The organism is Allobosea sp. CS1GBMeth4 (genome assembly GCF_900185715.1).
In the GTDB taxonomy this organism is placed as follows: Bacteria; Pseudomonadota; Alphaproteobacteria; order Rhizobiales; family Beijerinckiaceae; genus Allobosea.
In genome coordinates, this window is sequence record NZ_FYAS01000011.1 from 1 (window position 1) to 115,343 (window position 115,343).

A 115,343-nucleotide genomic window follows, 5' to 3' on the forward strand; every position below is an offset into this window, starting at 1 on the left:
CCACCGCCTGAACCGCCGCCGCCTGAACCGCCACCGCCTGAACCGCCGCCGCCTGAACCGCCACCGCCGCCCGACCCGCCGCCACCCGCGCCGCTCGCACCGCTGCCGCCAGAGCCGCCGCTGTTGGAGTTGCTGCTGTCGGATGCGGTGTTGCTCGCGCCGGTGGACTCGGCATTGCCGCCGAAATTGCCGCCATCATTGCCCCGGCCGCCGGGGCCGCTCGGCCCGCTCGGTCCGATGCTGCCCGTGACGTCTTCGGGTTCCAGGATGCCGAAACCCGGACGCCGGGCCGAGATGACGTTGCATCGCGTCTTCGCGTTGGGGAACCTGCGCTGGAACTGCCGCAGCTGAGCTTGCGATCCGGATTTGAGAGCCGTGTCGCAGAGATCGTCCAGGCGTGTCGCCGCCAATGTCTTCTCTGGAACGACCATGGAACCTGCCGTCGCGAAAGCGGCCATTAAGACCCAAGACTTGAGTTGTCTCTTGAGGACACTCATTCCTTGGATCTTAAGCTCACGTCGAGCCTCAAACCTGAAGAATGGCTTCGGATCTGAATGTTTAAATTCAGGCATCTGCTTTTCCTCCCCGAAAGGAATGCGCTCACCTGCAGTCGCTTCGACATGCCGGTGAGCGTCGGAATAGAGCTTTGTTTCTTGGTTGAATTTACCATTTATTAGGAAGTTCGCCCGGCATTTCTTTGGGTAGTACCTTCGGATTAGTTCATCCCCCGACCGCGCAGGGGCCTGGCGTGCTCGACCGGGAGGCGGCTCTGCCGGCGGGCGGCGGGCCGGGCGGATTGCCGGAGCGCGGGCGCGCCCGGGCGCAAACATGGCGAGATTGGGGAGGGCGTGCGAAAGCGAATCAAAAAGCGCTCGTAACGCGCTGCGGGGAAAGGGTTTTATTTTCTCTGCATAGAAGCGCGTTTTGCTGGCTTCGCGCGCCGGAATCGGCTAGCCAGAACGTTGAAAAACCAGCGGTAAACGGGACTTTTTCCCTTGAGCGAAGACAACGACGACAAGCGCGACGACGGCCCGCAGCCGGGCGGCGACATCAAGCCGATCGCGATCACCGACGAGATGAAGAAGAGCTATCTCGACTACGCGATGAGCGTGATCGTGAGCCGCGCTCTTCCCGACGTCCGCGACGGCCTGAAGCCCGTGCACCGGCGCATCCTGTTCTCGATGCACGAGAACAAGAACCTGCCGGACCGGCCCTACACCAAATGCGCCCGCATCGTCGGCGACACGATGGGTAAGTACCATCCGCACGGCAATCTCGCGGTCTATGACGCGCTGGTGCGCATGGCGCAGGATTTCTCGCTGCGCCTGCCGCTGATCGACGGCCAGGGCAATTTCGGCTCGATGGACGGCGACAGCCCGGCCGCCGACCGTTACACCGAGGCGCGCCTCGACAAGGCGGCGCTGCCGCTGCTGGAGGATCTCGACCTCGACACGGTCAACTTCCAGCCGAACTATGACGGCAAGGAGCGCGAGCCCTCCGTCCTGCCGGCTCGCTACCCGAACCTGCTCGTGAACGGCGCCGGCGGCATCGCCGTCGGCATGGCGACCAACATCCCGCCGCACAATCTCGGCGAGGTGATCGACGCCTGCATCGCGCTGATCGACAATCCCGAGCTGACGATCGACGAGCTGATCGAGATCGTGCCGGGGCCCGACTTCCCGACCGGCGCCTCGATCATGGGGCGCAGCGGCATCCATGCGGCCTACCACACCGGCCGCGGCTCGATCGTGATGCGTGCGAAGACGCATATCGAGGAGCTGCGCAAGGAGCGCGAGGCGATCGTCGTCACCGAGGTGCCCTACCAGGTGAACAAGGCGACGATGGTCGAGAAGATCGCCGATCTGGTCCGCGAGAAGCGGATCGAGGGCATCTCCGACCTGCGCGACGAGTCCAACCGCGAGGGCGTGCGCGTCGTCATCGAGATCAAGCGCGATGCCGTCGCCGACGTCGTGCTGAACCAGCTCTATCGCTTCACGCCGCTGCAGACCTCGTTCGGGGCCAATATGGTGGCGCTGAACGGCGGCCGGCCGGAGCTGCTGAACCTCAAGGACTTCATCTCCGCCTTCGTCGAGTTCCGCGAGGAGGTGGTGTCGCGGCGCACGCGCTACCTGCTCAACAAGGCGCGCGAGCGGGCGCATGTGCTGTGCGGCCTCGCCACCGCCGTCGCCAATATCGACGAGGTCATTCGCCTGATCCGCACGGCGCCGACCCCGTCGGCCGCGCATGAGGCGCTGATGGCGCGCGACTGGCCGGCCGACGACATCGCGCCGCTGATCGCGCTGGTCGACGATCCGCGCCATCCGATGAATCCGGACGGCACCTACCGGCTCTCCGATGCGCAGGCCAAGGCGATCCTCGAATTGCGCCTGTCGCGCCTCACCGCTCTCGGCCGCGACGAGATCGGCGACGAGCTCGAGAAGCTCGCCAGGGAGATCGCCGACTATCTCGACATCCTGCGCTCGCGCGTCCGCATCCAGGAGATCGTCAAGGCCGAGCTCACCGAGGTCCGGACCGCCTTCGCCACGCCGCGCCGCACCGAGATCCAGGACTGGGGCTCGGATCTCGACGACGAGGACCTGATCGCCCGCGAGGACATGGTCGTCACCGTCTCCCATGCCGGCTACATCAAGCGCGTGCCGCTCTCGACCTATCGGGCGCAGAGGCGCGGCGGAAAGGGCCGCTCCGGCATGTCGACCCGCGACGAGGATTTCGTCACGCGCCTGTTCGTCGCCGACACGCATACGCCGATCATCTTCTTCTCCTCGCGCGGCCAGGCCTACAAGGAGAAGGTCTGGCGGCTGCCGCTCTCGGCGCCGAATGCGCGCGGCAAGTTCCTCAACAACATGCTGCCGCTGCAGGCGGGCGAGCGCATCACCACGGTGATGCCGCTGCCGGAGGACGAGGAGAGCTGGGAGCGGCTCGACGTGATGTTCGCGACGAGGAGCGGCAACGTCCGGCGCAACAAGCTGTCCGACTTCGTCCAGGTCAACCGCAACGGCAAGATCGCGATGAAGCTCGACGAGGGCGACGCCATCGTCGACGTGCAGATCTGCTCCGAGGCCGACGACGTGCTGCTGACCACGGCGCAGGGCCAGTGCATCCGCTTCGCCGTGCCAGAGGTGCGCGTCTTCAAGGGTCGCGACTCCACCGGCGTGCGCGGCATCAGCCTCGCCGAGGGCGACGAGGTGATCTCGCTCGCGATCCTGAAGCATGTCGACGCGACGCCGGAGGAGCGGGCAACCTATCTCAAGGATGCAGCCGCTGCGCGCCGCGCGCTCAACGGCGAGGCCGACGAGGCCGAGACCGTGGCCGGCGAAGGCGAGGAGGGCGCTGCCGCCGAGGTCGAGCTCGGCGCCAAACGGCTGGAGATGCAGCTCGCCGAACAGTTCATCCTGACCATTTCGGAGAAGGGCTACGGCAAGCGCAGCTCGTCCTTCGAGTACCGGGTCACCGGGCGTGGCGGCAAGGGCATCGTCGCCATGGTGGTCAATGAGCGCAATGGCAGGCTCGTCGCGTCCTTCCCGGTCGACGAGAAGGAGCAGATCATGCTCATCACCGATGGCGGGCAGGTGATCCGCGTTCCGGTCGACGCCGGCAAGGACAACCGCATCCGCATCGCCGGGCGCTCGACCCAGGGCGTCACCGTGCTCAACACGGCGGAAGGCGAGAAGGTCGTCTCGGTCGAACGGATCGGCGAGGACACCGAAGAGGACGGCGAGGCGGGCGAGGGCGAGGACACGGCCGGGGAGGCGTGAGAGCGCCCCTTCGCCGACTTTCGCGTCTGTCGTTGCATGTCCCGGGGCGAGTTCGGCTCGCCCCGGGACTTTTTTCGTGAGTCCGAGCCTCGCCGGCGCCCTCGCGGCTCAGCCGCGGCGCTCGTCCGGAAGGATTCGCCCGGGCCGGGGAACCGGTTCCGTCAGCGCAGCAGGGGGAGCGCCGGGCCTGGCGCGCGCAGGGCGGCGTCGATCTCGGGCGTGAAGGCGGCGCCGAAGAAGGGGCCACGGACATCGAAGGGCACGCGCGTCGAGGTCGTGGTCGAGCTCAAGGCTCCGTTGAGGTCGAGCCAGCGCCGGCCGAGATCGGCCGTGCCGTTCAGGACGACGGTGTAGCCGGAGCCGGCGAGCTGGGTTTCGGTGAGATAGAGCACGCCGAGATTGGCCAGCGCGGTGAGCTGCAAGGTTTCGAAGGCGCTCTTGCCCTGGCGCCAGTCGCGCGCCGAGGCCGGCGGCTTCTCGGCCTTGCGCAACAGGTCGGGGAAGGCGATGCCGCGGAACTCGCCCTGCCGGATCGTCAGATTGGCCCGGCCGGTGAGCGAGCCCACGACCTGGTCGACATCGCTGCCGACCCCGTCGAAGGAGAGTTGCCCGCTCGCCGTGCCGCTGAGGCGGGCGAGCTCCGGCAGATCGTCGGCGGCGAGCGCCAGGTTCAGCTTCTCGACCCCGAATTGCAGCTTGACGTCGGCTCCGGCCGCGACCGGCGTCGCGAGGATGCGGGCCCGCGTCGTGCCGCCATAGGCGGCGGCGCGCAGGAGGGCGGCTTCGAACCGCCCCTTGCGGATCAGGAGCTGGGCGGCGAGATCGCCGAAGCGCGCCGGGCCGATCCGGGCCGAGTCGAGCGACAGGCGCAGGTCGACGTCATTGGCCGTCCAGCCGTCGAATTCGAGCGGCATGCTGCCGGTCTCGCCGCCGGACCGGACCTGCGGCTCGGCCTGGCGGAGCAGCCGCCCGAGATCGAATTCGGCTCCGGCGAGCGTCCCGGACAGAGCCCAGTTCGGCATCGCGCCCTCGAGCTTGAGGGCGCCTTCCAGCCGGTCGCCGTCGACCTTGGCGACGACGGTGTCGAGCGAGACGCTGGCCTGGCTGACCTGGGCCCGTGCCGTCAGCTCGACCTGCTGGACCAGCGAGGCGATGCGCGGGCGTGGGCCGATCCAGGCGAGCGCGTCGGACAGCGATTTCGTGCTGAACTCGACCTCACCGCTGGTGAGCTTCTGGGTGGTCGAGCGCGTGCCCTCGAGGCGCAGGCGCATCAGCCGGGAGCCGAGCGAGAGCGCGGTGCGGGCCCGCTCGCCCGCCACCGGCCAGAGCAGGTCGATGTCGGTGGCCTCGCCGCGCCAGGTCAGCGAGCCGGCGAGGGCGATCGGCGCCCTGGCGTCGCGCTCCTCGACGACGATGTTGACGTCGCGCAGCGTGGTCAGGACCGTCTCGGCCGAGCGCATCATGATGCTGCCGGAGGTCAGGACGAGCCGGGGCTGGCTCTCCAGGCGGGCGAGATAGCCGACGGCGCGGTCCAGCCAGTCGGCATAGCCGCCGGCATCGGCCGCGACCGCGATGTCGAGCTCGGGAGCGACCAGGTCGATGCGATCGAAGTCGAGCTCGCCGCCGATCAGCGACAGCAGGCGCGCCCGCGCCCGCAGGCGTGCGGCCTTGCCGGAGAGCACGCCCTGCGGATCGCTGAGCGTCACATCCGACAGGCTGATCCGGGGCAGGGGCAGGAATGCGATTTCGGCGCGGCGCAGCGCCGTCACCTTGAGTCCGGTGCGCGCCTCGATGCCGGCGACGACGGAGCGCTCGACCTGCGACAGCGCCAGATTCCACGGCTGCAGCCCGAGCGCGAGCAGCAGCGCGGCGGCGGCGAGGCCGAGGATGAGAGCGCGTCGTGACATGGCCTGGCGTGTGGCCTTCATCGGCATGACGGCGGAGGTCTCGTCGTCAGGCAACCTGATAACGCGACCGAATCGGCCGGGAGGCCGGCATGCGTCGCGCGGCAAGGGTTTATTCCCCCGGCCGGCGAATGTCGAGTTCGGCATCGGAACGGGCGGCGCGAAACCCGGGGAAACATCTCAGTTTCGGGCCGATTCCGGCCGCTTCCCGTCGGAACGGGCGAGGCTCAGCGCCGGGTAGATGCCGATGGCGACGATCAGCAGCGCCGCCAGGGCGCCGTCCTCGAAGACGCCGCGGGAGGCGTGACCGTAGACCAGCGTCGACAGGGTGTCGAAGTTGAGCGGGCGCAGCAGCAGCGTCGCCGGCAGTTCCTTCATGCAGTCGACGAAGACGAGCAGGGCCGCGGCGGCGACGGCCGGGCGCGTGAGCGGCCAGTGCAGCCGGCGCAGCAATTCGCGCCGGTCGGCGCCGAGCGAACGGGCGGCATCGTCGATGCGCGGCGAGATCCGGGCATAACCGCTTTCCACCCCGTTCACGGCGATGGTCAGGAAGCGCACGAGATAGGCGATGACCAGCGCGCCGCCCGAGCCGAGCAGCAACAGGCCGGGGCTGGCGCCGAACAGGGCGCGGCCTGCATCGGCGACGAGGTTGTCGAAGGCGGCCAGCGGCACGAGCAGGCCCAGCGCCAGCACCGTGCCCGGCAGGGCGTAGCCGAGCGAGGCGATGCGGGCCAGGGTCGGCAGGGCGCGCTCGCGCCCGAGCCGCAGGGCGGCGGCGATGCCGAGGCCGGTCGCGACGATCAGCACGGCGGCGAGGGCGGAGATGGCGACGGTATTGGCGAAGGCGCGCCAGAGCGCCGGATCGGCCTGGGCGAGGAGATCGCGGCGCCACAATTCGCCGAGCAGATGGGCGAGGGGCAGCAGCGCGCCGAACAGGGCGGGCAGGGCGCAGGCGAGAGTCGCGAGCCAGGCGTCCCGGCCGGAGAGCGGGATGCGGCCGAGCGGCCGCGGCCGCTTCACCGGCAGGGTGAAACGGCGTGCGCCGCGCGTGCGCGCCTCCGCGACCATGAGGCCGACCACGACGAGCAGCATGACGCAGGCGATCTGGGCGGCGCCCGGCAGCGAGCCGCGGTTGATCCAGGTGGTGTAGACCGAGATCGTCAGCGAGCGGACGCCGAGATACTCGCTGGCGCCGATGTCGTTCAGCGTCTCGAGCAGCGCCAGCGTCAGCCCGGCCGCCAGCGCCGGGCGCGCCATCGGCAGGCCGATGCGCCAGAACAGGCGCCAGCGCGTGGTGCCGAGGGTGCGCGCGGATTCGATCAGCGCCGCGCTCTGCATGGCGAAGAGGGCGCGGACGCTGAGATAGACGTAAGGATACAGCACCAGCCCGAGGATCAGGATCGCGCCCGGCAGGTTGCGCGGGTCGGGAAACCAGTAGTCGCGCAGCGAGCGCCAGCCGGTCAGGGCCCGGAGCGCGCTCTGCAGCGGCCCCTGGAAGCCGAGGATTTCGACGTAGACATAGGCGGTGATGTAGGTCGGCAGCGCCAGCGGCAGCACGAGCAGCCATTCCAGGCTGCGGCGGCCCGGAAACTCGTATTGCGTCACCAGCCAGGCGGCGCCGATGCCGACGCTGCCGCAGAACAGGGCGACGCCGGCGAGCAGCAGCCCGGTGTTCCAGAGCGCGGCGGGCAGGACGTTGGCGGTCAGATGCGGCCAGATCGCCAGCGCCTCGCGCGAGGATGCGGTGAGGGCGAGCGCCAGGACCGGGAGCGCGACCAGGCAGGCGGCGGCTGCCGTCAGGTAGACCAGACGTGTCGACGGCCGCCAGCGAGCTGGCGGCCGTGCTGCGGACAGGGCTGATGCGTTCAGGCTCAATTGTCGAAGCCGACCTTGTCGACCAGTTCGGAGGCGGCCTTGCGGTTCCTGGCGACCTCGCCGAGCGGGGTCGTGTCGGGCGTCAGGGCGCCGAGCAGCCTGACCGCCGCAGCCTCCTTGACGGCGGGATTGACCGGGTACTCGAAATTCCCGTCGGCATAAAGGGTCTGGGCCTTCTCGCCGAGCATGTACTCGATCAGCTTGACGGCGTTCTCCTTGTTGGGCGCGTTCTTCGCGATCGCCGCGGCCGAGACGTTCACATGGGTGCCGCCGCCGCTGAAGCTGGTCTTGAGCGGCTTGATCGCGTCGTACCAGCTCTTCTGCTCATTGGTCGCCTTGCTCATCAGCCCGATATAGTAGGTGTTGATGAGGGCGATGTCGCATTGGCCCGAGAGGATGTCGCGGGCGACGTCGCGATCGCCTCCGCCGGGCTTGCGGGCGGTGTTGGCCTTGAGCGCCTTCAGATAGGCTTCGGTCTTCTCGGCGCCGTTGCGGGCGAGATAGGCGGCGAAGAAGGCATTGTTGTAGGGATGCTGGCCCGAGCGGATGCAGAACTTGCCCTTCCATTTCGGATCGGCGAGCTCCTCATAGCTGATCGCGTCCTGCTTCACCCGCTCCTTGGAGACGACGACGACGCGGGCACGCTGAGTCAGCGTCACCCAGTTGTCGCCGGCGCCGCGCAGGGCGGCGGGGACGGTCTTGTCGACGGTGGCCGACTGCACCGGCTGGGTGATCCCGGCATCGGCCGCGGCCTGGATCTCGCCGACATCGACGACCAGCATGACATCGGCCGGGCTGTTGGCGCCCTCGGCCTGGATGCGCTGCTGCAGCCCGTCCTTGAGGAAGACCGCGTTGACCTTGATGCCGGTGTCCTTGGTGAAGGCCTCGATGACCGGGTTGAGCAGGGCCGGCTCGCGCGTGGTGTAGAGATTGACGCTCTGGGCGAGGGCGGGCGCCGCCAGCAGGCAGGAGGCGAGCGCTGTCGCGGCGAGCGCGGTCTTGGTGGTCATGGGTCGCTCCTTCGTGAGGGACGCCGGGGTCGGCCTCGTCGAAGGCAGCGGTTAGTCGCGCGGCTCGCGGTGGTCAAGGAAAAAAGCTTTTTGTTTCAATGTGTTGTATCAATTCTAAACTGCGTATCCTTTATAGGAATTCTAATCTTCGTGGTACGCGCCTCGATTTCGGGCATGAGGGGCTGCCTCGCTGCCAGGCTTACGGGGCGAGGCCGGAACGACGCCTCGCGCCGCCCTGCAGTTGCGGGAGGGGCCCGGCTGCTACCGGGGTATTCGTGATATTTCTACAACAATTGCTCGTATTACGGTGAAGCCCGGCCGAACCGCCATGATTGCCGCGAAGCCGCCACAAAGCAGCCTCAGCTGCAAATTTCAGTAACTATCTGAGATACGGAAGAATTAAGCCCCGACCGGCAGAATTCGGAGCACGGAAAGCTTCGCGGGCCGCAGGGGAGCGCGTGATTGCGGGGGCGGTCGGCGGCGTGGCACATCTGGTGCCCGCCAGGTGGGTGGCGGGACGAGTTGGATGGACGTGCGGGTTTTCGATAAGTCAAAGCTGCCGAGCCGGCATGTCAGCGTCGGGCCGGCCCGCGCGCCGCATCGCTCCTATTATTACGCGATGGGCATGACCGCGAAGCAGATCGCGCAGCCCTTCGTCGGCGTCGCCTCGTGCTGGAACGAGGCCGCGCCCTGCAACATCGCCCTGATGCGCCAGGCCCAGGCGGTGAAGAAGGGCGTCGCCTCGGCCAACGGCACGCCGCGCGAATTCTGCACGATCACCGTGACCGACGGCATCGCCATGGGGCACCAGGGCATGAAGTCGTCGCTCGCCTCGCGCGAGGTGATCGCCGACTCGGTCGAGCTCACCATGCGCGGCCATTGCTATGACGCGCTGGTCGGCCTCGCCGGCTGCGACAAGTCGCTGCCCGGCATGATGATGGCGATGGTGCGCCTCAACGTGCCCTCCATCTTCATCTATGGCGGCTCGATCCTGCCCGGCACCTTCAAGGGCCGCCCGGTGACGGTGCAGGACGTGTTCGAGGCCGTCGGCAAGCATTCGGTCGGCGCGATGTCCGACGAGGACCTGAAGGAGCTCGAGGAGGTCGCCTGCCCGTCCGCCGGCTCGTGCGGCGCCCAGTTCACCGCCAACACCATGGCGACCGTCGCCGAGGCGATCGGCCTGGCCTTGCCCTATAGCTGCGGCGCTCCGGCACCCTATGACGTGCGCGACACCTTCTGCTACACCGCCGGCGAGATGGTGATGGAGCTGATCGCCCGGAACATCCGGCCGCGCGACATCGTCACCCGCAAGGCGCTCGAGAACGCGGCCATGGTGGTCGCGGCCTCGGGCGGCTCGACCAATGCCGCGCTGCACCTGCCGGCGATCGCACATGAATGCGGCATCGACTTCGATCTCTTTGCCGTCGCCGAGATCTTCAAGAGGACGCCTTACGTCGCCGACCTGAAGCCGGGCGGGAAATACGTCGCCAAGGACATGTTCGAGGTCGGCGGCATCCCGCTCCTGATGAAGACGCTGCTCGACAACGGCTATCTGCACGGCGACTGCATGACCGTGACCGGCCGGACCATCGCCGAGAACCTCGCCGGCGTGAAATGGAACGACCAGCAGGACGTGGTGCGTCCGGCGGACAAGCCCATCACCGCGACCGGCGGCGTCGTCGGCCTCGAGGGCAATCTCGCTCCGGAGGGGGCGATCGTGAAGATCGCCGGGATGCCGCAGGAGAGCCTGGTCTTCACCGGCCCGGCCCGCTGCTTCGATTGCGAGGAAGACGCCTTCAAGGCCGTGACCAACCGCGACTACGAGGTCGGCGACGTGCTGGTGATCCGCTATGAGGGGCCCAAGGGCGGCCCGGGCATGCGCGAGATGCTGGCGACCACGGCGGCGCTCTACGGCCAGGGCATGGGCGACAAGGTCGCGCTGATCACCGATGGCCGCTTCTCGGGCGCGACGCGCGGTTTCTGCGTCGGCCATGTCGGCCCCGAGGCCGCCGTCGGCGGGCCGATCGGCCTGATCCGCGACGGCGACATCATCGAGCTCGACGCCATCACAGGAAAGCTCGCAGTCCGCCTTTCTGATGCCGAACTTGAGGAGCGTCGTAAGGCCTGGACACCGCGCAAGACGGATTACACGTCGGGCGCGCTCTGGAAATACGCGCAGACGGTCGGATCCGCCAAGGGCGGCGCCGTCACCCATCCGGGAGGCGCAGCCGAGACACAGTGCTATGCGGATCTCTGAGGTCATCTTCGCCGGAGCCCTGCTGGCTCTGGGCTGCCAGCAGGCAGCCTGGGCGCAGGACGCGTCCGGCCAGCGCGTGCCGGTGCCGCCGCGCCCCATCCCCGGGGTCGCGCTGCCGGAACCGGAGTCGCAGGACCTCGCCGCGCCCGCTCCGCTCGCTCCCGGCCGCGGCGCGATCGCGCCGGCGCCGAGCGGGCCTGCCGCCCATACCGCACTGCCGCTCGCCCGCTTCAGCAGCGCCCGCGACGCGCTGAAGGCCTGGATGCGCGATTCCACCGCCGGCGACCAGGCGGGCGCGGTGCGCGCGCTCGAATACGCCGCCTCCCAGGGCCATCTCGCCGCGCAGTTCAAGCTCGGCCGCGTCTATGCCAGCGGCGACGGCGTTCCGGTCAACGATCTCAAGGCCTTCGAGTATTTTTCCAAGATCGCGGACGAGAATGCCGACCAGACTCCCGGCACCTCGGACGGGCGCATCGTCGCGGCCGCCTTCGTCGCGCTCGGCGGCTATTTCCTCGACGGGATCAAGGGCACCTATGTGAAGCCCAATCCCGACCGCGCCTTCGACATGTTCCACTACGCCGCCTCCTATTTCGGCGATCCGGACGGCCAGTACAATCTCGCGCGGCTCTATCTCAACGGCACCGGCGTCTCGCGCGATCCGCGCCAGGCGGCGCGCTGGATGAAGCTCGCGGCCGAGAAGGGCCATGCTCCCGCCCGCGCCGTCTTCGGCGACATGCTGCTGCGCGGCGGCGACGGGGTGCCGCGCCACCCGATCATCGGGCTGATGTGGCTGGGGCTGGCCCGCGAGGGCGCGGATGCCAGCCGCGAGGGCTGGATCATCGAGCGCTACGACGCCGCCTTCGCCAATGCCAGTGCGAGCGACCGCACCGCGGCGATGGCGCTGATCGAGCGTCAGCAGGGGCGCGCCGACCGGCGGTGAGGCGGGGCGAGAGCCGGATCCGATCAGATTGGATCAATCTGATCGGTGAATCCACTTTTAGCCTAGAGACCGTTTTTCCGATCAGCTTGCACCGCAGGCTGATCGGAACGGGCTCTAGGCCTCGAACGCATCCATCAGCGTGACGATGCAGTCCTGCCGCTGGTGCCGGTTGATCTGGGGCACCAGCCGGGTGAAGTGCTCGCTCCGGCAATGGGCGTCGAGCGCCGCGCGATCGGGCCATTGCTCGACGAAGACGAAATGTCCCGGATCCTTCTGGTCGACGAAAAGATCGTAGGACAGGCAGAGCGGCTCGGCCCGGGTCTTCTCGACGAGTTCCCGGTAGAGCGGCGTCACCAGCTCGATCGAGTCGAGCCTGATGAAGTCCTGGGCGACGACCTTCAGCATGATCAGTCGAGCTCGATCAGCACCGGCACATGGTCGGAGGCCTTGTCCCAGCCGCGGACATGCCTGGCGATCGCGACGCCGGCGAGCCGGTCGGCCGCCTGCGGCGAGAGCAGGAGATGGTCGATGCGGATGCCGTTGTTCCGCTGCCAGGCGCCGGCCTGGTAATCCCAGAAGGTGTAGAGGCCGGCGGCGTCTGTGGTGGCGCGCAGCGCCTCGGTGAGGCCGAGGCTCTGCAGCTTGCGGAAGGCGGTGCGGGTCGGCGGCAGGAAGAGCGCATCGCCGGCCCAGGCGGCGGGATCCCTGGCGTCGCGCGGCTCGGGAATGACGTTGTAGTCGCCGGCGAGCACCAGCGGTTCCTCCTGCGCGAGCAGGCTCCTGGCATGGACCGCCAGCCGCTCCATCCAGGCGAGCTTGTAGGCATATTTCTCGGTGTTCGGCGGATTGCCGTTCGGCAGGTAGATCGAGGCGAGCCGGACCACGCCGCCGCCATGCGGCAGCACGCCCTCGAGATAACGCGCCTGCTCGTCGCCATCGTCGCCCGGCAGGCCGCGGCGGATATCCTCGAGCGGGCTGCGCGACAGGATGGCGACGCCGTTGAAGCCCTTCTGGCCATGGGTCGCGACCTGCCAGCCGGCCTCCTCGATCTCGGCGCGCGGGAAGTCGGCGTCGACGCATTTCAATTCCTGCAGGCAGAGCGCGTCCGGCTCGGCTTCCTTCAGGAAGGCGAGGACATGGGTCAGCCGCTGGCGGATCGAGTTGACGTTCCAGGTGGCGATGCGCACGGGGCCGGCTCCGAGTCGAGGCAGGGCAGAATAAGGGGCGGGCGGGCCGTCAATGCAAGTCAGCAGCCTGCCGAAGCGGGCGAAGCCTCCCGCTGCCGGCCGCACGGTGCGGAACATCGCGCGCCGTCGCGGCTTGTTTTCCGATGATGGAATCAGGCCGCCCCAAGGACCCGGCGTCGGTTGGGAGAGCAGCGATGACGGCCAGCGAACTGTTGATCCGCACACTCATGGTTCGCGACAAGCTCAGCGCCGAGGAAATCGAGGCGCTCCGCGCTCTTCCGGTGCGCGAGCGCGCGTTCGGACGCGGTGAAGCCATTGTGGAGGCGGGCTCCGAGCCCAGGGAGAGTTGCCTTCTGATATCCGGCTTTGCCGGCCGCGAGGTTCTGCTCGACGATGGCGGGCGCCAGATCACGGCGCTCCACATCGCCGGCGATTTCGTCGATCTGCACGCGCTGATGCTGAAGGTCATGGATCACGGCGTGGTGGCGCTCAGCGACTGTTCCTGCGCCTTCGTACAGCACACCGCGCTCGTCCAGCTGACCTCGACGCATCCCCATCTCAGCCGCATGCTCTGGCTGCTGACCCTGATCGACAGCGCCGTGCAACGCCAGTGGATGACCAGCATGGGGCGCCGGAGCGCGCTCGAGCAGATCGCCCATCTCATCTGCGAGCTCTACACGCGCATGGAGATCGTCGGGCTGGCGCGCGGCGGCCAGATGTCCGCTCCCCTGACGCAGACGGTGCTTGCCGACGCGCTGGGCCTGTCCGACGTCCACATCAACCGGACCCTGAAGGCGCTGCGGCAGATCTCGTCCCTGACCTGGAAGGCGGGGGTGATCTCGATCGCGAGCTTCGACGCCCTGGCGGAGTTGTGCGACTTCGATCCCGGCTATCTGAATCTGGTCCAGAGGCCGCGCTAGAGGCCGCTCAACTTGCACCGCAAGTTGAACGGATACCGGTCGCCGGACTCCGCCTTGGCCCGAAGGCGGCCCGCACGACTGCCTTGTCCGATCTGCCGGCGCTGCGCACCGACGGTCGATGGCGAGCGCCGGAATCGTCCCTCCGGCAACGAAAAGGCCCCTCCTTGCGGAGAGGCCTCGCTGCGGTCCGCCATGGCGTCCGCGATCAGGGGCAGGAGCGGATGACGCCGCCGGAGCCGATATAGGTACCGGTCTCCGGGTCGTAGGTCCGGAAGCGGCGCGAGCAGTAGGCGATCGCGTCGGCGTCGGGCTCGACATAGACCCGCGGCGGCGGGGGCACCGGCTCGGCATAGACCGGGCCGGGGGCGAGCAGGGCGCCTGCCGCGAGCGCGCCGAGCGCGCCGGCGGCGATGCCGGCACCGACGGCCGCGCCGCGATTGTAGCGATAGCGCGGGCCGTAATAGCCGTAGCGCGGGCCGTAATAATAGCGGCGATACTGCACCGGCTCGACGAGGCGCGTGGAGCCGGCGGCCGCGACGGCCGCGGAGGCCGGCGCAAGCGGAGCGGCGCTCGCGGGCGCCGCCAGGAGGCCGCCGGCAAGCGCGGCGGCGATCGTCATCGTTCTGATCATCTCATACTCCTCGTCTGCCGGGAGAGGGAGGCCGCGCGCGGTCCGCCCGATCACCCGGGGCATGTCATTCCATTGTCGAAACTAGACGCAAAACGCGGCGGAATTTCAACGACTTCCGGCGGAGGCCGGCGTTTTTCGGCTTGCACCGCGCCGCGTCTGGTCCCATCTGGCGAGGATCGCTGCGCCGCATCAATCTCCAGGGAGCTCCATGTCGTCCGCCGCCCATCCTTCCGAGCCGTCCGCCCGCGAGGCGCTCAGGCCCCTGCCGCTGGTGATCTTCGCCTCGCGCTGGCTGCAGGTGCCGCTCTATCTCGGCCTGATCGTCGCCCAGTGCGTCTACGTCTTCCTGTTCCTGAAGGAGCTCTGGCACCTCGTCGCCCATGCCTTCGACTTCAGCGAGCAGCAGATCATGCTGGTGGTGCTGGGGCTGATCGACGTGGTGATGATCTCGAACCTGCTGATCATGGTGATCGTCGGCGGCTACGAGACCTTCGTCTCGCGGCTGAAGCTGCAGGGCCATCCCGACCAGCCGGAATGGCTCAGCCACGTCAACGCCTCGGTGCTCAAGATCAAGCTCGCCATGGCGATCATCGGCATCTCGTCGATCCACCTGCTGCGGACCTTCATCGAAGCCGGCAATATCGGGACTTCGGTCGCCACCAACTACACGACCACGGGCGTGCTGCTGCAGACCCTGATCCACGTCGTCTTCATCGTCTCGGCGATCGGCATCGCCTGGGTCGACCGGATGACGCTGCCCGGCAACGGCAAAGGCCATTGAGGCAGGCGGCCCAGCCATGTCCGGGTCGCCCGGACATGGCGCCGGGCCGGGTCAGCCTTCGCCGGGCTGGTCCATGCCGCCGGCGGCGAGGAATTTCTCCAGCCAGTGGATGTTGTAGTCGCCGTTGAGCATGTCCTGGTTGCGCACCAGCGTGCGGAACAGCGGCAGCGTGGTGTCGACGCCGTCGACGACGAATTCGTCGAGCGAGCGGCGCAGGCGCATCAGGCACTCGGCCCGGTTGCGGCCGTGGACGATCAGCTTGCCGACCAGCGAATCGTAGTGCGGCGGAATCGCATAGCCCTGATAGGCAGCCGAATCGACGCGCACGCCGAGCCCGCCCGGGGTATGGAACGAGGTGATCCTGCCCGGCGAGGGCCGGAAGGTCGCGGGATGCTCGGCATTGACCCGGCACTCGATGGCGTGGCCCTCGATGACGATGTCCTTCTGGCTGATCGAGAGCGGCGCGCCGGCCGCGATCCTGATCTGCTCGTTGACCAGGTCGATCCCGGTGATCATCTCGGTGACCGGATGCTCGACCTGGATGCGCGTGTTCATCTCGATGAAGTAGAACTCGCCGTCCTCGTAGAGGAACTCGATCGTGCCGGCGCCGAGATAGCCGAGATCGGCCATCGCCCTGGCGCAGATCTCGCCGATCCGGTCGCGCTCGCCGGCGTTGAGGGCGGGCGAGGGGCCTTCCTCCCAGACCTTCTGGTGCCGGCGCTGCAGGGAGCAGTCGCGCTCGCCGAGATGGATCGCCCGGCCCTTGCCGTCGCCGAGCACCTGGATCTCGATATGGCGCGGCTTCTCGAGGTACTTCTCGATATAGACCGCGTCGTCGCCGAAGGCCGCCTTGGCCTCGGTGCGCGCCGTCTGCACGGCGACGATGAGCTCGTCCTCGCTGCGCGCCACCTTCATGCCGCGCCCGCCGCCGCCGGCCGCGGCCTTGACGATGACGGGGAAGCCGATCTCGCGCGAGATGCGCAGCGCCTCCTCGTCCTCGGTGACGCCGCCGTCCGAGCCGGGCACGCAGGGGATGCCGAGGCGCTTGGCGGTGCGCTTGGCCTCGATCTTGTCGCCCATCACCCGGATATGCTCGGCCTTGGGGCCGATGAAGGCGATGTTGTGCCGCTCGAGGATCTCGGCGAAGCGGGCATTCTCGGAAAGGAAGCCGTAGCCGGGATGCACGGCGTCGGCGCCGGTGATCTCGCAGGCGGCGATCAAAGCGGGGATGTTGAGATAGCTCTCGCGCGCCGGCGGCGGGCCGATGCAGACGCTCTCGTCGGCGAGGCGCACATGCATGGCGTTGGCGTCGGCGGTCGAATGCACCGCGACGGTCGCGATGCCGAGCTCCTTGGCCGCCCGCAGCACCCGCAGCGCGATCTCGCCGCGATTGGCGATCAGGATCTTGTCGAACATCTTCAGCCCGCTCCCGCCCGGATGGATCCTCACTCGATCACCAGCAGGGGCTCGCCGTACTCGACCGGTTGGCCGTCCTCGACCAGGATGGCGACGACCTTGCCGGCGCGCGGGGCGACGATGTCGTTGAAGGTCTTCATCGCCTCGACGAGCAGCACGCGCTCGCCCGCCTTCACCTCCTGGCCGACCTCGATGAACGGCTTGGCCTCGGGCGAGGGGCGGCGGTAGGCGGTGCCGACCATCGGCGATGTCACGGTGCCGGGATGGGCGGCGGCAGCCTTGGCCTCGACCGGCGCCGCCGCGGCGGCTGCCGGCGCGGGCGCGGCGGCGGGGGCGGCCGCGACCGGCGCCATCACCGTCGCCGTGATGGTGCGGGCGACGCGGATGCGCAGGTCGCCCTTCTGCACCTCGATCTCGGTGAGATCGGTCTCGTTGATCAGTTGCGCCATCTCGCGCACGAGTTCGGGATCGATGGGGCTCTTGGTCGCCATGGCGGATTTCACCGTCTTCGTGAGCTCGATGGGGCGGGACGGCAGGTCCCGAAGGGGATGCGCTTATGCGGAAAAGTCGCGCCGGATCAAGCCGGCGGCTTCGCGGTCGTCGCGGGTCTTAACCGGAATGGCGAGCTAGGAAAAGGGCGGAGGCGACGCCTGTCCCGTCATTGCGAGCGCAAGCGAAGCAATCCAGGACGAGCGAAGCGATCCAGGAGCGGCAGAGCGAGCCCTTCCGGATTGCTTCGTCGGCTGCGCCTCTTCGCAACGGCGTCGGGAACCTCAGCCGCTGCAGGTCGCCTTGCCGCATTTGCGCACGGCCTCGATCTTCTGCTTCAGCGCCGCCTGGCCGACCGCGCCGAAGACCACCTCGTCGCCGACGATGAAGGCCGGCGTGCCGGTGAGGCCGAGCCGGTCGCCGAGCGCGACGGTCTGCTCGATCACGGCGCGGGTCGCCGGCGCCTCCATCTCCTTCCGGACGCGCTCGATGTCGGCGCCGGCCTCCTTGGCGATCTCCAGCGCCTTGGCGCCGTTGATGCGGCCCTTGGCGCTCATCAGCTTGAGATGGAATTCCCAGTATTTCGGGCCCTGGAGCTGGTTCTTCACCGCGACGGCGACGCGGCTGGCCTCGACCGAATCCGGGCCGAGGATCGGGAAGTCCTTGATCACGAGCTTGAGCTTGGGATCGTCCTTGGCGAGGGCGCGGACGTCCTCCATCGCCCGTTTGCAGAAGCCGCAATTGTAATCCATGAACTCGATCAGGGTGACGTCGCCCTGCGGATTGCCGGCGATCACCGAGCTCGCGGGATCGATCAGGCTGGCCTTCTCGGCCGCGAGCGCATTGCGCTGGGCTTCGACCTGCGCGACCTGGTTGCGCCGCTCGAGCTCGACCAGCGCCTCCTGGATCAGCTCCGGATTCTTGAGCAGCGTCTCCTTGATCAGCTCGACCACGGCCGTGCGCTGCTCGGCCGAGAGGCCCTGGGCCTGGGCCGGCAGGGCGGCGGCGGCGAGCGCACAGGCGGCGATGCCGGCGAGCGCCAGACGGCGCAGCGAAGAGAAGATCATGGCGAGGGTCCTTTCAGGGCGCGATTCGCGCCTATCGTTGCTTCTCGGGTGGAACATACTCGACGATGTCGCGGGCGCGCAGCGCCGCAGGCGACCCCTGCGGCAACTTGGCCAGAGCCCGGCTCGCCTGGGTGTGGGCGACGGTCCAGTCGCCCTTGGCGAAGGCATGCTGCGCGGCCGAGAGCTCGGCCATCGCGATGTTGCCCCTGGCGGCATAGGCGTTCGACAGATGCTGGTGCACATCGGCCGAATCGGGCTCGCGGATCGCGGCGTTGGAGAGCTCGCGGATGGCCTCGTCGAGCAGCGCCCTGTCGCCGGTCTGCAGCAGCGCATGGCCGAGCATCTGGCGGATCAGCCCGGCCTGCGGCGCGAGCGCGACCGCCTGGCGCAGCACCGGAACCGCTTCGCGGGCGCGGCCCGCCTCGAGCAGCGCCTGGCCCTTGAGCTCGAGGAAATAGGCGTTCTTCGGCTGCTCGCCGATCAGGCGGTCCATGGCGGCGAGCGCCTGCGCCATCCGGCCGGAGCGATAGTCGCTGATGGCGCGCGCGTAGCGCGCCGCCGTCGACTGGTCGGCCATGCCGTAGCGGCGGGCGACGCCGCCCTCGCGCTCGACGAAGCCCATCAGCTTGGCGCGCATCAGGTCATGCCGCGCCTGCAGAGCCGGCGGATCGGGCTTGTCGAAGTTCGGGCCCTGCCGCGCCAGCGTCTCGAGCTGGGCGATGCGCTCGCTCGGCATCGGATGGCTGATCGTATAGGGGTCGATCGTCCGCGACAGGAAGGCGCTGTTCTCGGCGAAGCGCCGGAAGACGGTGAGCATGCCCTTGGCCGACAGGCCTGCGGCGGCGAGGAAGCGCACCGCGGCACGGTCGGCCGCCTGCTCCTCCGAGCGCTGATAGGCGAGCAGCGAGCGCCGCACGAGCTCCTGGGGGCCGGCGATCGCGCCCATCGCGCCGATGCCGGCATTGCCCATCGTGCCGCCGCCGCTGCGCGCCCCCGCGACCACGCCGCCGACGCCGACGAGCAGCCCCGCGATCGAGAGGATCTGCGCGTTCTGGATCTCCTGCCTGAGCCGGGCCAGGTGCCCGCCGGCGAGATGGCCGCTCTCATGGGCGAGGACGCCGATCACCTCGTTCGGCGTCGCCGCGTCCATCAGCACGCCGATATTGACGAAGATCGACTTGCCGTCGGCGACGAAGGCATTGAAGGCGCGGTCGTTGATCAGGACGATCCGGGTCGCGCCCGCGTTGATCCCGGCGGCCTTGAAGATCGGCGCCGCATAATCGCGCAGCAGCTGCTCGATCTCGGCGTCGCGGATCAGCGAGACCGAACGCTTCGGCGCCTGCGCCGTCGCCGGCGTCGCGGCCGCGACGAAAGCCAGCCCGGCCGCGAGCGATCGCCGCAGGCGCAGGCAATTCGAGGGGCGGGGGCGAACGGACTGCATGAGCTCGCGCTTCTTGTGCTCCTTGGGGCGGCAGCGTCAAATCACAGCTTTGCCAGCAGACGGTTCCGTTTCGTGCAACAGCATCGTGATCCCGCCATGGCAGAACGCGAAAGGGCTTGTCCGGTCCGCAAGGGACGGCGGATAATCGCGCAACCGCAAGAGGTCGTCATGTCGAAGCTGCTTTTCTCCGCCCTCGCCGTGGCCGCCGCCCAGGCGCTTCTGGCGGCCGGGCCTGCGGCTGCCCAGAGCTGCGAGGATCTCTGGTACCAGCGCAACGAGATCTACAAGGCGCAGGGCTACTGCTTCCGCACCCAGCGCGGCATCAGCGCCTTCGGCAATGCCGGCTGCCAGTACGACAATGTCGAGGACGTGCCGCTCTCGGCGACCCAGCGCCGCGTCATCGCCGACATCCGGCGCGCCGAGCGCACGCGCGGCTGCCCGCGCTGAGCGCCGTCTTTGCCAGCCCCCGGGTCTTGCCTTCGGCAAGCCCGAGGACAGGCTCCGCGAAGCAATCCAGAGGCGGCGGTCCTCTACGTCTCCTGGATTGCTTCGTCGCTTCGCTCCTCGCAATGACGATGCAGTTCGGTGGGCTCGTGGAGTGCCGCTAACCCGCCGCCTGGAACCGGACCTCGCCCCCGTTCAGGAAGCAGGCCTTGCTGAACAGCGACAGGTCGAGCGGATTCGGCAGGCGGACATCGTCGAGGTCGGGACAGGGCTTCACGGCCGGGTCATAGGACCGGTCGATCTGCGAGATGAAGGCGAGGATCAGGCCCTTGTCCCGCGCGAAGGCCCTGAGCGTGCGGATCTGCGCCATCAGCTCGGGATTGCCGCGCTTCTGGTCGAGCAGTTGCAGATAGTCGACGATCGCCAATGTGCCGCGCGGGGCGTCGGCCAGCGCCCGCAGGATGTGATCGGCGCTGATCGCGTCCGAATCGTCGAAGGTGAACAGGGCCTGGAATTGCGCCGGCTCGACGCCGAGCGCCCGGAAGCGGCCAAGCAGGTCGCCGGCCGTGTATTCCAGCGTGAAGAACACCGCCGGGCGGCCGGCCCTCATCGCCTCGAGGGCGAGCTGGAGACTCAGCAGGGTCTTGCCGTGCCCGGGCCGTGCGCCGATGAGGAGCAGGTCTCCCGGGATCAGGCGGGCGAGCAGTTCCCTGGCGGCCGATCCGTCGGCCGACTTCGCGGCGAGCAGGCTCCAGGCGCCGAAACCTTCGCCGGCGGCGATGCGATCGAGCGCGAGATTGAGCGGAATGCCTTCCGTGCGCGACAGCGTCCTGGCCTTGCGCTTCAGTCGATAGACGGGGGCGGAGAGCTTCATCGATGGACCTCCTGATGCGAGCTAAATCCGCAATCCCTCCTTATGCGCAGTGCTCGGACAGGCGGTTCGACGATCGGACGGGCCCTGCACGGCAGCGTGCTTCCCAGTCGGAGGGCGGAGGCGCGGGCGGCGCCTGGAATCACATCATAGCCGATATCGCTCGCGCCTGTCCCAGTCGAAGCCGCGCAGATGGTCGACCAGGGCGCGCAGCTTCGGCGCCATGGCCCGCCGGCTGGGGTAGTAGAGATAGAAGCCCGCGAAAGGCGGGCAGTACTCCTCGAGCAGCGGCACCAGCTCGCCGCGCGCGATCGCCGGGCGGAAGCTCTCCTCCATGCCGAAGGTGATCCCGGCGCCCGCGACCGCGAGCTTGATCATCAGCGCCATGTCGTTGGTGGTGATCTCGGGGGCGACGGCGACGCTGAACTCCCTGCCGTCCTCGCCGAATTCCCAGCGATAGGGCGGCAGCCTCGGCCCCGGCCGCCAGCCGATGCAGCGATGCGCCGCGAGCTCGCGCGGATGCGAGGGCGTGCCGAAGCGCTCGCGATAGCCCGGCGAACAGACGGCGAGCTGGCGCTCCTGGCCGCCGACCGGCACGGCGATCATATCCTGCTCGATGACCTCGCCCAGCCTGACGCCGGCATCGTAGCCGGCGGCGACGATGTCGAACTCCTCGTCGGTGACGGTGACGTCGAGCTCGACCTCCGGATACGCCGCGGCGAAGCCCGCGAGGACCGGGCCGGACAGGAAGCGCTCGGCGATCGACGAGACGGCGAGGCGCAGGCGTCCGCGCGGGCCGGCGCGCAGGTCCCGGGTCGCCGCGACGGCGGCGCGCAGGTCGGACAGCGCCGGCTCGAGATCGGCGAGGAGGCGCTCGCCCGCCTCGGTCAGGCCGACGCTGCGGGTCGTCCGCTGTACCAGCGCGATGCCGAGCCGCTCCTCCAGCTTCCGGATCGTCTGGCTGACGGCCGAGCGCGTCACGCCGATGCGGTCGGCGGCGCCGCGGAAGCTCTTCTCCTCGGCGACCAGCGCGAAGACGGCGAGCGCGTTGAGGTCGATCTCCATTGGTTAGTGGAACTCTCCAAACTGGAAAGGACATGGCGGCTTATCGCGACAATGCCCGGCTCCTAGCTTTCCGGCAACCGCAGCCTTGCGGTGCCAGGACACAACCAGACGGAGAGGGACATGACACGCGACAAGGTCGTCCTCATCACCGGCGCCTCCAGCGGGATCGGCGCCGGCATCGCCCGCGAGCTCGCGGCGGCCGGAGCCAGGCTGATGCTCGGCGCAAGGCGCACCGAACGCCTCGGCGCGCTCGCCGACGAGCTGAGCGCGAAGGGCGCGACGGTCCGTACCCGCCGGCTCGACGTCACCGATCGCGCCGATGTCGCGGCCTTCGCCGAGGCGGCGCGCACAGCCTTCGGCCGCGTCGACGTGATCGTCAACAATGCCGGCGTCATGCCGCTCTCGCCGCTGGCCTCGCTGCAGGTCGAGGAGTGGGACCGCATGATCGACGTCAACATCAAGGGCGTGCTCCACGGCATCGCCGCGGTGCTGCCGCAGATGCAGGCACGCGGCTCCGGCCATGTCGTGAACATCGCCTCGATCGGAGCGCTGGCGGTGTCGCCGACGGCGGCCGTCTACTGCGCGACGAAATATGCCGTGCGCGCGATCTCCGACGGCTTGCGCCAGGAGCACTCGAACCTGCGCGTCACCTGCATCCATCCCGGCGTGGTCGAGAGCGAACTCGCCGACAGCATCACCGATCCAGCAGCGGCCGAGCTGATGAGGAGCTATCGCGCCATCGCGCTCCAGCCCGACGCGATCGGCCGCGCGGTGCGCTTCGCGATCGAGCAGCCCGAGGATGTCGACGTCAACGAGATCGTCATCCGCCCCACCGCCACACGCTGAGGAGGAAGCCATGACCCCGATCATGCCGTCGCCGCTGCGCGCCGCCGCAACGGCCCTCGCCATCGCGGCGATGCCGGTGCCTGCCGCCGCCGAATCGACCGAGGAGCGGCGCAAGCGCGGCGATGCCGTCGTCCGCAGCCTCAACACGGGCGAATCCCAGCAGGCTCTGGAGCGCATGCGGCAGGAATTCCCCTTCCTCGCCGAGGCGACCGAGGCCTATGCGCTCGGCGATGTCTGGTCGCGCCCCGGTCTCGACAGCCGCGCGCGCCAGCTCGCCGCCGTGGCGGCGTTCGCCGCGACGGGGCAGACCGCCTTCATGAAGCTGCACGCCGGCTACGCGCTGAATATCGGCGTCCCCGAGGAGCAGTTGAAGGAGATCGTCTACCTGATCACCGTGCCGGCCGGCATCTCGCGGGCGATCGCGGCGTCGCAGGCGCTGTCGGAGCTCTTCGCCGAGCGACGCGGGCGCTGAGGGGAGGCGTCATGAACACCTTGCTCCTGAACGCCCTGCTGGTGCTGACCGCCGGCGTCGGCCTCGCCACCACGATCATCCAAACAGGATCGGAAGGATCCTCCTCCATGACGATCATCCGGACAGCCGCTGCCCAGACCCCGCAGAGCCACCCTTACGTCGGCATGTGGGTCACCGCCGACAATCACGTCCGCCACGAGCTGCTGCCGAACGGCCGCTATGACGAGGCGCGCGGCAGCCGTGAAAGCGCCTATCGCGGCCGCTACGAGGTCACCGGCAATCACATCGAGTACTGGGACGACACCGGCTTCACCGCCGACGGCACCTTTGTCGACGCGGACACGCTGCATCATGGCGGCATGATCCTGCGCCGCCGCCGGTGATGGGCGCCGGCCGCCGCCGCCGCGGATTTGCTGTGGATGCGGCAACCGGCAGCACCTGCGCGCCCGCGCCCGCGTGCTAGACGTCGCCGCTCGCCCGCCCCGCTCGGGGGCGGGGCACGGGGACCCCGAGGCGGCACGCTGGCAGGCATGAAGACGGGCATCGAGATGGGCGCGACGGCGGGCGGCGGCCCGGCCGAGCTCGACCTGGCCGAACTGCTGGCGACGCGGCTCCTGGTCCAGGGCAATTCCGGCTCGGGAAAGTCGCATCTGCTGCGCCGCCTGCTGGAGCAGAGCGCGCCGCTGGTGCAGCAGGCGGTGATCGATCCCGAGGGCGATTTCGTCTCGCTCGCCGACCAGTTCGGCCATGTCGTGGTCGACGGCACGGCGAGCCCGCCCGAACTGCAGCGGATCGCGCTGCGCGTGCGCCAGCACCGCGTCTCGGTGGTGCTCAATCTCGAGGAGCTCGACGCCGACGAGCAGTTGCGCGCCACGGCCGCCTTCCTCGGCGGGCTGTTCGAGGTCGAGCGCGCCCATTGGTACCCGATGCTGGTCGTGGTCGACGAGGCGCAGCTCTTCGCCCCGGTGATGGCGGGCGAGGCCTCGGACGAGGCGCGCCGGCTCTCGCTGGGCGCGATGACGAACCTGATGTGCCGTGGCCGCAAGCGCGGCCTCGCCGGCGTGATCGCGACGCAGCGCCTCGCCAAGCTCGCCAAGAACGTCGCGGCGGAAGCCTCGAACTTCCTGATGGGCCGCACCTTCCTCGACATCGACATGCAGCGCGCCGCCGACCTGCTCGGCATGGACAGGCGCCAGGCCGAGATGTTCCGCGATCTCGAGCGCGGCCAGTTCGTCGCGCTCGGCCCGGCGCTGTCGAAGAAGCCGCTGCCGGTCCGGATCGGGCCCGTCGCCTCGGTCGACCGCGGCGGCGCGCCGAGCCTGCTGCCGCTGCCCGAGCAGGCGCCGGAGGACGCCAGCAAGCTGATCTTCACCGCCGGCGAGGACGAGGTCGCGCCGGCGCCCTGGCCGAAGCAGCCGCGGCCGCGGCCGGTGCTGGCACCCGAGATCATCCGCCGGATCGAGACGCAGCCGCCGGTGCCGGCGCCGGCCGAGCCCGAGATCGAGATGGATCCGGCCGAGCGCGCGGCGGCGCTGGTCGAGATCCTGAACGAGCTGCTCGACGATCCGGAGGCGCGCGACCGGCCGGTCGCCGTGCTCTACCAGGACTTCACCGTGCGCTGCCGAATGCGCCGGGTCAGCGGCCCGGAGACCGGGCTCGACGCCTTCCGCAAGCGCCTCGCCGTCGCCCGTGCCGGGGCGAGCGAGGAGGTGCTGTCCTCGCAGGCCTGGGAAAAGGCCCTGAGCGCCGTCGAGACACTGCCGGAGGACCTGCACGGGCTGTTCCTGTTCATCGCCCGCAGCGCGATCGAGGGAGCGCCGTGCCCGTCGGACGCCGAACTGGCGGAGGCCTATGGCAGCCATTCGCCGAGCCGGGCGCGCCGCCTGATCAGCTATATCGAAGAGCGCGGCCTGATCGTCTGCCATGTCGATTTCCGCGGCCAGCGCACGCTCGCCCTGCCGACGCTCGGCGTCGAGACCGCACCGGGGCTCGCAGCGCCGCAGCTCAAGGGCCTGCCGACGCGGCGCGCCCGGGTTTAGCCGGTGGCCCGGAGCCTTCCGGCGCCGTCGCGATTGACACCGGCGCCCGTCGCGCGTTCCCATCTCCCGCATGAAGGCCCGTTCCATACCTGCGCGGACCCCGGTGATCACGCCGGAACTCCTGCTGCGCGCCTATGCGGCCGGGGTCTTTCCGATGGCGGAGAGCGCCGACGACCCCGGGCTGTTCTGGGTCGAGCCCGAGATTCGCGGCATCATTCCGCTCGACCATTTCCATGTTCCGGGCCGGCTGGCGCGCACCGTGCGCTCCGACCGCTTCGAGGTCCGCATAGACCATGATTTCGCGGCCGTGATCGCGGCCTGCGCCGAGAGCCGGCCCGACCGGGCCGAGACCTGGATCAACGGCCGCATCCGCGCGCTCTATGGCGAGCTCTTCGCTCAGGGCCATGTCCACACCGTCGAATGCTGGCGCGAAGGCCGCCTCGTCGGCGGGCTCTACGGCTTGTCGCTCGGCGGTGCCTTCTTCGGCGAGAGCATGTTCCATCGCGAGACCGACGCCTCGAAGGTGGCGCTGGTGCATCTCGTCGCGCGGCTGAGGCGCGGCGGCTACCGGCTGCTCGACACCCAGTTCCAGACCGCCCATCTCGCCCAGTTCGGGACCTGCGAGGTCGCCTGCGACGCCTATCGCGATCTGCTCGACACCGCGATCCAGGCGGATGGGAACTGGTGGAGCTGGGCGCCGGGCCGCCCGGTCAGCGGGCGCGAGGCGCTGGCCGAGTTCGCCGACGCCGCGCGCTGACCAGCCCAGCGCGAAAGGCCCCGCGGGCGGACCCGCGGGGCTGTTCGGGCGTCAATGCTGGCCGCCCTTGCGTCCTGCTTCGGCGGCGAGGTCACGGTTCTGGGAGAAGCTGCGCTTCTCGTCGGGAACGCTCTGGCCGCCCTTGCGTCCGGCTTCCGAGGCGAGGTCGCGATCCTGGGAGAAGGAGCGCTTCTCGTCCGGCACGCTCTGTCCGCCCTTGGCGGCGATGTCGCGCTGCCGGTTCTCGTCCATCGACGCAAAGCCGCGCTGCGATTGGTTCGCCATCAGGTTTCTCCTCTTCTGAATGAACGGTCTCGCGTGACCGTCATCTGGAGAACCACTCGAAGGCGCCGAGGTTCCAAGCTTAATTTCGTGAAGGCGAAGCTTAAGCTGAGCCGTAAAGCTTCATGATCCGGTACTCTAACCTTGCCGCGACGTATTGTTTCGAGGCGTGTCGAGACAATGTGCCGCGCGCGCAGCCTTCTGGACTGTGAAGTACCATGGGGCCGCTTCGTGCGGCGCCGCTCAGTTGCTGCCGGCGGGGTCGCGCCCGGGGGCCGGGTTGGTCGGGAAGAAGCGCTGCGACGGCGCCTGGCGCGGCTGCACCGGCACGCCCTGCGGGGGCGCGACGTCGATGCGCTGGTTCGCCGGCGGCTGGGCCGGACGGGCCGGCCGGCGCTGTTCAGGGCTCAGCGGCGGGGGCGGGGCCTCCGGCTCCTTCGGGTCGACCACCAGCTCGGTGCCGCCTTTGCAGTCGGTCAGCCAGACATCGTAGATCGCATGCTCGACGCCGTGCAGGCCGGGGCTCGAGGCGTACATCCAGCCGGTGAAGATGCGCCGGTATTCGTTGTTGAAGGTGACCTCGTCGACCTCGGTGAAGGAGGTCGTCTGCGGTGCCTCGGTCGGCGGGCGCGTCCAGCAGACCCGCGGCGTGATCTGCAACGCGCCGAACTGCACCGTCTCGTCGATCGCCACCTCGAAGGAGATGATCCGGCCGGTGATCTTGTCGAGACCGGCGAAGACCGCGGTCGGGTTGCGGATGCGGTCGGCCCGGGCGGGGGCGGCCAGCGCGAGCGCGGCGCCGGCGACGGCGGCGAGGAAGAGGGCTCTGCGGAAGGAGGGCATGCTGGCTTGGCGATTCTCTTTCGGCGCGCGCGACGGCGCGCAGTAGCACGGCAATAGCAGCGGAAAAAGGGCGAGTGCGAAGCCTGGGCCCGGCCATCCGGCAGGAGACGTGCGCCCAGCCCGCCGCCATCCCATGGCCGCCATGCGTCCGGCAGGGGAACCGGCGCCTTGCCAGCGTGTTGCAAGCCGATAACTTGCGAATGCATTGCAATTGCAGATCAGGGTGTGGATGGAAGCGCGAGTCGAACGGGCGCCGACCGGCTGGCGGGAGGACAGGGGCGAGGCCTCGCTGGCCGACGTCCATCGTTCGATCGCCGTGCGCCGCTCCGGGCCGGGCTGGCGTCGCGCCGCCGCCTTCCTCGGACCCGGCTATCTCGTCGCCGTCGGCTACATGGATCCGGGCAACTGGGCGACCTCGCTCGCGGGCGGCTCGAAGTTCGGCTACACGCTGCTCGTCGTCGCGCTGGTCTCCAACATCATGGCGATCGTGCTGCAGTCGCTGTGCGCGCGGCTCGCCGTCGGCTCCGGCCGCGACCTCGCCCAGGCCTGCCGCGACGCCTTCCCGAGACCGCTCGCCCTTGGACTCTGGTTCCTGGCCGAGATCGCGATCATCGCCACCGACATCGCCGAGGTGATCGGCACCGCGATCGGGCTCAACCTGATCTTCGGCATCCCGCTCGAGCTCGGCGTGGTCGTCACCGCGCTCGACGTGTTCCTGATCCTCTATCTGCAGCGGCTCGGCTTCCGCTGGGTGGAGGCGCTGATCGTCACGCTGCTGGGCGTGATCGCGCTCTGCTTCGCCATCCAGATCGCGCTCGCCGATCCGGATTGGGGCCAGGTGATCCGCGGCTTCGCGCCGACCACGCAGATCGTCCGCAATCCGGAGATGCTCTATCTGGCGCTGGGCATCCTCGGCGCCACGGTGATGCCGCACAATCTCTACCTGCACTCCGGCATCGTGCAGACGCGCGCCTATGGCGAGAGCCTGCCGGAGAGGCGCCAGGCGCTCAAATACGCCACGATCGATTCGACGGTCGCGCTGATGTTCGCGCTGACGATCAACGCCTCGATCCTGATCCTGGCGGCCGCGACTTTCCACAAGACCGGCCAGACGGCGGTCGCCGAGCTCGGCGACGCGCACAAGCTGCTCGGCCCGCTGCTCGGCCTCGCCGTCGCGCCGACCCTGTTCGGCATCGCGCTGCTCTGCTGCGGCATCAATTCGACGGTGACGGCGACGCTCGCCGGCCAGATCGTGATGGAGGGCTTCCTCAAGATCAGGCTGGCGCCCTGGCTGCGCCGGCTGATCACCCGGGCGATCGCGATCGTGCCGGCGGCGGCGGTGACGATCTGGTATGGCGATGCGGGCACGGCGAAGTTGCTGATCCTGACGCAGGTCGTGCTGTCGCTGCAGCTCTCCTTCGCCGTCTTTCCGCTGGTGATGTTCACCGCCGACAGAGCCAAGATGGGCGAGCTGGTCGCGCCGCGCTGGCTCGTCGCCTTCGCCTGCCTGATCGCGGTCACGATCGCGGCGCTCAACCTCAAGCTGCTGGTCGATTTCGTCGCCGGCGCGGCCTGATGCTGGCGGCTTCCACCGGGCCGCGTCTGCGCGGAAGCGGGCGGCCTAGTCGCGCTTGCCGCATCGGCTCGGGCCGAACGAAGAAGGCCGGCCATGCCTGGCCGGCCCGTTGCCGTTCCGCTGCGGTCCGGCCCTTACCGTCCGGGCGTCCAGGCCTGGTAGTCGCCGGTGGCGGGCGGGGTCTTGTTCTCGCCGAGCGTCGAGCCCTTCGGGCGATAGGCCTGGGCCGTGCCGGTGCGGTTGGGCTGGTGCGGCTTCTGCCAGTCGCGGGCGAGGTAGTTCTCCTCGGACGGCGCGACGTCGACGGTATGGTGCAGCCAGCCGTTCCAGCCGGGCGGGATCATCGAGGCCTCGACCGGGCCGTTGTAGAGCACCCAGCGGCGCTGGATGCCGAGGGCCTTGTCCTTCCTGCCGCCCTTGGTGCGGTAGTAGACATTGCCGAACTCGTCCTCGCCGACCTTCTCGCCATGGCGCCAGGTGTGGAAGCGCGTGCCCATGGTCTGGCGGTTCCACCAGGTGAATATCTCGAGCAGGGTCTGGTTCATCGCTTCGCGTCCGCGCGGGCCTTAAGTCCGTCGCGCGACTTATGAAGATGCGGGCCCGCTATGTCCAGTGCGGCTCAGCGCAGCAGCGAGCGCGCGGTCGGGACCAGGCGGGCGATGTCCGGGGCGCGGCCGCTGCCGGTGGCGACGGCACGCAACGCCGCCTCGAGCGCCGGGATCGCCTGCGGCACCGCGGGCCGGAGAAGCGTCACCGCCACGCATTCGGTCTCGCGCACCGGCAGGCGGGGGAAACCGTTCTCGCTGCGGTCGCTGATCAGGCTGGCGACCACCCTGGCGCCGGTGGCGCGCGCGGCATCGGCGGCCGCCTTGGCCGCGAGCGCGGCCTCCGAGTCGCTCGCCTCCGGCGCCAGATGATGGACCGCGACAAGATAGGCATGGCCGTCCTCGAGATCGGCCGTGCCCGGCGGCGGCCGCTCGAGCCCGCGCGTATCGAAGCCGGAGCCGGGCGCGGCCGGCTTCAGCATCAGCACATCGTGCCAGGCGAGCATGGTCTCGTTGGCGGCCGGGCCATGCCGCGCCCAGACCGGGCCGCCATAGAAGGCGGGCAGGGCGCCCGTCCGCGCCGCCTGGTCGGCGAAGCCGCGGAACCAGACGAACTGGTCGGGCGCCGCCGGATCGCGGAACTGGCAGACCACGCTCATCCCTTCCGCCTCCTGCGTCTCGACGAGATGGGTGTCGAAGACGCGGATCAGGGCCTCGCGCGCGCCGGGCTTCAAGGTATAGCGGCGCAGTTCGAAGACGGTGTCGGTCATGGGCGGGGTCCTCCGGCTCGCGGGCCCTGCTACGCCCCGGAGCTGACGGGGATGGTCAGCAGCCGGCGGGCGACACGATTCGGCCATGATTCGGAGAGGGCGCGGCAGCGCCTGGGCGACCGGCAGCCGGACGAAGCCCCGCATGGATTCAAGCACTTGTGCCGGCGGCCGCAGACGGCGCTTCCGTCGGTGGGCTCCGTCTGCCCCGGGTGACGTTCGGTTAACCATGGTCCGGTGCATTTTAGTGGTTCCGCCGCGGCGCGCTTCGCGGCAAGCTCGGCCGACCGGCGGCGATTCCGCACGCGATTCCCAAGGCTTAGCCGGCGCCTTGAAACTTATCCCCATGATCCACATCTTCCTACAAGATGTCGTATCCACACCTATCGGTGCGCACTAATCCTTGACGTCCGCGCCCATTCGGGACTAAATTTTGACCGTCGCGTGACGGCTGGCGGAGACGCCTTTTTCGACCCGCGAAACGAGTTCCCAGACGGGTCAGGACGATCACCGCGGCGCGCCAGTGACGGCGACGGCGAACGGCGACGTGCGGTCCGGCTGGCCGCAACCGGACGCCCGACGGCGGGACCACATCGTCGCGGGATCCAGGGGCATCAAACCGAGTTGGGCTGACATCAGGAGCCGGTGAGCAACCGGCCGCGCGGAGCGTCGGACACGCCCGCGGCAAGCATTGGGGAAGACGCTTATGCGCATCGAGCGCCGCCATACCACCGCCGGCCAGTCGCCCTATCAGGCGATCCCGTTCCGCTCGGCGGTGAGCGAGATCCGCAATCCCGATGGTTCGATCGTCTTCCGGCTCGAGGGCATCGAGGTGCCGGAGGCCTGGTCGCAGGTGGCGAGCGACGTGCTCGCGCAGAAATATTTCCGCAAGGCGGGCGTCCCCGCCGTGCTGAAGAAGATCGAGGAGAACGACGTTCCGTCCTTCCTCTGGCGCTCGGTCGCCGACGAGGCGGCGCTCGCCAAGCTGCCGGAAGCCGAGCGCTACGGCTCCGAGATCTCCTCCAAGCAGGTCTTCGACCGGCTCGCCGGCTGCTGGACCTATTGGGGCTGGAAGGGCGGCTATTTCTCCTCGGAGGAGGACGCGGCGGCCTTCCATGACGAGCTGCGCTTCATGCTGGCGAGCCAGATGGTGGCGCCGAACTCGCCGCAATGGTTCAACACCGGCCTGCACTGGGCCTATGGCATCGACGGTCCCGGCCAGGGCCATTTCTACGTCGACTTCAAGACCGGCAAGCTGACCCGCTCGAAGTCGAGCTACGAGCATCCGCAGCCGCATGCCTGCTTCATCCAGGGCGTGCAGGACGACCTCGTCAACGAGGGCGGCATCATGGATCTGTGGGTGCGCGAGGCGCGCCTGTTCAAATACGGCTCGGGCACGGGCTCGAACTTCTCGATGCTGCGCGGCGAGGGCGAGAAGCTCGCCGGCGGCGGCAAGTCCTCGGGGCTGATGTCCTTCCTCAAGATCGGCGACCGCGCCGCCGGGGCGATCAAGTCGGGCGGCACCACCCGGCGCGCCGCCAAGATGGTGGTGGTCGACGCCGACCATCCGGACATCGAGGCCTATATCGACTGGAAGGTGAAGGAGGAGCAGAAGGTCGCGGCGCTCGTCGCCGGCTCCAAGATCGTCCAGAAGGCGATGAAGGCGGTGATGAAGGCCTGCGTCAACTGCGAGGCCGCCGACGATGCCTGCTTCGATCCCGAGAAGAACCCGGCGCTGAAGCGCGAGATCAAGCTCGCCCGCAAGGCGATGGTGCCGGACAACTACATCAAGCGCGTCATCCAGTTCGCCCGCCAGGGCTATACCGAGATTCAGTTCGACACCTACGACACCGACTGGGATTCGGAGGCCTATCTCACCGTCTCCGGCCAGAACTCGAACAATTCGGTCTCGCTGACCGACGATTTCCTGCGCGCCGTCGAGGCGGATGGCGAGTGGCAGCTCAAGGCCCGCACCACCGGCAAGGTCACGAAGACGCTGAAGGCGCGCGACCTCTGGGAGAAGATCGGCTACGCCGCCTGGGCGAGCGCCGATCCCGGCCTGCACTTCAACAGCACGATGAACGACTGGCACACCTGCCCGGCCTCGGGACGCATCCGCGCCTCGAACCCGTGCTCGGAGTACATGTTCCTCGACGACACCGCCTGCAACCTGGCCTCGGCCAACCTGCTGCAGTTCTACGATCGGCAGACCAAGAGCTTCGACGTCGCCGGTTACGAGCATCTCTGCCGGCTCTGGACGATCGTGCTCGAGATCTCGGTGGCGATGGCGCAGTTCCCGAGCCGCGAGATCGCCGAGCTCTCCTACGAGTACCGCACGCTCGGCCTCGGCTACGCCAATATCGGCGGCCTGCTGATGACCATGGGCCTCGGCTATGATTCGGACGAGGGCAGGGCGCTCGCCGGCGCCCTGACCGCGGTGATGACCGGCGTCGCCTATGCGACCTCGGCCGAGATGGCGGGCGAGCTCGGCCCGTTCCCGGGCTACAAGAAGAACGCCAGCCACATGCTGCGCGTCATCCGCAACCACCGCACCGCCGCCCATGGCCTCGCCCAGGGCTACGAGGCCCTGCAGGTGACGCCGGTGCCGCTCGACCATGCGACGCTGGAGCGCCTCGGCGGCTCCTCGCTGACGCTGGCGGAGCGCGCCAAGGCGAGCTGGGACGAGGCGCTCGCCCTCGGGGAGAAGCACGGCTATCGCAACGCCCAGGCGACGGTGATCGCGCCGACCGGCACGATCGGCCTGGTGATGGATTGCGACACCACCGGCATCGAGCCCGATTTCGCGCTGGTGAAGTTCAAGAAGCTCGCCGGCGGCGGCTATTTCAAGATCATCAACCGCGCCGTTCCGGACGCGCTGCGCGCGCTCGGCTATCGCGAGGCCGACATCGCCGAGATCGAGGCCTATGCCGTCGGCCACGGCTCGATGAAGCAGGCGCCCGGCATCAATCCCGGCTCGCTCAGGGCCAAGGGCTTCAGCGAGGAGAAGATCGAGGCGGTGGAGAAGGGGCTGAAGAGCGCCTTCGACATCAAGTTCGTCTTCAACAAGTGGACGCTCGGCGAGGACTTCCTCACCGGCACGCTGAACGTGCCGGCCGAGAAGCTCGGCGACATGTCGTTCGAGCTGCTGCCCTTCCTCGGCTTCACCCGGGCCGAGATCGAGGCCGCCAACGTCCATGTCTGCGGGGCGATGACGCTGGAAGGCGCGCCGCACCTGAAGAAGGAGCACTACGCCGTCTTCGACTGCGCCAATCCCTGCGGGCGCATCGGCAAGCGCTATCTCTCGGTCGAGAGCCATATCCGCATGATGGCGGCGGCGCAGCCCTTCATCTCGGGCGCGATCTCCAAGACCATCAACATGCCGAACGACGCCACCGTCGAGGATTGCAAGAGCGCCTATCTGCTCTCCTGGAAGCTGGCGCTGAAGGCGAACGCGCTCTATCGCGACGGCTCGAAGCTGTCGCAGCCGCTGAACTCGGCCCTGATCGCCGACGAGGACGACGATGCCGACGACGCGATCGAGGCGCTGCACCAGCAGCCGCTGGCGGCGCGCGCGACGCAGGTCGCCGAGAAGATCGTCGAGCGCGTGGTGGAGCGGGTCGAGCGCGTCCGCGAGCGCGAGAAGATGCCCTCGCGCCGCACCGGCTACATCCAGAAGGCGGTGGTCGGCGGCCACAAGGTCTATGTCCACACCGGCGAATATGCCGATGGCCGCCTCGGCGAGATCTTCATCGACATGCACAAGGAGGGCGCGGCCTTCCGGGCGATGATGAACAACTTCGCCATCGCGGTCTCGCTCGGCCTGCAATATGGCGTGCCGCTGGAGGAATATGTCGAGGCCTTCACCTTCACCCGCTTCGAGCCCTCGGGCTTCGTGCAGGGCAACCAGTCGATCAAGAACGCGACCTCGATCCTCGACTACGTCTTCCGCGAGCTGGCGATCTCCTATCTCGGCCGGCACGACCTCGCCCATGTCGATCCCAGCGAGATCGGCCATGACGTGATGGGCGGCGGCGTCGAGCAGGGCAGGATGCCGGACGCGGCCGGGCCGATCACCTCGACCCCGCTGGCCTCCTCGGGCTTCCGCCGCGGCAAGCCGATCAACCTGCTCGCCATCCAGGGCGGGGCGGCGGCCAACGACGCGGTCGCGCGCGCGACCAGCACCGTCACCGGCCTTGCCACCGCCGGCGCGACCGCCCTGAAGGAGGAGCCGGAAGCCTATGGCGAGGCCGAGATGAGCAAGCTCGGCTTCGCCGCGCCGGCCGCCCAGCCGACGACGTCGGAGCGCCGGGCCGAGGCGATCATGAAGGGCTATGTCGGCGACAGCTGCGGCGAATGCGGCAACTTCACGCTGGTGCGCAACGGCACCTGCCTGAAGTGCAATACGTGTGGCGCGACGACCGGGTGTTCGTGAGAAGTCAGTCGTTTGTGAGGTCAGAACGGCCGGGTTCGTCCCGGCCGTTTTCGTTTTCACCGAAAGCACTCCTGATGAGTGGCAGCAATTCATCGGAGAACAGGCCGTGCTCGGCCGTCCAGGCATTCTGGGCAGCGATGGCTTCACTGTTCTGCGCGAGCCGGCATCGTGCGTCTTCTTCCGCGATCCTCGTCCGCAGAGCGTCCTCGGTCGGCGCGCGCCGCCTCGATCAGGTCGAAGGCGAACGAACCGCAGGCAACCCCTCTCCCGGATGGGAGAGGGGCAGGGGTGAGGGACCGCCGCTGATCGTCAGAACGCAACGGCGCCGCTGCGGCCTCCCGCGGCGAGGGCAGGCCCTCATCCGGCGCTCCGCGCCACCTTCTCCCATCCGGGAGAAGGTGGGGTCGAGGTTCCGGTGATCCACACCGTCATGCTCGGCCTTGTGCCGAGCATCCACGTCTTGCGGCGCTGATGGCATGCTGCCCAACGCAGTGCCTGGCCGCTCGGATGCAAAGGCGTGGATGGTCGGGACAAGCCCGACCATGACGGGGAGGGTGGATGCGGGGACAGGCGCTTGAACAATCCCCGCTCTCCCGACCTCCCCTATACTCGCTCGCATCCCATCCCCGAGGGGCGGCCAACCGGAGGCATGCTGATTGGCGGGGTGCGTGCGGCGCCTGCGGGTGGGGGTTGCGCCTCGCTCCCGGGAGGCTTCGGGAACCGACCTGGGGGCATTACGACCCCTGCGCGAGGAGCTCGCTAGATGAAGCGGCGGCGATCAGCCGGCGCGACGGCTTCAAGGACGCGACGGCCTGAAGAAGGCTACTGGCGTCCGAGGGCCATCGCGGCGCGCCCGCCTCCGGCTTCGCAGAAGCGCGGCCCGGGGCCTTAAAATCGCCGCCTGGCGGAGCGCCACGGGGCGTGCGGATGGTGGCTCAATCCATCCGCGCCGCATCCTGGCTCAACGGATGCGGATCTCTACCAACGCGCCTCGCGGCGCTCCGCTGCCCCTCATCTGCACGACGCCCGCGGGATCAGCCTGCGGGCGGGGAAAGTCATTGCGCCATTCCCGGGCGGAGCCCCGGGGGCGGCCTTCGGTCTACCCCGGGACAGGCGACGACGATACGCGATGCGGCTACTTCATCTCGCCCGAACAGGCCGGACACCCGCCCGCCGCCTTCCTGTCGCTCGCGGCTTTCTCGCGGAAGGCGGCTTCGCCGGCGTCCGAGACCTCGACCCATCTTTTGTCGGGCGCGGCGCCCTCGACATAGCTGTCGTGCCAGTTCCACCATTTGTAGGGCGGGGTCTGCGGGTAGCCCGGCGGCGAATCCTCCCAGGCCTCCTGGCGGCCGAGCGGGGTGAGGTCGAGATAGCTCCAGAGCGAGCCGATCGCCTCGTCGCCGCGGTCGTTGACGAAATAGGTGCGGAAGACCTTGTCGCCGTCGCGGATGAAGACGTTGTGGCCATGCCATTCGGCGACGCCGAAATCGGCATCGAAGGAATCGGTGATGGTGACCCAGGGCATGGTCCAGCCCATCCTGCGCTTGAGCCGGGCGATGTCGGCCTGCGGGGCGCGCGAAGCGTAGACCACGGTGGTGTCGCGGGCGTTGACATGGGCGAGATGGCCGACCTGGTCGGCGACCATCGAGCAGCCGCGGCAGGCCTGGTCGGGCCAGCCGAAGACGCCCGGCTCGTAGAAGGCGCGGTAGACGATGAGCTGGCGGCGCCCCTCGAACAGGTCGAGCAGGCTGAGCCGGCCCGCAGGGCCTTCGAACGCATAGGCGGTCTCGACGGCCATCCAGGGCATGCGCCGGCGCTCGGCGGCGAGCGCGTCGCGGGCCCGCATCTGCGCCTTTTCCTTGACCAGGAGTTTTTGGCGGGCGGCTTCCCAATCCCGCGGCGAGACGACCGGAGGCGTCTGCATGGCGGACGCCGCGGCGCCGGTTTCGGTCTCGGTTGCTGTCGTCATGGTCTTCGATCCTTCTCGCTGGGCCTCGCCTTGCCGCCGCCCGATGGCGGCCGCGGGGAGGCCGCGCTGCTCTCGATCGGGCGGAGTCTGATGCCGGCCGGCGGGAAGGCGGGAGTAACAATGCTGGCGCCATTCCGAGCGGGGAGGCGCCGGCGGAATCGCTCGAATGCGCCGCATCGCGGAAAGGCGGGCGAAACCGTGTCCGACGAAAGCCGTGAAACAGGGCGCTGCATCAAAGCGGCGTTAGTCAGTCGCGGCCATCGTCGTGCGCGTGCACGTCCCACCTCATGATCCGGTATCCAGGTTCGCCAGCGAAGCGCCGAATGACGCCGCGCCGGCGCGCCGCCTCGACGGCCTCGGCTTCGAGCCCGTCCTCGAGCGCGAGTATCGGCTGCACATGCGCGCCGACCAGCGCAGCAGCACGCTGGTCTGCCTGGTCACGGCGCTCGGAATCTGGCTGATCTTCATCGGGCTCGACCTGACGCGGCTCGACGATCTCGCCGCGAGCGCGCGCAGCGACCTCGCGCTCGAGCTCGCCATCGGGCTCAGGCTGGCGACGCTCGCGGTGATCGTCCGGCTGGTCTGGGTCGTGCGCCGCAACCCGCCGGTGCAATCCTATCACCACCTCACCATGCTGACGCTGGCGCTGATCGGCGTGGCCTGCGCCTTCATTTCCAACATGTACAAGCTGCGCGGCCTGCCGCAGGCCGACATCGCCCAGCTCGTGATCATCGCCGCCGTGTTCCTGCCGGTCGGGCTGACCTTCCTGCAGAGCTTCGGCATCGCCCTGCTGATCGCCGTGTTCACCAGCCTGCTCGGCTTCGTCATGCTCGGCCCGGCGCAGCTGATCGAGCACGGCCGGCTGTCGATCCTGCTGTTCTTCGCCGTCTTCGTCAGCGCCGTCGGCGCCTGGCTGCGCGAACGGGCCGAGCGCGACCAGTTCCTGCTGCGCCGCATGCTGCACAACCGGGCGATGTCGGACGCGCTGACCGGCATCGCCAACCGGCGCGGCTTCGAGGAGCATGTCACCAGGGCGCTGCAGCAGGCGCGGCGCGACGGCGTTCCGGTGGTGTTCGCGGTGCTCGATGTCGACCATTTCAAGCGCTACAACGACCGTTACGGCCATCAGGCCGGCGATATCGCGCTGGCCCTGATCGCCCGCGCCATCGACAGCGTGCTGCGCCGGCCGATGGACATGGTCGGGCGCCTCGGCGGCGAGGAGTTCGGCCTGCTGCTCTACGACACCACGCCGGAGCACGGGCAGGAGCGGCTGGAGCAGGTGGCGCGGGCGATCGCCGATCTCAGGATCGAGCACGCCGCCTCGCCGACGGCGCAATACGTCACCGTCAGCGTCGGAGCGGTCGGCTTCGACGGGCAGGAGACGGCGGCCGACCTCTATCGCCGCGCCGACGCGGCGCTCTATGCCGGCAAGGCCTCGGGCCGCAACCGGGTCGAGCTCGGAGAGGGCGGCGAGCGTCTGGCCGGCTAGACGATCCATGTCTAGCCGTCCGCGCCGCCCTGCTGCTATGCGGGCTTCGTCCCGCAGCGATGAGAGAATCCCATGTCCGAACCCGTTTCCATCGGCCTGATCGGCGCCGGCATCATGGGCGAGCGCATGCTGCGCGCGATCCTGGCGCAGCCGCCCGGGCTCGTGCGCGCCGCCGGCATCTGGGACCCGTCCGCCGAGGCCATGGCCCGGATCGCCGGCGAGCTGCCGCAGGTCGCGCGGCTGGCGGACGCCGCCGCGGTGATCGCGGCGAGCGATTGCGTTTACGTCGCCTCGCCGCCGGCCTCGCATCTCGGCCATGCCCGCGCAGCGCTCGCCGCCGGCAGGACGGTGTTCTGCGAGAAGCCGCTCGCGGTCGACGTCGCGGATGCCCGCGCCTTCGTCGCGCAGGCGGGAGCGCGCGGCGCGGTCAACTTCCCCTTCGCCTCCTCGCCGGCGGTGTCGCAATTGCAGGACTGGGTCGCGGCCGGCGCCGTCGGCGGCAGCCGGCGCATCACGGTCGAGGTCGCTTTCGCGTCCTGGCCGCGCTCCTGGCAGGCCGATGCGGCGGGCTGGCTCGACCGGCGCGAGCAGGGCGGCTTCACCCGCGAGGTCGTCTCGCATTTCCTGTTCCTGAGCCGCAGATTCGGCGGCGAATTGCGTGGCCTGCAGGCGAGCGCCGTCTTTCCCGAGGCGGGCAGGTCGGAGCGCCGGGTCGAGGCGTGGCTGATGGCCGGCGACATCCCGGTGACGCTCGCCGGCAGCGTTGGCACGACGGCGAAGGACGACCACAATGTCTGGATGCTGGAGGGCGATGCCGGCGCGGTCAGGCTCTGCGACTGGTCGCTGGCCGAGCGGCGCCAGCCGGACGGCTCCTGGCAGCGCGCGCCGAATGCGCTGACCCAGCTCGAGGCGCGGCCCGTCGCGCTCAAGCGGCAGCTGGAGGGCGTGGCGAAGCTGGCGCGCGGCGAGGCGCATCGGCTGGCGACGCTGGAGGAGGCGCTGAACGTGCAGGAGATCGTCGAGGCGATCCTGGCGAGCTGAGCCCGCCCGCGCAGCGATTGAGGCGACAGGGCGGGAGCGGTATGATCGGCGGGTCCAGGAGGCCCGCCGATGCGCCACGCCTTCCTCACCGACGCACAGATCGACGCGCGTGCCCTGGCGCATCGGCGCGAGTTCGGCTTCCGTGACGACGAGGCGGTCGAGGTCGGGGCGCTGCTGGCCAGGCTCGCGGCGCGCTATCCGGAATTCTCCTGCCGGCGCGTGGCGGACGGCTCGCTCGGCGAGGCCGAGGCGCAATGGGACGGACAGGGAAAGCGTCTGCTGATCCGCGACAGCGTGCTCCGGGCGGCCGAGCGCGGCGAGGGGCGGGCGCTGATGACGGTGGCGCACGAGGTCGGCCACGCCCTGCTCGGGCATGACGGCACCCTGAGCCGGGCGCCGGCCGGCGGGCGTGCCGAGCGGGTCTCGGCGAAGCTCCGTTCGATGGAGTATCAGGCGCGGCGCTATGCGGCCGCCCTGCTGATCCCCGATACGCCGGCGACGCGCGCGCTCGATGCGGCCGCGCTGAGCGAGCGCTACCGGGTGAGCATGAGCGCGGCGATCGTGCGCCACAGCGAGCTGCGCTCCGGCGAGAGCGCGCGGGCCTTGCCATTGCGGCAGGCGGCACTGGATCTTTGAGGCGCTTGCGGTCGGCGCGGCCGCAGGGCATGGCTCGGACAACGGGACCATGATCGAGGATGCCATGACCATCGCCGCTTCCGGCCTGCCGCCGGCGCCCAGACCTGCCGCGCGGGCGGAAGCCGTCTCGCCCTTCATCGTCATGGACGTGATGAACGCGGCCGAGGCGATCGAGCGGCGCGGCGGCTCGGTCGTGCACATGGAGGTCGGCCAGCCCTCGGCGGCGACGCCGGCGAGCATCCGCGCCGCTGCCGCCCGAGCGCTGGAGGACGGCCGGATCGGCTATACGCAGGCGCTCGGCATCGGCTCGCTGAGGGCCCGGATCGCACGGCATTATCGCGAGACCTACGGCGTCGAGCTGCCGGCCGAGCGCGTCGTGGTGACGACGGGCTCGTCCGGCGGTTTCATCCTCGCCTTCCTCGCCTGCTTCGAGCCGGGCGCTCGCATCGCGATCACGGCGCCGGGCTATCCGGCCTATCGCAACATCCTGACGGCGCTCGGGCTCGAGCCGGTCGCGATCCCGGTCGGCCCGGAGACGCGCCATGCACTGACGCCGGAGCTGATCGCCAGGGCCCATGCGGACAGGCCGCTCGCCGGCGTGCTGACGATGAGCCCGGCCAACCCGACCGGCGTGGTGATGGCGCCCGAGGCGATCGCGGCGGTGGGGGCCGAATGCCGCCGGCTCGGGCTCTGGTACATCTCGGACGAGATCTATCACGGCCTGACCTATGAGCGGCCGGCGACGACGGCGCTCGCCGCCGATCCCGACGCGATCATCGTCAATTCCTTCTCCAAATATTACTGCATGACGGGCTGGCGCGTCGGCTGGCTGGTGGTGCCGGAGCGGCTGGTGCGCACCATCGAGCGGCTGCAGCAGAATCTCTCGATCTCGGTGCCGATGCTGAGCCAGGTCGCCGGCGAGGCGGCCTTCGACGCGGTCGAGGAATGCGAGGCGATCAAGGCCGGCTATGCGCAGAACCGGGCCTATCTGCTCAAGGCGCTGCCGGAGATCGGGCTGGGCGACTTCCTGCCGGTCGACGGGGCCTTCTACATCTATCTCGACATCGGACGATACTCGAACGACTCCATGAGCTTCTGTCGGGACGCCCTCGAGGAGGCAGGCGTCGCGATCACGCCCGGGCTGGATTTCGACGAGGAGCGCGGCGCGCGCACCGTGCGGATTTCATTCGCCGGCTCGCTCGCGGAATGCCAGGAGGCGGTCGGCCGGCTCGGGCGCTGGCTGAAGGCCGGCCGAGCCGGCGCTTGCCAAGGCGGGGCGGTGGACTCAATCTAATCGGCGGCGAGGCCGGGGATAGACGATGTTGGCAATGCGGAGCTGGCTCAGGGCCATGGCGTTCTGCGGGGCTGCGCTGCTGGCCGGTGCCGCGCCGGGCCAGACGCCGGCCGTCCCGCAGCAGCCAAAGGCCGATTCCTCGCCGGTGCTGACATTGCGCGGGGACGAGAGCCCCGAGACGGTACGCAAGCTCGTCGACGCGCTGTCGGCCGGCGGGCGCAAGGTCGAGATCCGGGTCGGCGGCGCGGCTCCGCCGACCGCATCCGGACAGGCGAGCGGAGCCGCGCCGCAGCCGGCCGAGGCCGAGACGCCGGTCGAGGCCTTCTGGGATCATTTCGTCGACGGGCTCTCGCATGGCCTGCGGGCGGTGCCGCGCCTGGCGGAGCTGCCGGACGCCTGGCGTGGCGCCTGGGCGCAGAACCGTAACGGCACGGCGGGCTTCACGGCCCTGTGGCGGCTCATCCTGTGCGCGGCCGTCGCGCTCGCTGCGGCCGCGCTGTTCCGCTTCGCCTCGGCGGGCTGGTTCGCCCGGCGCCTGCGGCCGGCGGGCAGCGAGTTCACGCCGCGGCTGATCGCGTCGAGCTGGGGAATGCTGCAGGACCTGCTGACGCTCGGCTGCGGCCTCGCGGTGCTGCATGCGGCGCGCACGCTGTGGCTGCCGCAGCTCGACCTCGCCGCGACGACGCTGAGGGTCATCGCCAATGGTGCCACGATCGCGGCCGGACATCTGATCCTCGGCCGCTTCCTGCTCGCGCCCGGAGCTCCCGAACGCCGCGTCATGCCGCTGCCGCGCGCCGACCGGCACTTCAAGCTCCTGGCGTTCTACGGCATCGCCTCGCCGTTCCTGCTGACGGTGACGGTATCCGGCCAGTACGCCGTCGGCCCTGCGCCGGTCACCGGATTGTTCACGCTGGTCGGCATCGCACAGATGGTGTTCAAGGCCTGGTGGTTCATCGATGCGCGCACCGACCTCGCGGTGCTCATCCTCGGCTCGGCGCACGAGCCCGGGCCGGGCCGGCGGGTGATCGCCGCTGTGACCGGCTGGCTCTACGCCGCGCTGGCGGTGGCGATCTGGATGGTCGGCAACGCGGCGGCGATGATGGAGGGCGGCGGGCGCTGGGCCGAGGCGGCGGCACTGACGCAATTCATCATCGTGCTGGCGCCGATCCTGGCTGTCGGCATCACCAGCCTGATGGCCTGCCGGCAGGCGCATGCGGCGGCGATGGGCGAGGCGGCGCCGCTGTCGCTCGCGATCGGCCATGCCCTGCGCGCCGCGGCCGGCGGCGCGGTCTGGGCCGGCGGCTTCTATCTGCTCGCGCGGCTGTGGGCCGGCTTCCTGTTCGGCGTCAGCTCCGAGCAGTTCGCCATGCTGATGCGCCAGGCCGGCGGCGTCGCCGTGCTCGCCTTCGGCGGCTGGGTGACGATCGTGTTCCTGCGCAGCTTCTTCGACGCCTATACCCCGCGGCCGGCCGCGAGCATGCCGGGGGACGAGGATGCGGTCGCTGACGATCACACGCCCTCGCGGCTGGCGACCGTGCTGCCCGTGCTGCGCGGCGTCGTGCTCGGCGCCGCCATCGGCCTGACGGTGCTGGTGCTGCTGTCGCGGCTCGGCGTCGATATCGGGCCGCTGCTCGCCGGCTTCGGCATCCTCGGCCTCGCCTTCTCCTTCGGCTCGCAGGCTCTGGTGCGCGACATCGTCTCCGGCTTCTTCTTCATGCTCGAGGACGCCTTCCGCGTCGGCGAATATGTCGACACCGGCCGGCTCAAGGGCACGGTCGAGAAGATCTCGCTGCGCTCGATGCAGCTGCGCCACCAGAGCGGGCAGGTCCACACCGTGCCGTTCGGCCAGGTGCAGTCGCTGACCAATGCCAGCCGCGACTGGGCGACGGTGAAGTTCAATGTCCGCCTCGACCATTCGGCCGACATCGAGAAGGCGCGCAAGACGATCAAGAAGATCGGGCTGGCGCTGCTGGAGGACCCGGAGTTCGGGCCGCATTTCATCGCGCCGCTCAAGATGCAGGGCGTCGCCGACATCACCGATTCGGCGATCGTCATCCGGCTGAAATTCACCGGCAAGCCGAACCAGGCCTCGATGCTGCAGCGCGAGGCGCTGAAGCGGGTCTATCGCGGCCTGGTCGAGGCGCAGGTGCCGTTCGCCTCGAATGCCGTCACGGTGAAGGAGGGGAGCGGCAAGGGCGCCGCCGCCGCGATCGCGGCGGTGCCGCCGCCGACGCCGCTGGTGCCGGCGGCCGAGTGACCTGCCGCTTCCGGGGGATCAGCGGCCGAATTCCAGCCCGAAGAAGATGCCGAAGCCGCTCAGCGCCAGCAAGGCGCCCAGCCCGGCGGCCAGGCGGGCGGCGGACAGCCGGCCGAGCCATTCATGGTGCCGGCCGGCGCGCTCGGCCGCATGCTCCCTGTCACTCTTGCCGAACTGGCCGGCATAGAGGTCGGGCGTCATCTGCGAGCCGACCGGCAGGTCCCCCTCCAGCTCGTAGCGGACCGCGACGAAGAGGGTGAAGAGGCCGACAAGGCCGACACCGAGCCAGCCGATCGCCTGAAATGCCAGCCAGGCCACACCAATCAGGGCGGCGCAGGCGGCCACCCTCACCAGCAGGCGCTCACGGTTTCGCGGCGGCGACATACCACCTCCTGTGATGAAAAAGGCCGCCGCGATCGCTCGCGACGGCCCTGATTTCATTTGCGTCCGGCCAGCCTGTTCCACCAGCCGCCGCGCTTGGGCCGGTCCGGGTCCGGCGGGGTCAGCACGACCGCGACGGGCTCCTCGACCGGGCGGGCAGCGAGCGGTTCCTCAGCGACGGGCTCCGGGGCGGGGGCGACTGCAGCCTCAGCCACGGCCGGCTCGGGAGCGGGCGCCGGCTCGGCAGCGAGGCCGTCCTCGGTGATCGGCACGACCTTCTTGCGCGAGCGGCTGCGCTTGGGCTTCTCGGCCGGCTCGGCGGCCGTCTCGCCGGCGGCCTCGGCAGGCTTGGCGGCGGGCGCGGCCTCGACCTCGGCTTCCGCCTCGGCCTTCTTGCTGCGGCCGCGGCGGGGGCGCTTCGGCTTGGCGTCCGCCTCCGGCTCGGGAGCAGGGGCCTCGTCCGCAGCCGCGGGCGGCTCTACGAGCGGTGCGGCGACGGCAGCCGGCGCGGCATCGTCGGACTCGCCGAGGGCGGCCTCCTCGGCATCACCCGCCTCGTCCTGCTCGCCGGCCTCGTCGGCTGCACCTTCGAACTCCTGGCCCTGGCCGTCGCGCTCGCCACCACGCCGGCGCCGGCGCCGACGCCGACGGCGGCGGGCGCCGTCGCGGCCATCCTGGCCCTCGCCGTCGCCCGAGGCGCGGCTGGAGGATTCGGTGTCGCCCTCGGCCGCCGCCTCGGCGTCGGCTTCGGCGATGTCCTCATCCTCGGGCTCGTCGACGATCGCCTCGGCGCGCATGCTGGAGACTGGCACGACGCGGTTCTCGTTGCCGACGAACTCGCCGCGCTCGACCTCGAAATAGCGGGTGCCGAGCAGGGCGCCGTCGGAGGTCACCGAAATCGCGACGTTGAAGCGCTCCTCGAGATCGCGCAGATGGGCGCGCTTCTGGTTGAGCACGTAGAGCGCGACCTCAGGCCGGGTGCGGACCTCGAGATTGTGCGAGGCGCTCTTGATCAGAGCCTCCTCGAGCGCGCGCAGGATCTGCAGCGCGATCGACGGGGTCGAGCGCACGAGGCCGGCGCCGGCGCAATGCGGGCAGGGCACCGAGGAGCTCTCGAGCACGCCGGTGCGGATGCGCTGGCGCGACATCTCGAGCAGGCCGAAGGCGGAGATGCGGCCGACCTGGATGCGGGCCCGGTCGTTCTTCAGGCAGTCCTTCAGCTTCTTCTCGACGGCGCGGTTGTTGCGGTTCTCCTCCATGTCGATGAAGTCGATCACGATGAGGCCGGCAAGGTCGCGCAGGCGCAGCTGGCGGGAGATCTCCTCCGCCGCTTCGAGATTGGTCTTGAGGGCGGTGTCCTCGATGTTGTGCTCGCGGGTCGAGCGGCCGGAGTTGATGTCGATCGCGACCAGCGCCTCGGTCTGGTTGATGACGATGTAGCCGCCCGACTTCAGCGTCACCGTGTTCGAGAACATCGCGTCGAGCTGGCTCTCGACGCCGAAGGCGGCAAAGAGCGGCGTCTGCTCGCGATAGGGCTTCACGCTCTTGGCATGGCTCGGCATGAGCATGCGCATGAAGTCCTTGGCCTCGCGATAGGCCTCCTCGCCGGCGACGTGGATCTCGTCGATGTCCTTGTTGTAGAGGTCGCGGATCGAGCGCTTGACGAGGTTGCCCTCCTCATAGACCAGCGCCGGGGCGACGGAGCCGAGCGTCAGTTCGCGCACGCTCTCCCACATCCGCATCAGATATTCGTAGTCGCGCTTGATCTCGACCTTGGTGCGCGAGGCTCCGGCCGTGCGCAGGATGATGCCCATCCCCTCCGGCACCTCGAGCTCCTGCGCGATCTCCTTCAGGCGCTTGCGGTCCTCGGCATTGGTGATCTTGCGCGAGATGCCGCCGCCCTTGCCGGTGTTCGGCATCAGCACCGAATAGCGGCCGGCGAGCGAGAGATAGGTGGTCAGCGCCGCGCCCTTGTTGCCGCGCTCTTCCTTGACGACCTGGACCAGGATGATCTGGCGGCGCTTGATCACCTCCTGGATCTTGTATTGGCGGCGCAGATTGCGCGGGCGCTCCGGCATGTCGTCGAGGGCGTCGCCGCCGCCGAGCTGTTCCGGCTCGTCCTGGGCATCCTCGCCGCCGTTCTCGTCCTCGCCGTTCTCGTCGTCCTGCGACGGGCGGCGCGCCTCGGCGGCGTCCCCGCCATCCTCGGGGGTGGTCTCGAAGGTCAGCGGGGCTGCGTTCTCGGCCGCGTCCTCGCCGGCGGATTCGGCGATCGCCGGCGCGAAGCTCTCGCCGAAGGCGGGCGCGCCCTCGTTGACCATGGCGGCTTCCTTGCCATCGGTCTCGATCAGCCCTTCCGGCTGCGCGGCACCGGCCTCGACCTCGGCGCTGACCGTCTCGCCACCCTCGGCGGCGCGCTTGGCGCGGCTGTCGCGATCGCGGCGGCCGCGGCGGCCGCGACGCTCGCGCCGCTCCTCGTCACGCTCCTCCTCGCGCTCGGCGCGCGCTTCCTCCGCGAGCAGGGCCTGCCGGTCGGCGACCGGGATCTGATAATAATCGGGATGAATCTCGGAGAAGGCGAGGAAGCCGTGGCGGTTGCCGCCATATTCCACGAAGGCGGCCTGGAGCGACGGCTCCACCCGCGTCACCTTCGCCAGATAGATATTGCCGCGGAGCGGCTTGCGACTGGCTGATTCGAAATCAAACTCTTCGATGCGCGAGCCGCGGGACACCACGACCCGGGTCTCTTCCGGGTGGGTGGCGTCGATAAGCATCTTGTTGGCCATGGGACAAATCCATTGGCGCGGCGGCCTTGGCAGTCCGCCGGGCTGCGGATGACGATCCGCTGCCGCGGGCAGGGGCGCCGCGCGTCGGCCGGCTGAAGCCGGCATGTTGCAGGAGGGAAAGCTCGATCAAGAAGCGACGACGGGAACGGGCGGCGGGGCGGGCAGACAGCCCGTCGCCACCTGAGAGGTCTCGACGAAACACCGAAAGGGAAAGCGGCGTCGTTTGCCCCGACATCTGACCTTTGACCTGCAGCACGCCGCGAAACCGGGGCGCACCGCGTTGACACGCTCGCGAACAAGAGGACCGGCCGCCGATTGCTGCCTGGCGCAAGCCCGCCCGCGGACGATTCCGTTGTCGGCTGCCTTCGCGTCGGCCCGGATCGGTGTGACGGATCCGGTCGTCCGGCCGGTTCGCAGGGCGTCGGCGGGCAAAGAGCCCGGTTTGCGCGCTGCGGTGGCCTTCGCGATGCAACCATCTCCATTACAGACAGGCGGTGCATTTTTGCAAGCGCGTTAACGGTGAGCGGAAACCCCGGGGCCCGTTCCCGCCGCTGCTCCGGCATGGTAACCGGTTGTCAACCAATCACGGCGCTATGGTTAACCTTCGTTAAGCGTCGAACGGGCGAATCGAGGAGCTGTCTCCTGCTGCACGGGCCTTGCCTTTCCGTCGCCGCGAGCCTGCGCCGCCTCGCGGGGCCGGCGCGGCTGTTCGTTGCCGCCGCCGCGACGTGGTGCCTCGCCAGCGCGGCCCCGGCGAACACGGCCGGCCGCAACCCGAGCGATTTTCCGGTCGCCACCGATGCGCGGCTGGAGGCGCATGGCGACATGGTCCGGCTGACGATGACGCTGTCGCGGCCGGTGGCCGCCAGTGCCTCGGTGATGACCGGGCCCGACCGCGTCGTCGTCGACCTGCCATCGGTCAACTTCCAGATCGATCCGAAGCAGGGGCGCCGGCCGGCCGGCTTCATCTCCGGCTTCCGCTATGGCCTGTTCATGGCCGACCGGGCGCGCATCATCCTCGATCTCGCCCAGCCGGCCGCGGTGGCGAGCGTCGCGGTGACGCCGCAGCGCGGCGGCTTCGGCCAGCTCACGGTCGAGCTCAGGCGGACGAGCCGCGAGGAGTTCGCGGCGCTGGCCAGAGAGACGGCGGCGAAGGCGCAGCTCCCGAGCATTCCGGTCGAGCGCAAGGCCGAAGGCGATTCGCGCCGCATCGTGGTGATCGACCCCGGCCATGGCGGCATCGACCCGGGCACGCAGGTCGCTGCGATCGCGGAGAAGGCGGTGGTGCTCGCCTTCGGGCTGAAGCTGAAGGAGCAGCTCGAGGCGCTGGGGCGCTACCGGGTGATCATGACCCGCTCCGACGACACCTTCATCTCGCTGAACGACCGCGTCCGCATCGCGCGCGGCGTCGAGGCCAATCTCTTCATCTCGATCCACGCCGATTCGCTGACGCAGGCGCAGGATGTACGCGGCGCCACCGTCTATACCGGCTCGGAGCGGGCGAGCGATGCCGAAGCCGCGCGGCTGGCGGCGAAGGAGAACCAGGCCGACGCCGTCGCCGGCCTCGATTCGAGCGAGGACGTGCAGGACGTCGCCGGCATCCTGATGGATCTCGCCAAGCGCGAGACCCGCAGCTTCTCGACGATCTTCGCGCGAAACCTGGTCGAAAGGCTCGGCGGATCGGTCAAGATGCACAAGGTGCCGTTGCGTTCCGCCGGGTTCCGCGTATTGACCGCGCCGGATGTACCGTCGGTGCTGATCGAGCTCGGCTACATGTCGAGCCCGAGGGACGCCGAATTGCTGAATTCCGAGGGCTGGCGCACGCAGGCGGCCGCGGCGGTGCAGCAGGCGGTCGACCAGTATTTCGAGCACCTGCAGCCGCCGGGCAAGGCCGCTCAGAGCAAGCCCTGACGACGGAGGAGGCGAACGAGGCGATTTGTGGTTGCAAAGCCACGGTTCCGCCATGTCCGCCATGATATAGAGACGAGTTGAAGTTCAGCCGGGCAGGACGCGACGCCAGAGGGGGAGGGCGACGCCCCTGCCGCCGGAGCAGGATGCGAGACAGCGGGAGCCGGTTTTTCGCCCGAATCCCGCTCTAACGTTTGGAATCGAACACGTTTTATGATCCTGGACCGATTCGATCCGGGATCATCGTGATCTAGCCGAGGTCAAAGTTCTCGATGCGGTTCATACTGCGCCTTTTCGGATGGGCGTTCGCAGCCGGCACGATCCTGTTCGTCATCGGCGTCGCGGGGGCGGCGGGCCTCGTCTGGCATTACTCCAAGGACCTGCCCGATTCGGCGCAGCTGCGGAACTACGAGCCGCCGGTGATGAGCCGCGTCCATGCCGGCGACGGCAGCCTGATCGCCGAGTTCGCGCGCGAGCGCCGGCTCTACCTGCCGATCCAGGCGGTGCCGAAGCTGATCATCGACGCCTTCCTCTCGGCCGAGGACAAGAACTTCTACAGGCATTACGGCGTCGATCCCGAGGGCTTGGCCCGCGCCGCGATCTCGAATTTCCGCAATCGCGGCTCCGGCCGCCGGCCGCAGGGCGCCTCGACCATCACCCAGCAGGTGGCGAAGAACTTCCTGGTCGGCTCCGAGCAGAGCATCGAGCGCAAGATCCGCGAGGCGCTGATCGCGCTGCGAATCGAGTCGACCTATTCGAAGGACAAGATCCTCGAGCTCTACCTCAACGAGATCTATCTCGGCGCCCCGGCGCCGGGGCAGGGCAGCTATGGCGTCGCCGCGGCGGCGCTGAACTATTTCGGCAAGTCGGTGCACGAGCTCAACGTGCAGGAGGCGGCCTATCTCGCCGCCCTGCCTAAGGCGCCGACCGACCTGCACCCGTTCCGCAACCGCGAGCGCGCGATCGAGCGGCGCAATTACGTGCTCGACCGCATGGCCGAGAACGGCTTCGTCAAGCGGGCCGACGCCGAGGCGGCCAAGAGGCAGCCGCTCGGCGTCAATCCGCGCACGGTCTCGCCGAACCAGATCGCCGCCGGCTACTTCGCCGAGGAGATCCGGCGCGAGCTGCAGGATCGCTATGGCGAGAAGAAGCTGCTCGAGGGCGGGCTTTCAGTGCGCGCCACGGTCGATCCGAAGATGCAGCTGATGGCGCGCAAGGCGCTGGTCGACGGGCTCGTGCGCTTCGACGAGGCCCGCGGCTGGCGCGGCGCGATCCAGAAGATCGACGCGGCGAGCCGCGAATGGGGCCTCGCCATCGGCGAGTTGCCGGTGCTCGGCGACGTCAAGCCCTGGCGCCTCGCCGTCGTGCTCGACGTCGCCGGCGACAGCGCACGCGTCGGCCTGCAGCCGATCCGCGAAGCCTCCGGCCAGCTCCGGCCGGAGCGCGAGACCGCGACGCTCGGGCCGGAAGGCATCCGCTGGACGCGGCGCACACGCGTCTCGCAGGCGGTCTCGCCGGGCGACGTCGTCTATGTCGAGCCGATCGACGGCAAGCCGGGGCAGGTGCGCCTGCGGCAGATGCCCGAGGTCAACGGCGCCATCGTGGCGATGGACCCGTTCTCGGGCCGCGTGCTCGCCATGGTCGGCGGCTTCTCGCACGACCAGTCGGAGTTCAACCGGGCGACGCAGGCGCTGCGCCAGCCGGGATCCTCGTTCAAGCCCTTCGTCTACGCGACGGCGCTCGACAACGGCTACACGCCGTCGAGCATCGTGCTCGACGCGCCGATCGAGGTCGACCAGGGCGGCGGCCTCGGCATGTGGACGCCGAGCAATTACGACGGCAAGTTCACCGGCCCGCGGACGCTGCGCTACGGCATCCAGTTCTCGAAGAACCTGATGACCGTGCGCCTCGCCAAGGATGTCGGCATGCCGCTGATCGCGGAATATGCCCGCCGCTTCGGCATCTATGACGACATGCTGCCGGTGCTCTCGATGTCGCTCGGTGCCGGCGAGACCACGGTGATGCGGATGACCGCGGCCTATTCGATGCTCGCCAATGGCGGCAAGCGCATCCGGCCGACATTGATCGACCGCATCCAGGACCGCTGGGGCGCGACGATCTACAAGCACGACCAGCGCATCTGCGAGGGCTGCGAAGCGGAGAAATGGGCGAGCCAGCGCGAGCCGCGCCTGGTCGACAACCGCGAGCAGGTGCTCGATCCGCTGACCGCCTACCAGATGGTCTCGATGCTGGAAGGCGTCGTCCAGGGCGGCACGGCGACGGTGGTCAAGTCGGTCGGCAAGCCGCTCGCCGGCAAGACCGGCACGACCAACGACGCCAAGGACGTCTGGTTCGTCGGCTTCTCGCCGGACCTCGCGGTCGGCGTCTATATGGGCTTCGACAAGCCGAAATCGCTCGGCAACTCCGCGACGGCGGGCCAGTATGCCGCGCCGATCTTCCGCGACTTCATGACCGTGGCGCTGAAGGACAAGCCGGCGACGCCGTTCCGCGTTCCGCCCGGCATCAAGCTGATCCGTGTCGATCCGCGCACCGGCATGCGCGCCGGCGGCGAGGGCGGCATCCTCGAGGCGTTCAAGCCGGGTACGGCGCCGCCGGACAGCTATTCGGTGATCGGCGCCTCGGACGGCAGCGGCGGGGCGATGAGCGTCGCGCCGGCGGGGGGCCGCTCGGTCGGGTCCGGCACCGGCGGGCTCTATTGAGCAGGGCGGCCGGCGCGGACCTGACGGCCGCGCCGCTGCGGGCGGTCCTCGAGGCCGCAGCGTGGCGCTGTGTTGCGATGTCCTGATCCTGCTCGCGCGGCCGTTCCACGGGCGTTGTCCGCCCCACGGCGCCCGGGATCGTCTGCGAAGCCGCCGGTGATCCGCATTTCTGGCAGGCGGAGGATCGCCATCGCCGCGCATGCCTCGCCGCGCCTTCTGACGGAGGCGGCATTTACAGGGCGGCGCTTCGTGCCTATGTCAGCGCCCCAGCCAGCCAGTTCAAGCGACGGACCTTCACGACGATCATGCGCCCCGAAATCCAGACGCAACTCGACAACGCCAAGCAGTCGATCGGACTGCTGAGGAGGCATCTTTGACTGGGATGTCGCACAACGACGCCTGGCGGAGCTGAACGCGCTTTCCGAAGGCCCGGACTTCTGGAACGACGCCGAGAGCGCGCAGAAGCTGATGCGCGAGCGCACGCAGCTCGAGACGCAGATCGAGGGCATCACCCGGCTGGAACGCGAGATCGAGGATGCGCTCACGCTGATCGAACTCGGCGAGATGGAGAGCGACGAGGCCACCGTCGCCGAGGGCGAGGCCGCGATCAAGACGGTCGAGGCCGAGGCGGCGCGTCTGCAGGTCGAGTCGCTGCTCTCCGGCGAAGCCGACATGCTCGACACCTATCTCGAGATCCATCCCGGCGCCGGCGGCACCGAAAGCCAGGACTGGGCCGAGATGCTGCTGCGCATGTACCGGCGCTGGGGCGAGCGGCGGAAGTTCAAGGTCGAGACGCTCGACTATCAGGACGGCGACCAGGCCGGCATCAAATCGGCGACGCTGCAGTTCAAGGGCCACAACGCCTATGGCTGGCTGAAGACCGAATCCGGCGTGCACCGGCTGGTGCGCATCTCGCCCTTCGACGCCAATGCGCGGCGGCAGACCTCCTTCGCCTCGGTCTGGGTCTACCCCGTCGTCGACGACCGCATCGTCATCGACGTCAAGGAATCGGATTGCCGGATCGACACCTATCGGGCGCAGGGAGCGGGCGGCCAGCACATCAACACCACCGATTCGGCGGTGCGCATCACCCATATCCCGACCGGGATCGCGGTCGCCTGCCAGCAGGAGCGCTCGCAGCACAAGAACCGGGCCAAGGCCTGGGAGATGCTGCGCGCCCGCCTCTACGAGGTCGAGCTCAAGAAGCGCGAGGAGAAGGCCAACGCCGAGCAGGCCTCAAAGACCGATATCGGCTGGGGCCACCAGATCCGCTCCTATGTGCTGCAGCCCTATCAGCTGGTGAAGGACCTGCGCACGGGCGTCAGCTCGACCGCGCCGGACGACGTGCTCGACGGCGATCTCGACCCGTTCATGGAGGCTTCGCTCGCCCAGCGGGTCTACGGCACGACCGTCGAAGTCGAGGACATCGATTGAGCGAGGATGGGCGCAGGCGCTCACGCGGCCGCGAGATCCTGATCAATCTCGCGGTCTCGCTCGGCAGCGTCGTCGTCTTCCTGCTGTTCTGCGAGCTCGTGCTGTTCCGCTTCGTGCTGCCGGCGAGCGACGTGCCGCGCAACGCCTTCGTCAACGAGGTGGTGCGCTACCAGCCGGGCCAGAGCGGCGTCTGGCGCGTGCGCGACGAGATCGCGGCGCCCTACCGCATCAACGTGCAGGGCTGGAACTCGCCGCTGCCGGACTATCCCGTCGAGCGCCAGCCCGGGACGCGCCGTATCGCCTTCGTCGGCGACAGCTTCGTCGAGGCGCTGCAGGTGCCCGTCGACAAGAGCTTCGCCGAGGCGGTCGGCGCCCGGCTGGCGAACAAGGGGCCGCTCGAAATCCAGCGCTTCGGCGTCGCCGGCGCGCCGCTCAGCCAGTATCTCCAGATGGTCGAGCGCGAGGTGGTGCAGCGGCGCCCGGACGTGATCGTGGTCAGCCTGGTCCACAATGATTTCGACGAGAGCTTCGCCTTCAAGCAGGGGCGCTACACCTCGAGCTTCCTCAAGTTGAGGATCGAGCACGGCAGGGTCGTCGGCGAGGTCGCGCCGGCGTCCTGGCGCGCCGGCTGGGTCGAGCTGCTGCGCCAGAGCGCGACGGCGCGCTTCCTGCTCTATCGCTGGCAGGTCAGGCCGCAGGCGCTGGTGGACGCGATCCTCGGGCCGGCCAGGGCGGCGGGCGAGGGCGGCTACGCCGCCAATATCGACCTGGCGAGCGTGTTCGCGCAGGAGGCCGAGATCAGGGTCGCGACGGATTACCTGTTCGGCCGGCTGAAGACGCGCGCCGACGAAATCGGAGCGAAGCTCCAGCTCGTCATGGACGGAGACCGCGCCGCGATCTATGCCGGCCGCGGCGACAGCCCGGCGCTGAAGCTCAACCGGATCGCCGCGGAAATGGCGGCGCGGCACGGCATCGCCTTCCTCGACCTGCATCCCGTCTTCGCCGCCGAATGGGTCAGGGCCGGCAAGCGCTTCGAGTTCCAGGCCGACGCGCACTGGAACGAATACGGGCATCAGGTGGCCGCCGCGGCGATCGCGGAGGCGCTGCGGTAAGCGCCATCGTCAAACAGGCAGCCCCGCGGTGCAGGCTGTGGCGCAGCGGGCCGAGGGGCGGAAGGTGCCGCTTCAGAGCTGGCCGGCGAGCTTGCTGCCGGCGCGCAGGAAGCGGCTCGGATCGACCGGGTCGCCGTCGATGCGGGTTTCGTAATGCAGGTGCGGGCCGGTCGAGCGGCCGGTGGAGCCGACGCGGCCGACGACGGTGCCGGCCGTCACCATCTGCCCCTCGCTGACCAGAATGGCCGACATGTGGCCGTAGCGGGTGCTGACGCCGCCGGCATGCTCGATCTCGACCATGTTGCCGTAGCCGCCGGAGTACTCGGCCGTGACCACCTTGCCCGGCGCGGTCGCGCGGATCGGCGACCCCGTCTCGGCGCGGAAGTCGATGCCGGTGTGCAAGGCGAGTCCGCGGGTGAACGGATCCGAGCGGTAGCCGAAGCTGGAGCTGGTATCGAGGTCGCCCGGCATGGGCCGGCGCAGCGGCAGCTGCTCGACCAGGCTGCGCAGGCGCGCGACCGCGGCGATGCGCGGCTGGAGCGAATTCAGGGTCGTCTCGAACGGGCCGGCGGAGGCGTCGAGCCTGACCGGGACGAAGGGACCGCCGACGCCCCTGGCGACCGCCGTCGCGGCCGCGAGCTTGTCGGTGTCGAGCCCGGTCTCGGCGAGCGCGCCGCGCAGCGTCTTCTGGGTGTCGCCGAGCGTCCGGTCGATGTCGCGCAAGGCGGCCAGCTGCGTCGCGCTGCTGCGCTCGATGGCCTGGTCGAGCCGGGTCAATGCCTCGGCGACGCGCCTGGCCGGGGGCACCGGCTCCTCGGCCTCGCCCGATTGCCAGGGCGCCGAGCGGTCGTCGGCGCCGCGCAGCGGCGGGGTGTCGGGTGCCGGCGTCGGCTTGCGCGAGGCGAAGGGGGCGAAGCTGGTGACTCCGGACGCCCGGATCGGCTCCTCGGGCTTGATCATGCGCTGGCGCAGCGGCGTCTTCGCCGCCTGCGAGACGCCGATCCCGGCCGATTGCAGGCTCTCGGCGACCGCATTGACCAGGGATTGCCGCGATTCGAGCTCGGCCTGGCGCATGGCGATCTCGCCGACGCGGGCTTCGACGCCGTCCTGATCGAGCAGGGCGCGGCTGGCGAGCCGGTCGACATCCGCGCGGAGCGCCGCGATCCGGTCCTCATAGGCATATTGGCGGGAGGTCTCGCGATTGATCAACCGCGCGGCGAGATCGTCCTTGCGCAGGATGTACCAGCTCGTCACGCCGCTCCAGGCGGTGGTCAGCGCCAGCAGGCCGAGGCCGAGCAGCGCCGTCGAGCGGCTGATCGTCAGGCTGCGGCGGGAGAGGAGGCCGGCTACGGCGAGCTCCGGGCCGGAGGCCGGGGCGCGGGAATCCGAGGAGGTCATACGCAAAACCAGGATTGACGCTGCGATGGATCGATTAGACCCCGTTAGGGTTAATCAATCGCAAATCGCTGCCGATCTTGCCGGATTTCCGCCCGACAGCGTCAGAGTTCGCGGGCGGCGGCGAGCACGGCCTCGGCGTGGCCCTTGACCTTCACCTTGGACCAGACCCGGGCGATCCTGCCGGCCTGGTCGATCAGGAAGGTGCTGCGCTCGACCCCCATATAGCTGCGCCCGTACATCTGCTTCTCGACCCACAGGCCGTAGGCCTCGATCGCGGTGCGCGCCTCGTCGGAGACGAGGGTGAGGCGCAGCCCGTATTTCTGCTTGAACCTGTCGTGACGCTTGACCGAATCCGGCGAGATGCCGATCACGGTCGCGCCCGCAGCGGCGAAGTCGTCGAGCAGGGCGTCGAAGGAGAGCGCCTCGTTGGTGCAGCTCCGGGTGTCGTCCTGCGGGTAGGCGTAGAGCACGACCTTGCCGCCGCGCAGGCCCGAGAGCGTGAGCGAGCCGCCGCCATCGGTCGGCAAGGTGAAGTCGGGGGCGGGCATGCCTTCGTTCAACGCCATCTTTGCCTTCCTTTGGTCGCCTTCACATGCAAACGCCCGGGAGAGCCGCGGACGATGAGCCGGCTCGGACCGCGACCAGAACCGCCGGGGACGAATCAGCTAGCCTTGCGCCGCTGTACGGCTCCCGGGATCGGGCGCATCATGCAGATGGAACCGGCCTCGCGGCCCGAGCCATCGCATCGATCCGCATGATTCGAGCAGCAAGACAAGAAGCGTTTCCGTTTGAGCGAAGACAACAAGACGAAGGCCTCCCCCGTTCCCGACATCGCCGCCGCGGCGGAGTGCGAGGAGGTGGTCGCCGTGGCCAAGCGCGCCTGGCGTGGCATCGTCACCATCGCGGTGGCGGTCTGCGTCGCCGTGATCACGCTCGGCTTTGCCGGCGCCGCGCTCCTGGTCAGCGGCTTCATCCCGCTCTCGGGGCTGGAGGGCCGCATCTCGGCGGCCATCGAGGAGCGGCTCGGACCGAACTGGAAGGTCGAGGCCGAGCATGCGGAGCTCGACCGCGTCGACGGCCGCTCGCGGCTGCGGGTGCGCCAGGTCTCGTTCCGTCATGCCGGCGGCGCCTCCTTCCGGGCGCCCGAGGCGGTGCTGGGCTACGATCCGATGGCGCTGCTGCGCGGCGACATCCGCCTGGTCTCGCTCGATCTGCGCGGCGTCAACATCCGCCTCGGCGTCCGGCAGGACGGCTCGCTGCTGCTGGAGCAGGACGCCCAGCCGGTGCAGGTGCCGAATACGCCCGTCGCGGGCGACCCCGTCGACTGGGACGCCTTCACCGGCGCCATGAACGCGGTCGGCGCGCTGGTCTCCGACGACGGCCTGCTCGGCTCGCTGGAAGTGGCCGGCATGGGCGGGGCGCGGGTCACGCTGGTCGACCCCTCGGGACGGCAGAGATCGGGCCTGGACGATGTCGAGATCAGGCTGGAGCGCTTCGGCGGCGGCAAGGCACGGCTGTCGATGAAAGGGCGGATCGGGCCGCGCTGGAAGGAGCTGGCGATCGACCTGTCGAACGCGCGGGACGGCACGCGCCGCGCCGTCGTCGACATCCAGCGCTTCGAGCCGGCCGAGGCGGTGGCGCTGGCCTTCGGCAACGCCACCGTCGCGCTCGACGGGCTCGCGCTCAGCGGAAAGATCTCGCTGACCCAGACCGGGAGCGGCGAGCGGAGGATCGCGGCCGGGCTCAGCGTCGCTCCGGGCGTCGTCAAGCTTCACGATGCCGGGCTGGAGCCGATCGAGGTCCAGGGCGCGCGGCTGGATTTCGCCAGCGACGACGGCCTCAAGACGGTGAGGATCGCGACCGCCGAGCTGCAGGCCGGCGAGACCAGGCTCGCCGGGAACGGACAGGCGCGGGACGAAGGCGGCATCTGGCGCCTGGCGCTGGAAGGCGGCGGCCAGGTCGCGGGCATCGGCAAGGATGCGGCTGTCGCGATCTCGACGTTGCGCGCCCAGATCGAGGTCGATCCCGCCGCGGGCGAGATCCGGCTCGGGCAGCTCTCGTTCAGCGGGCCCCAGATCAATGCCGAGGGCTCGGGCATGGCGCGCAAGCGCGGCGACCAGAACTCGCACCAGTTCCAGATCAGGGCCGTCGACACCGAGATGCGCGCCGCGCTCGCCGTGTGGCCGGCGGTGACCTCGCCTGGGCTGCATGCGGCCCTGTCGGAGATGGTGCAGGGCGGGCGTGTCGAGGAGATCGACGTCAAGGTGACGATGTCGCCCGAGGCGAACATGCGATTGTGGAGCGGCAAGGGCATGGACGACGATGCCGTCGCCGTCCGGCTGAAAGCCTCCCAGGTGCGCTTCCTGCCCAATCCGGGCCTGCCGCTCCTGACCGATGCGCGCGTCGAAGGCTCGACGACCGGCCGCACCGTCGATCTCGTCATTCCACAGGCCACGGCCGAGCTCGGCAATGGCCGCAAACTGGCGCTGAGCGAGGGCACCTTCGCCATGTCCGATACCTGGGCTGAGCGGCCGCCGGCGCGGATCGGCTTCCGCTCGACGGGCTCGGCCGATGCCCTGGTCGCGCTCCTCAACCTCCCGTCGCTGCGCGACTTCTCGCCTCTCAAGATCGAGCCGGGCGCGCTCCGCGGCGCGATCGACCTGACCAGCCAGCTCGCCCTGCCGCTCGCCAACGACCTGCAGTTCGCCGATGTCGCGATCCGCAGCGGCGGGGCGCTGTCGAACGTCGCCTCGGACAGCCTGCTCGGCGGCGAAAAGCTCGACGGCGCCAATCTGGCGCTGAACTATGATCGCGGCCAGCTTTCGATCAAGGGCGAGGGCAAGATCGGCGGCGAGCGGGCGCCGATCGAGCTCAGGCAGAACGCCAAGGGCCAGGGCGAGGCCATCGTTTCGCTGACGCTCGACAATGCCGCGCTCAAGCGCCGCGGCTTCGGCCCCGAGACCGGGCTCAGCGGGCCGATCCAGGTCAAGGTCGTGAAGCCGCTCGGCAAGAGCCCGGAGGCGCCGCCGCGGGTCGAGCTCGACCTGACAAAGGCCGCCATCGATTCGGGCATACCGGGCGTGAGCAAGCCCGCCGGGCGGGCGGGCAAGGCCTCCTTCAGCTATGTTGTCGATGCTGACGGCCCGGACCTCGAGGAGCTGACGATCGAGAGCGCGCCGCTGCTCGCCAAGGGGCGCATCTCGCTGACGAAGCAGAACGGGTTCGAGAGCGCGAGCTTCTCGCAACTGCGCCTGTCCCCCGGCGACAACCTGACCAAGATCGAGATCGGTCGCGAGGGCGGGGCGACCAGGCTCTCGGTGCGCGGAGCCGTGCTCGATGCGCGGCCGTTCATCCGCGAGCTCTTCGATGCGCCGTCCGCGCCGGCCCGCACCGGCGCACGCGGCCAGAACACGACGTCGAGCCCGGATTTCGATCTCGACCTCGACGTGCCGATCCTGACCGGCTTCAACAACGAGGCGCTCGGCAATTCGCAGCTCAGGCTCTCGCGGCGGAACGGGATCGTCCGCTCGATCGCCTATCATGGCCGCATCGGCAAGGCCGACCTGTCGATCAAGCAGGCGCGGCAGGGCGATGGCGGCGGTCCGATCGTGGTGCAGTCGGAGAATGGCGGCGCGACGCTGCGCTTTCTGGATCTCTACCGTCGGGCCCATGGCGGCGACCTCGTGCTGCAGCTCGGAGCCGGCGAGGGGCGCCAGCCCGGCGAATTGCTGCTGCGGAACTTCACGGTCCGCGACGAGCCGGCACTCCGCCGTGTCGTCGGTCAGCAGGGCGGCCAGCCGCCGAGCGCCCTCGATGGCGCCGGCGCACCGGCACCGCGGATCGATGCGAGCGAAGTCGCCTTCACCAAGCTGCGTGCCGAGTTCGTGCGCAGCGCCAGCCGGATCGACATCAACGATGCGGTGCTGTGGGGGCAGCAGGTCGGCTTCACCATCCAGGGCAATGTCGACTATGGCCGCGACCGCGTCGATATCGGCGGCACCTTCGTTCCGGGCTATGCCTTCAACAACGCCTTCGCCCAGGTGCCAGTGGTCGGCATGATCCTCGGCGGCGGGCAATATGGCGGCCTGTTCGCGGTGAATTTCCGTATTTCCGGCTCGGCCAGCCAGCCGACAATGACGGTGAACCCGCTTTCCGCGATCGCGCCCGGAATCCTGCGCCGCTTCGTCGACCCGCTCGGCGGCGGGCCGCTCGAGCAATCCCGCCCGGGCGCGCGGATGCCGGCGCCCGGCACGGCCGAGCGTTAGGCCGGGCCTCGACCGTCTGCCGCAGTGGCCGTCAGTGCGGCCGCAGCAGGATGTGCTTCTTCTTGCCGAAGGAGAGCTTCACCGCACCGTCGACCAGGTCGGAGGGCGACAGCGTCGCGCGCTCGTCGCCGACCTGGACGTCGTTGACGCGCAGGCCGCCGGCCTTGATCTGGCGGCGCGCCTCGCCGGTGGAGGGCACCAGGCCCGCGGTGACGAAGGCGTTGAGCACGCCGAGCCCGGCGTTGAACTCGGCCGCGGACACCTCGACGCTCGGCAGGTCGAGCGCGGTCGCGCCCTCCTCGAAGGTCTTGCGGGCGGTCTCGGCCGCCGCCTCGGCCGCCTCGCGGCCGTGCAGCAGCGCCGTCGCCTCGGTCGCGAGCACCTTCTTGGCCTCGTTGATCTCCGAGCCGCCGAGAGCGGCGAGCCGGGCGATCTCGTCGAGCGGCAGACGGGTGAACACCTTCAGGAAGCGGCCGACATCGGCATCCTCGGTGTTGCGGAAATACTGCCAGAACTCATAGGGGCTGAAGAGGTCGCCGTTGAGCCAGACGGCGCCGCTCGCGGTCTTGCCCATCTTGGCGCCCGAGGCGGTGGTGAGCAGCGGCGTCGTCAGCGCGAACAGCTGAGGACCGCCCATGCGGTGCGAGAGCTCGACGCCGTTGATGATGTTGCCCCATTGGTCGGAGCCGCCCATCTGCAGCCGGCAGCCATAGCGCCGGCTGAGCTCGACGAAGTCGTAGCCCTGCATGATCATGTAGTTGAATTCGAGGAAGGACAGCGACTGCTCGCGATCGAGCCGCAGCTTCACCGAGTCGAAGGACAGCATGCGGTTGACCGAGAAATGGCGGCCGACCTCGCGCAGGAATTCGACATAGTTAAGCTTCAGCAGCCAGTCGGCGTTGTTCACCATCAGCGCGTCGGTGGGGCCGTCGCCATAGCGCAGGATGCGCGAATAGACCTTCTTGATGCTCTCGATGTTGGCGTTGATCTCCTCGACGGAGAGCAGCTTGCGCTGGTCGTCGCGGAAGGACGGGTCGCCGACCATCGAGGTGCCGCCGCCCATCAGCGTGATCGGGCGATGCCCGGTCGCCTGGAACCAGTAGAGCATGGTGACCGAGATCAGATTGCCGATGTGCAGGCTGGTCGCGGTCGCGTCATAGCCGACATAGGCGGTCTGCGGCCCCTGCCGGCAGAGCGCATCCAGCTCCTCTGGATTGGAGATCTGGTGGATCAGGCCGCGCTCGTCGAGCACGCGCAGGAAATCGGACTTGAAGGCGGTCATGACGGGACTCGATGGTTTAGCGGTTTCGCGTCATGTCGGGCTTGTCCCGGCCATCCACGTCTTCGCTGGTCGCAGGCGGCGTTGAAGACGTGGATGCTCGCCACAAGGGCGAGCATGACGGCGTGGGCGCTCAGGCCTTTTCCTGCTCGCTCTTGATGATCTCGGGGCCGACCTTGCGGTCGAGATAGACGCCGACCTGCTCCATCAGCTGGTCGACGCGACCGTCGAAGAAGTGGTTGGCGCCCTCGACCACGGCGTGCTCGATCTGGATGCCCTTCTGGGTCTTCACCTTCTCGATCACCGCCATCACCTCCTTGACCGGGGCGACGCGGTCCTCCGAGCCGTGCACGAACAGGCCCGAGGAGGGGCAGGGGGCGAGGAAGGAGAAGTCGTAGCGATTGGCCATCGCAGCGATCGAGAGGAAGCCCTCGATCTCCGGGCGGCGCATCAGCAGCTGCATGCCGATCCAGGCGCCGAAGGAGACGCCGGCGATCCAGCAGCTCTTGGCCTCGGGATTGAGCGCCTGCATCCAGTCGAGCGCCGCGGCGGCGTCCGAGAGCTCGCCGGCGCCGTGGTCGAACTGGCCCTGGCTGCGGCCGACGCCGCGGAAGTTGAAGCGCAGGGCCGAGAAGCCGCGGTTCACGAAGGTGTAGAACAGGTTGTAGACGATCTGGTTGTTCATCGTCCCGCCGAATTGCGGGTGCGGGTGCAGGATGATCGCCAGCGGCGCGCCGCGCTTCTTGGCGGGCTGGTAGCGGCCCTCGATCCGGCCGGCCGGTCCGTTGAAAATCACCTCAGGCATCTGATCCCGCCTCTTGCTGGGCGAGGCCGCGCGCGGACCGGGTGGAAACGGCCATGCGGCCGCCGAGTACCCGCTCCACCCTTGACGGCCCTGCCGCTCGCGCCCTACATCAGGCGCTTAGAATGGTTCTAACGGCCGTGAACGAAACTGGAACATGCCGGCGAAAGCCGCCTGCCGTTCCGATCCATCGCGGCTCGGACGGGCGGCTATAGCACGGCGCAGGGGTGCGATTTCAAGCATTTCATGCCATGTCGTCCGGCAGGCCTTCGCAGGAGCGGCAGCACAGGTGTTCCCGACAACCCGCAGCTATCTCGACCACAACGCCACCACGCCGGTTCGCCCGGCCGTGGCGGAGGCGATGCTGCGGGCCTTGCAGATGCCCGGCAACCCGTCTTCCGTCCATGGCGAGGGTCGGGCGGCCCGCACCGCGATCGAACAGGCTCGTGAGCAGGTCGCGGCGCTGTGCGGCGCCAGGGCGAGCGATGTCGTTTTCACCAGTGGCGGCACCGAGGCGAATGCGACGATCCTCTCGCCCGGCCTGAGCGATTGCAGCGGCGCGCGCGACTGCGTGCGGGCTGCCACGACGCGGCTGCTGCACGGCGCCAGCGAGCACCCTTGCGTGCGCGACGGCCATCGCTTTCCGGCCGGGCGCGCCGAGGCGATCCCGGTCGACGCCGCAGGGCTGGTCGATACCGGCTGGATCGACGAACGGCTCTCGGCGCTCGCTGCCGAGCGGCCGGGCGAGCGCGCGCTGGTCTCGGTCCATCTGGCGAACAACGAGACGGGCGTCCTGCAGCCGATCGCCGAGATCGCCGGCATCGCCCGGCGCCATGGCGCGCTGACGCATTCCGACGCCGTCCAGGCCGCCGGCAGGATCGCCGTCGATATCAATGCCTTGGGCATGGATGTTCTGACGCTCTCCGCCCACAAGATCGGCGGGCCGAAGGGCGTCGGCGCGATCGTCTTCCGCACGGGGGCGCTCGAACTCGCCGACAAGCCGCTGCGCGGCGGCGGCCAGGAGCGCGGCTGGCGGGCCGGGACCGAGAACCTGCCCGGCATCGTCGGCTTCGGCGTGGCGGCGCAGGAGGCTGCTGCGGCGCTCGCCGCCGAGGCGGAGCGCCTCGCAGCGTTGCGCGACCGGCTCGAAAGCGGGCTGGCGGCGCTCGCGCCCGATACGGTCGTGTTCGGCCGCAGCGCGCCGCGTCTGCCGAACACCAGCGCCTTCGCGACGCCCGGCATGAAGGCCGAGACGGCGCTGATCATGCTCGATCTCGCCGGGGTGGCGCTGTCCTCGGGCTCGGCCTGCTCGTCCGGCAAGGTCAGGCGCTCGCATGTGCTGTCCGCCATGGGCGTCGACCCCGCCATGAGCGAAGGGGCCTTGCGCGCCTCGCTCGGATGGACCACCTGCGAGGCGGACATCGATCAGTTTCTCGCGGCCTATGCGAAGGCTCTGGCCGCAAATCCCAACCGGAGGACGCAGGCGGCGGCCTGACGTTCCCGGCAATATGAAGACCGAACCGGCGGGCCCTTGAACCCGCGACTGGAGAGTAGACATGGCAGCGGTCCAGGAGACCATTGATCAGGTCAAGTCGATCGACGTGACCGAGTACAAATACGGCTTCGTCACCGAGGTCGAGGTCGACAAGCCGGCCAAGGGTCTGACCGAGGACACGGTCCGCTACATCTCGGCCCGCAAGAACGAGCCGGAATGGATGCTGGAATGGCGGCTCGATGCCTTCCGGCGCTGGAAGACCATGACCGAGCCGAGCTGGTCGCGCGTGCAGTACCCGCCGATCAACTACCAGGACATCTACTACTACGCCGCGCCGAAGAAGGGCGCCTCGCCGAAGTCGCTCGACGAGGTCGATCCGGCGATCCTGGAGACCTACAAGAAGCTCGGCATCCCGCTGCGCGAACAGGAGATCCTGGCCGGAGTCGCGCCGGAGAACCGGGTCGCGGTCGACGCGGTGTTCGACTCGGTCTCGGTCGTCACCACCTTCAAGGACGAGCTCGCCAAGGCGGGCGTGATCTTCTGCTCGATCTCCGAGGCGATCCGCGAGCATCCCGAGCTGGTGAAGAAGTACCTCGCCAGCGTCGTGCCGGTGACCGACAACTACTTCGCCACGCTGAACAGCGCGGTCTTCACCGACGGCTCCTTCGTCTACATCCCCAAGGGCGTGCGCTGCCCGATGGAGCTGTCGACCTATTTCCGCATCAACGAGCAGAACACCGGCCAGTTCGAGCGCACGCTGATCATCGCCGACGAGGGCTCCTATGTGAGCTATCTCGAAGGCTGCACGGCGCCCAAGCGCGACGAGAATCAGCTGCATGCGGCGGTGGTCGAGCTGATCGCGCTCGACGATGCCGAGATCAAGTACTCGACCGTGCAGAACTGGTTCCCCGGCGACGCCGAGGGCAAGGGCGGCATCTACAACTTCGTCACCAAGCGCGGCGACTGCCGCGGCAGGAACTCGAAGATCTCGTGGACGCAGGTCGAGACCGGCTCGGCGATCACCTGGAAGTATCCGTCCTGCATCCTGCGCGGCGACGGGTCGCGCGGCGAGTTCTACTCGATCGCTGTCTCGAACGGCGCCCAGCAGGTCGACAGCGGCACCAAGATGCTGCATCTCGGCAAGAACACGACCTCGAAGATCATCGCCAAGGGCATCGCGGCCGGCAAGTCGGACTCGACCTATCGCGGCATGGTCTCGGCCCATCGCAAGGCGACGGGGGCGCGCAACTTCACCAATTGCGACTCGCTGCTGATCGGCGACCAGTGCGGCGCCCACACCATCCCCTATATCGAGGCCAAGACCGCGACGGCGGTGTTCGAGCACGAGGCGACCACGTCGAAGATCGGCGAGGACCAGATGTTCTACTGCCAGCAGCGCGGCCTCTCCGAGGAGGAGGCGGTGGCGCTGATCGTCAACGGCTTCGTCAAGGAGGTGCTGCAGCAGCTCCCGATGGAGTTCGCCGTCGAGGCGCAGAAGCTGATCACGATCTCGCTCGAAGGCTCCGTGGGCTGACGCCCGAACGTTTTCGAGACGCCCGGGCCGAGCCCGGGCATGGCGCCGGGGTGAAGCGCGTCATGGTCGGGCCCGACCCGACCATCTCCAGCAGAATGGAACTCTGAACAATGCTCGAAATCCGCAATCTCACCGTCAAGATCGCCGACGAGGACAAGCAGATCCTCAACGGCCTCAACCTCACCGTGAACGCCGGCGAGGTCGCCGCGATCATGGGGCCGAACGGCTCCGGCAAGTCGACGCTGTCCTATGTCATCGCCGGCAAGGAGGACTACGAGGTCCTCGACGGCGAGATCCTGCTCAACGGCGAGAACATCCTGGAGATGGAGGCCGACGCCCGCGCCGCCGCCGGCATCTTCCTCGCCTTCCAGTACCCGCTGGAGATCCCCGGCGTCGCCACCATGACCTTCCTCAAGGCGGCGATGAACGCGCAGCGCAAGGCGCGCGGCGAGGCCGAACTGCTGACGCCCGACTTCATCAAGCAGGTCAACGGCGCCGCCGACAAGCTCGGCATCGACCGCGAGATGCTGCGCCGGCCGCTCAATGTCGGCTTCTCCGGCGGCGAGAAGAAGCGCATGGAGATCCTGCAGATGGCGCTGCTCCAGCCCTCGATGTGCATCCTCGACGAGACCGATTCCGGCCTCGACATCGACGCGCTGCGCATCGTCGCCGAGGGCGTCAACGCGCTGCGCGCCCAGAACCGCGGCTTCTTGGTCATCACCCATTACCAGCGCCTGCTCGACCATATCGTGCCCGACACGGTGCATGTGATGTCGAAGGGCCGGATCGTGCGCAGCGGCGGCAAGGAACTGGCGCTCGAGCTCGAGAAGAGCGGCTACGCGGCCTATGGCGAGGCCGCGTGATGGCGATCATCACCCCGCTCAAGACCGCGGCCGAGCAGCAGCTCGCCGAGCAGTTCGCCAACATCAAGGCGGAGCTGCCGGGCGCGGGCGCGATGCGCAAGCTGCGCGAGGACGCCTTTTCCGGCTTCGAGGCGAAGGGCCTGCCGCATCGCCGGCTCGAATCCTGGCGCTATACCGATCTGCGCACGCTGCTGCGCGAGGCCAAGCCGCTGGTGCGGCGCCCGGCCCGGTCCCAGGCCATCGCCGACCGCCTGGCGCTGCAAACGATCGCCGGCCGGCGCTTCGTCACCATTGACGGGCTGTTCAGCGCGGCCGATTCCGACCTGAACGGCCTTCCGGCAGGGGGCTCGGTGCGCAGCCTGGCCGAGGCGCTGACCGAGGCGCCCGATGCGATCGCGGCCGCCTTCGCGGCGCCCGAGGTGGCGCGCGACGACAGCGCGCTGATGCTGAATGCCGCCTTCGCCCAGGACGGCGTCGTGCTCGATATCGCGCCCGGCACGACGTTCGAGCAGCCGCTCGTGCTGCTCGCCCTCGGCTCCGGCCAGAGCGAGGCGGCGATCGTCTCGCGCTCTCTGGTCAGGATCGGCGCCGGCGCCAAGGTCACGATCGTCGAGCTGCAGGAGAACGTCGGACCGGCACCGGTGCAGATCAATCACGCCACCTGCTATGTCGTCGGCGACGGAGCCGAGGTCCAGCACGTCCGCATGGTCACCCGCCAGCGCGCCGAGACGGTGCAGGTGCAGTCGCTGCTCGTCGAGCTCGGCGGCCATGCCGCCTTCGACTCGGTCGCGGTCGCGGTGAATTGCGGCCTGCTGCGCCAGCAGAGCTTCCTGCGCTATGGCGGCGAGCACAGCCGCGCGGCGCTGCGCGGCATCAACCTGTTGCGCCGGCGCGAGCATTCCGACGTCACGCTGGTGATGGACCATGCCGCCGCGCATGGCGAGAGCCGCGAGCTGTTCAAGAGCATCGTCGACGGCGAGGCCACCGGCGTCTTCCAGGGCAAGGTCATCGTCCGCCCGCATTCGCAGAAGACCGATGGCGGCATGAAGAGCCATGCGCTGCTGTTGAACGACGGCGCGACCATGTTCAACAAGCCCGAGCTCGAGATCTTCGCCGACGACGTGGTCTGCGGCCATGGCGCGACCGTGGCGCAGATCGACGCCGAGCAGCTCTTCTATCTGATGGCGCGCGGCCTGCCGCGCCCGCAGGCCGAGGCGCTCGTGCTCGCGGCCTTCGTCGGCGAGGTCGCCGATTTCGTCAGCGACGAGGGCGTGCACGAGATCGTCGGCCGCGAGATCGACGCCTGGCTCGCCCAGCGCGACGGCGCTCCCCGGCTGGGAGCCGCCTGATGCCCTATGTGAACCTCCAGATCACCAAGGGCGCGACGCGCGAGCAGAAGGCCCAGATCGTCAAGGAGTTCACGCAGACGCTGGTCCGCGTGCTCGGGAAGAACCCGCAGAACACCCATATCGTGATCCAGGAGATCGAGCGCGAGGATTGGGGGCATGCCGGCGAGCTGGTCGCCGACCGGCCCGCCCAGCCCGCCGGAAAGGCGTGACATGAACGCGATCGCGAAGCCCTACGACGTCGAGACGATCCGCAAGGACTTCGCGATCCTGTCGCGCGAGGTCTACGGCAAGAAGCTGGTCTATCTCGACAACGCCGCCTCGGCGCAGAAGCCGGAAGCGGTGATCGAGGCGATGACGCGGCTGATGCGCGAGGAATACGCCAATGTCCATCGCGGCCTGCACTATCTCGCCAACGCCTCGACCGAGGCCTATGAGGCGGCCCGTGAGAGCGCCCGGCGCTTCCTCAACGCCGCCCATCTCGAGGAGATCATCTTCACGCGCTCCTCGACCGGGGCGCTGAACACGGTGGCGTCCTCGCTCGGGCGCCATCTCAAGATCCAGGAGGGCGACGAGATCATCCTGTCGCTCCTGGAGCACCATTCCAACATCGTGCCCTGGCACTACTGGCGCGAGCGGCACGGCGCCGTGATCCGGTGGGCGCCGGTTGACGAGGACGGCAATTTCCTGGTCGAGGAATTCGAGAAGCTGATCACGCCGCGCACCAAGGTCGTGGCGCTGACGCATATGTCGAACGCGATCGGCAGCATCGTCCCGATCGCCGAGGTGGCGAAGATCTGCCAGGCCTATCGCATCCCGCTGGTCGTCGACGGCTCGCAGGGGGCGGTGCACCTGCCGGTCGACGTGCAGGCGCTCGGCTGCGACTTCTACGCCTTCACCGGCCACAAGACCTACGGGCCGACCGGCTCGGGCGTGCTCTGGGGCAAGCGCGAATGGCTGGAGAAGCTGCCGCCCTATGAAGGCGGCGGCGAGATGATCGCGACCGTCAGCGAGGACGCCATCACCTATAACGACCCGCCGCACCGTTTCGAGGCCGGGACACCGGCGATCGTCGAGGCGGTGGGACTGGGCGCGGCGCTGGACTACATGATGGCGCTGGGGCGCGAGAACATCGCCGCCCACGAAGCCAGGCTCAACGCCTATGCGATGCAGCGGCTCGGCGAGATGAACTCGATCCGGATCTTCGGCAAGGCCAAGGAGAAGGGCGCGATCATCGCGTTCGAGCTCGCCGGGGCGCACGCCCACGACGTCGCCACCGTGATCGACCGCGCCGGCGTCGCGGTCAGGGCGGGCACGCATTGCGCCATGCCGCTGCTCGCCCGCTATGGCGTGACCGCGACCTGCCGTGCGTCCTTCGGCCTCTACAACACGCTGGAGGAAGTCGATACATTGGTAGAAGCCCTGCGCAAGGCGGAAGAGCTGTTCTCCTGACGCTCCGCCGGCTCGTGAGCCCGCCCTGCGCCGAACGGAAGTTTTGCGATGACCGACACCATTGCCGATGACCTCAAGCCGAACGCGCCCACCATGGGCGCGAGCGCCGGCTTGCCGCCGGAGGAGATCGACCGGCTGACCGACGACATCGTGGCCGCGCTCAAGACGGTCTACGATCCCGAGATCCCGGCCGACATCTACGAGCTCGGCCTGATCTATCGCGTCGACATCGCCGACGACCGTCAGGTGACGATCGACATGACCCTGACGGCGCCGGGCTGCCCGGTCGCCGGCGAGATGCCGGGCTGGGTCGAGAACGCGGTCGGCGCCGTGCCCGGTGTCGCGGGCGTGACCGTCAACATGACGTTCGACCCGCCCTGGGACCAGTCGCGCATGTCGGACGAGGCCAGGGTCGCGCTCGACATGTGGTGAGCCCGGCGGAACCGGAAGGCCGCTGCCGGACGGCGGCCTTTCCGCTTCGCGCGGGCGTCAGAAGCCGAAGTTGAAGCCGGCCTTGACGATGTCGCCCGCCGTGCGGGTGCGCATGCTGGCATACTGGCCGGGGGCGAGCCCGGTGAAGTCCTGCAGCAGCAGGCGCTTCTGGCCGAGCTCGTAATGGGTGTAGTCGAGCCGGACCGACAGTCCGGGGGCCATCGCATACTCGACGCCGCCGCCGAGCGCCCAGCCGCTGAGAAGGCCGGAATGCGAGCCGCTGGCGGCCGAGGTGGTCTGGAGATTGTCCGGCATGATCGAGCCCTTCTGCTCGACGAGGCCGTAGGCATAGCCGCCCGAGCCATAGATCAGGAAATCGCCGAGCGCGATGCCGGCGCGCACCTTCACCGTGCCGAGCATGGAGAGCTCGTTGCTGGAGCGGGTGGTGAACTGCGTGCCGGGATTGGCGGAGACGCTCTTGCTGCCGCCGAGGCTGGCCGCCGAAATGTCGGCTTCGGCACCGATCACGACCGCACCGACCTGATAGTTGAAGCCGAACTGGGCGCCTCCCGCCGCGCCGGATCCTTCCGGGACGAGGCTGCGCGGCACTGCGGAGGGGCTGATCGCCCAGGGCGCGAGCGTCGGCGTCCCGGCCACGGTGACGGCCGTGGTGCTGGTCGAGCTGGTCGTCGAGGTGATGGTCGCCACGGTCGAGCCCAGCTCGACCTGCTGCGTCGTGGTCGTCGTCGTGGTCGTCGTGTTGGTGGTGGTCGTCGTCGGCGTGACGGTCGGGCTGCCGAAGGGACCGGCGACCGTCGTGCGGCCGCTCTGCTGGCCGCCGCCGACCGAGCCGCCGACATAGAAGCCGGTCCAGCGCGGCCGCTCGGGCAGGATGGCCGGCAGGGGCGGCGCATAGACCGGCGGCGGAGACGGCGCAGCCTGTGGCGGCCGCGGCGTGCCGGGACGTCCGGACGAGGGCGTGCGCGGCGTATAGTCGGCGCGGCGCACGCGCGGTTGCGGCTGCTGCAGGGCCGGGCATACCGGGCAGGTCTGCGCGACCTGGACGCGGTTGCGGCTCGGGGCGCCGGCGGCGAGGCGCAGCGCCTCGCTCACATGCTGCGAGCCGGGATAGAGGCGGGCGAACAGCCTGAAGGATTCGGCATCGCCGGCGAGCACGGTCTCAGCCCAGGCGGTCTCCTCGGTGCGCTGGGACAGGATGCGGTGCAGCCGCAGCGTGTTCGGGTCGTCGGGATTGGCGTCGACGACGCCGCGGTAGATGTCGCGCCGATCCCAGGCGATGGCGGCGCGGTAGGCGTCGGCCGGGGACATGGCGCGTAGCGCGGCCGGGGTCGGGCGGGTCGCGAGTGGGACGGCGCCGGCGATGGCCGGCTGCGCCGCAGGGGCCGAGGCGGGGCGCTGGAAGAAGCTGAAATCGGTGATCAGCGAGGAGGTGTCCCAGGGGATCTGGACGCCGTTGGTGGTGTCGTAGACGGCGAGGCGGATGCGGCGGAAGACCTGCTCGATCGGCAGGCCGGGCTCGCGGGCCTCGCGCAGAAAAGCGCCGGTGAAGGGGCTGTTGGGGCCGGCGCCATCGGCGGCGGTGGAGCCGGGCGACGTCGCGAAGGCGACGAAGGTGCCGCTGTTGGAATCGATGCGAGCGAGGCCGGCCTCGCTGCGGATGCCCTCGGCGGCCCCGTCGACCATCTGGAGGGCGAGGCCCCGCGAGAGTTCGCGCCCGGCGAAGGGGTTGTTGCGGCAGGCGTCGAGGATCGCGATCTTGGCCTTGGCGCCGGCCGCGTCGAGCTTGCGCAGAATCTCCGTCAGCGAGAGCGACTGGTTCGGAATGTTCGCCGAGCTCTCGGGGCGCACATCCGTCGGCAGGATGTAGTTGGCGCCGTCGAGCTGGACGGCGTGGCCGGCATAGTAGACGAGCGCGGTCGTCCCGGCGCCGGCCTGCTTCACCTTGTCGACGAAGACGTCGAGCGCGGCCCGCAGACCCGCGAGCGACAGGTCGGTCGCAGAGGTGACGTCGAAGCCCGCCTCCCGAAGCATGGCGCGCGTCGCATCGGCGTCGTTGAGGGCGTTCGGCAGCTTCGCGATGTTCTGGTAGGCGCCGTTGCCCATGACGAAGGCGAAACGCCGCTGCTGGGCCGCCGCCGGGGAGGAGCCGGAGAGGAGCACGCCGGCCATCGCGGCGAGTGTCAGCAAGGCACAGGTCAGAAGCCGCAGGCCGGTCCGCATGGCGCCTCCTCGACGGCGCGGCCTCGAGCCGAGCCGCTGCCGATTCGTCTCATCCCTTAGCGGGACTGAGATTAGCGGTGCCGCCACCGTGAAGAGAACAACAAAATGCTGCCGGGCCGCGCCCGTGTGCAACTGTGTGCGGATCGCCGGCGGATGCCGGCTCTCCGGCTCGCCGGCTCAGGGCTCGCGGACGACACGGAAGCCGTTGGTGTAGAAGCGCACGTCGCTCTCGTATTTGAAGCGGGCGGCGGAACGCAGATAGCGCGGATCGTTGTTGAAGGAGCCGCCGCGCAGCACGCGCTCGCGGCAGCCCGGAGGGGCATAGGCGCTGCCATCGCGCGGCGAGGCGCGATAGTTCTCGCTCCAGCAATCCGCGACCCATTCGGCGGCGTTGCCGGCCATGTCGTAGAGGCCGAAACGGTTCGGCGGGAACTGGCCGACCTCGCTCGCCTGGCGGCGCGGCTGGGCGTTGCAGCCGACGCAGTTGGCCATCTCCTTGTCTGGCGAGTTGCCCCAGGGGTAGCTGGTCGCGGTGCCGCCGCGGGCGGCGTATTCCCATTCGGCCTCGGTCGGCAGCCGGTATTTGCGGCCGGTCTTGTAGGACAGCCAGACGACATAGGCGTTGGCGTCGTTCCAGTGGATGTCGGTGACCGGCCGCCTGCCGCGGCCGAGATTGCGGTCGCCCGGGCGGTGGCTGCAGCCGCCTTCGGCGACGCAGGCGTCCCATTGCTCGAAGGTGACCTCGTAGGTGCCGATGTAGAAAGCGCCGGCGATGGCGACGGAGCGCACCGGCTTCTCGAACTCGAACATCTCGTTCGAGCCCATCTCGAAGCTGCCGGCCGGGACCATGGTCAGCTGCGGGCACTCCTCGCAATCGCGCGCGGTGGCGGCGGGCGAGGGGGCTGCCGGCGGCGCGGCGCTGGCCGTGACGGGTGGCTGCGAGGCGGCGCCGGCCTGCCCCCGGCTGCGGTAGAACTGCTCGCGCGTGCGGGCCAGGCCGGCGAAACGGCCGTTCGGATAGGCTTCGAGATAGGCGCGATACTCGTCCGGGTTCTGGCTCTTGCTGATCGTCTCCCAGAAGGAGAGCTCGTAGGGGCCGAGCTGGTCGGATTGCGGGCCGGGCGGGGGCGGGGCGGTGATCACGCCACGGGTCTTCAGCGCCACGGCGACCGGACCGGCGGTCGGCGTCACCACCAGCCCCGCTGGAGGCAGGGAGGAGATCCAGACCTGCTGCGCCTTCCTGGTGGTGCGGCTCACCGCATCGCGGATGCGGCCGAGCGCCGTCGCCATGTCGAGCCCCGGCGTCCGGACCGCCTTGAGCCATTCCGCGATCGCCGGGTTCGAGCGCCCGGGCGTCTCGGCGATGGTGCGGCCGGGCGCGACCGGCGCCATGATCGCGATGGCCTCGATCGGCTCGACCGGTGCGAGGCCCTTGCCGCCGCCGAGCGCCGCCTGCCAGGGATTGTCGCGCGCGGCGTCGAGCACGATCACGGCGCTCGCCGGGCGGCTGACGATCAGCGCGTCGACGAGCTGGTCGAGGTCGAGCGCTTCGCGCGGCAGGTCCGCCGGTCCGCGCAGGCCGGCGTCGACGGGGACGAGGAAATTGCGCCCGCGCCAGTGCACGGCGTGGCCGGCATAGAAGACCACGGCCTGGCCGCCGCGCGCGAGCTTGCCGCGGAAGGCCGCGACCGCACGCTCGAGCGCGGCTCGGTCGGCGTTCTCGACGCTGACGAGGTCGAATTCGCCCTGGCGCAGCGCGTCCGCGACGGCCCGCGCATCCGCCGCCGCGTTCGCCAGCGCTGCCGTGCGATAGGCGGCATTGCCGATGACCAGCGCGACGCGCGGCGGCGTGACGGCGCCGCCCTGGGCTAAGGCCGGGGCCAGCGGCGCGAGCAGGGCCACGACGGCGAGGGCGAGACACCGGAACCAGGACATGGCGTTCATCTTTCCCGGCGGAGCTGCGGCACTGGATGCCGGCCCCACAATACTCCTCATCGAACGTAGATTGTGATCTTTTGAGAGATAACCGGCGGCTTGTGCGGCGCATGGGTATGGTCGCCGAGCAGCAGCTGCAGCGTGTGCGTGCCCTTGGGCAGGGTGACGACCACCTCGGTCTGGCCGTTGCCGAGATGGATATGGTTGTAGTCGGCCGGGATCGGCTGGTCGGGCGGGCCCGGATCGACGTCGATCAGCAGATGGTGGTGGCCGGTATTCGGCTTGTCGATGCCGGCGGGGGCGACGCCCATCTCCTTGAGGCCGATCCGCACGGTGAAGCGCTCCGGCACGCGCAGCCCGTCGAGCGGGTAGTGGAAATAGACCGTCGCGTTGCGCGGCGCCGGCTGGCGCGGAAGCGACTGGGCCGAGAGCGGCGGAGGTGCCGCCGCGGACAGGGCCGCCGAGAGGACCGCGGCGGCGAGGCGGGGCAGGGCAGGGCGCGTGACGGCGGCGCGGGTCATCGGCGCGGCCTCTGCTTCCTGGGATTGCCGACGATGACCTTGATCCGCTCGGACATGACCGGCGGATCGTGCGGCACATGCTGGTCGTCGCCGAGGATGAGCTGCAGCGTGTGCTCGCCCGGCGGCAGGGTGATCCGCCGCTCGGTCTGGCCGTTGCCGAGGTGGATGTGGTTGAGATCGGCCGGGATCGCGGCGTCGAGCGGCGGCGTCGGCACGTCGACCAGCAGGTGGTGATGGCCGGTATTGGGCCGCACGATTCCGGCCGGGGCGACGCCCATGTTGCGCAGCCCGAACCGGATGGTCGAGGTCGGATAGATCACCTCGCCCTGGCGCGGATAGATGAAATAGACCGCCGCATCGTTGGGAGCCGGCGTCCGGCCCGTGGCGGCACGCGCATCGGAGGCGGAAGCCGGGTTCGCGACCGAGGTCTCCTGCACGCGCACCCTGATCCTCTGCGACATCACCGGGGGATCATGCGGCACATGCTCGTGGTCGGCGAAGAGGAGCTGGAGCGTGTGTTCTCCGGGCGGCAGGGCGACCTCGGCCTCGGTCTGTCCGCGGCCGAGGTGCAGATGGTTGAAGTCGCTCGGGATCTCGCGATCGAGCGGCGGCAGTTCGGTGTCGATCAGGAGATGGTGGTGGCCGGCATGCTCCTGCTTCGTGCCGGCCGGGGCGATGGCGATGTTGCGCTGGCCGAAGCGGATCACGGAACGGGGCGGAATCGTCGCGCCGTCCTCGAGGCCGATGAAGAACACCTGCGCATTCGGCGCGGCGGCGCTGCGCGGCTTCTCCTCGGGCCCGGCCATGACCTCGACCGTGATCTTCTCCGACATCACCGGCGGATCGTGCGGGACGTGGTCGTGATCGGCGAAGAGCAGCTGCAAGGTGTGGCGGCCGGGCGAGAGTAGGATCTCGGCCTCGCTCTGGCCGCCGCCGAAATGCAGGTGGTTGAAGTCGCTCGGGATCGGCTGGCCTGGCGGTGGCAGCTCGGTGTCGATCAGGAGATGATGATGGCCGGCGTTGCGGCGTGCCATTCCGGCGGGCGCGATCTCCATGCCGCCGACGGCGAAGCGGATCGTCATCCGGGCGGGGATGCGGGCATCGTTCCGGAGGTCGACGAAGGAGACCTTGGCGCCGGCCGGCGCCGGGCTGCGCGCCCGTACGCGCTCCTGCGCGACGCCCGCGGCGACGGACGCGGCGAAAATGGCCGTGACCCCGACAATCAGGTGTAGCCGAAGTCCCTGCACCGGCGCTCTTCCTGGAGGCGTTCGAGCACCATGAAGCTAGCAGCGGGCCAGACGGGGAGCAAGCAAACCGCCTGTCACGACAGGCGGATATATCTGGATTTTCAGGGTCACTTTCTTTAGGGTGACGCAGGGAATGGTGCCATGACTGCAACCGTCAGATTTTGTGCACTGATCGCTGTTCTTGCGCAGCTCCTCGCCATGCCGGCGCTGGCGCAGACCCAGGAACGCCGCGTCGCGCTGGTGATCGGCAATTCCACCTACAAGAACGCACCCGCCCTGCCCAATACCCCGAACGATGCGCGCGATACGGCCGAGGCCCTGCGCAAGGTCGGCTTCGAGGTCGTCGACGGCATCGATCTCGACAAGCGCGGCATGGACGCCGCCCTGTCCCGCTTCGCGCGCCTCGCCCAGGATGCCGACGCGGTGATGTTCTACTATGCCGGCCACGGCTTCCAGTTCAACGGCGAGAACTTCCTCGTGCCGGTCGAGGCCAAGATCGACGACGAGGTCTCGGTCCAGTACGAGACGCTCAAGCTGAGCGAGGTCACCACCGCGCTCGGCTTCGCCAAGGGCGTCAAGATCATGGTGCTCGACGCCTGCCGCAACAATCCCTTCGTCGCCCAGCTCTCGAAGAAGCAGGCGACGCGCAGCTTCTCGGTCGGCTCCGGCCTGGCGCCGATCGCGAAGGCCCAGGGCATGGTGACCGCCTATGCGACGCAGGCGAACGACGTCGCCGCGGACGGTTCCGGGCGCAACAGCCCGTTCACGGCGGCGCTGGTGCAGGAGATCAAGCAGCCGGGCCTCGAGATCGCGACCTTGTTCCGCCGGGTCCAGAAGGCTGTCTACGATTCGACCGGCGGCAAGCAGACGCCGGAACTGTCGCTGTCGCTGCTCGGCGATTTCTACCTGAACCGCGAGGAGACCGACGCCGACATCTGGAAGCGCCTGCGCAGCAGCGACAACGCCGCCGAGATCAAGGCCTTCATCCAGCGCTTCCCCAACAGCTTCTTCGCGGTCGACGCCAAGACCCGGCTCGACCTGATCGAGCGGCGCGGCCTGGAGCCCGGCGAGCGCGCCAAGCTCGAGCAGGAATTCGCGGCGAAGGAGAAGGCGCTGCTGGAGCGCGTCCAGCAGGCCGAGAGGGATCGCGCCAAGGCGGCGACCGATCTCGCCGGCCGCGATGCGGGCAAGACCGCCGATGCCGAGCGCGCCTTGCCCAAGCCCGGTGACGCCGCGGCGCCGAAGACCGCCGATCCGGGCGAGCGCGAGCGCCTCGCCAGGGAGCTCGCCAGGAAGGAGCAGGAGCTGGCGGCGCTCGAGGCGGAGAAGGCCAAGCTGTCGCAGGAGCGCCAGGAGCGCGAGAAGGCGGTGGCGGAGCGGATCAATTCGGCCACTATGAAGGAGCTTCCGGTGCCGCAGAAGCCACTGCTGCCGGCGGCTCCGGGCACGCGGCCGCAGCGGCAGGAGCCGCGCGAGGTCCAGCAGCCGCGGGTCGTGCTCGACCGCAAGTCGACGAACATCCTGACAGGCGGCATCGAGGCCGCGCCGGAGCCGCGCAGCGGCCGCGCGGCGCGCCGGCCGGGTGGCGGCGCCGGTTCGAGCGACTGCACCGATGCCCTGATGCGCGCCCAGCTCGGCGATGGCGGCGGCGCCCTGAAGAACTGCCGCTGACGGGCCGCTCGGCCGGATTCACCGCTGGCGTGGCCGGGGCGACCGCTCCGGACAGGATGGAACAGGGGGCTTCGATGCGTCGCTCATCGCTCGTCTGCCATGTGCTGCTGATGCTGTTCGGCGCGCCTGTCGCGGGCTCGGCCCAGACATCGCCTCCAAGCGCTCCGGCCGCGCCGGCGCCGCTCCCGTTTGCCGAGGCGCTGCAGCGCGCCGCCGGCGACCTGTTCTCGAAGGCTCAGGTCGAAGGCGCGCGCGTCGAGCTGGTGATCGACCCGCTGATCGACGGCGTCTCGGGGGCGCAGTCGGCCTCGACCCGTTCGATGCAGCAGTCGCTGGTCGAGCTGGTCGGCAAATCCTATCCGCGCTTCTCCGTGCAGCCGTTCTCGGCCGAGGCGCTGGCCCGCGAGCCGGTGGTGCTGATCGGCACCTTCACCGCGATCAACAATGCGGGCGACGCCGGCGGCGCGCGCGACGCCTACCGGATCTGCCTGACGCTGGCCGATCTCAAGTCGAAGCGCATCGTCTCCAAGGGCGTCGCCAGGGCGAAGCCCGAGGGCGTCGACGTCACGCCGACGAGCTATTATCGCGACTCGCCGATGTGGACGAAGGACCCGGCGACCGAGGCCTACATCAAGACCTGCCAGGCCACGAAGCTCGGGGACGCGATCGACCCTGCCTATGCCGAGCACCTCAACGTCGCGGCGCTGGTCAATGACGGCATCCTCGAATACGAGGCGCGGCGCTATCGCGAGGCGCTCGCCTTCTACCGGACCGCGCGCGGGCTGCCCGGGGGCGATCAGCATCGCGTGCGCATCGGCACCTATCTCGCCAGCAGCAGGCTCGGCCGCAAGGACGATGCGGTCGAGGCCTTCGGCGACCTGGTGGACAGCGGGCTCTCCAGCAACCAGCTGATGGTCAAGCTGCTGTTCCAGCCGGGCTCGACCCAGTTCATCGCCAATCCGCAGATCACCGAGCCCTACCCGATGTGGCTGAGCCAGATCGCGACCCGCGCCCGGCAGAAGGGCGCCTGCCTCGAGATCGTCGGCCACACCTCGCGCACCGGAATGCCGCAGGTCAACGAGCGGCTATCGGTGCTGCGGGCGCAATATGTCATGGAGCTGCTCCAGGTCGGCTCGCCCGACAGCCGCAGCCGCATGATCGCGACCGGGCGCGGCTACAACGAGAACCTGATCGGCACCGGCCGGGACGATGCCAGCGACGCGCTCGACCGGCGCGTCGAGTTCAAGGTGATCGGCTGCTGAGCCGCGGCCGGATCTGCAAAGCACGGGAACGGGACAGGCAGGATTTCTCGATGAACGACATGGCGACGAACCCCTACGACGCGGTCGCCTATCCCGGGCACGCCTTCTCGCAGACGCATCCCGCGCATCTGGCGACGATCGCGCATTTCCACGGGATGAGCCCGGCGCCGACCGCGGCAATGCGGGTGCTCGAACTGGGCTGCGGCAGCGGCGGCAACCTGATCCCGATGGCGTTGCAATGTCCCGGCGCGGAGCTGGTCGGCATCGATCTCAGCGCGCGGGCGATCGCGCGTGCGAAGGCGGAGGCGGCGGAGCTCGGGCTGAGCAATGTCAGCTTCCATCATCTCGACATCATGGCGGTGTCGGCGGAGCTCGGCCGTTTCGACTACATCCTCGTCCACGGCGTCTATTCCTGGGTGCCGGAGCCGGTGCGGCAGCGGATCCTCGCCTTGTTCGGCGAATTGCTGATGCCGCAGGGCATCGCCTATGTCAGCTACAACGCCCTGCCGGGCTGCCGGCTGCGCGACCTCGCCCGCGACGTCATGCTCTACGAAACGCGCGACATCGACGAGCCGATGGCGAAGGTCCGCGCCGCGCGCGCCGCGATCAAGCGCTTCGCCGAGGCGACGGATGCCGAGACCTTCTACGGAGCGGCGCTGCGCGAGCGGGCGAGGCAGATCGAGGAGATTCCGGACAACGTCCTCTATCACGACGATCTCAATCCCGGCGCGCGCGCCTTCGCCCTGCACGAGGTTCTGGCGGCGGCGGAGCCCTATGGGCTGCAGTACCTGGCGGAAGCCTCGTTCCCCAACAATTTCGGCGGCGCGCGTGCGCCGGCGCAACAGCTGCTCAACGCGATTCCGAGCGACCAGCCGCTCCGGCAGGAGCAGTCCCTCGACCTGCTGATCGGCCGCTGCTTCCGCCAGACCCTGCTCTGCCGCGCCGAGATCGCGCTGCATCGCGGCTTCTCGCGCTTCGAGCTGTCGCCCTACCATCTGGCGGCGAATGTGCGCGAGGCCGAGGAGAGCGACGAGCGGCCCGGCGTCAGGGCCTTCCTGTTCGGCGACGATGTGCGGCTCGCCGTCGACCTGCCGCAGGCCAAGGCGGCCCTGCGGGCGCTGAGCCGGGCCTGGCCCGGCAGCATCCGCCATGGCGATCTGGTCGCCGAGGTGATGGAGGAGGTCAGGGACGGTATCGGGCCCGATCTCGAACGCGAGACCGCCCGTCTCAACGAGGCGCTGACGGCGATCTACCGGGCCGGCCTGCTCGAGATCAATCTGGAGCCGCACAGGCTGACGACACGGATCAGCGAGCGGCCGCTCGCGAGCTTCCTGGCCCGCCGCCAGGCGCTGAGCGGCCCGCACGTCACGGATCTGCGCCATCGCGCGGTCGAGCTCGACGGCGTGGTGGTGCGCAAATTCGTCAGCCTGCTCGACGGGACGCGGACCGCGCCGATGCTGCTCGACGAGATCAACGCCTTCCTGACCGAGGCGCACGCCTCCGGCCGGGACGTATCGGGCCTGCCGCGGCAGGCAACGGCGGCGGAGGTGGAGATGCATCTGAACGATGTCGCGCGGCTGGCATTGCTGGCGGGCTGAGCTTGTCGCGGAAGGGCCGCCTGCCTATTGCGGAGCGCGGCAGCAGCGGTAGCGAGGGATGAGTCAGCGCTTCAAGCAGTTTCAGGCCGCATTCCAGGAGGACGCCTGCCTCGAGACCATCATGCAGGCGCGACAGGGCGGCATCACGCTCGCCTGCTCCGCCTGCGGGAAGACCGCGGCCTTCGCGCCGCGCGTGAAGCTGCGCGCCTATGCCTGCCCGCATTGCGGCTTCCTGGTCTCGCCCTGCAAGGGCACGCCGCTGGAAAGCCGGCGGATTTCGCTGCAGCTCTGGTTCTTCGCGATCCGGGCGCTGGCCGAGCAGGGGCCGCGCGGGGCGGCCACGACGCTGGAGCGCGAGGCGAACATCCCGGCCCAGCAGGCACGCCGGATGATCGCCGAGCTGCAGGGGAGCGGCGGCAAGGACGACAACGGCCCGGACTGGCTCGCCGCGGCGCGCAGGGCGGTGACGGGCGGCGCCAATCCCGCGACCATGGCCGCGGGGGCTGCCTTCGCCGCAGCGGGCGGCGATTCCCGGTTGCGACTGATCTCGCTCCTCGGCATCGGCGCGGCCGTCCTCGGCATCGCCGGAGGCGTCGCGGTCGCGACCCTGCGGCCGGGCTCGACCGAGGTCGGCGGCGGGTTCGAGCCGATGGAAAGCGTCGAGGCGCCGTCGCTGAAGGCGCCGACCCGGCCTTCGCTGATCCTGTCCTCGGTCGAGGGCGACCTCGAAGCGGCGCGGCAGGCGACGCAGTTCGCGCTCAACGCCGATCCGTCGCTGGCGGCGATCAGGGAGCAGGCGGCGCCGGACACGCCGCCCCAGCCGGCGATGCCGATCCCGGTAATGCCGCCCTCGAACATCATCCTGGTGCCGCCGACCCTGCCGGGCAAACCCGGCGCACCGGCCGCTGCGCCGCGGACGCAGCTGCCGCAGGCGCCGGTCACCTCGAGCGGCGACCCGAACCAGATCCTGACTTTCGGGCCGATCAGGATCCGCCGCCACCTGGTCGAGATGATCGTCAGGGCAGGGCGCATCGTCGGGGCCGATCCGACCTTGCTGATGGCGGTCGCCGACAAGGAATCCTCCTTCTCGACGGCGGTGCAGGCGAAGACGTCGTCGGCGACGGGGCTCTACCAGTTCATCGAGCAGACCTGGCTCGGCGTGATCTTCGAATTCGGCCGCAAGCACGGGCTCCATGCCGAGGCGGCGCTGATCGGCCGCAACGGCAGGCAGTTCGTCGTCGCCGACGCGAATGAGCGCCAGCGCATCCTCGACCTGCGGCGCGAGCCCTATCTGTCGGCGCTGCTGGCGGCGGAGATGCTGAAGCGCGACACGCTCCGGCTGGAAAAGGCGATGGGCCGCCACCTCACCGGCGGCGAAATCTACCTGATCCATTTCCTCGGGCCGGATGCGGCGCAGACCTTCATCGAGACGATGGAGGAGACGCCCGGCGCCAGCGCGGCCGCGCTGCTGCCGCGCCCGGCCGAGGCGAACCGGCCGATCTTCTATGCGCAGTCCGGCGGAGAGACCAAGACCCTGTCGCTCTCCGAGGTCCACAAGAAATTCGACGAGATGATCAAGGTCAGGCTCGATCGTTACAAGGTCGTCCGCGGCGGCCCGGGCCCGGCATCGGCGCGCCTGCCGCAGCGATAGGCGAATGCCGGCCAGATCAGGCCAAGCCCATCGGGGCCGGCCACCGCGGATTTGCCGCGGGCAAGGCGATGGCCCATGATCAATCGATCGCAGATGCGAGGAGACGACGATGGCGAAGAACCGGTTCGAGCAGGTCGACGAGCCGCAGCCCGATGCCATCACGCTGAGCCTCGGCCAGCGCGACGGCAAGAATTTCATCCGCATCGCCTGTCCGGCGGAACTGGCTGCCGGCCATCTCGCCAACGACTTCGTCAGCGAGGAGCTCGACCCGGTCGAGGGCTTCCGTTCCGCCGTCCGCCTCGCCAACGAGATCAAGGCGCCGATCGTCGTCGAGGATGCCGAGGGGCTGTGGCAGGACGAGTGGGGCGAGCTCTACCGCGAGGCGTGACGATTCGCGCACGTCATGCCCGGGCTTGACCCGGGCATCTCTTGCTGGAGAAGGCTCCATGGGGTGCCTCGCTCGTCAGGAGATTCCCGGGTCTGCGCTTCGCTCCGCCCGAGAATGACGGCTACTCACTCGATCCGGAAATATTTGATGCCGACGCCGACCTTGCCGCCGGCGCGGGCGATGTCCTGGCGCAGGCCGGGAAAGACGTCTCCGGCCGGGGCAGGGTTGGGGCCGGCGAGCGTCGGCAGCGGCGCCGGGCTGACCAATGCGAGGACGGTCTGCGGGCGGACCGGCGCGGCCGAGCCGCCGGTCGATTCGAGCTTGAGGCTGAAGCTCGCCTTGCCGCCCTCCCGGCGCGTGTAATTGGCCAGATTGTAGACCAGCCCGTCATCGCCGATGAGCAGAATGTCGAGATGCTGGCGGGGGTCGCTTTCGACCGTGCCGGAGAGCGTGTCGCCGCTGCGCATGGTGAAGGCGCCGATCTGCATGGCCGGGCTGCGGTCGATGCCGCGCCCGAGCTGGCGCAGGAAATCGACCATCGGGCATTGCGCCGTCGTCACCGAGCGCAGGCTGATCTGCGCCTCGTAGCCCTGCGCCTTCTTGAAGGCGGCGTCGAAGGCGACGAAGGGCTCGGCCGTGCTGCCGAAGCCTTCGATGGTCGCGCGCTTGTCGGCGATCGCCGTCGGCCAGAGGAAGAAGCAGGCGCCGCCGTCATAACTCGTGACATAGCGCTCGGTCCGCTCGGCGGCGGTGCGCGGCTCGGGCTCCGGGCCGGGCGCCGGCGGAGCCATCGCGGCGGGCTTCGGATCCGGGGCGGGCGCAGGCGGCAACGCAGCCGGGGGTGAGGTCAGCTCCGGCGCGGCCGGCTGCGGCGCCGGCGGCGGCTGCGTCGATGCCGGCGTCGGAGTTGCCGGCGGCTGCAGGGCGGGCGGCTCGGTCTGGCTCGCCGGTTGCGGTGCCGGCGCCGGCGTTGCCGGTGGCGGGCTCGCGGGCGTGAGCTCCGGCGGAGGAGCGCTCGATCCGGTGCTCGATGGCGGCGATGGCCGCTCGTCGCTCAACGACGGCACCGGAGCGTTCATGGCCTGCTGGCTCGGAGCCGTGCCGCCGAGCATTCGCCACGCGGCCAGCCCGCCGGCGGCAAGGAGCGCGATCACCGCGACCCCGGCGACCAGCGTCCAGGGTAAGCCGCGGCCACCGCCGGCGGGGCTCGCACCGCCCCTGACCTGCCAGGCCGCGACCTCGGCCATGTCGGCCGGGCGGTCCTTCGGATCGGGCGCGAGCATGCGCGCGAGCAGCGGGCGGATGCGCTTGTCGATGGCCGAGAGGTCCGGCACCCGCCGGCGCTTCTCCAGGATCTGCATCTGCGTCCCGCCCATGTCGAGCGGGCGGCCGCCGAGCGCCTCGGCGAGCACGAGGCCGAGGCTGTAGATGTCCGACTTGCCGGTGACCTCCGCTCCGTAGAGGCCGAGCTGCTCGGGCGAGACGTAGTTGAATTTGCCGGCGAAGCCGGAACCGATCACCGTCTTCTCTGCCAGCTTCGACTTGGCGATGCCGAAATCGATGATCTTGGCGCGCGCGACCTGGCCGCCGGGCAGGATGATGTTGTCCGGCGAGACGTCGCGATGGGTGATGCCGAGCAGGTGGGCGGCGTGCAGGCCCGAGGCGATGCGCCGGCGCAGCAGGTCGACCTCCTCGAAGGGCAGCGGGCCCTGCTTCAGCCGGTCGGAGAGCGACTGGCCGTCGACGAACTCCATGGCGAGATAGGTCGCCTGCGTCGCCGGATCGACGGTGAAGACATAGTAGCGGACGATCGCCTCGTTGTAGAGATTGTGCAGCGCCGCCGCCTCGTTGCGGAACAGGGTGAGGACATTGGCGTCCTGGGCCATGTCCGAGCGCACGATCTTGATCGCGACGGCGTCGCCGGTCTGGATGGCGCGGCCCTGGTAGACCTCGCCCATGCCGCCGGTCGCGATCAGGCGCTCGATCTCGTAGATGCCGTTGAGCCGCACACCCGGCGCGAGGCCGGTGCGCGGCATGAAGACGGTGCGGTCGGGGTCGCTCATGGCGCGTCGCTCCTGCGCTGGCGCATGTTCGGCACCCAGCGCGTCTTCTCGCTTCCGCCGTCGCGATGATAGCGCACCACGATGACGGTGACATTGTCGCTGGCGCCGCGTTCGAGCGTCAGCGCCAGCAGCGCGTCGCAGGCGGCCTGCGCCCCGCCCCGTATCGTCGCGCGCAGGATCTCCTCGTCGCGGACATGGTCGGTCAGCCCGTCCGAGCAGAGCACGAAGACGTCGCCGTTCTCCAGTTCGCCATGGTCGATCTCGAGCTCGGGCCGATCATGCACGCCGATGGCGCGGGTGATGACGTGCCGCCGCGGCCAGGTCCGCGCCTCCTCGACGGTGAGCAGGCCGCGCTCGATCATGTCCTGCGCCTCGGTATGGTCGCGCGAGACCTGGGTGATCCGCCCGCCGCGGACGAGATAGATGCGGCTGTCGCCCGACCAGACGCAGGCGAAATGGCGGTCGTGGGCGAGCAGCACGGCGAGCGTCGAGCCCATCGTCGCGCCGTCATGCTCGCGGATCTTGCGGCGCAGTTCCGCATTGGCCTCGAGCACGCCGCGCTCGAGCCGCTCGAGCAGTTCGGCGGCGGAGGCGGCCGGGCCGATGGCGGCGAGGCTCGCCGCCACGGTCGCGCTCGCCATCGCCCCGTTCCGGTGCCCGCCCATGCCGTCGGCCACGGCCCAGAGCCCGATTTCAGGCCGCAGCACCAGATTGTCCTCGTTATGGCTGCGCACGCGCCCGGCATGGCTGACCGACCCCGTCTCGAAGGCCAGGCCGGGGCGGACCTCGTTCATGCCGCCGATCCCGCGCCGAGGAAGGCGTCGAAGCGCCCGGTCAGGAGCCCGGTGAAGAGGTAAGGGCTCGGCAGGCTCTGGCTGACGAGGGCGAGCGGCTCGAAATCGTCGCCGCCGATGGTCCAGAGATAGCTGGCATGGGCGTAGGAGCGGCTGTGATCCTCGATGCGCAGCGCCGAGAGCCGGGCCGGGAAGGTGGCGGAATCGAGCGCGCTGACGATCGTGCCGTCGGAGAGCCTGACCATGTCGGCGGGCGGAGCCGCCATGAGGTCGTCATTCGGCATGACGAGCCCGCCCAGCGCCTGCGCGACCGCTTCGAAGCTCGCCTCCGGCTCGAGCGCGCGCAAGAGGAAATCTTCGGCCTGCGCGAACCAGCCGTCCTGCGGGTCGAGCTCCGGCGGCGGAATCGCGGCGCCGGGGCCGGCGAGGGCGAAGACGGTCAGCGGGAAATAGCGGCCGATGCCGTCGACGGACGGCATGAAGGCTCCGGCGACCGTCGTGCCACAGAAGGCGCCGCCGAACCAGAAACGCCAGATCGGGGCGTTCAGGAAGGCGTCCTGCCAGCCGGCGCCGAGCGCGAGCCGGCTGGCGGTGAGCCCGCCCTGGAGCCAGGGCTCGTAGGCCGACAGGAAGGTCGTCGGCGCATTCAGCGCGATGAAGTCCCGCTTGCCCGGCAGCTTCCCGAACAACCCGCAGCTCATCTAAGCGCTCCTAACGGAATCTGGAGGGGGCTCGACGCCGGCAATTCGTCCGATCCGCCAGGAGCGGTGTGAAGCCGATACCCAGGGTATCGGCAAGCGACGCGACGCCGCGGGCGGGCGAATTCCCGGCGCCGAAGGTGGGCCTTCGAGGGCCGCCTGCGGCGTCGAAACGACTCGCCGATACCGAAGGGTATCGGCTGCGCGCTTCTCCTGGCATTCGTCTCCTCCAAGGCCCATCGAGCCCCCTCCAGATTCCGTTAGGAGCGCTTAAATTCCCGTCGGACAGCGAATGTCGCGCAGTGCCGGCAGCACCAGCGGGTTCTTCAGCGAGCCGACGCCGAACTGATAGCCGACCTGGCGGCCGCCGGCTGCGAGCGTGAACACGACATTGTCGCCCTGGCGCAGCACCGAGCCGGCATCGAGCAGCCGGAAGAACGACCAGTCGCCGTCGCGCTCGAACAGCTTGACCTCGCTCGCCGCCGCCGGGGCCGGGCTGCTGGAGAAGAAGCCGCCGCCGAAGATGCCGCCGGCATTGTTGCTGGCGCCGCCGATCGACAGGGTGATCGAGGTCTTCTTGAGCCCGGCGCCCGGCCACATCACCGGTGTCGGCGTGTTGACGCCCTGCTGGCTGGCCACGGTGAAGCCGTTGATCTCGAGCTTGGCGCTCTGCGCGTCCGAGGAGAGCGCCGTCGGCACCACCACCATCTGGAAGTTCGGCAGGTTGCCGCCGGTCGGAAAGAAGGCCTCGCGGATATCGCTGGCGCGCTGGAACTCGCGCAGCGTCGTCGGCGAGAGCGCGCGCGCGACCCGGCTGTCCTGGCGCCAGCTCCAGTTCTGGCCGGACTTGTCGATATAGGGGTCGAGCCGCTCCTTGGTGAACTTGTCCATGGTGCCGCCGGGGGCGAACAGGCTGGCGAAGGCGGTGAGCGGCACCTCGCGCGTCGAGCCCTTCACGAAGGGGTAGCGGTTGGTCAGGATGTCGGCGCATTGGCGCGCGACGTCGCTGGCGAGCGCCTGCCGGAGCAGCGAGACCGTGGCGCCGGTCGCGTCTCCCTCGAAATCGTTGACCGCGGCGACGATCATCGCGTCGAACGGCGCCGGATAGCGCGAGGAGTTGCCGCGCAGCGAGGCGATCAGCGGCACCAGCGCGGCATTGGCGGCGGCCGCCTGTCCAGGCGTTGTCGCGGCCATGGCGAGGTTCTGGTTGATCTCGGCGAAGATCTGCAACGCCTGATCGACCGGCCGCTTGCCGCCATCGCCCTCGACCAGAACGTGGAAGGCCTTGAACTGCGCCTCGATGTTGCCGCCGAGCGCCTCGCCGCCGCCGGAGAGCACCCTGTCGACCCCGGGCGCGCTGAGCGGCAGGCTGGTGCCGAGCCGGCTGAGCGAATAATTGGCGCGCTCCTCCAGGGTCTTGGCGGCCTTGTCGGCGACCTGGCCCGCCATCTTCTCGGCGGCCTGCGCCGCCGCGGGCCGCTTCGCCGCCCGCTCCTTGGTCAATTGCGTCTCGTCGCGGATCGATTCGAGCAATTGCTTGAAGGGCGAGGTCGGCGCGGCGATGGCCGAGAGCGCGACATATTTCGGCTTGTCGGCGTTGAGGGGCCGCAGCTTCAGCCGGCGCAGGGCCCGCTGCCAGGAGGCGGTGAAGTCGCGGGCATAGAGCTTGAGCAGGTCCTGGAACAGGTTGGCATATTGCGAGGTGATCGCCGCCTGGTCGGCATTGTCGCCGAGCACCCAGCGCTCCTTCTCGATGCGTTCGCCGATATCGCCGAGCCGGTCGACGAAGGCGCTCTGGAAGCCGTCATAGGTGTAGAAAAAGGGCACCCTGATCGAGTCGAGGTCCTCGCCGGAGACGCCCTCGAAAACCAGCCGGGCATCGGAGCCGCCGCGGATCGCCGCGACCCAGTCGCGGCTGGCGTTGCGCCCCTGCGTGCGCAGCAGTTCATAGGCGCGCTCGGCGATGCTGAGCCGGCGCAGCGTACGCTGGCTGCTCTCGATCAGCGGCTGGTTGAGCTTGACCACCGGCTCAGCTCCGTCGTCGAGATCGAGCAGCGCGACGAGATGCTCCTCCAGCGCCTCGCGGCCCTTGGCATTGGCGGCGCCGGGGAAGAGATTCTCGGCCCAGTCCTGCCGCATCCAGGCGAGCACGAGGTCGCGGTCGAGCGGGGCACGGCCGCCGACCATCAGATAGACCTTGAGAGCCTCGTAGATGAAGCCGGGATTGTTGACGTTGGCCTCGAGCTGCTCCTCGAGCCGGAAGACGATGCGCGAGCGCAGCAGCCGCTCCAGCGCCTGATGATAGCTCTCCTGCGTCGCCGATTGCAGGCGCTCGCGCTGGCTGAGGCCGAAGGTGGCGGCCACCGGCGTCGGCTCGTCCTTGTCGGCATAGCCGGCCGGCATATGCCGCAGCTTGTGCAGCAGCGGCAGGATGCGGCTGAAATTGCGGTCGGAGAGCGTGGTCTCCTGCAGCACCGGGGCGGCGCTGGAGCGATAGTCGGCGAGGGCGTAATTGGTCTGGTTGATCAGGTCGCTGTTGCGCGCATAGCTCGTCCACCACATGCCGCCCAGCGCCAGCGAGACCAGCGCGACGGCGCCGAAGCCGGCGATGCGCAGCAGGGTCGCGCGGCGCGCGGCACGCAGGTCGGTCGAGACCCAGCCGGATTCGCCGATGATCACCTTCTGGATCAGATCGGTCAGGAAGAAGCTCTTGCCACGGCCAGAATAGGCGCCGGAATCGGCGTGCTCGCTGCCGAAATTGCGGGAGAGCGCGCCGATCAACTGGTCGATCGGCGTGCCTTCCTGGGTGCCGGAGGTGAAGTAGAAGCCGCGCAGCGTCGCGCTCGACTGATAGCGCGTCGGCTCGAAGACGCGGCCGAGGAAATCGACGATGGTCGGCTTCAGCGCCGCCATCTGGCTCGGCAGGCCGAACAGCCGGGCGCGTGCGGTCGGATTATGCTCGTCCTGCAGGCGGTCGGACAGGCGCTCGTTCAGCCGCTCGATCAGAGCGTCGAATTCGGGCGGCACGTCGCCGATCATGTTGCGGGTCTTGTCGACGGTCTGGAAGGTGTGGCCCCAGACCATGCGGCGCTGCGGCTCGGAGAGCGCGGCGAAGAACTCGTTGAAGCCGGCGATCAGGTCGGCCTTGGTGAAGACCGCATAGACAGGGAAGTCGATCTTGAGCCGCTCGTGCAGCTCGAGCAGGCGCGCCCGGATCGCCTCGGCATGGGCGGCGACCTCCTCCTGCGAGGAGGTCAGCAAGTCCTCGACGCTGATCGCGACCATGACGCCGTTGATCGGCTGGCGCGGCCGGTTGGCCTTGAGCAGGTCGAGGAAGGAGAGCCAGCTCGCCCGCTCCGCCCTGCTGTCGGTGTCCTGGGTGGTGTAGCGGCCGGCGGTGTCGATCAGCACCGCTTCCTCGGCGAACCACCAGTCGCAATAGCGGGTGCCGCCACTGCCGGCGACGGCCGCGGGCGTCTGGCCGCCGCGGGCGAGGGGAAATTTCAGCCCGGAATTGACCAGCGCCGTAGTCTTGCCGGCGCCCGGCGGGCCGATGATCACATACCAGGGCAGGTCGTAGAGATAATCGCCGCCATCCTTGCCGCGGGTCCGCCGCAGCGTCGCCAGGGCGTCGCGCATGGCCGCGCCGAGCGCCGCGCCGTCGCCGGTCTGGGCTTCTTCCCTGGCCATCGCCTCGGAAAGCGCGGCGACGGCCTTGCGCCGGCTGATCACGATCCAGGCGATCCAGCCGAGCGCGCCCAGCAGCAACAGCAGCGCGACCGGCAGCCTGACCCAGAGCGATTCGAACGGGCGCACCTCGCCGAAGGCGACGAACGGGCCGCCGAACCAGATCAGCAGCGCCAGCGCCAGCGCGCCGACCAGAATGGCTGCGATCCTGAGCCATGTCGCGAGGTTCATGGTCGATCCGTCTCCTGCATCGTCGTCCGTCCTAGCCGTTGCGCTGGATCAGGATCTCGACGCGCCGGTTCTTCGCCCGTCCGGCCTGGGTTGCGTTGGTGTCGATCGGCGCGTCGGGCCCCTTGCCCTCGGTGCTGATCCGGTTTGGCTGGTTCAGCTTGCTTTTCAGGAGATCGCCGACGGCGACGGCGCGCGCCTGCGACAGCTGCAGGTTGGAGGGGAAGCGTGCCGTCCGGATCGGCTGCGAGTCGGTGTGGCCGACGACCTTGATCGCGCCGCCTTCCTCGTTGAGCACGGCGGAGATGCGCTCGATCAGCGGGCGGAACTCGTCGCGCACCACGGCCTGGCCGGGTTCGAACAGGGTGATGTCGACCAGGCGCACGATGATCAGGTTCGGCGTCACCTGGCAGGTGATCGGCGGCTTGACCGTGCCGCAGACCTTCGGCGGCTGCGCCGGTGGCGGCAGGGGCGGCGGCGGCCTGGCGGCGACCTTGCGGACGATCTCGATGTCGCCCTTGGGATGGACCGTGAGCAGCGCGCTGGCCGAGGCTTCGGCATTGCCGCCCAGCAGGGCGCGGAAGATGAAATAGAGGCCGAGCACGGCGACCGCCGCCACGGCGGCGACCGACCAGACCGGGACCCTGAAGCCGGCGACGCGCGAGGCGAGCGCCTGGCCCTGCCAGCGCGGCGACAGTTCCGGATCGGGCTGCTTCACCCGGCGCAGCGTCTCGAACAGGCTGCGCTGGATCATCTGCAGGTTGGCGGCACCGCCGGCCGAGGTGCGGTGCACGCCCTCGAAGCCGAGCGCCAGGCAGACATGCATCAGCTCGAGCAGGTCGTAATTGACGCTCGGATCCTTCTTGGCGCGCTCGAGCTCCTCGAAGAAGCGCACGCCGCCGATGCGCTCGCCGAAGAAGCGCGAGAGCATGCTGTACTGGGTCCAGACATGGCGGTCCTCGCCCGGGATGTTCTGGACGATGTCGTCGGCGAAGGCGCAGATGATGTATTTCGCCGTGCGCGCCTGCTCGGCGGTGAAGCCCGCCGCCCGCACCTCGTGATCGAAGGCCTCGATCGTCTCGCCGACCTGGCCGATCATCTGCGTCGCCGGCGCGGATGAGAGATTGGCGCGCAGGCGTCCGAGCAGCAGCAGCAGCGGGCCGGCCGCCTTGAGCAGCGGATTGGTGTTCGGCGTCAGCATCTGCTCGCGCTTCGGCAGAGGCTGAGGCACATAGCCCGGCTGTGGCGGCGGCGGCGCGCTCGGCCGCGGCTGCGGCGTCGCCATCCATTCGTCGCCGCCCGGCACGCCGGGCGAGGGCGCCGATTGCGGGTATTGCGGCGCGCCGGAAGGGGCATAGGGCGAGCCCTGCGGCGGATAGCCTGCAGGCGGCGCATAGGGCGCGTTCGGCGGCGGGTAGGGCTGGCCCTGCGGCGGCTGGCCCGGCGCTCCCGGTGCCGGGCGCGAGGGCGGCGGCACGCGCCGTCCGGCCGGGTTCGGCCGGATGAAGGTCCGGTCCGAGCGGCCGAACGGATCGGAGCCGTCGTTGCTCATCGCCTGCCCTCCAGCACGGCCCAGAGCTCCATTTCGAGATCGGGCCAGTCGCCGGAGAAATGCATGCCGATCGAGCTCGCCGTGCTGAATTCCGGCCAGAGCGGTGAGGTGCGGTCGAGATAGAAATAGACGTGATCGGTCAGCGCCCGGATCTGGGGCGGCGGCGTCGGCAGGTGGACGAGATTGATGCCCGGCAGATGGGCGTGGACGATCTCGTTCATCTTGGTGTTGGGGCCGACCTTGAACAGGTGCGGGAACTGCGACTGGATCTCGGTGAGGGGCCGGCGCGCCGCCACCTCCAGGATCAGCGTCGCATTGCGCATCAGCGCCCGGTCGCGGATCGTCGACATGAAGGCGTTCGGGGCGCGCTCGACGATCTCGAGCCGGATGGCGCGGCGGCCGAGCTGGGCCGACAGGAAGTCCTGGATGTCGCGCACCACCGGGGTGAAGCAGCCTTCCAGGTCGTCATGGTCATAGGCCGGATAGTCGCGGGCGCGGCGTTCGGCGGTGGTGAAGGTCGCGAGCTCCCCCGCGATGGCGAGCAGGGTAACGAACAGGCGCTCCGGATGGACGAAACGCGAGCCGCGCATGTGCTTCAGCACCGGGATGTGCCGGTTGAGCAGTTGCAGGATGAAGTAGTCGGCGCTCTGCAGGCCTCCGCCGGCGGTCGGATCGGCGGCGTAGCGGGCGAGCTCCTCGAGCTTGTTGTCGATCCAGCCGATGACCCGGTCCATCCAGCCGTCGACGACCGGATGGGCCGAGCAGAGCAGCACCGGCGGGGCGAACTTCTCGTCAAACAGGATGGCGCGGTCGCGCACTTCGAGGATGCGCCCGAGCGCCAGGCCGACGAAGCCCGGCTTGCCGGTCTTGCGCAGTTCCAGGCCGAAGCGCGGATGGGCGATGTCGATCTCCTCCTCGACGCGCAGCGAGGCGGTCGAATCGATCAGCATCTCGGTCGCCGGATAGAAGCGGCTGGCCGAGCCGCTCAGGCTGTCCTCGACCTCGCGGGTGTTGGAGGCGGCCAGCGGCAGCGACAGCCAGGCGAGCTGGCCGGCGGCATTCTCCGGCACCTCGATCGCCGGGGGCAGCGGGGAATTGTCCGGCATCGCGAAGGGCGTGCCGTCCGGCATCACGCCGACGGCGCGCCTGAGCCCGATGCGGCTCTGCTGAGCCAGGTCGCGGTCGATCTCGAGCACCGAGAAGCCCCACGGATAGGGCGTGATCTGGCGGACGCGATTCTCCAGCAGATTCTCGAGATAGCGATCGTTCTGCTGCAGATGATGCGGCCGCAGGAACAAGCCTTCGGACCAGACGACCTTACTGTACCACGACATCCGGTTCTCGCTATCTCAAGGCCTGACGGGAGCATATAACAGCTCGTTCCCGAGCGTCACCATTGGAGTAGGGCGGGCAAGACCGCCTCTGCCGGCCACAAGACCCGGTTCACCGCGGCGAGCCCCTTCGTTTGACTTGCCCGGCCGGCCGGAGCGAAGCTCCGGGCCGAGCGATCCGTGAAGGTGTCCCATGCCGACTGGCCCCGCCGCGCGCATTCTCGATCCCGTCATCCATCCGCTGCCCGGCGTCCTGCAGCCGGGTCCCGGCAGCCCTAATGTGATCATCGGAGGCAAACTCGCCTGGCGCGGCGTCCCGGCCGCAGCCGCGGCGGCGATCCAGTCCGCCAAGGCGACGTCCGACGCGACGATCCAGGCCGCCGAGGCGGCGACGCTCGCGGCGGCGGGCACGCCCGGCGCTCCGGCGGCCAAGGCGGCGGAGGAGACGACCAAGGCCGCGGCGGCGGCCAGCATGGGCTCGATGATCTCCGGCGCCGCCGGCGGCGCCGACATCCATCTCTGCGCGACGCCGCTGCCGATCCCGCCGCACGGCCCCGGCGTGGTGGTCGACGGCTCGCAAACCGTTCTGATCAACGGGCTTCCGGCCTGCCGCATGGGCGACACGATCATCGAGGCGGTGGGGCCGCCGAACAAGATCGCCATGGGCGAGCCGACCGTGATCATCGGCGGCTGAAATGGGCCGCCGCCGCTCCCCCGACCGGGCCGTCTCGGCCCATGAGCGCTTCCGCCTGCTGCGGGTCCAGCGCTTCACCTCCGACACGCAGACGGCGCTCTGGCACGGCCGCTCGCGCAATGCGCGGGTCGCCAAGGTGCTGGGCTACATGGCGGCGATCCGGATGCCGGGCCGGCGCGGGCTGCCGCTGACGGCCAATCCGAACGTGACCTGCAAGGGCGCCGAGCAGCAGTTCTTCAGCGCCTCCGGCGACGACCAGGCCGCGCATCTGCTGCCGGGGCAGATCCTGATCGACAACGCCTATCCCTGGCTCTTCCTGCAGGGCGAGCCGGCGCGGCTCCTGCAGAACGAGTTCGCCTATGTCGAGCCGATCCACGCCAACTACAACGCCGCCGACCGGCTGGCCGAGCGCAACGGCATGGTCGACAGCTTCGCCGCGGCCTGCCGCGCCGTGCTGGTCGGCACGGGCGAGCCGGAGCGCGACGTCGCCGAGGCCTATCATCGCGTCTGGGTGCCGGGGGCCCTGGCGGCGATCGCCGCAGCCGAGCGCGAATTGCGTTCCGAGCCGTTGCCGCCGCCCCTGATCTACGGCGAAGGCCCGGACGACTACGGCATGATCCTCAACCTCGAGGACCGCAGCCAGGCGATGAGCGACGAGGAGACCTGGAACAATTTCGAGCAGCTCAGCATGCTCGACTACTATCGCGCCGCGTTCGACGAACCGCCTCGGGAGATCGAGCCGCGCGCCATCGCCACCATGCTGGCGGGCCTGGGAGCCGGGGCGTCGCCGCTGCCCGGCTCGGGCGAAACCGAGTCTTAGGGATTTCCGTGCAGCAGTGCGCCTCCTCAACCGGAGGTCGCTGACATGGTGCAGCGCCATATCCTCGAGCGCCTGCGGGCCGTCAGCCTGCGCCATCGGGTCTATGCCGGGAGCTGCGCCTTCTTCGCGGTGGTCTGCCTTCTGGTCACGGTGGCGATCATCTCCCTCCGGCAGCAGGCGGACTACCAGGACAAGCTCGGCCTGACGTCGCGCTCGGCCGCCGCGATCGAGCGGGCGAACGGTCTGATCTACGCCGTCGTGATGGAATCGCGCGGCATCTACATGTCGAGCGATCCGGCGGCGTCGGCGCGCTACGGCGAGAACCTGCTGCGGCGCAGTCGCGAGCTCGCCGATGTCGTCGAGGGCTGGGAGAGGATCGTCCGGAGCGACGACGCGGCGCTCTTCGCTGCCTTCAAGACCCGCATCGCGGACTTCATCCGGTTCCGGATCGAGCTGGTCCGGCGCGCCACCGCCTTCGGCCAGGCCGCCGGGCGCGAATGGGGCGACAACGAAGCCAACCGCACGACCAGGGCGGCCCTCAACGCCGATCTCGAGGCGCTCGGGCAGATCTATGCGCGGCGAGCCGACGAGATCGCCGCTCTGACCGAGCGCGCCTGGCTGGTGACTTGGCTGATCGTCCTGCTCGGCCTCCTCGCGCTCGGCCTCGCCGGCTATGTCAGCACGGTGATCCGCAGGTCGCTGATCGCGCCGCTGCACGAGATCACCGACACCGCCGACCGCATCGCGGCCGGCAGGGTCGTGGTCACCGTGCCGCACAGCGAGCGGCTCGACGAGGTGGGCAAGCTCGGCCGGGCGGTGCAGCAACTGCAGGACACGCTGGTCCGCAACCAGGAGCTGCGGCGGCTCGAACGGACGAGCTCGCGGCAGCGGGACAATCTCGAAATCCAGCTTCAGGAGAGCAAACGCCACCTGCTGGCGGCGATCAACAGCATGATGCCCGGGCTGATGATGCTCGATCTGGAGGGCAAGGTCGTCCTGATGAACCAGTCCTATCGGAAGATCTACCGGCTGCCGCCGGATCTGCCGCCGTCGAGCCTGACCATCCACGACCTGCTCAGGCTCCGGGCCGAGGCCGGCACATTCTCCGGCGACGTCGAGAGCTATGTCGAGAGCATCCTCTCGCGGATCGAGCAGGGCCGGCCCGCCGTCAAGCATGTCGAACTGAAGGACGGGCGCGTGATCCGCGTCGTCGAGCGCCCGATGAACGGCGGCACCGGCTGGGTCTCGACGCATGAGGACTTCACCGAGCAGCGGCACCTGCAGCGCTCGCTCGAGCGCACGGAGCAGCTGCTCGCCGCGATCGTCGAAGCCACCGACGAGGCGATCGTCGCCAAGGATGCGGTCACCCTCCGCTATGTCTTCGTCAATCGTGCGGCCGAAGCCCTGTTCGGCATCGCCCGCTCCGAGATGATCGGGCGGACGGCGCGCGATGTGTTCGATGCCGCGACCGCCGAATGGATCGAGCGCGAGGACCGCCGGATCCAGCAGGCCGACGCCGACACCACGATCGCGATGCGGACCGTCGAGACGCCGGGAAACGGCAGGCGGCGGATCGGGGTCAGGCGCCTGCCGGTGGCCGGCCAGGACGGCGAGCCGCGCATGCTGCTGTGCCTGATCGAAGACCGGACGGCGCAGGCGGCCCGCGTCGCCGGCTGAGCCGAAGCGCTCCGCCGCGCCGGCTCGATCGGCCGTCGACGGCCGTGGCGAGTTCTGTCCCGCGCGACGGCCGCGCCGGCGAGTCGGCGTTAACGCTTTCGCAGCGTCGGTAAATCCCCGTTAACCGCATGCCGCATCGACCGAGAGCCATCGGCTGCGCGATGTTGACGAGAACAAACAGGAAACTAAGATCATACACACAGAGAACATGGGAGATCGGACATGCTGATCGCACGCAAGCTGATGGCCGGAGCCGCCGAATTCCTCGCGCTCGCGCTCTTCGTCGGAATGATCTGGGTCTGGGCCGCGCTCGCCTCCGGGCCGCACGTCTGACCCCCCGCCCGGCGGCGAGCGGCGAGCCCTCGCCGGCATGTCCACAGCCTGACATGCAGGGCGGCTCGACCGGGACGGCATGGCGCGCAATAACCGCTTCGGAGCATGCTCCGGGATCAGGAATCGGCGCGCATCCGCCCGCTCGGCCTATCGGCTGACCGGGGACGCGCCGGAGGGCGCGATGACCGACCGCAAAGACGACAGGCTGGTTCAGGACGAGGTCGGCTTCGTCCATCTCCATGTCCATTCGAGCTACTCGCTGCTCGAGGGCGCGATCCAGGTCGGCACCCTCGCCAAGCTGGCGGCCGGCGACGGCCAGCCGGCCATGGCGCTGACCGATACCAACAATCTGTTCGGGGCGCTCGAATTCTCCGAGAAGCTGGCGAGCTCCGGCATCCAGCCGATCGCCGGGGTCCAGCTCTCGGTCGACTTCGCCGACGAGGATACGAGCGGGCGCAGGCCCGTGCAGAGCGTCACGCCGCATCTCGTGCTGCTGGCGACCAGCAAGGCCGGCTACGGCAACCTGATGAAGCTGGTGACGCAGGCCTGCCTCGCCGCCGGCGCCGGCAGCCCGGTCGCCGGGATCGACTACCTCGCCAGCCATCACGCCGATCTGATCGCGCTGACCGGGGGGGCCGGCGGACCGCTCGACCTCGTCCTGCGGGCGGGCCAGCCGGCGCAGGCCGAGGCGCGGCTGAGGCGCCTCGAGGCGATCTTCGGCGATCGGCTCTATGTCGAGATCCAGCGCCACGAGCGCGAGGACGGGCCCGCCGTCGAGGCCGGCCTGCTCAGGCTCGCCTATGACAACGACCTGCCGATCGTCGCCACCAACGAGCCGTTCTTCGGCAAGCCCGCCGATTTCGAGGCGCATGACGCGCTGCTCGCCGTGGCGGAGGGCAGGCTGCTCTCGGACGGCGAGCGCCGGCGGGTGACGCCGGCGCATTATTTCGCCGGCCGCGAGGAGATGAGGCGCCGCTTCGCCGATCTGCCGGAGGCGCTGGCCGCGACCGTCGAGATCGCCAGGCGCTGCTCCTGGCGCGTCGGCACGCGCAAGCCGATCCTGCCGCGCTTCGGCGAGGAGGGGCGCGACGAGGCGGAGGAGCTGGAAGTGCAGGCGCGGGCCGGCCTCGCGGCGCGGCTGGCGAAGCATGGGCCGGCGGACGGCTTCACCGTCGCGGACTACGACAAGAGGCTCGATTTCGAGCTGGGGATTATCACCCGGATGAAATTTCCGGGCTACTTCCTGATCGTCTCGGACTTCATCAAATGGGCCAAGGCGCACGACATCCCGGTCGGGCCGGGCCGCGGTTCGGGCGCCGGCTCGCTCGTCGCCTATGCCCTGACCATCACCGATGTCGATCCGCTGCGCTTCGGCCTGCTGTTCGAGCGCTTCCTCAATCCCGACCGCGTCTCGATGCCGGATTTCGACATCGACTTCTGCCAGTACCGGCGTGAAGAGGTGATCGACTACGTCAAGAACCGCTATGGCGAGGAGCGCGTCGCCCAAATCATCACTTTCGGCACCCTGCAGGCGCGCGGCGTGCTGCGCGATGTCGGCCGCGTGCTGGAGATGCCTTACGGCCAGGTCGACAAGCTGACCAAGCTGGTGCCGCAGAATCCGGCCAAGCCGATCACCCTGCCGGAGGCGATCGCCGGCGAGCCGAAGCTGCAGGAGGCCGCGGCCGAGGAGCCGGTCGTGGCCCGCCTGCTCGAAATCGCCCAGAAGCTCGAGGGTCTGCACCGCCACGCCTCGACCCACGCCGCCGGCGTGGTCATCGGCGACCGGCCGCTGGAGCAGCTCGTCGCGCTCTCGGTCGATCCGCGCACCGGGATGCGCGTCACCCAGTTCAACATGAAATGGGTCGAGCAGGCCGGGCTGGTGAAGTTCGACTTCCTCGGCCTGAAGACGCTGACGACGCTGACCATCGCCGTGCGCCTGATCGCGCAGCGCGGCATCGCGATCGATCTCGCGCAATTGCCCTTCGACGACCCCAAGACCTACGAGATGCTGGCGCGGGGCGAGACGGTCGGCGTCTTCCAGGTGGAATCGGTCGGCATGCGCAAGGCGCTGGTCGAGATGAAGGCCGACCGGATCGAGGACCTGATCGCGCTGGTCGCGCTCTACCGCCCCGGCCCGATGGACAACATCCCGACCTATTGCCGGCGCAAGCTCGGGTTGGAAGAGCCGACCTATCTCCATCCCGGCATGGAGCCGTTCCTGTCCGAGACCCACGGCATCATCGTCTACCAGGAACAGGTGATGCAGGTGGCGCAGGCGCTCTCGGGCTATTCGCTCGGCGAAGCGGACCTGCTGCGCCGCGCCATGGGCAAGAAGATCAAGGCCGAGATGGACGCCCAGCGCGACCGTTTCGTGAAGGGCGCGATCGAGGCGGGCCTGAAGAAGGAGCTGGCCTCCGAGATCTTCGACCTGCTGGCGAAGTTCGCCGATTACGGCTTCAACAAGAGCCATGCGGCGGCCTATGCCGTCGTCGCCTTCCAGACCGCCTATCTCAAGGCCAACTACCCGGTCGAGTTCATCGCCGCCTCGATGACGCTCGACATCGGCAACACCGACAAGCTCTCGGAATTCCGGCGCGAGGCCGAGCGGCTCGGCATCAAGGTCGAGCGGCCCTCGATCAACCGCTCGGGCGTCGATTTCGACGTCGCCGACGGGGCGATCCGCTATGCGCTCGGCGCGATCAAGGGGGTCGGCCGCGCCGCGGTGGAATCGATCGTCACGGCGCGCGCCAAGGACGGCCCGTTCCGCGACCTCGCCGATTTCGCCCGCCGGATCGACACGCGGCTGGTCAACCGGCGCACGATCGAGGCGCTGATCTGCGCCGGCACGCTCGACGAGATCGAGCCGGAGCGGGCCAGGGCGATGGCCGCGGTCGACGGCATGCTCGCGCTCTCGAACCGCGTTCGCGACGAGGCCGCAGCCGGGCAGCTCGACATGCTCGGCAGCGGCGGGAACGCCGAGGCCTTCCGCATCCCGCCTTTCGAGCCCTGGGCGCCGGCCGAGCGGCTGCAGCGCGAGCACGAGGCCGTCGGCTTCTTCCTCTCCGGCCACCCGCTCGACGATTACGAGCATGTGCTGAAGCGCCTGCGGGTGCAGAGCTATGCCGATTTCGCCCGCAATGTCCGCGCCAGCGGCACCTCGATCGCCAAGGTCGCCGCCTCGGTCATCGACAAGTCGGAGCGGCGGACCAAGTCCGGCAACAAGATGGGCATCGTGCAGCTCTCCGATCCGACCGGGCAGTTCGAGGCGATCCTGTTCTCGGAGGGCCTGCAGCGCTATCGCGACCTGCTGGAGCCCGGCGCCGCGCTGGTGCTCAGGCTCTCGGCGGTGCTGGATGGCGAGGAGGTCCGCCCGCGCATCGAGGACGTCGAGCGGCTCGATGACCTCGCCGGCCGGCAGAAGCAGGATCTCTGCATCTTCCTGCGCGACGACAAGGCGCTGCCCTCGATCGCCGAGCGGGTGAAGCCGCGCGAGGGCGTGCGCGCCGACGGCAAGGTTTCGCTGGTGATGATCCTCGACGACGGCGCCCAGGAGGTCGAGATCGAATTGCCGGGGCGCTATCCGGTCAACCAGCAGGTCGCCAACGCCGTGCGGGCCGCGCCGGGGGTGGTGAACGTCGAACTGCGCTGACGGAACTCGTCGGCGCCCGGCCTTGCGCTGCCGGTCGCCGAGGCATCAGAGTACCACCGCAGAGAACGACGATCTCCGGGGGGCCGATGAAGCAGTATGTCGCGCGCATTCCGATGAGTCTTGCCGTGCCCGAGGCGATGCACTGGGCGATCAAGGACGTGCTCGAAGGCGAATACGAAGCCGGCTTCGACGGTGTCGGCCTCGACATCCTCGATGTCGGCGCGAATGTCGGCTCCTTCGCGCTCTGGGCCACGGCGCGCTGGCCGGGCAGTACGGTGACCTCCTACGAGCCGCATCCCGGGACCTACGAGCTCCTGAAGCGCAACACCGACCGGCGCCGCGACATCGTCACGGTCAACGCCGCCCTGTTTCCGGGCGGACAGACGACGGCGACCTTCCTCAGCCGCTTCGCCGGCGACGGCGAGTCGGGGCTCGCCTCCTATGCCGGCGATACCTTCGTCGACGGCGCGATGGCCGAGCGCTACGAGGTCGCGGTGGTCGACCCGGCGAGCCTGCCCTCGGCGGATGTCGTCAAGATCGACATCGAGGGCGGGGAGGGCGACGTGCTCGACCATCTCGACCTGTCGAAGACCTCGCTGGTGCTGCTCGAGTACCAGAACCGCAAGAACCGCCTGCAGCTGGAAGCGCGCCTCGAGGCCGATTTCGAGCTGATCGACACGGTCGAGCACATCTGGGATCCGCTGCTCGAACAGCGCTGCTACCGGCCCGATCTCGCCGGCGACGTCTATGGCCGCCTCTTCGCCGCCCGCAAGGGCGTCACGCGGATGACGCGTGCCTCGAGGTGAGGGGAAAACCGTGATCGACGCCAGGACCGCGCTGATCGTCGTCGACGTCCAGAACGATTTCTGCCCCGGCGGCAGCCTTCCGGTCGCCGGCGGCGACGAGATCGTCGCGCTGGTCAACCAGCTCGGACGGCGCTTCGCCACAGTCGTCCTGACGCAGGACTGGCACCCGGCCGGGCATCTTTCCTTCGCCTCCAGCCATCCCGGCCGCGCCGCCTTCGAGGCGGTCGCCATGCCCTATGGCCCGCAGGTGCTCTGGCCGGACCATTGCGTGCAGGGCAGCGGGGGCGCCGCCTTCCATCCCGGCCTCGACCTCGCCATGGCGCAGGCGATCATCCGCAAGGGCTGCCGCCGCGAGGTCGACAGCTATTCCGGCTTCATCGAGGCCGATCGCGCCACGCCGACCGGGCTCGGCGGCCATCTCAGGGATCGTGGCGTCGGCCGTGTCGCCGTCGTCGGCCTCGCCACCGATTTCTGCGTCAGCTGGACGGCGCAGGACGCGGCACGGCTCGGCTTCGAGACCCTCGTCATCGAGGACGCCTGCCGCGCCATCGATCTCGACGGCTCCCTCGAGCGGGCCTGGGCGGAGATGACGGCGCTCGGCGTGGGGCGGGTACGCCTCGCCGATCTGAGCGGCTGAGCGATGTCACGCTCCGAGCGACTGCTCGACCTCGTCCAGGTGCTGCGCCGGCATCGCCGGCCGGTCAGCGGCCGCAGGCTGGCCGAGGAAACCGGCGTCAGCATCCGCACGCTCTATCGCGACATCGCGACCCTGCAGGGGCAGGGCGCACCGATCGAGGGCGAACCCGGGCTCGGCTATGTGCTGAAGCCCGGCTTCATGCTGCCGCCCCTGATGTTCGACGAGGACGAGATCGAGGCGCTGGTGCTCGGCTCGCGCTGGGTCGCCGGTCGTGCCGACGACCGGCTCGCCGGCGCAGCGCGCAACGCCATGGCCAAGATCGTCGCCGTGCTGCCGGCCGATCTGCGCGACAAGGCCGATGCCTCGGCGCTGTTGGTCGGGCCCGGCGCCAGGATCGTCGCCACATCCAGCGTCGATCTCGGCCTGATCCGCAAGGCGATCCGCTCGGAGCGCAAGCTGGTGCTCAGCTATCAGGACGGCAAGGCGGCCGCGACGCAGCGGCTGGTCTGGCCGTTCGCGCTCGGCTTTTTCGACCATGTCCGCGTCGTCGTCGCCTGGTGCGAATTGCGCAACGATTTCCGGCATTTCCGCGCCGACCGCATCGCGCAGGCCGAGCTGGTCGACATCCGCTATCCGCGGCGGCGCCAGGCGCTGCTGAAGCATTGGCGCGAGCGCGAAGGAATTCCGCAGCCGCCTTGAGATACACTGCCGGAAATTGGCAGCATCTGCAGCGATCATGCGCGGGTCCTCAAGACCGGAGAACGACCCGATGCTCGACGCCAATTTCATCATTCTCTATGTCGACAGCCCAGAGGCCAGCGCCCGCTTCTATGCCGATCTGATCGGACAGGCGCCGCTCGAGGCATCGCCGACCTTCGCCATGTTCGCGCTGCCGTCGGGCGTCAGGCTCGGCCTTTGGTCGCGCCATACCGTCGAACCTGGCGCGCAGGCGGCCGGCGGCGGCGAGATCGCCATGGTGGTCGGCAGCGGCGAGGCGGTCGATGCGACGCATGCCGACTGGCAGCGGCGCGGCCTTGCCATCCTGCAGGCGCCGACCGATCTCGATTTCGGCCGCACCTTCGTCGCGATCGATCCTGACGGTCATCGCCTGCGCGTCTTCCACCCGTTCGAAGGCTAGATGCTCTGCCGGCCGCGGCGCGGACCTGGTCGCGATCGCGCCCGGGCCGATCTGGTTGCCGCGGATGTGTCGCGAGGCTATGCCGGCAGCGGGGTCCCGGGGCGTGCATCTTCGGACGCATTCAACTCGAGAAAGATTATCATGCTGCTTTCCTTCAAGCGTTTCAGCGCGCTCGCCGCCTTTGCGGTCCTGTCCTGCGGCCCGGCTTTCGCCCAGAGCCAGGCCGACCAGCTCGCAACCGCCTATCAGGCTGGCCGCAACCAGCTCGGCCTCCTGAGCTACTGTGCCGAGAAGGGCCATGTCGGGCCCGAGATCGTCGAGATCCAGCGCAAGGTCCTGGCGCTGATTCCGGTGCCGGCCGAGAAGAGGGCGAGCGAAGCGGGCGACGCCGCGGAAACCGCCGGCAAGAAGGGTACGATCGCGATGATGGGCGTGACCCAGGATCTCGAGACCGTCTCCAAGGCGCAGGGCGGCACGGTCGCGACCTATTGCAAGCAGATCGGCGAGGTCCTGCAGAAGGCCGCGACCTCTCTGCCGAAATGAGATCCGCGCGGGCCGTTCCTTCCAGATTCCGGCGGGACGGGCCTTGACCTCAACCATGGTTGAGCTCCTACAGGTCCCGGCTCCTGCACAGGCAACGAAGGAGCCGGGCATGCCCGATCGGCTGGTCGTCAACATCAGCGTCATCACGCCGAAGCGCGAGCGCTTCGAGGAGTTCATGGCGCTGCAGCTCGCCCAGCACCATGCCCTGCGCGGCAAGGTCGAGGGGCTGATCGGCGGGCGGCTGTTCCGTTCGCGCGAGGATCGCGACGTCGTCCTCGTGACGATGTTCGAATCCGAAGAGGCGGCGTTGCGCTTTTCCCGCGACGAGCGCTTCACCAGCCATCTGGCGCGCGTGCGCCCCTTACTCGAACGCGCCGTGCCGGGGGTCTATGAGGTCGCCTACGAGGCCGGCGCGCTCTGAGGCGGGGCGTTTGCGCCTTGCATTCTCGCGCCATGGCGTGTAAGGCGCGCCCTATTCCACATGGGGAGCATCACCTCGACACCGAGGCGTTCCGGTGACCGGCCAGTGCATGGCGGGCTCATTCGCTCCCCAGAGGCTCAACCGGAAGGACAAGAACACCATGGCTCTGCCTGATTTCTCCATGCGTCAGCTGCTCGAGGCCGGCGCCCATTTCGGCCACCAGGCGCATCGCTGGAACCCGAAGATGTCGCCGTACATCTACGGGACCCGCAACAACATCCACATCCTCGACCTGTCGCAGTCGGTGCCGATGCTGTCGCGCGCCCTGCAGGCGGTCAGCGACACCGTCGCCCGCGGCGGCCGCGTCCTCTTCGTCGGCACCAAGCGCCAGGCGCAGGACGCCATCGCCGACGCCGCCAAGCGCTCGGCCCAGTACTATGTCAACTCCCGCTGGCTCGGCGGCATGCTGACCAACTGGAAGACCATCTCGGCCTCGATCCAGCGCCTGCGCAAGGTCGACGAGCTGCTCTCCGGCGGCGGCACCGGCCTGACCAAGAAGGAGCGCCTGATGCTGGCGCGCGAGCGCGACAAGCTCGAGAAGGCGCTCGGTGGCATCAAGGACATGGGCGGCACGCCGGACATGATCTTCGTGATCGACACCAACAAGGAACAGCTGGCGATCAAGGAGGCTCAGCGCCTCGGCATCCCGGTCGCCGCGATCGTCGATTCGAACTCGGATCCGGACGGCATCACCTTCCCGGTCCCGGCCAATGACGACGCCGGCCGCGCCATCCAGCTCTATTGCGACCTGATCGCCCGCTCGGCCATCGACGGCATTTCCCGCGCCTCGGGCGATGCCGGCATCGATCTCGGCGCCGCCGAGACCCCGGTCGTCGAGACCGCGCTCGCCGAGCCGGTCGCCGCCGAGGGGCAGGCCCAGGCCTTCGAGCTGCTGACCGCGCCGCGCGGCGCGCCGGACGACTTCATGAAGCTCTCGGGCATGGGCCCGGAGACGGTGCAGAAGCTCAACGACGGCGGCATCTTCCATTTCTGGCAGCTCGCCGCGATGAGCCCGGACGAGGTGACCAAGGTCGATCACGACCTGAAGCTCGCCGGCCGCATCGAGCGCGAGGGCTGGGTCGCCCAGGCGCGCGATCTCGCCGAGGCCTGATCTTTCGACGCATTGCGGCGCGTCATCGGCGCGTCGCACTTGGATACCTGATTGAAGCCGAGCAACGCCGATGACCGGAAACGGGCGTCGGCGTTCGCCAATCGAGGCTTCCGCTTCTCGACATGCCGGCACGCTCACGGGCGGGGCCGCAGGAGCGGGATGCGAAACGTGGGAACCGGTTCTTCGTCCGGATCCCGCCCGATATTTTGGAATCGATCATGATGGTTTCGGATCGAGCCGATCCAAGACCATCATGATCCTGAACAGCAAGGACGACGCAAATGGCTGCGATCACCGCCGGCATGGTGAAGGAACTCCGCGACAAGACCGGCGCGGGCATGATGGACTGCAAGGCCGCGCTCTCGGCCACCGACGGCAACATGGAAGCCGCCGTCGACTGGCTGCGCGCCAAGGGCCTGTCGAAGGCCGCCAAGAAGGCCGGCCGCGTCGCCGCCGAGGGCCTCGTCGCCGTCGCCGTGCGTGACGGCCGCGGCGTCGCGGTCGAGGTCAATTCCGAGACCGACTTCGTCGCCCGCAACCTCGAATTCCAGGCGCTCGCCCGCACCATCGCCGATGTCGCGCTCGAGCGCGGCGGCGATGTCGAGGCGCTGGCCGCCCACCACTATCCGGGCGGCGGCACCGTCGCGGAGGCGATCTCGAACGCGATCGCCACCATCGGCGAGAACATGACGCTGCGCCGCGTCGCCCAGGTCTCGGTCCAGTCCGGCCTGGTCGGCTCCTATGTCCATGGCGCGATCGCCGACGGGCTCGGCAAGATCGGCGTGATCGTCGGCCTGGAGACCAGCGGCAAGGGCGACGAGCTCGCGACGCTCGGCCGCCAGCTCGCCATGCACATCGCGGCGACCAACCCGGTGGCGCTCGATCTCGCCTCGGTCGATCCGGCGGTGCTGGAGCGCGAGAAGGCGATCCTGGCCGAGAAGAACGCCGGCAAGCCGGAGCATGTGCTCGCCAAGATCGTCGAGAGCGGCCTGAAGAGCTACGCCAAGGAATATTGCCTGCTCGACCAGGCCTATATCCACGAGGGCTCCAAGTCGGTCGCGCAGGTGCTGAAGGAGGCCGAGGGCAAGGTCGGCGGCCCGGTCAAGCTCACGGGCTTCGCCCGCTTCGCGCTCGGCGAGGGCATCGAGAAGGAAGAGACCGACTTCGCCGCCGAGGTCGCGGCGGCCGGCGGCACGACCGGCTGACAAGCCCGTTGATAGGACACAGAAAGGCCGCGCCTTGCGCGGCCTTTTTTGTAAGTAGGAAGGGCCGGCCTGCCGAATCGGAGGGCCGGACGATATGGCGCGAGCAGTGGAGAGCCCCGATGAGACCTAAACGCGTTCTCGTGAAGCTCTCCGGCGAAGCCCTTGCCGGGCCTCAGGGAAACGGCCTCGACGGCGCGACGCTGACCGCGCTGGCCGCCGACATCGCCCATGCCTCGCGCGAGGGCGTCGAGATCGGCATCGTCGTCGGCGGCGGCAATTTCTTCCGCGGCGTGCAGGGCCTCAACAAGGGGCTCGACCGGACGACGGCCGATTCGATCGGCATGCTCGGCACGGTGATGAACGCGCTCGCCCTCGAACATGCGATCGAGGCGGCCGGCGCGCCGGCCCGCGCCATGTCGGCGGTGCCGATGCCCTCGCTCTGCGAGAGCTATGCCCGCAAGCGCGCGCTCGACCATCTCAGCCATGGCAAGGTGGTCATCCTCGGCGGCGGCACCGGCAATCCCTATTTCACCACAGACACGGGCGCGGCGCTGCGCGCGGCCGAGCTCGGCTGCAGCCATCTGCTCAAGGCGACGCAGGTCGACGGGGTCTATACGGCCGATCCGAAGAAGGATCCGAGCGCGACCCGCTATGACAGGCTGACCCACGAGGACGCGATCAGGCGCGACCTCAAGGTGATGGACACCGCCGCCTTCGCCCTGGCGCGCGATGCCAGCCTGACCATCGTGGTCTTCTCGATCGCGGAAACGGGCGCGCTTGCGGCCGTGCTGCGCGGCGAGGGCAGGGCGACCTATGTCACGCCCTGAGTGCTGACCGGCATCAGAAATTCGGCCAGAGGCCGGGCGTCGCCAGTTCGAGCAGGTGGCCGTCCGGATCGCGGAAATAGAGGCTGACGCCGCCGCGATTCCAGCTCATCCGTCCCTCCACCGGGATGCCGTGCTGCGCCAGCCGCTCCTCCCAGGCGGGCAGCTCGGCCGCATCGACGGCGAAGGCGACGTGCAGCGGACCCGCACCGTCATGCGGCGGGATGCTGCCGGTCTCCGAGAGCTGTGTCTCCAGCGAGGCGCCGCGCAGGAAGAGCAGCAGGACATTGCGGCCGCCGACATCGTAGGCGACGAGCGTCCTGGTCCTGAGCATCGGCGCGAGGCCGAGCTTCGTCTCGTAGAAGGCCGCGGCCCGGTCGAGATCGTCGACATAGAGCGCGGTTTCGAGGATGCGGTTCAGGCGGGGCATCGGTCACTCCTCGGCGACAGCGGCCCGGCCGGCGCCGGCCCGCGGCTCCTATCTGGGGCGCATCGGGGCGGACGGCCAGCCCGGCGGCGAGCCTGCCTGCCATGCAGCGGGGACGGCGGCCGATTTCCCTTGCGGACCGGCCGGGGAAAATGCTGTTGAAGCAGAAATCCTTGACCCTGGGGCGGGCGCTCGCCATGGTCGCGCGCAATTCCGGCTCCGGTCCGACCGGTTTCGACAAGGTTTTGAAGACGATGGCCCAAACCACTTTCGATCTCGCCGATCTGAACCGCCGCATGGACGGCGCCGTGCAATCGTTCAAGAGCGACCTGGCCTCGCTTCGCACCGGCCGGGCCTCGGCCAATGTGCTCGACCCGATCCAGGTCGAGGCCTATGGCGCCCGCACGCCGCTCAACCAGCTGGCGACCGTCAGCGTTCCCGAGCCGCGCCTGCTCTCGGTCCAGGTCTGGGACCGCAGCATGGTCCAGGCGGTGGAGAAGGCGATCCGCGAATCCGATCTCGGCCTCAACCCGCAGACCGAGGGACAGGTGCTGCGCATCCGCATCCCCGAGCTGAACGAGCAGCGCCGCAAGGAGATGGTCAAGGTCGCGCACAAATATGCGGAGGAGGCCAAGATCGCGATCCGCCATGTCCGCCGCGACGGCATCGACCTGATCAAGAAGCTCGAGAAGGACGGGCACATGCCCAAGGACGACGTCGCCAAGCAGACCGATCTGGTCCAGAAGGCGACGGACAAGCATGTCGGCGAGGTCGACCAGGCGCTCGCCGCCAAGGAAAAGGAAATCCTGCACGTCTGAGGTTCCGGTCGGCAGGCCATCATGATGAACGGGGCTGCGGTCCCGGAGAGGCAGTTCGTATGTCAGACGGCCCGCGCCCGGCAGCGCCCGATCCGGCTCCCGCCCATGTCGCGATCATCATGGACGGCAATGGCCGCTGGGCGCAGATGCGCGGCCTGCCGCGGCAGGAAGGGCACCGGCGCGGGCTCGAGGCGCTGCGGCGCACGGTCCGCAATGCCGCCGATCTCGGCATCCGGGTCCTGACGCTCTATTCCTTCTCGACCGAGAACTGGCGGCGGCCGATGGCCGAGGTCTCGTTCCTGATGGGGCTGCTGCGCCGCTTCGTCGAGAATGATCTCGCCGAGCTGAACGCGTCCGGCGTGCGCGTGCGCATCATCGGCAATCGCGAGGATCTCGCTGCGGACCTGCGCGCGCTGGTCGAGCGGGCCGAAGCGATGACGCAGGGCAATACCGGTCTCACCCTGGTCGTCGCCTTCAATTACGGCTCGCGCGACGAGCTCATCCGCGTGACGCGCCGGCTCGCGCGGGAGGCCGCCGCCGGCCGGATCGCTCCGGAGGCGATCGACGAGGAAATGCTGTCCTCGCATCTCGACACCGGCTCGCTGCCGGATCCCGACCTGGTGATCCGCACCTCGGGCGAGACCCGCATCTCGAATTTCCTGCTCTGGCAGGCCGCCTATGCCGAGTTCGTGTTCACGCCGGTGCTCTGGCCCGATTTCGACCGCAAGGCGCTCGAGGACGCCCTGGCCGAATTCCACCGCCGCGACCGCCGCTATGGCGGCGTCGGCCAGCCGGCCGAAGCCAAGGTGGGGGTCGCGTGAATGAGGGCGGCGCCGGAGCGGGCGCGTCCGAGCTGCGGCTGAGGGTCGTCTCGGCCCTGGTGCTCGCCACGGTCGTCCTCGGTGCGACCCTGCTCGGCGGCTGGCCCTTCCGCCTGCTCTGGACTGCCGTCGCCGGCGTCGTCGCCTATGAATGGCTCGCCATCGTCAGCCGCAAGAACGCCGCCGCCGGCGGAATCGGCGTCGGCCTCGCCGGGCTCGTGCTCGCCCTGCTGCCGCTGAGCGATGTCGCGCTCGCGGGCGTCGCGGCGCTCGCCGGCCTGGTCGGCGCGCTCGCGATGCCGCGGACAACCAACCAGCGCGGGCTCGAGGCCTGCGGCGTCGCCTATGCGCTGTGCTTCGCGCTGGTGACGCCGGCGCTGCGCGACACGCCCGGGATCGGGCTGGCGCTGATCATCTGGACCTTCGCGGTGGTCTGGCTCACCGACATCGCCGCCTATTTCACCGGCCGGGCGCTCGGCGGGCCCAAGCTGCTGCCGCGCATCAGCCCGAAGAAGACCTGGTCGGGCGCGCTCGGCGGCGCCGCGGCCGGGACCTTGTGCGGCACCGCCGTCTGGGCCTGGTTCTTCCCGCAGCTGCCCGCCGGGCTCGGGCCCGTGCTGGCGCTGTCCCTGGCGGCCTCGGCCGCGAGCCAGGCCGGCGACCTGTTCGAATCGTCGATCAAGCGGCGCTTCGGCACCAAGGATTCGAGCCATCTGATTCCCGGTCATGGCGGCTTCCTCGACCGGCTCGACGGCTACTGGGCCGTGCTGGTCTTCGCCGGCCTGCTGCTTTATCTGGCGCGGCTGGGATCCTGAGCCGCCCATGCGCCGCACCGTCACCATTCTGGGAGCCACCGGCTCCATCGGCCGCTCGACACGCGCGGTGATCGCCGAGAATCCGGAGCGGCTGCAGGTCGCCGCGCTCGTCGCCGGGCGGGATGCGGCCGGGCTGGCGCGGGTCGCGCGCGAGACCGGCGCATGCTTCGCCGCGATCGCGGACGAGGCGCAGCGCGAGGACCTCGCCGCCGCGCTCGCCGGCAGCGGCATCCGCCACGGCGCCGGCCGGGAGGCGGTGCTCGAGGCGGCGACGCTCGACAGCGACATCGTGGTCAGCGCCATCTCCGGGGCGGCCGGACTCGAGGCGACCTTCGCCGCGCTGAGACGCGGGCGGGTCGTCGCGCTCGCCAACAAGGAGAGCCTGGTCTGCGCCGGGGCCGCGGTGATGGCGCGGGCGCTGGAGGCGGGCGTGCGCGTCCTGCCGCTCGATTCCGAGCACAATGCCCTGTTCCAGGTGCTCGGCGCCGAGCCGGTCTCGGCGATCCGCAGCATGACCCTGACCGCCTCGGGCGGTCCGTTCCGAACCTGGCCGGCCGAGCGGATCGCCAGCGCCACGCCGGAGCAGGCGCTGGCCCATCCGAACTACGCGATGGGCGCCAAGATCACGATCGATTCGGCCAGCATGATGAACAAGGGGCTCGAGCTGATCGAGGCCGCCTTCCTGTTCGGGCTGGGCCCCGAGCAGCTCGACGTCCTGGTCCATCCACAGCAGATCGTGCACGGCCTCGTCACCTTCCGGGACGGATCGGTCAGCGCCGGGATGGCGGTGCCGGACATGCGCGTGGCTGCCGCCCACTGCCTCGGCATCGACGGCCGGCTCGACGCGCCGGCGAACCGTTTCCTCGATCTCGTCGGCGCAGGTCCGCTCGCCTTCGAGCGGCCGGACCTCGCCCGGTTCCCGGCGCTGGGCCTGGCCATCGCCGCGCTGGCCGAAGGCGGCGCCGCGCCGGCGGTGCTGAATGCCGCCAACGAAGTGGCGGTCGAAGCCTTCCTGGCTCGACGGATCGGATTCTCGGCGATTCCCGCGCTGGTCGAGGCGGTTTCAGCGCAGGCGGCGAGCGCGCCGCTGCCGGCGCCCGCCGACGTGGCGGAGGCGCTCGCCATTGACCACGATGCGAGAAGGCGGGCCCGCATGCTCTTGTCGCAGGGGCGCTTCACTGTCACTTAGTGACTGAAGTCGGGAGAGTTTTATGGACATCGTCGGATCGGCCTGGCACGCGGCGAGCTTCCTGCCGGGCTATCTGCTGCCCTTCCTGTTCGTGCTGACGCTCGTCGTCTTCGTGCACGAGCTCGGCCATTTCCTGGTCGGGCGCTGGTGCGGCGTCGATGTGAAGACGTTCTCGATCGGCTTCGGCCGCGAGCTGTTCGGCTTCAACGACCGGCACGGCACGCGCTGGCGTTTCGCGATGATTCCGCTCGGCGGCTACGTGAAGTTCTCGGGCGACGCGGATGCGGCCGGCACGCCCGATGGCGACGCGCTCGTCGGCATGAGCCGGGAGGAGCGCGAGCGCTCGTTCCCGGCCCAGTCGATCGGCAAGCGGGCGGCCATCGTCGCCGCCGGCCCGATCGCGAACTTCCTGCTCGCCATCGTGATCTTCGGCGCGACGGCCTATTTCCTCGGCAAGCCGACGCTGGCGCCGCGCGTCGACAGCGTCACGGTGGGCGGAGCGGCGGCGCGCGCCGGGCTGCAATCTGGCGATCTCGTCCGCATGGTCGACGGTCGCGAGATCAAGAGCTTCAGCGACCTGCAGCGGGCGATCTCGATCCGTCCCGGCGAGACCGTCCCGGTGACGGTCGAGCGGGCCGGCCAGACGCTCGTCCTGCCGGTGACGCCGGATCTGGTCGAGACCTCGTCGCCGCTCGGCAAGCAGCGGCTCGGCATCATCGGCGTGCAGGCCTCGGCCAAGCCCGAAGACTGGACGACGCAGCATTTCAGCCTCGGCCAGTCGGTCGTGCTCGGCATGAGCGAGACCTGGTTCGTGGTCGAGCGGACCTATGACTACATCGCCAAGCTGATCAAAGGTAAGGAATCGACCGACCAGCTCTCCGGGCCGATCCGCATCGCCCAGGTCTCCGGCATGGTCGCGTCGAGCGGCGGCCTGCTCGCGCTGATCAACCTGGCGGCGCTGCTGTCGGTGTCGATCGGGCTGATGAACCTGTTCCCGGTGCCGATGCTCGACGGCGGCCACCTGCTGTTCTATGCGATCGAGGCGCTGCGCGGAAAACCGTTAAGCGAACGCGCGCAGGAGATCGGTTTCCGGGTCGGGCTGGGCCTGGTGCTGATGCTGATGCTGTTCGTGACCTGGAACGACCTGGTGCATGTCCGCTCGCTGCTGTGATGCCGCGCCGGCCGCTGCAAGCAAGCTTGCACCAGGCTGACAAGTTCCGCCGCTAAAGCTGCCCCACGGCTGCGGATTGTGGCTTTTTGTGGCTCTTGTCGCCAGTTCGCGCCGGCTTTCCGGCCGGTGCGCGTGACCTCCGGGCAACGACCGCCGCAAAAATCTTTTGTTAACGACAATGGCGGTTTGCACCCTGCGGGAAACTTTGTAGAAGCGATTGGTCTTTCAATGTCGCCGAGCCTCGCCCGTAGCGGGGTTCCCCGCTTGCGGGGTGGTGACCCAAAGAATGGAATAGGCGACCCGATGACGTCGACGCTTCAGAGCCGGTCCTTGCGCATGCGGCTCTCTCGATCAGTCGGACTTGCGGCCGTCATGGTGGCCGTCAGCGGTGGCGTGGTGTTCGCGCAGTCCGTGATTGTCCAAGGCAACCGTCGTGTCGATGCGGAGACGATCCGCTCCTATGTGACGGGGCAGGGGTCCGGGAGCCCGCAGGAGATTCGCCAGAATCTCATGGCGACCGGCCTGTTCTCGAACGTCCAGGTCAGCCGCCGCGGCGCGCAGACCGTCGTCTCCGTCCAGGAGAACGACACGATCAACCGCGTCGCCTTCGAGGGCAATCGCCGCCTGAAGAGCGACGTCCTGCTCGGCCAGGTCCAGTCCAAGGCCCGCGGTCCGCTGAGCCAGCAGCTGATCGATGCCGACGTCGAGCGCCTGAAGGACGTCTATCGTCGCGCCGGCTACGGCCTGGCGCAGGTCAGCGGCCGCATCCAGCCGCTGCCGAACGGCCGCTCCGACGTGGTCTTCACCATCCAGGAGAGCGGCAAGACCGGCATCAAGTCGATCAACTTCACCGGCAACGGCGCCTTCTCCTCCTCGCGCCTGCGCGGGCTGATGACGTCGACCGAGTCGAACTTCATGAGCTGGATCAAGACCTCCGACGTCTATGATCCGGACCGGATCAATTCCGACCTCGAGCTGATTCGCCGCTACTACCTGAAGAACGGCTATGCGGATTTCCGGATCGTCTCGAGCGATGCCCGCTTCGACGACGCCGCCGGCGGCTGGGTCATCGACGTCGCCGTCGATGAAGGCCCGCAGTACAAGGTCGGCAACGTCGCGGTCGATTCCCGCCTGCGCGACGTCGATCCCGCCGTGCTGGAGTCGCTCGTCAACACCTCCGCCGGCGACACCTACAATGCCGAGGCGGTCGAGCGCTCGCTGGTCACCCTGACCACCGAGGTCGCCAAGCGCGGCTACGCCTTCGCGCAGGTCCGCCCGCGCGGCGAGCGCGACGCGGCCGGCCGCCAGATCGGCATCACCTATGTGGTCGAGGAAGGGCCGCGGGTCTATGTCGAGCGCATCAATGTGCGCGGCAACACCCGCACCCGCGACTATGTCGTTCGCCGCGAGCTCGATCTCGGCGAGGGCGACGCCTACAACAAGGTCTTCATCGACCGCGCCGAGCGCCGCCTGAACAATCTCGGCTTCTTCAACAAGGTCCGCATCACCAACGAGCCGGGCAGCGCGCCCGACCGCGTGGTCGTCAACATCGATGTCGAGGACAAGCCGACCGGCTCGTTCTCGATCGCCGGCGGCTACTCGACCTCGGACGGCGTGATCGGCGAGGTCTCGCTGTCGGAATCGAACTTCCTCGGCCGCGGCCAGTATGTCCGCATCGCCGGCACGATGGGCCAGCGCACCCAGGGCATCGACTTCTCGTTCACCGAGCCCTACTTCCTCGGCCATCGCATCGCGGCGGGCTTCGACCTGTTCTCGAAGTTCAACGACAACCAGAACATCGGCTATTTCGAGAGCCGGGTGACCGGCGGCCAGGTCAGGTTCTCCTTCCCGATCACGGAGGAGTTCTCGATCACGCCGCGCTACTCGATCTACTCGACCGAGATCAAGATCCCGAACACCTATTCGAAGCCCTACAACGATTGCAGCTTCCCAATCGACGGCATCACGCCCGGCACGGCGGGCGCCTCGACGGCGACGACGGCTTTCAACTGCCTGACGAACGGCGAGGCGTCGGTCGCGGTCAAGGAGGCACGGGGCACCACCCTGACCTCGCTGGTCGGCCTGAACTTCAACTACAACTCGCTCGACAACTATCAGAACCCGCGCAACGGCTTCGTCGCCGAGATCAAGCCGGAGTTCGCGGGCGTCGGCGGCGATTCGAAGTTCCTGCGCGTCAGCGCCGATGCGCGCTACTATCGCGAATTCCTCGAGGATTTCGTCGGTATCGCCCGCGTCCAGGCCGGTCACGTGCAGGCGACCGGCGGTGGCGATCTGCGCATGATCGACCACTACTTCCTCGGCCCGACCCTGGTGCGTGGCTTCGCGCCCTCCGGCATCGGCCCGCGCGACGTGCTCAACGACCCGACCGGCAACGCGCTGGGCGGCACCACCTATTTCGGCGGTTCGCTCGAAGTGCAGTTCCCGATCTTCGGTCTGCCGCGCGATCTCGGCCTGAAGGGCGCGGTCTTCGCCGATGCCGGCACGCTGTTCAACTATGACGGCGGCTCGAAGGTGATCACCAACGGCAATTTCGGCAGCTGCCCGGCGGGCACGGAAGCGCGTCAGTTCAACGTCGCGATCGTCTCGGGCTATCAGAGCAACGTGGCCTGCGTGCGCGACAAGAACGTCATCCGTTCCTCGGTCGGCGTGAGCTTGCTGTGGCAGTCGCCGCTCGGCCCGATCCGCTTCGACTATGCCTACGCCCTGTCGAAGGATGACGGCCAGATCGGCACCGCCGTTCTTCCCAATGGGCAGACCATCACCGGCAAGTTCGGCGGCGACCGCACGCAGGCCTTCCGCTTCTCGGGCGGCGCCCGCTTCTGACCGGCGGGGCGCGGACGCGCCCCGCAACGGATCATCTTATGGCAGATCCCAGTTTCTTTCCGATCGCGACCTCGCTGTCCTTCAGCGAGGTCGCTTCCTTGTCGGGCACCAGCTTGCCGGACGGCGTCGACCCGGAGCGCCGGGTCGAGGGCGTGGCGCCGCTCGAGACGGCCGGCGGCAGCGACGCCGCCTATATGGACAACCCGAAATATGTCGCGGCGCTGACCGGGACCGCGGCCGGGCTCTGCTTCGTCTCGCCGCGTTTCGCCGAGCGCGTTCCGGCCGGAACGGCCGCCCTGGTCACGCCGGCGCCCTATCATGCCTTCGCCAAGCTGCTCTCGGTCTTTCACCCGGGGGCGCTGCGGCCGGGCTCGATGTTCGGCTCGGCCGGGGTCGCCCCGGGGGCCTTCGTGCATGCGACGGCGCGGCTCGAGGCCGACGTGACCGTCGACCCCGGCGCGGTGATCGGCCCCGGCGCCGAGATCGGGGCCGGCACGGTGATCGGCCCGCATGCGGTGATCGGGCCGCAGGTCCGGATCGGCCGGCAATGCGCGGTCGGCGCCGGCGCGACGCTGCAGGCGGCGCTGATCGGCAACCGCGTCATCATCCATCCGGGCGTGCGGATCGGCCAGGACGGCTTCGGCTTCGCCATGGGGCCGAAGGGGCACATGAAGGTGCCGCAGGTCGGGCGCGTCATCATCCAGGATGATGTCGAGATCGGCGCCAACACGACGATCGATCGCGGCGCCAGCCGCGACACCGTGATCGGCGAAGGCAGCAAGATCGATAATCTCGTCCAGATCGGCCACAATTGCGTCGTCGGCCGCCATTGCGTGATCTGCGCCCAGGTCGGTATGGCCGGTTCGAGCACGCTCGAGGATTTCGCCGTGCTCGGCGGGCAGGTCGGCCTGGCGGGGCATCTGACGGTCGGGATGGGCGCGCAGGTCGCGGCCCAGAGCGGCGTCGCCGGCGATATCCCGCGCGGCGCGCGCTATGGCGGCTATCCGGCCCAGCCGGCGCTGAGCTGGGCGCGCGAGGCCGCCCTGCTCAAGCAGCTGGTTGCCAAGCGCGGCAAGGGCCCGGGCGGCGGCGAAAACGCTTGATCTCAGGCCGGCTTCCGGCAAAAGCAGCTTTGCGCGACAGATGGCGTGCGCCGGCGCGGGCTGCGGGGCGTTCGAGGAGACGAGACACGATGACGGATGCGACCAAAGCGCTCGGCGTGGCCGATATCCAGAAGATCATGGCCTGCATCCCGCATCGTTATCCGTTCCTGCTGGTCGACAAGGTCGTCGAGATCGACGGAGATGCCTCAGGCGTCGGCATCAAGAACGTCACCTTCAACGAGCCGCAGTTCACCGGGCATTTCCCCGGCCGGCCGGTCTTCCCGGGCGTGCTGATGATCGAGGCGATGGCGCAGACGGCGGGCGTGCTCGTCGTCAATGCGCGTGGCAGCGACGAGCTCGCCGTCTCCACCGTGCTGTTCACCACCATCGACAAGGCCAAGTTCCGCAAGCCGGTCGGCCCAGGCGACACGCTGCGCTTCCACCTGACCAAGGTGGCGCACAAGCGCAATATCTGGTTCTACCGGGGCGAAGCCAAGGTCGACGGCGTCCTCGTCGCCGAGGCCGAGCTCTCGGCGATGGTCGTGTGAGCGGCGCAATCGGCATGCACGCTCCCGTTCCAGGCCAGACGCAGGATTCCGCCATGAGCACCTCGATCCATCCGATGGCGATCGTCGATCCGGCCGCGCGGCTCGGAGCGGGCGTCAAGATCGGCCCGTTCTGCACGGTCGGCCCCGATGTCGCGCTCGGCGACGGCGTCGAGCTGATCAGCCATGTCGCCGTCGCCGGCCGCACCACGATCGGTCCGCGCACCAGGATCTATCCCTTCGCCTCGATCGGGCATCCGCCGCAGGACCTGAAATACAAGGGCGAGCCATCGACGCTG

General features: G+C 69.3%; 91 protein-coding genes and 1 pseudogene (1 of these 92 running past the window's edge). 57 read left to right on the plus strand and 35 right to left on the minus strand.

Features of this window, described 5'->3' with window-relative positions; translation table 11 throughout:
* Positions 1–497, minus strand: a pseudogene (locus CS1GBM4_RS05795) (hypothetical protein); the annotation flags it as partial.
* Positions 498–995: 498 nt separating this feature from the next.
* Between CS1GBM4_RS05795 and gyrA the strand changes: the two are divergent.
* Entirely contained in the window at positions 996–3,776 is a 2,781-nt protein-coding gene (gyrA, locus tag CS1GBM4_RS05800; RefSeq protein WP_280177681.1) for a DNA gyrase subunit A, read from the plus strand.
* A gap of 161 nt (positions 3,777–3,937) precedes the next feature.
* Here gyrA and CS1GBM4_RS05805 read toward each other — a convergent pair whose 3' ends face one another.
* From CS1GBM4_RS05805 to CS1GBM4_RS05815, 3 genes are all read right to left on the minus strand, one after another.
* Positions 3,938–5,683: an AsmA family protein gene (locus CS1GBM4_RS05805; RefSeq protein WP_186417753.1), complete on the minus strand. Its 1,746-nt coding sequence runs from the start codon at positions 5,681–5,683 to the stop codon at positions 3,938–3,940.
* Positions 5,684–5,860: 177 nt separating this feature from the next.
* Positions 5,861–7,555, minus strand: coding sequence for an iron ABC transporter permease (locus CS1GBM4_RS05810; protein ID WP_186417754.1), 1,695 nt, complete (start codon positions 7,553–7,555; stop codon positions 5,861–5,863).
* A complete protein-coding gene (locus CS1GBM4_RS05815; RefSeq protein WP_186417755.1) occupies positions 7,552–8,565 on the minus strand; it encodes an extracellular solute-binding protein in 1,014 nt (337 codons plus the stop codon). The genes CS1GBM4_RS05810 and CS1GBM4_RS05815 overlap by 4 nt, the downstream gene beginning before the upstream one ends.
* A gap of 526 nt (positions 8,566–9,091) precedes the next feature.
* Here CS1GBM4_RS05815 and ilvD point away from each other — a divergent pair.
* Positions 9,092–10,822 (plus strand): dihydroxy-acid dehydratase, encoded by a 1,731-nt coding sequence (gene ilvD, locus CS1GBM4_RS05820; RefSeq protein ID WP_186417756.1) that lies wholly within the window; start codon positions 9,092–9,094, stop codon positions 10,820–10,822.
* On the plus strand, positions 10,809–11,762 hold the full coding sequence (locus tag CS1GBM4_RS05825; RefSeq protein ID WP_186417757.1) for a tetratricopeptide repeat protein: 954 nt from the start codon (positions 10,809–10,811) through the stop codon (positions 11,760–11,762). Before ilvD ends, CS1GBM4_RS05825 begins: the two co-directional genes overlap by 14 nt.
* A 114-nt stretch (positions 11,763–11,876) precedes the next feature.
* On the opposite strand, the gene CS1GBM4_RS05830 is transcribed toward CS1GBM4_RS05825, so the two are convergent.
* Complete coding sequence (locus tag CS1GBM4_RS05830; protein ID WP_186417758.1) at positions 11,877–12,167, minus strand: putative quinol monooxygenase; 291 nt, start codon at positions 12,165–12,167, stop codon at positions 11,877–11,879.
* A gap of 2 nt (positions 12,168–12,169) precedes the next feature.
* Positions 12,170–12,949 carry an exodeoxyribonuclease III gene (gene xth / locus CS1GBM4_RS05835; RefSeq protein WP_186417759.1) on the minus strand — a complete coding sequence of 260 codons (780 nt, stop codon included), beginning with the start codon at positions 12,947–12,949 and terminating at the stop codon, positions 12,170–12,172.
* A 194-nt stretch (positions 12,950–13,143) separates the two neighbouring features.
* Between xth and CS1GBM4_RS05840 the strand changes: the two genes are divergently transcribed.
* A complete protein-coding gene (locus CS1GBM4_RS05840; protein ID WP_186417871.1) occupies positions 13,144–13,869 on the plus strand; it encodes a Crp/Fnr family transcriptional regulator in 726 nt (241 codons plus the stop codon).
* Positions 13,870–14,074: 205 nt separating this feature from the next.
* Here the strand turns inward: CS1GBM4_RS05840 and CS1GBM4_RS05845 are convergent, their stop codons facing one another.
* Positions 14,075–14,500: a BA14K family protein gene (locus tag CS1GBM4_RS05845; RefSeq protein WP_186417760.1), complete on the minus strand. Its 426-nt coding sequence runs from the start codon at positions 14,498–14,500 to the stop codon at positions 14,075–14,077.
* Between the two features lie 208 nt (positions 14,501–14,708).
* On the opposite strand from CS1GBM4_RS05845, the gene CS1GBM4_RS05850 reads away from it, so the two are divergent.
* Complete coding sequence (locus tag CS1GBM4_RS05850; protein ID WP_186417761.1) at positions 14,709–15,281, plus strand: TIGR00645 family protein; 573 nt, start codon at positions 14,709–14,711, stop codon at positions 15,279–15,281.
* A 51-nt stretch (positions 15,282–15,332) separates the two neighbouring features.
* On the opposite strand, the gene accC is transcribed toward CS1GBM4_RS05850, so the two are convergent.
* The 4 genes from accC to CS1GBM4_RS05870 all read right to left on the minus strand — a co-directional run bounded on the left by accC (position 15,333) and on the right by CS1GBM4_RS05870 (position 19,694).
* On the minus strand, positions 15,333–16,697 hold the full coding sequence (gene accC, locus CS1GBM4_RS05855; protein ID WP_186417762.1) for an acetyl-CoA carboxylase biotin carboxylase subunit: 1,365 nt from the start codon (positions 16,695–16,697) through the stop codon (positions 15,333–15,335).
* A 29-nt stretch (positions 16,698–16,726) separates the two neighbouring features.
* Complete coding sequence (gene accB, locus CS1GBM4_RS05860; protein ID WP_186417763.1) at positions 16,727–17,188, minus strand: acetyl-CoA carboxylase biotin carboxyl carrier protein; 462 nt, start codon at positions 17,186–17,188, stop codon at positions 16,727–16,729.
* Positions 17,189–17,470: 282 nt separating this feature from the next.
* Positions 17,471–18,253 (minus strand): DsbA family protein, encoded by a 783-nt coding sequence (locus tag CS1GBM4_RS05865; RefSeq protein WP_186417764.1) that lies wholly within the window; start codon positions 18,251–18,253, stop codon positions 17,471–17,473.
* A gap of 31 nt (positions 18,254–18,284) precedes the next feature.
* Positions 18,285–19,694 carry a M48 family metalloprotease gene (locus CS1GBM4_RS05870; RefSeq protein ID WP_186417765.1) on the minus strand — a complete coding sequence of 470 codons (1,410 nt, stop codon included), beginning with the start codon at positions 19,692–19,694 and terminating at the stop codon, positions 18,285–18,287.
* Positions 19,695–19,862: 168 nt separating this feature from the next.
* On the opposite strand from CS1GBM4_RS05870, the gene CS1GBM4_RS05875 reads away from it, so the two are divergent.
* Positions 19,863–20,141, plus strand: a complete 279-nt coding sequence (locus tag CS1GBM4_RS05875) for a YARHG domain-containing protein (RefSeq protein WP_186417766.1) — start codon at positions 19,863–19,865, stop codon at positions 20,139–20,141.
* A 157-nt stretch (positions 20,142–20,298) separates the two neighbouring features.
* Here the strand turns inward: CS1GBM4_RS05875 and CS1GBM4_RS05880 are convergent, their stop codons facing one another.
* Positions 20,299–21,012 (minus strand): DNA helicase, encoded by a 714-nt coding sequence (locus CS1GBM4_RS05880; RefSeq protein ID WP_186417767.1) that lies wholly within the window; start codon positions 21,010–21,012, stop codon positions 20,299–20,301.
* A 144-nt stretch (positions 21,013–21,156) separates the two neighbouring features.
* Complete coding sequence (locus CS1GBM4_RS05885) at positions 21,157–22,074, minus strand: LysR family transcriptional regulator (RefSeq protein WP_186417768.1); 918 nt, start codon at positions 22,072–22,074, stop codon at positions 21,157–21,159.
* A 120-nt stretch (positions 22,075–22,194) separates the two neighbouring features.
* On the opposite strand from CS1GBM4_RS05885, the gene CS1GBM4_RS05890 reads away from it, so the two are divergent.
* From CS1GBM4_RS05890 to aat, 5 genes are all read left to right on the plus strand, one after another.
* Complete coding sequence (locus CS1GBM4_RS05890; protein ID WP_186417769.1) at positions 22,195–22,920, plus strand: SDR family oxidoreductase; 726 nt, start codon at positions 22,195–22,197, stop codon at positions 22,918–22,920.
* Positions 22,921–22,990: 70 nt separating this feature from the next.
* Positions 22,991–23,392 carry a carboxymuconolactone decarboxylase family protein gene (locus CS1GBM4_RS05895; RefSeq protein WP_210201543.1) on the plus strand — a complete coding sequence of 134 codons (402 nt, stop codon included), beginning with the start codon at positions 22,991–22,993 and terminating at the stop codon, positions 23,390–23,392.
* A gap of 11 nt (positions 23,393–23,403) precedes the next feature.
* Positions 23,404–23,775 (plus strand): Atu4866 domain-containing protein, encoded by a 372-nt coding sequence (locus tag CS1GBM4_RS05900; RefSeq protein ID WP_186417771.1) that lies wholly within the window; start codon positions 23,404–23,406, stop codon positions 23,773–23,775.
* A 147-nt stretch (positions 23,776–23,922) separates the two neighbouring features.
* Positions 23,923–25,431, plus strand: a complete 1,509-nt coding sequence (locus CS1GBM4_RS05905; protein ID WP_186417772.1) for an ATP-binding protein — start codon at positions 23,923–23,925, stop codon at positions 25,429–25,431.
* Between the two features lie 70 nt (positions 25,432–25,501).
* Complete coding sequence (aat, locus tag CS1GBM4_RS05910) at positions 25,502–26,188, plus strand: leucyl/phenylalanyl-tRNA--protein transferase (RefSeq protein WP_186417773.1); 687 nt, start codon at positions 25,502–25,504, stop codon at positions 26,186–26,188.
* A 51-nt stretch (positions 26,189–26,239) separates the two neighbouring features.
* Here aat and CS1GBM4_RS05915 read toward each other — a convergent pair whose 3' ends face one another.
* Together CS1GBM4_RS05915 and CS1GBM4_RS05920 are read right to left on the minus strand one after the other, a co-directional pair.
* Positions 26,240–26,473 carry a KGG domain-containing protein gene (locus CS1GBM4_RS05915; RefSeq protein ID WP_210201539.1) on the minus strand — a complete coding sequence of 78 codons (234 nt, stop codon included), beginning with the start codon at positions 26,471–26,473 and terminating at the stop codon, positions 26,240–26,242.
* A gap of 240 nt (positions 26,474–26,713) precedes the next feature.
* Positions 26,714–27,313, minus strand: a complete 600-nt coding sequence (locus CS1GBM4_RS05920) for a DUF2155 domain-containing protein (protein WP_186417774.1) — start codon at positions 27,311–27,313, stop codon at positions 26,714–26,716.
* A 229-nt stretch (positions 27,314–27,542) separates the two neighbouring features.
* Here CS1GBM4_RS05920 and CS1GBM4_RS05925 point away from each other — a divergent pair, with 229 nt between their 5' ends.
* The gene (locus tag CS1GBM4_RS05925; RefSeq protein ID WP_186417775.1) at positions 27,543–28,889 is read left to right on the plus strand and encodes an Nramp family divalent metal transporter; all 1,347 of its coding nucleotides are present in this window, start codon (positions 27,543–27,545) and stop codon (positions 28,887–28,889) included.
* A gap of 134 nt (positions 28,890–29,023) precedes the next feature.
* On the opposite strand, the gene CS1GBM4_RS05930 is transcribed toward CS1GBM4_RS05925, so the two are convergent.
* Both CS1GBM4_RS05930 and CS1GBM4_RS05935 read right to left on the minus strand, forming a co-directional pair.
* The gene (locus tag CS1GBM4_RS05930) at positions 29,024–29,434 is read right to left on the minus strand and encodes an NADH:ubiquinone oxidoreductase subunit NDUFA12 (protein WP_186417776.1); all 411 of its coding nucleotides are present in this window, start codon (positions 29,432–29,434) and stop codon (positions 29,024–29,026) included.
* Positions 29,435–29,508: 74 nt separating this feature from the next.
* Positions 29,509–30,204: an NIPSNAP family protein gene (locus tag CS1GBM4_RS05935; protein WP_186417777.1), complete on the minus strand. Its 696-nt coding sequence runs from the start codon at positions 30,202–30,204 to the stop codon at positions 29,509–29,511.
* A 703-nt stretch (positions 30,205–30,907) separates the two neighbouring features.
* On the opposite strand from CS1GBM4_RS05935, the gene CS1GBM4_RS05940 reads away from it, so the two are divergent.
* A complete protein-coding gene (locus CS1GBM4_RS05940) occupies positions 30,908–34,633 on the plus strand; it encodes a vitamin B12-dependent ribonucleotide reductase (protein ID WP_186417778.1) in 3,726 nt (1,241 codons plus the stop codon).
* 1,135 nt (positions 34,634–35,768) lie between these two features.
* Here CS1GBM4_RS05940 and CS1GBM4_RS05950 read toward each other — a convergent pair.
* Complete coding sequence (locus CS1GBM4_RS05950; protein ID WP_186417779.1) at positions 35,769–36,602, minus strand: DUF899 domain-containing protein; 834 nt, start codon at positions 36,600–36,602, stop codon at positions 35,769–35,771.
* Positions 36,603–36,867: 265 nt separating this feature from the next.
* Between CS1GBM4_RS05950 and CS1GBM4_RS05955 the strand changes: the two genes are divergently transcribed.
* From CS1GBM4_RS05955 to CS1GBM4_RS05975, 5 genes are all read left to right on the plus strand, one after another.
* On the plus strand, positions 36,868–38,091 hold the full coding sequence (locus tag CS1GBM4_RS05955) for a diguanylate cyclase (protein WP_186417780.1): 1,224 nt from the start codon (positions 36,868–36,870) through the stop codon (positions 38,089–38,091).
* A 72-nt stretch (positions 38,092–38,163) separates the two neighbouring features.
* The gene (locus tag CS1GBM4_RS05960; RefSeq protein WP_186417781.1) at positions 38,164–39,132 is read left to right on the plus strand and encodes a Gfo/Idh/MocA family oxidoreductase; all 969 of its coding nucleotides are present in this window, start codon (positions 38,164–38,166) and stop codon (positions 39,130–39,132) included.
* Positions 39,133–39,201: 69 nt separating this feature from the next.
* Positions 39,202–39,768: an ImmA/IrrE family metallo-endopeptidase gene (locus tag CS1GBM4_RS05965; protein WP_186417782.1), complete on the plus strand. Its 567-nt coding sequence runs from the start codon at positions 39,202–39,204 to the stop codon at positions 39,766–39,768.
* Positions 39,769–39,832: 64 nt separating this feature from the next.
* The gene (locus tag CS1GBM4_RS05970; RefSeq protein ID WP_244607075.1) at positions 39,833–41,062 is read left to right on the plus strand and encodes an aminotransferase class I/II-fold pyridoxal phosphate-dependent enzyme; all 1,230 of its coding nucleotides are present in this window, start codon (positions 39,833–39,835) and stop codon (positions 41,060–41,062) included.
* A 34-nt stretch (positions 41,063–41,096) separates the two neighbouring features.
* Entirely contained in the window at positions 41,097–43,319 is a 2,223-nt protein-coding gene (locus CS1GBM4_RS05975) for a mechanosensitive ion channel family protein (protein WP_186417784.1), read from the plus strand.
* Between the two features lie 18 nt (positions 43,320–43,337).
* Here CS1GBM4_RS05975 and CS1GBM4_RS05980 read toward each other — a convergent pair whose 3' ends face one another.
* Positions 43,338–43,703, minus strand: coding sequence for a hypothetical protein (locus CS1GBM4_RS05980; protein WP_186417785.1), 366 nt, complete (start codon positions 43,701–43,703; stop codon positions 43,338–43,340).
* Positions 43,704–43,756: 53 nt separating this feature from the next.
* Entirely contained in the window at positions 43,757–46,486 is a 2,730-nt protein-coding gene (locus CS1GBM4_RS05985) for a ribonuclease E/G (protein ID WP_186417786.1), read from the minus strand.
* A gap of 825 nt (positions 46,487–47,311) precedes the next feature.
* Between CS1GBM4_RS05985 and CS1GBM4_RS05990 the strand changes: the two genes are divergently transcribed.
* The 4 genes from CS1GBM4_RS05990 to CS1GBM4_RS06005 all read left to right on the plus strand — a co-directional run bounded on the left by CS1GBM4_RS05990 (position 47,312) and on the right by CS1GBM4_RS06005 (position 53,660).
* Positions 47,312–48,397 (plus strand): N-acetylmuramoyl-L-alanine amidase, encoded by a 1,086-nt coding sequence (locus CS1GBM4_RS05990; RefSeq protein WP_210201540.1) that lies wholly within the window; start codon positions 47,312–47,314, stop codon positions 48,395–48,397.
* Between the two features lie 269 nt (positions 48,398–48,666).
* Positions 48,667–51,114: a penicillin-binding protein 1A gene (locus CS1GBM4_RS05995; RefSeq protein ID WP_186417788.1), complete on the plus strand. Its 2,448-nt coding sequence runs from the start codon at positions 48,667–48,669 to the stop codon at positions 51,112–51,114.
* Between the two features lie 305 nt (positions 51,115–51,419).
* Positions 51,420–52,548, plus strand: a protein-coding gene (gene prfB / locus CS1GBM4_RS06000) for a peptide chain release factor 2 (protein WP_186417789.1) whose coding sequence is annotated in 2 segments (ribosomal slippage) — positions 51,420–51,488 and positions 51,490–52,548 — 1,128 coding nt in all. Because the reading frame shifts where the segments join, the coding sequence is not laid out codon by codon here.
* Positions 52,545–53,660, plus strand: a complete 1,116-nt coding sequence (locus CS1GBM4_RS06005) for an SGNH/GDSL hydrolase family protein (RefSeq protein ID WP_186417790.1) — start codon at positions 52,545–52,547, stop codon at positions 53,658–53,660. Before prfB ends, CS1GBM4_RS06005 begins: the two co-directional genes overlap by 4 nt.
* Before the next feature lie 72 nt (positions 53,661–53,732).
* On the opposite strand, the gene CS1GBM4_RS06010 is transcribed toward CS1GBM4_RS06005, so the two are convergent.
* Both CS1GBM4_RS06010 and CS1GBM4_RS06015 read right to left on the minus strand, forming a co-directional pair.
* Positions 53,733–55,058 (minus strand): M23 family metallopeptidase, encoded by a 1,326-nt coding sequence (locus CS1GBM4_RS06010; protein WP_186417791.1) that lies wholly within the window; start codon positions 55,056–55,058, stop codon positions 53,733–53,735.
* Between the two features lie 101 nt (positions 55,059–55,159).
* Entirely contained in the window at positions 55,160–55,624 is a 465-nt protein-coding gene (locus CS1GBM4_RS06015) for a peroxiredoxin (protein ID WP_186417792.1), read from the minus strand.
* 222 nt (positions 55,625–55,846) lie between these two features.
* On the opposite strand from CS1GBM4_RS06015, the gene CS1GBM4_RS06020 reads away from it, so the two are divergent.
* On the plus strand, positions 55,847–59,323 hold the full coding sequence (locus tag CS1GBM4_RS06020; protein WP_186417793.1) for a hypothetical protein: 3,477 nt from the start codon (positions 55,847–55,849) through the stop codon (positions 59,321–59,323).
* A 31-nt stretch (positions 59,324–59,354) separates the two neighbouring features.
* Here CS1GBM4_RS06020 and tyrS read toward each other — a convergent pair whose 3' ends face one another.
* Complete coding sequence (gene tyrS / locus CS1GBM4_RS06025; protein ID WP_186417794.1) at positions 59,355–60,605, minus strand: tyrosine--tRNA ligase; 1,251 nt, start codon at positions 60,603–60,605, stop codon at positions 59,355–59,357.
* A gap of 130 nt (positions 60,606–60,735) precedes the next feature.
* Positions 60,736–61,407: an alpha/beta hydrolase gene (locus CS1GBM4_RS06030; protein WP_186417795.1), complete on the minus strand. Its 672-nt coding sequence runs from the start codon at positions 61,405–61,407 to the stop codon at positions 60,736–60,738.
* 286 nt (positions 61,408–61,693) lie between these two features.
* Here CS1GBM4_RS06030 and CS1GBM4_RS06035 point away from each other — a divergent pair, with 286 nt between their 5' ends.
* From CS1GBM4_RS06035 to CS1GBM4_RS06065, 7 genes are all read left to right on the plus strand, one after another.
* Positions 61,694–62,899 (plus strand): cysteine desulfurase family protein, encoded by a 1,206-nt coding sequence (locus CS1GBM4_RS06035; protein WP_280177682.1) that lies wholly within the window; start codon positions 61,694–61,696, stop codon positions 62,897–62,899.
* 61 nt (positions 62,900–62,960) lie between these two features.
* Entirely contained in the window at positions 62,961–64,433 is a 1,473-nt protein-coding gene (gene sufB, locus CS1GBM4_RS06040) for a Fe-S cluster assembly protein SufB (protein ID WP_186417797.1), read from the plus strand.
* A gap of 110 nt (positions 64,434–64,543) precedes the next feature.
* Positions 64,544–65,296, plus strand: a complete 753-nt coding sequence (gene sufC, locus CS1GBM4_RS06045) for a Fe-S cluster assembly ATPase SufC (protein WP_186417798.1) — start codon at positions 64,544–64,546, stop codon at positions 65,294–65,296.
* Positions 65,296–66,645: a SufD family Fe-S cluster assembly protein gene (locus tag CS1GBM4_RS06050; RefSeq protein ID WP_186417799.1), complete on the plus strand. Its 1,350-nt coding sequence runs from the start codon at positions 65,296–65,298 to the stop codon at positions 66,643–66,645. The genes sufC and CS1GBM4_RS06050 overlap by 1 nt, the downstream gene beginning before the upstream one ends.
* On the plus strand, positions 66,645–66,854 hold the full coding sequence (locus CS1GBM4_RS06055; RefSeq protein ID WP_186417800.1) for a 4-oxalocrotonate tautomerase family protein: 210 nt from the start codon (positions 66,645–66,647) through the stop codon (positions 66,852–66,854). The genes CS1GBM4_RS06050 and CS1GBM4_RS06055 overlap by 1 nt, the downstream gene beginning before the upstream one ends.
* 1 nt (position 66,855) lies before the next feature.
* The gene (locus CS1GBM4_RS06060) at positions 66,856–68,094 is read left to right on the plus strand and encodes a cysteine desulfurase (RefSeq protein WP_186417801.1); all 1,239 of its coding nucleotides are present in this window, start codon (positions 66,856–66,858) and stop codon (positions 68,092–68,094) included.
* A gap of 93 nt (positions 68,095–68,187) precedes the next feature.
* The gene (locus CS1GBM4_RS06065; RefSeq protein ID WP_244607087.1) at positions 68,188–68,526 is read left to right on the plus strand and encodes an SUF system Fe-S cluster assembly protein; all 339 of its coding nucleotides are present in this window, start codon (positions 68,188–68,190) and stop codon (positions 68,524–68,526) included.
* A 57-nt stretch (positions 68,527–68,583) separates the two neighbouring features.
* Here CS1GBM4_RS06065 and CS1GBM4_RS06070 read toward each other — a convergent pair whose 3' ends face one another.
* From CS1GBM4_RS06070 to CS1GBM4_RS24520, 4 genes are all read right to left on the minus strand, one after another.
* On the minus strand, positions 68,584–70,767 hold the full coding sequence (locus CS1GBM4_RS06070) for a caspase family protein (protein WP_186417803.1): 2,184 nt from the start codon (positions 70,765–70,767) through the stop codon (positions 68,584–68,586).
* A gap of 177 nt (positions 70,768–70,944) precedes the next feature.
* On the minus strand, positions 70,945–72,702 hold the full coding sequence (locus tag CS1GBM4_RS06075; RefSeq protein WP_186417804.1) for an SUMF1/EgtB/PvdO family nonheme iron enzyme: 1,758 nt from the start codon (positions 72,700–72,702) through the stop codon (positions 70,945–70,947).
* A gap of 56 nt (positions 72,703–72,758) precedes the next feature.
* Positions 72,759–73,223, minus strand: a complete 465-nt coding sequence (locus CS1GBM4_RS06080) for a DUF4399 domain-containing protein (protein ID WP_186417805.1) — start codon at positions 73,221–73,223, stop codon at positions 72,759–72,761.
* A complete protein-coding gene (locus CS1GBM4_RS24520) occupies positions 73,220–74,470 on the minus strand; it encodes a DUF4399 domain-containing protein (protein WP_244607076.1) in 1,251 nt (416 codons plus the stop codon). The genes CS1GBM4_RS06080 and CS1GBM4_RS24520 overlap by 4 nt, the downstream gene beginning before the upstream one ends.
* Positions 74,471–74,611: 141 nt before the next feature.
* Here CS1GBM4_RS24520 and CS1GBM4_RS06090 point away from each other — a divergent pair, with 141 nt between their 5' ends.
* The 5 genes from CS1GBM4_RS06090 (at position 74,612) to CS1GBM4_RS06105 (ending at position 81,040) form a co-directional block, all read left to right on the plus strand.
* On the plus strand, positions 74,612–76,141 hold the full coding sequence (locus CS1GBM4_RS06090; RefSeq protein ID WP_186417806.1) for a caspase family protein: 1,530 nt from the start codon (positions 74,612–74,614) through the stop codon (positions 76,139–76,141).
* A gap of 74 nt (positions 76,142–76,215) precedes the next feature.
* On the plus strand, positions 76,216–77,403 hold the full coding sequence (locus CS1GBM4_RS24525; protein WP_244607077.1) for an OmpA family protein: 1,188 nt from the start codon (positions 76,216–76,218) through the stop codon (positions 77,401–77,403).
* Positions 77,404–77,414: 11 nt separating this feature from the next.
* Positions 77,415–79,001 (plus strand): class I SAM-dependent methyltransferase, encoded by a 1,587-nt coding sequence (locus CS1GBM4_RS06095; RefSeq protein WP_280177683.1) that lies wholly within the window; start codon positions 77,415–77,417, stop codon positions 78,999–79,001.
* A 58-nt stretch (positions 79,002–79,059) separates the two neighbouring features.
* Positions 79,060–80,652, plus strand: coding sequence for a transglycosylase SLT domain-containing protein (locus tag CS1GBM4_RS24530; protein WP_244607079.1), 1,593 nt, complete (start codon positions 79,060–79,062; stop codon positions 80,650–80,652).
* 109 nt (positions 80,653–80,761) lie between these two features.
* Positions 80,762–81,040: a hypothetical protein gene (locus CS1GBM4_RS06105; protein ID WP_186417808.1), complete on the plus strand. Its 279-nt coding sequence runs from the start codon at positions 80,762–80,764 to the stop codon at positions 81,038–81,040.
* A gap of 125 nt (positions 81,041–81,165) precedes the next feature.
* Here the strand turns inward: CS1GBM4_RS06105 and CS1GBM4_RS24425 are convergent, their stop codons facing one another.
* From CS1GBM4_RS24425 to tssK, 6 genes are all read right to left on the minus strand, one after another.
* On the minus strand, positions 81,166–83,103 hold the full coding sequence (locus tag CS1GBM4_RS24425; protein WP_244607080.1) for a serine/threonine-protein kinase: 1,938 nt from the start codon (positions 83,101–83,103) through the stop codon (positions 81,166–81,168).
* A complete protein-coding gene (locus tag CS1GBM4_RS06115; RefSeq protein WP_186417809.1) occupies positions 83,100–83,897 on the minus strand; it encodes a protein phosphatase 2C domain-containing protein in 798 nt (265 codons plus the stop codon). The genes CS1GBM4_RS24425 and CS1GBM4_RS06115 overlap by 4 nt, the downstream gene beginning before the upstream one ends.
* Positions 83,894–84,598 (minus strand): type VI secretion system-associated protein TagF, encoded by a 705-nt coding sequence (gene tagF, locus CS1GBM4_RS06120; protein WP_186417810.1) that lies wholly within the window; start codon positions 84,596–84,598, stop codon positions 83,894–83,896. The genes CS1GBM4_RS06115 and tagF overlap by 4 nt, the downstream gene beginning before the upstream one ends.
* A gap of 267 nt (positions 84,599–84,865) precedes the next feature.
* On the minus strand, positions 84,866–88,513 hold the full coding sequence (gene tssM, locus CS1GBM4_RS06125) for a type VI secretion system membrane subunit TssM (protein WP_186417811.1): 3,648 nt from the start codon (positions 88,511–88,513) through the stop codon (positions 84,866–84,868).
* Between the two features lie 31 nt (positions 88,514–88,544).
* A complete protein-coding gene (tssL, locus tag CS1GBM4_RS06130) occupies positions 88,545–90,062 on the minus strand; it encodes a type VI secretion system protein TssL, long form (protein WP_186417812.1) in 1,518 nt (505 codons plus the stop codon).
* Positions 90,059–91,396: a type VI secretion system baseplate subunit TssK gene (tssK, locus tag CS1GBM4_RS06135; RefSeq protein WP_186417813.1), complete on the minus strand. Its 1,338-nt coding sequence runs from the start codon at positions 91,394–91,396 to the stop codon at positions 90,059–90,061. The genes tssL and tssK overlap by 4 nt, the downstream gene beginning before the upstream one ends.
* Before the next feature lie 190 nt (positions 91,397–91,586).
* Between tssK and CS1GBM4_RS06140 the strand changes: the two genes are divergently transcribed.
* The 13 genes from CS1GBM4_RS06140 to pyrH all read left to right on the plus strand — a co-directional run bounded on the left by CS1GBM4_RS06140 (position 91,587) and on the right by pyrH (position 105,314).
* Positions 91,587–92,087: a PAAR domain-containing protein gene (locus CS1GBM4_RS06140; RefSeq protein ID WP_186417814.1), complete on the plus strand. Its 501-nt coding sequence runs from the start codon at positions 91,587–91,589 to the stop codon at positions 92,085–92,087.
* Position 92,088: 1 nt separating this feature from the next.
* Positions 92,089–92,907 (plus strand): hypothetical protein, encoded by an 819-nt coding sequence (locus tag CS1GBM4_RS06145; RefSeq protein ID WP_186417815.1) that lies wholly within the window; start codon positions 92,089–92,091, stop codon positions 92,905–92,907.
* A gap of 45 nt (positions 92,908–92,952) precedes the next feature.
* Positions 92,953–94,584: a PAS-domain containing protein gene (locus CS1GBM4_RS06150; protein ID WP_186417816.1), complete on the plus strand. Its 1,632-nt coding sequence runs from the start codon at positions 92,953–92,955 to the stop codon at positions 94,582–94,584.
* 514 nt (positions 94,585–95,098) lie between these two features.
* Positions 95,099–98,566, plus strand: coding sequence for a DNA polymerase III subunit alpha (gene dnaE / locus CS1GBM4_RS06155; protein WP_186417817.1), 3,468 nt, complete (start codon positions 95,099–95,101; stop codon positions 98,564–98,566).
* An 86-nt stretch (positions 98,567–98,652) separates the two neighbouring features.
* Positions 98,653–99,372, plus strand: coding sequence for an FkbM family methyltransferase (locus tag CS1GBM4_RS06160; RefSeq protein WP_186417818.1), 720 nt, complete (start codon positions 98,653–98,655; stop codon positions 99,370–99,372).
* Between the two features lie 10 nt (positions 99,373–99,382).
* Positions 99,383–100,009 (plus strand): bifunctional nicotinamidase/pyrazinamidase, encoded by a 627-nt coding sequence (gene pncA / locus CS1GBM4_RS06165; RefSeq protein ID WP_186417819.1) that lies wholly within the window; start codon positions 99,383–99,385, stop codon positions 100,007–100,009.
* 3 nt (positions 100,010–100,012) lie between these two features.
* Positions 100,013–100,708, plus strand: a complete 696-nt coding sequence (locus CS1GBM4_RS06170) for a YafY family protein (protein WP_186417820.1) — start codon at positions 100,013–100,015, stop codon at positions 100,706–100,708.
* 70 nt (positions 100,709–100,778) lie between these two features.
* A complete protein-coding gene (locus CS1GBM4_RS06175) occupies positions 100,779–101,147 on the plus strand; it encodes a VOC family protein (protein WP_186417821.1) in 369 nt (122 codons plus the stop codon).
* 141 nt (positions 101,148–101,288) lie between these two features.
* Positions 101,289–101,690 carry a pore-forming ESAT-6 family protein gene (locus CS1GBM4_RS06180; protein ID WP_186417822.1) on the plus strand — a complete coding sequence of 134 codons (402 nt, stop codon included), beginning with the start codon at positions 101,289–101,291 and terminating at the stop codon, positions 101,688–101,690.
* 109 nt (positions 101,691–101,799) lie between these two features.
* Positions 101,800–102,111, plus strand: coding sequence for an antibiotic biosynthesis monooxygenase (locus tag CS1GBM4_RS06185; protein WP_186417823.1), 312 nt, complete (start codon positions 101,800–101,802; stop codon positions 102,109–102,111).
* A 160-nt stretch (positions 102,112–102,271) separates the two neighbouring features.
* Positions 102,272–103,282: a 30S ribosomal protein S2 gene (locus tag CS1GBM4_RS06190; RefSeq protein WP_186417824.1), complete on the plus strand. Its 1,011-nt coding sequence runs from the start codon at positions 102,272–102,274 to the stop codon at positions 103,280–103,282.
* A 281-nt stretch (positions 103,283–103,563) separates the two neighbouring features.
* Positions 103,564–104,487, plus strand: coding sequence for a translation elongation factor Ts (gene tsf, locus CS1GBM4_RS06195; protein WP_186417825.1), 924 nt, complete (start codon positions 103,564–103,566; stop codon positions 104,485–104,487).
* Between the two features lie 119 nt (positions 104,488–104,606).
* Positions 104,607–105,314, plus strand: a complete 708-nt coding sequence (gene pyrH, locus CS1GBM4_RS06200; RefSeq protein ID WP_186417826.1) for a UMP kinase — start codon at positions 104,607–104,609, stop codon at positions 105,312–105,314.
* A gap of 13 nt (positions 105,315–105,327) precedes the next feature.
* Here pyrH and CS1GBM4_RS06205 read toward each other — a convergent pair whose 3' ends face one another.
* Positions 105,328–105,741, minus strand: coding sequence for a VOC family protein (locus CS1GBM4_RS06205; protein ID WP_186417827.1), 414 nt, complete (start codon positions 105,739–105,741; stop codon positions 105,328–105,330).
* A 251-nt stretch (positions 105,742–105,992) separates the two neighbouring features.
* Between CS1GBM4_RS06205 and frr the strand changes: the two genes are divergently transcribed.
* The 9 genes from frr to lpxA all read left to right on the plus strand — a co-directional run.
* Entirely contained in the window at positions 105,993–106,556 is a 564-nt protein-coding gene (frr, locus tag CS1GBM4_RS06210) for a ribosome recycling factor (protein WP_186417875.1), read from the plus strand.
* A gap of 59 nt (positions 106,557–106,615) precedes the next feature.
* Entirely contained in the window at positions 106,616–107,377 is a 762-nt protein-coding gene (locus CS1GBM4_RS06215; RefSeq protein WP_186417828.1) for an isoprenyl transferase, read from the plus strand.
* Complete coding sequence (locus CS1GBM4_RS06220) at positions 107,374–108,192, plus strand: phosphatidate cytidylyltransferase (protein ID WP_186417829.1); 819 nt, start codon at positions 107,374–107,376, stop codon at positions 108,190–108,192. Before CS1GBM4_RS06215 ends, CS1GBM4_RS06220 begins: the two co-directional genes overlap by 4 nt.
* A gap of 7 nt (positions 108,193–108,199) precedes the next feature.
* Entirely contained in the window at positions 108,200–109,381 is a 1,182-nt protein-coding gene (dxr, locus tag CS1GBM4_RS06225) for a 1-deoxy-D-xylulose-5-phosphate reductoisomerase (protein WP_186417830.1), read from the plus strand.
* Between the two features lie 22 nt (positions 109,382–109,403).
* A complete protein-coding gene (rseP, locus tag CS1GBM4_RS06230; RefSeq protein ID WP_186417831.1) occupies positions 109,404–110,552 on the plus strand; it encodes an RIP metalloprotease RseP in 1,149 nt (382 codons plus the stop codon).
* 372 nt (positions 110,553–110,924) lie between these two features.
* Positions 110,925–113,396, plus strand: coding sequence for an outer membrane protein assembly factor BamA (bamA, locus tag CS1GBM4_RS06235; protein WP_244607081.1), 2,472 nt, complete (start codon positions 110,925–110,927; stop codon positions 113,394–113,396).
* Positions 113,397–113,434: 38 nt separating this feature from the next.
* Positions 113,435–114,499 carry a UDP-3-O-(3-hydroxymyristoyl)glucosamine N-acyltransferase gene (lpxD, locus tag CS1GBM4_RS06240; RefSeq protein ID WP_186417832.1) on the plus strand — a complete coding sequence of 355 codons (1,065 nt, stop codon included), beginning with the start codon at positions 113,435–113,437 and terminating at the stop codon, positions 114,497–114,499.
* Positions 114,500–114,588: 89 nt separating this feature from the next.
* Positions 114,589–115,047 carry a 3-hydroxyacyl-ACP dehydratase FabZ gene (gene fabZ, locus CS1GBM4_RS06245; protein ID WP_186417833.1) on the plus strand — a complete coding sequence of 153 codons (459 nt, stop codon included), beginning with the start codon at positions 114,589–114,591 and terminating at the stop codon, positions 115,045–115,047.
* A gap of 53 nt (positions 115,048–115,100) precedes the next feature.
* On the plus strand, positions 115,101–115,343 hold the beginning of the coding sequence (gene lpxA, locus CS1GBM4_RS06250) for an acyl-ACP--UDP-N-acetylglucosamine O-acyltransferase (protein WP_186417834.1). 567 nt of this gene lie beyond the right edge of the window; 243 of the gene's 810 nt are visible here — the first part of the coding sequence; the start codon lies at positions 115,101–115,103; its stop codon lies off the right edge, out of view.

Coding starts and splice junctions, on each gene's coding strand:
- CS1GBM4_RS05995 (WP_186417788.1), top strand. CDS start 48,667: ATGCGGTTCATACTGCGCCTTTTCGGATGGGCGTTCGCAGCCGGCACG.
- CS1GBM4_RS05975 (WP_186417784.1), top strand. CDS start 41,097: ATGCGGAGCTGGCTCAGGGCCATGGCGTTCTGCGGGGCTGCGCTGCTG.
- CS1GBM4_RS05845 (WP_186417760.1), bottom strand. CDS start 14,500: ATGATCAGAACGATGACGATCGCCGCCGCGCTTGCCGGCGGCCTCCTG.
- tyrS (WP_186417794.1), bottom strand. CDS start 60,605: ATGACCGCCTTCAAGTCCGATTTCCTGCGCGTGCTCGACGAGCGCGGC.
- CS1GBM4_RS05895 (WP_210201543.1), top strand. CDS start 22,991: ATGCCGGTGCCTGCCGCCGCCGAATCGACCGAGGAGCGGCGCAAGCGC.
- CS1GBM4_RS06175 (WP_186417821.1), top strand. CDS start 100,779: ATGCTCGACGCCAATTTCATCATTCTCTATGTCGACAGCCCAGAGGCC.
- CS1GBM4_RS05970 (WP_244607075.1), top strand. CDS start 39,833: ATGACCATCGCCGCTTCCGGCCTGCCGCCGGCGCCCAGACCTGCCGCG.
- CS1GBM4_RS06140 (WP_186417814.1), top strand. CDS start 91,587: ATGCCGACTGGCCCCGCCGCGCGCATTCTCGATCCCGTCATCCATCCG.
- sufB (WP_186417797.1), top strand. CDS start 62,961: ATGGCAGCGGTCCAGGAGACCATTGATCAGGTCAAGTCGATCGACGTG.
- CS1GBM4_RS24525 (WP_244607077.1), top strand. CDS start 76,216: ATGCGTCGCTCATCGCTCGTCTGCCATGTGCTGCTGATGCTGTTCGGC.
- CS1GBM4_RS05905 (WP_186417772.1), top strand. CDS start 23,923: ATGAAGACGGGCATCGAGATGGGCGCGACGGCGGGCGGCGGCCCGGCC.
- CS1GBM4_RS06015 (WP_186417792.1), bottom strand. CDS start 55,624: ATGGCGTTGAACGAAGGCATGCCCGCCCCCGACTTCACCTTGCCGACC.
- CS1GBM4_RS24425 (WP_244607080.1), bottom strand. CDS start 83,103: ATGAGCGACCCCGACCGCACCGTCTTCATGCCGCGCACCGGCCTCGCG.
- tagF (WP_186417810.1), bottom strand. CDS start 84,598: ATGAGCTGCGGGTTGTTCGGGAAGCTGCCGGGCAAGCGGGACTTCATC.
- aat (WP_186417773.1), top strand. CDS start 25,502: ATGAAGGCCCGTTCCATACCTGCGCGGACCCCGGTGATCACGCCGGAA.
- CS1GBM4_RS05965 (WP_186417782.1), top strand. CDS start 39,202: ATGCGCCACGCCTTCCTCACCGACGCACAGATCGACGCGCGTGCCCTG.
- CS1GBM4_RS06090 (WP_186417806.1), top strand. CDS start 74,612: ATGACTGCAACCGTCAGATTTTGTGCACTGATCGCTGTTCTTGCGCAG.
- sufC (WP_186417798.1), top strand. CDS start 64,544: ATGCTCGAAATCCGCAATCTCACCGTCAAGATCGCCGACGAGGACAAG.
- CS1GBM4_RS05990 (WP_210201540.1), top strand. CDS start 47,312: ATGGTCCGGCTGACGATGACGCTGTCGCGGCCGGTGGCCGCCAGTGCC.
- CS1GBM4_RS05805 (WP_186417753.1), bottom strand. CDS start 5,683: ATGTCACGACGCGCTCTCATCCTCGGCCTCGCCGCCGCCGCGCTGCTG.
- CS1GBM4_RS06205 (WP_186417827.1), bottom strand. CDS start 105,741: ATGCCCCGCCTGAACCGCATCCTCGAAACCGCGCTCTATGTCGACGAT.
- CS1GBM4_RS06060 (WP_186417801.1), top strand. CDS start 66,856: ATGAACGCGATCGCGAAGCCCTACGACGTCGAGACGATCCGCAAGGAC.
- CS1GBM4_RS05920 (WP_186417774.1), bottom strand. CDS start 27,313: ATGCCCTCCTTCCGCAGAGCCCTCTTCCTCGCCGCCGTCGCCGGCGCC.
- CS1GBM4_RS05950 (WP_186417779.1), bottom strand. CDS start 36,602: ATGACGACAGCAACCGAGACCGAAACCGGCGCCGCGGCGTCCGCCATG.
- rseP (WP_186417831.1), top strand. CDS start 109,404: ATGGACATCGTCGGATCGGCCTGGCACGCGGCGAGCTTCCTGCCGGGC.
- CS1GBM4_RS06180 (WP_186417822.1), top strand. CDS start 101,289: ATGCTGCTTTCCTTCAAGCGTTTCAGCGCGCTCGCCGCCTTTGCGGTC.
- CS1GBM4_RS06145 (WP_186417815.1), top strand. CDS start 92,089: ATGGGCCGCCGCCGCTCCCCCGACCGGGCCGTCTCGGCCCATGAGCGC.
- CS1GBM4_RS05980 (WP_186417785.1), bottom strand. CDS start 43,703: ATGTCGCCGCCGCGAAACCGTGAGCGCCTGCTGGTGAGGGTGGCCGCC.
- CS1GBM4_RS05840 (WP_186417871.1), top strand. CDS start 13,144: ATGACGGCCAGCGAACTGTTGATCCGCACACTCATGGTTCGCGACAAG.
- CS1GBM4_RS06115 (WP_186417809.1), bottom strand. CDS start 83,897: ATGAACGAGGTCCGCCCCGGCCTGGCCTTCGAGACGGGGTCGGTCAGC.
- CS1GBM4_RS06215 (WP_186417828.1), top strand. CDS start 106,616: ATGTCAGACGGCCCGCGCCCGGCAGCGCCCGATCCGGCTCCCGCCCAT.
- CS1GBM4_RS05825 (WP_186417757.1), top strand. CDS start 10,809: ATGCGGATCTCTGAGGTCATCTTCGCCGGAGCCCTGCTGGCTCTGGGC.
- CS1GBM4_RS05940 (WP_186417778.1), top strand. CDS start 30,908: ATGCGCATCGAGCGCCGCCATACCACCGCCGGCCAGTCGCCCTATCAG.
- CS1GBM4_RS06030 (WP_186417795.1), bottom strand. CDS start 61,407: ATGCCTGAGGTGATTTTCAACGGACCGGCCGGCCGGATCGAGGGCCGC.
- CS1GBM4_RS24530 (WP_244607079.1), top strand. CDS start 79,060: ATGAGTCAGCGCTTCAAGCAGTTTCAGGCCGCATTCCAGGAGGACGCC.
- CS1GBM4_RS06010 (WP_186417791.1), bottom strand. CDS start 55,058: ATGACCTCCTCGGATTCCCGCGCCCCGGCCTCCGGCCCGGAGCTCGCC.
- CS1GBM4_RS05915 (WP_210201539.1), bottom strand. CDS start 26,473: ATGGCGAACCAATCGCAGCGCGGCTTTGCGTCGATGGACGAGAACCGG.
- CS1GBM4_RS05870 (WP_186417765.1), bottom strand. CDS start 19,694: ATGCAGTCCGTTCGCCCCCGCCCCTCGAATTGCCTGCGCCTGCGGCGA.
- pyrH (WP_186417826.1), top strand. CDS start 104,607: ATGAGACCTAAACGCGTTCTCGTGAAGCTCTCCGGCGAAGCCCTTGCC.
- CS1GBM4_RS05890 (WP_186417769.1), top strand. CDS start 22,195: ATGACACGCGACAAGGTCGTCCTCATCACCGGCGCCTCCAGCGGGATC.
- CS1GBM4_RS05830 (WP_186417758.1), bottom strand. CDS start 12,167: ATGCTGAAGGTCGTCGCCCAGGACTTCATCAGGCTCGACTCGATCGAG.
- CS1GBM4_RS06190 (WP_186417824.1), top strand. CDS start 102,272: ATGGCTCTGCCTGATTTCTCCATGCGTCAGCTGCTCGAGGCCGGCGCC.
- ilvD (WP_186417756.1), top strand. CDS start 9,092: ATGGACGTGCGGGTTTTCGATAAGTCAAAGCTGCCGAGCCGGCATGTC.
- CS1GBM4_RS06160 (WP_186417818.1), top strand. CDS start 98,653: ATGAAGCAGTATGTCGCGCGCATTCCGATGAGTCTTGCCGTGCCCGAG.
- tssM (WP_186417811.1), bottom strand. CDS start 88,513: ATGAACCTCGCGACATGGCTCAGGATCGCAGCCATTCTGGTCGGCGCG.
- lpxD (WP_186417832.1), top strand. CDS start 113,435: ATGGCAGATCCCAGTTTCTTTCCGATCGCGACCTCGCTGTCCTTCAGC.
- CS1GBM4_RS05885 (WP_186417768.1), bottom strand. CDS start 22,074: ATGGAGATCGACCTCAACGCGCTCGCCGTCTTCGCGCTGGTCGCCGAG.
- CS1GBM4_RS06050 (WP_186417799.1), top strand. CDS start 65,296: ATGGCGATCATCACCCCGCTCAAGACCGCGGCCGAGCAGCAGCTCGCC.
- CS1GBM4_RS05930 (WP_186417776.1), bottom strand. CDS start 29,434: ATGAACCAGACCCTGCTCGAGATATTCACCTGGTGGAACCGCCAGACC.
- accB (WP_186417763.1), bottom strand. CDS start 17,188: ATGGCGACCAAGAGCCCCATCGATCCCGAACTCGTGCGCGAGATGGCG.
- CS1GBM4_RS06065 (WP_244607087.1), top strand. CDS start 68,188: ATGGGCGCGAGCGCCGGCTTGCCGCCGGAGGAGATCGACCGGCTGACC.
- CS1GBM4_RS05925 (WP_186417775.1), top strand. CDS start 27,543: ATGGAAGCGCGAGTCGAACGGGCGCCGACCGGCTGGCGGGAGGACAGG.
- tssL (WP_186417812.1), bottom strand. CDS start 90,062: ATGAGCAACGACGGCTCCGATCCGTTCGGCCGCTCGGACCGGACCTTC.
- CS1GBM4_RS06055 (WP_186417800.1), top strand. CDS start 66,645: ATGCCCTATGTGAACCTCCAGATCACCAAGGGCGCGACGCGCGAGCAG.
- CS1GBM4_RS06070 (WP_186417803.1), bottom strand. CDS start 70,767: ATGCGGACCGGCCTGCGGCTTCTGACCTGTGCCTTGCTGACACTCGCC.
- CS1GBM4_RS06080 (WP_186417805.1), bottom strand. CDS start 73,223: ATGACCCGCGCCGCCGTCACGCGCCCTGCCCTGCCCCGCCTCGCCGCC.
- CS1GBM4_RS05875 (WP_186417766.1), top strand. CDS start 19,863: ATGTCGAAGCTGCTTTTCTCCGCCCTCGCCGTGGCCGCCGCCCAGGCG.
- accC (WP_186417762.1), bottom strand. CDS start 16,697: ATGTTCGACAAGATCCTGATCGCCAATCGCGGCGAGATCGCGCTGCGG.
- CS1GBM4_RS05865 (WP_186417764.1), bottom strand. CDS start 18,253: ATGATCTTCTCTTCGCTGCGCCGTCTGGCGCTCGCCGGCATCGCCGCC.
- CS1GBM4_RS05880 (WP_186417767.1), bottom strand. CDS start 21,012: ATGAAGCTCTCCGCCCCCGTCTATCGACTGAAGCGCAAGGCCAGGACG.
- CS1GBM4_RS05850 (WP_186417761.1), top strand. CDS start 14,709: ATGTCGTCCGCCGCCCATCCTTCCGAGCCGTCCGCCCGCGAGGCGCTC.
- dnaE (WP_186417817.1), top strand. CDS start 95,099: ATGACCGACCGCAAAGACGACAGGCTGGTTCAGGACGAGGTCGGCTTC.
- CS1GBM4_RS05985 (WP_186417786.1), bottom strand. CDS start 46,486: ATGGCCAACAAGATGCTTATCGACGCCACCCACCCGGAAGAGACCCGG.
- CS1GBM4_RS05815 (WP_186417755.1), bottom strand. CDS start 8,565: ATGACCACCAAGACCGCGCTCGCCGCGACAGCGCTCGCCTCCTGCCTG.
- dxr (WP_186417830.1), top strand. CDS start 108,200: ATGCGCCGCACCGTCACCATTCTGGGAGCCACCGGCTCCATCGGCCGC.
- CS1GBM4_RS06170 (WP_186417820.1), top strand. CDS start 100,013: ATGTCACGCTCCGAGCGACTGCTCGACCTCGTCCAGGTGCTGCGCCGG.
- bamA (WP_244607081.1), top strand. CDS start 110,925: ATGGTGGCCGTCAGCGGTGGCGTGGTGTTCGCGCAGTCCGTGATTGTC.
- CS1GBM4_RS06150 (WP_186417816.1), top strand. CDS start 92,953: ATGGTGCAGCGCCATATCCTCGAGCGCCTGCGGGCCGTCAGCCTGCGC.
- frr (WP_186417875.1), top strand. CDS start 105,993: ATGGCCCAAACCACTTTCGATCTCGCCGATCTGAACCGCCGCATGGAC.
- CS1GBM4_RS06075 (WP_186417804.1), bottom strand. CDS start 72,702: ATGTCCTGGTTCCGGTGTCTCGCCCTCGCCGTCGTGGCCCTGCTCGCG.
- tssK (WP_186417813.1), bottom strand. CDS start 91,396: ATGTCGTGGTACAGTAAGGTCGTCTGGTCCGAAGGCTTGTTCCTGCGG.
- CS1GBM4_RS06105 (WP_186417808.1), top strand. CDS start 80,762: ATGGCGAAGAACCGGTTCGAGCAGGTCGACGAGCCGCAGCCCGATGCC.
- tsf (WP_186417825.1), top strand. CDS start 103,564: ATGGCTGCGATCACCGCCGGCATGGTGAAGGAACTCCGCGACAAGACC.
- CS1GBM4_RS06185 (WP_186417823.1), top strand. CDS start 101,800: ATGCCCGATCGGCTGGTCGTCAACATCAGCGTCATCACGCCGAAGCGC.
- CS1GBM4_RS05960 (WP_186417781.1), top strand. CDS start 38,164: ATGTCCGAACCCGTTTCCATCGGCCTGATCGGCGCCGGCATCATGGGC.
- fabZ (WP_186417833.1), top strand. CDS start 114,589: ATGACGGATGCGACCAAAGCGCTCGGCGTGGCCGATATCCAGAAGATC.
- CS1GBM4_RS05900 (WP_186417771.1), top strand. CDS start 23,404: ATGAACACCTTGCTCCTGAACGCCCTGCTGGTGCTGACCGCCGGCGTC.
- CS1GBM4_RS05935 (WP_186417777.1), bottom strand. CDS start 30,204: ATGACCGACACCGTCTTCGAACTGCGCCGCTATACCTTGAAGCCCGGC.